The sequence below is a fragment of the Streptomyces sp. CBMA152 genome, assembly GCF_014596475.1.
Taxonomy (GTDB): domain Bacteria; phylum Actinomycetota; class Actinomycetes; order Streptomycetales; family Streptomycetaceae; genus Streptomyces.
In genome coordinates, this window is the sequence record NZ_MECJ01000001.1 from 56,939 (window position 1) to 169,548 (window position 112,610).

Here is a 112,610-nt window from a genome sequence, read left to right on the forward strand (position 1 = left end):
CCGTCGTACGCCTTCCGGACTTGTGCCGACGCTTTCCGGACTGTGCCGAACGTGCCGGACTTTGCCGATCCTTGCCCGTTCCTGCCGATCGTTCCCCCCGCGACGGTCCGTCAACTCGCAGGCTCGTCACCTGTGTTGTTGCCGGAGGGCGTACGTCGCAAACGGCCCGGGTATCACGGAATCGGGCAGGGGACGCACGCCATCTGCCAAGGGCACAAAAGGAGTTGCACCATGACGTGCTGGTACGAAGGCCCCCTGGCCGCTTTCGACACCGAGACGACCGGCGTGGATGTGGAGCGGGACCGCATGGTGTCGGCCGCGCTCGTGGTCCAGGACGGGCCCGCCGCGCGGCCCCGGGTGAGCCGCTGGCTGGTGAACCCGGGCATACCCGTGCCGGAGGGCGCGACCGCCGTGCACGGGCTGACCGATGAGCATCTGCGGCTGAACGGGCGGTGGCCCGCGCCGGTGATGGAGGAGGTGGCCAGGGCGCTGGCCGAGCAGTGCGCGGCGGGGCGGCCGCTGGTGGTGATGAACGCGCCGTTCGATCTGACGCTGCTCGACCGGGAGTTGCGGCGCCATCGCGCGTCGTCGCTGGCGCGCTATCTGGACGGGGCGCCGCTGTGCGTGCTGGATCCGCGCGTGCTGGACAAGCATCTGGACCGCTACCGCAAGGGCCGTCGCACGCTGACCGATCTGTGCGCGCACTATGAGGTGGTCCTGGAGGGCGCGCACGACGCGGCGGCGGACGCGCTGGCCGCGCTGGAGGTCGTACGGGCGGTGGGGCGCCGGTTCGCGGCCCGCCTGGAGCGGCTGACGCCGGCGGAGCTCCACACATTGCAGACGGGCTGGCACGCGGCCCAGGCGCGGGGGTTGCAGGCGTGGTTCACGCGCAACGGCACTCCGGAGGCGGTCGACCCGGCGTGGCCGCTGCGGCCGGAACTGCCTGCGGCGGCCTGAGCGCACGAGGCGACGAGACGGCGGCAACACAGCGGAAAGGCCGGTCCGTCGATGACGGACCGGCCTTTTCCCGGTGGGCGATACTGGGTTCGAACCAGTGACCTCTTCGGTGTGAACGAAGCGCTCTCCCACTGAGCTAATCGCCCGGGAACGGGTTGAACCATACAGGCCCGGGCGGCCTGGGTTCAAACTCCGTTCAGGACAGCCGTGAGCCCGCGCCGCCCGGACCGCATCATCACGGCGTGGTTGGCGCGGAAGACCGGCCGCCCGGGGACCGCGAGGCGCCGCATCAGTGGCTTGCGCACCTCGACCTCCTGCTCGTACAGCGCGTGGGTGCCTCCGCCGTACGGGCTGAGTGTCCAGCGGGCCCAGCCGTCCAGGTCGCCGCTCATCTCCACCTCCAGGACCCCGGCCGTCGGGTCGCGGCGCCGCTCGCTGGCGGTGACGACGAGTTCGTACGGCAGGAAGGAGCGGAAGCGGGCGGTGCCGGTGCGGTCGTCGACGGCGGTGACCTCGCGGATCTGCGGCCACCAGCGCGGGTACTCCTCGGCGCGCTCCAGGACGGCGAAGACGGCGGGGGGCGCGGCGGGCAGCTGCCAGACGCTGCGGAAGCGGTAGTGGCTCCAGTCCATGGCCCAAGTCTGCGCCGGGGGACGGGAGACGGGAGGGGGTCGTGGCGTGATCCGGACCCGCGATCCGGACCGGACCCGCGATCTCGGCCGGGGAACGCCGAAGGCCCGGAGATCGGTTTCGATCTCCGGGCCTTCGGTCCGGGGTGGGCGATACTGGGTTCGAACCAGTGACCTCTTCGGTGTGAACGAAGCGCTCTCCCACTGAGCTAATCGCCCGGGCGCACCGCAAACATTACCGCATGTCAGCGGGGCGTTTGACCACGTCGGCGGGTCCGCCGGGTCACTGGTTGATCTTCCACGGCACGACGAGCCCGAACGTCCAGAGGTAGAACGCGGCGAGCGCCGCGACGATCACCAGGACGACGGTCGTCAGGGCGATGTTCCGGCGCCGCACCTTCGGGTCGAGGGCCCGCTGGGCGGCCTCGGTCACTTTCCGTTTCGTCCAGCGCAGCACCAGCTGGGCCCAGACGAACTCGGTCGCCCAGATCGCCATACCGCCGAAGATCACCAGCCAGCCGGGGCCCGGGAGCGGCAGCAGGATCACGCCGGTGACCACGACCGCGAGGCCCACCACGAAGACGCCGACCTGCCAGCCGAGGTGGAGCGGCCGGGACGCCCTGACGAAGGCGGGCGCCCGCGACCCGAGCGCCTTCTCCGCCGTGCCGACCCGCTCGTCACTCCCCGTATTCATGCGCTCCAACCTACCCGACCGCGTGAGCTCACCAGAATGGCCGCATAACCGAAAGTAATACTCGGCCGTACGAGCTACCTGAAGCGCCGCAAAACGGCCAGAGGGGTTTACAACGGCACCGTAGGTGGCATGTCGATTTCGCCGACGTGCGAATCCCCGAGCGCACACTGAGCGAAAGGCCCTGGCGCTTATGAACACCACGGTCAGCTGCGAGCTGCACCTGCGCCTCGTTGTGTCGAGCGAGTCCTCACTGCCTGTACCCGCGGGCCTGCGGTATGACACGGCCGATCCCTACGCCGTGCACGCCACCTTCCACACCGGAGCCGAGGAGACCGTCGAGTGGGTGTTCGCCCGCGACCTTCTCGCCGAGGGCCTGCACCGGCCCACCGGTACCGGAGACGTCAGAGTCTGGCCGTCGCGCAGTCATGGCCAGGGCGTCGTCTGCATCGCCCTCAGCTCCCCGGAAGGAGAGGCCCTGCTCGAAGCCCCGGCGCGGGCTCTGGAGTCGTTCCTCAAGCGGACCGACGCCGCGGTGCCACCGGGCACCGAGCACCGTCACTTCGATCTCGACACGGAGCTCTCGCACATCCTGGCGGAGAACTGAGCCAGACCGAGAGCCGTACGGCGCCGTCCGACTCGGGGAGACGGCACCGTACGGACAACCGCATAGGCACGCCCACCTCATAGGCACCCCACCGGCGCCCGTCCCGCGAACACCCCCGCGGGACGGGCGCCGGTGCGCCGCGCGCGCGAGCCGCTAGAGTCGGCCAGCATCGGCGGGCACCGGCCCCCCGCAGCAGGCCAGGGAGCGAATCGTGCTGATCCCTCACGACACCCGGATCGCCCTCGACATGGTGGTCGATCTGGTGAACACCGCACCGGAGAGCGAGGAGCTCGACCGCCTCGCCGACGTGGAGGCGCTGTACGGCTTCGTACGGGACCACGACGTCAGCGGGGTGGGGACGCTCACCGCGCGCGACCTCGCCGGCGTACAGACCGTCCGCAGCCGTTTCGCGGGGGTTTTCGAGGCACCCGACGCGCACGCCGCGGCCATGCTGGTCAACGAGATCGTGGCGGAGGCGGGCACCACGCCGCAGCTCACCGACCACGACGGCTACGACTGGCATGTGCACTACTTCGCGCCGGGCGCCTCGGTCGGGGACCATCTGGCCGCCGACGGCGGGATGGCGCTGGCGTTCATCGTGGTGGCGGGCGAGCAGGAGCGGCTGCGCCGGTGCGAGGCGCCGGACTGCGGCCGGGCCTTCGTGGACCTGTCGCGCAACCGCTCGCGCCGCTACTGCGACAGCCGCACCTGCGGCAACCGACTGCACGTGGCCGCCTACCGCGCCCGGCGCAAGGAAGCCGCGGGCTGATCCGGTTCGAGCCATCGCGTACGGGCGGTCACAGCAGGTACAGATCGTGCAGCGCCGCCATCAGCAGCAGACAGCCGATCACCCCGAGGAAGATCATCAGGGGTGGCTGGGAGAGAGCGAAGAGGCAACCGCGCGACTCGTCGGCGGGGAGCTCGGCGTGCGGCTCGTCGGGCGGCGCGGGGACGTGCCCCGGGGAAGTGTCCAGCATCTCGGGGTGATGATGGACCAGCCGGAGCACGTCGGGGCGCCAACACGCCCACGCGCAGCGGCAGTTACTTGGATCTTGCCGACCCGGACGCGCCGGTCCCGCGCCCCGGCGCGCGCCTCGTGCGCCCGGCCGCTCGCGAGGCGGAACGAAAAGGAAAACGGGTTCCGGGAACGGATCCGGAATCGGGCTTGAGAGCGCTCCCGGCGGTGTCCGGAATTCGCTCCAACTCGAATTCCGCATGCGGGAATTCACAGCCTCCGGAATTTCCCGTGACGACAGGGTCCGGGGCCGGTTACGGCAAGTTACGGAGTGTCAGATTCCGACGCTCTTTCAGATTCCGTGCGGCGTTCCGCATGGGGTTCCGCATGGGGTTCCGCATGGGGTTCCGCATGGGGTCAGATGCCGTGCTTCTTCAAGATGGCCTCGATGTCGCTGAAGTCCTCGCCCGACTTGCCCTTCGCCTTCGGCTGGGGCTGCGCGGCGGCACGGCGGCCGGCGCCGAGGGAGGGCGCGGAGGCCGCGGGGGCGATGGCGTCGGTGCCGCGCGCCCCGGTCACCTCGCGCTCCTTGCCGTCGCCTCCGACCCTGCGGCGCTCCACGAAGCGGGTGATCGAGAAGAGCCCCCAGGCGATGCCGAGCAGGCCGAAGCCCGCCCAGACGGTCGGCTTGAAGACGATGCCGGACACCCATCCCACGATCCCGGTCATGACCAGGGCCACGGGGACCAGCGAGTAGGCGGCGATCCGCGTGGCCGACAGGAAGCGCTTGCGGTACGCCGTGACGGCGGCGATGCCCAGTCCGGCCGCGGACGCGGCGGAGCAGACGGTCTCGGCAAGCATCCGGTTCCTCCAGACATGGGGGTTGTGGCCCTTCCATCCTGCACCGGACCGGGCCGTTGCGGCCACGATCCTTCGCGACATCAGGGAGATCTCCGGGGCGCATCCTCCCCAGGTCCCGGTTGGGGCGTACCGGAGCGGGCTGGGAGACTGGCCCCATGAGCGAGACCACCCCCGAGTCCAGCCCCGCGTCCACGCCCGGCTCCCCCGCCGCGCCCGTCGTCCTCGACGTCTGGTGCGAGCTCCAGTGCCCCGACTGCCACGCCGCCCTGGACGACGTCCGCGCGCTGCGCGAGCAGTACGGCGACCGGCTCGACATCCGGCTGCGGCACTTCCCGCTGGAGAAGCACAAGCACGCGTACGCCGCCGCGCAGGCCGCGGAGGAGGCGTTCGAGCAAGGGCAGGGGTGGCCGTACGTGGAGGCGGTGCTCGCCCGCACCGAGGCCCTGGGCTCGCAGGGAGAGCGCGTGCTGCTCGATGTCGCGCGTGAACTCGGCCTGGACGTCGAGGAGTTCGACACCGCGCTGATCGACGGGCGGCATCTGCTGATCGTCGACGCCGACGAGGCCGAGGGCAAGGCGATCGGGGTCACCGGGACGCCCACGTACGTCATCGACGGCGAGCGGCTCGACGGCGGCAAGAGCCAGGCGGGTCTTCGGGCCCGTATTACCGAGATCGCGGACCGGCTGCTCGGCTCGTAGCGCTCCGCGAGGGGGCTGTTGTTCGTCTGCGGGCCGTCGTGGGCTGGTCGCGCAGTTCCCCGCGCCCCTAAGAGGCGCCCGGTAACGCAGCGGACGGCGCCCCCTCAGACCAGCGTCTTCCCCCTGTTGTACTCCGTTGTCTCGTACCCCAGGGACTCGTACAGCCTCAGCGCCGTGGTGTTGTCGGCGAAGACGTGGAGGGCGAGGACCGGTAGGCCGTCGGTCACCGTCAGGCGTTCGGCGAGGAGCATCAGGGCGCGGCCGTGGCCCCGGCCCCGGTGTTCCTCGGCGACCGCCACGTCGTAGACGTAGGCGCCGGGGCCGGTGTCCAGTTCCCTGTGGGCGAGCCAGATGTGGCCCACCACGGCCTCGTCGCTGACCAGTACCTGGAGGTGGGTGCCCGGGGTCGCGAGGCCGTCGGGGAGGTTGGCGCGGTGGTCGGCCTCGGCCTTGGCGCGGGCCCGGTCGGGCGCCATGCCCCGGGCGATCCAGCCGCGGACGTAGTTCTCCTGCTCGTCGTGGTGCCAGACCGTGTACTCGGCCTCGGTCATCGGGCGCGCGCTCACCCCTGGCGGCAGCGCGGGCGGCTCGGCCGGGAGGCGCTTGGCCATGTTGCGGCCGCGGTCGATGTAGCCGAGGGCCGTGGACAGGCGCAGGGCCGCCGTGGCGCCCGCGGGCACCGACGCGAACACCTGGCCGCAGCCCCAGCCCCGCAGCACCTCCTCGGCCGCGAGCGCGGCGACGGTCCCCCGGCCGCGCCCCCGGTCTCTCTCGTCGATCGACAGCCCTCTGATCACTCCCACGGCGGCGCCGAACCCGGCGTGGGTGGCGACCGTGATGGTGCCGACGCGGCGGCTGTTGACGCAGACGTCGTACGTACGGGAAGTGGCGCCGTCGGCGCCCTGCTGGAGCGGCCCGGTCGGCCGAATGGTCGTGGTCATCAAGGCCGTTGTACCTGCCGGGCCGCCGCACGTCACCGGGTTTGACCGGTACTCGCCGTGTCCGAAGCCTCCGCGCGTCTACGGATCCAGGTCGGAGGCGGCCCGCTCGTCGAAGACCCGCATCGCCTTGGCGGTGACCGGTCCCGGTGTGCCGGTCAGCTCGCGGCCGTCGACGCGGTGCACGGCCTGGATGTCGCGGAGCGTGGAGGTCAGGAAGACCTCGTCGGCCCGCTCCAGGACGTCCAGGGGCAGCTCGCTCTCCTGGGCGCCGGTCCACTCCACGACCAGTTCGCGGGTGATCCCGGCGAGGCAGCCGGAGGCGAGCGGCGGGGTGTGCAGCTCGCCGTCGAGGACCACGAAGACGTTGGAGCCGGTGCCCTCGCAGAGCGCGCCGACGGTGTTGCCGAAGAGCGCCTCGGTGGCGCCGTGCTCATGGGCCCTGGCCAGTGCGACGACGTTCTCGGCGTACGAGGTGGTCTTGAGCCCGGCGACGGCGCTGCGCTCGTTGCGCGTCCAGGGGACGGTGATGACGGCGGTGGTGTCGGGGCGCCGCTTGCTCTCGCCGAGGGCGACGACCAGCGTGGGGCCCGCGTCGCCCCGGTCGGAGCCGAGCGGGGAGAGGCCGCCGGTGTAGGTGATCCGCAGGCGGCCGAGCGCGACCGGGTTGGCCTCGATGACGGCGGCGCACGCGCGGCGGACCTCGTCGAGGTCGGGGTCGGGCAGCCCGAGGCCGCGGGCCGAGCGGGTCATCCGGGCGAGGTGGCGGGTGAGCGCGAACGTGCGCCCCTGTTCCGCCTTCACCGTCTCGAAGATGCCGTCGCCCACGGTCATCCCGTGGTCGAGCACGGACACCTGTGCGGCGTCGGCGTCCCGCAGCCCGCCGTTCACCCAGATCTGCATTTACGCGGTCCTCCCACTCTGCGTGTACGCGCCGGACGCATACGAGCCCGACGCTACCGCGAGCAGCCGGGCCGCCTTCAGTTCGGTCTCGGCCCACTCCCCCTCTGGGTCGGAGCCCCAGGTGATGCCCGCTCCCGTACCGAAGCGCAGCACGCCGTCGGCGCGGTCGATCCAGAAGGTGCGTATCCCGACGGCGAGCTCGCCGGTGCGCCGGTCGGCGTCCACCCAGCCGATGCCGCCGCAGTAGGGGCCGCGCGGGGCCGTCTCCAGGGCCTCGATGATCCGCAGCGCGCTGGACTTGGGCGCGCCGGTGACCGAGCCGGGCGGGAAGGCCGCCGCAAGCAGCTCGCGCCAGCCCGCGTCCTCGCGCAGTTCTCCTCGTACGGTCGAGACGAGGTGGACCAGGCCGGGGTGGGGCTCGACGGCGCAGAGGTCGGGGACGGTGACCGAGCCGGTGGCGCAGACCTGTCCCAGGTCGTTGCGGACCAGGTCCACGATCATCACGTTCTCGGCGTAGTCCTTCGCCAGGAGGTCGGCCTCGGTGCGTCCGGTCCCCTTGATGGGTCCGGACTCCACGGTCCGGCCGGTACGCCGCAGGAAGAGCTCGGGCGAGGCGGTGGCGATCTCGACGCCGTGCGCGGGCAGCCGAATCGTTCCGGCGAAGGGGGCGGGGTTGCCCCGGGCGAGCAGTGCGGTGAGCGCGTCGACGTCGGCGGCGGCCGGATCGGGCAGCGCGGCGGTCAGGACGCGGCAGAGGTTCGCCTGGTAGACCTCGCCGGCCGCGATGTACTCGCGGATGCGGCGGACGCCCGCGGTGTACGCGGCGCGGTCGAGCGACGACGTCCAGTCGTCGGCGGCGGGCCCGCGCCAGGCGCCCGGGACGGGGGCGGGCACGGGATCGGGCCGCACGTCCCCGAAGCGGGCGCAGACGAGGCCGCCCTCGAAGTCGGCGGCGACGGCCCAGAAGCCCGCGGAGTCCAGGGCCTCGGGGTCGCTGGTCACATCGCGGAGATCGGTGGCGAGGAGCCCGCCGAAACGGGCCAGAGGAGCGAGGTCGTGCACGGTTGTGAGTCTAGGGGCGCCGGGGTGGCGCCGCCGTGGAGCGGGTCGTACCGGGCGCGGACCAGGGACGACGTCGCCACCGGACTGCCCACGACGGGGGCGCCGGACCGGGCACACCGCAGCACGCTGCACAAACGCGTTTTTGTACTGGCCCGGGAATCCGCTAGAGTTCAACACGTCGCCGGGACGCGCAAGCGAAACGGAAACGACAAGCGGACGTGGCTCAGTTGGTAGAGCATCACCTTGCCAAGGTGAGGGTCGCGAGTTCGAATCTCGTCGTCCGCTCGATGTGGGGGATCTTCCCGAACCCCCATCTTCACTCCTGGTGGAGTGGCCGAGAGGCGAGGCAACGGCCTGCAAAGCCGTCTACACGGGTTCAAATCCCGTCTCCACCTCCAAGCGCGATTAGCTCAGCGGGAGAGCGCTTCCCTGACACGGAAGAGGTCACTGGTTCAATCCCAGTATCGCGCACGCAGTAACAACGAGTAACACCCGGTCCTGTATGGTTCAGGACTGTCCCGCGCGATTAGCTCAGCGGGAGAGCGCTTCCCTGACACGGAAGAGGTCACTGGTTCAATCCCAGTATCGCGCACGCAGTAACAACGAGTAACACCCGGTCCTGTATGGTTCTGGACCGTCCCGCGCGATTAGCTCAGCGGGAGAGCGCTTCCCTGACACGGAAGAGGTCACTGGTTCAATCCCAGTATCGCGCACCGCCCGAAGCCCCCGGCCTTCTCGAAGGCCGGGGGCTTCGTCGTCGCCACCGCGGCTCATGACGGTTCGGCTCATCGTCCGCGCGTACAAAAGGCGTTGCCCGGTCGGCTCCCCAGCCGACCGGGCAACGCCTTTTCTGCCGTCCGCCGCACCCCCGTCCCCACGGGGCTGAAATGGCCGGATGTCCCCGACCCGGTCCGCTCTACCGGGTCCGGGGCGCCGCTCAGCGCCCCAGCATCACGCCCACGGACGACGCCTGTGCGACCACCGCGTCCCAGCCGCCGAAGACGACTGTGAGCAGGGCCGCCAGGGGAAGGGCCATGGCCGTCGCCACCAAGGGGTGGCGCGGATCGGACCGGCGGGCGCCGAACGCTGCGGCATACGCCTTGCGTCCCTGCGTGCGGAGAACCGTCCGCGTTGCCGTGTCCGCCATGGTCCCTCTCCTGTCGTATCGACAGCGGCGGGCGTCTGACCTCGGGGGACGAGTGCTGCGCCCGCCGCTTGACCTCAACATTAGGGAAACGGCGGGCGCCGGGCGTCATGCCCTCGTACCGATTGCCGGGCCTCCCAGGGGATGAGCGGGCCCCGATCGCGTACTCCCCTGGGTGGAGACAGCCCTAGGACCGCCCCTAGGGCCGGGACTAGGACTTGGGCTCCTCGCGAGGTGAACGCGGCTCCGCCTCCGACGCGTCCTGCCTCGGTACGGGCTGTTCGACCAGGGCCAGGACCCTGGTCGCCATGAAGCGCGCGGTGCGCACGACCGTGCCGCTGCGGGTGACTTCGCTCACTTCCACCACCCCTCTGCGGACCGCTGTTTCCACCCTGCGGCCCGCCCGGCTTGCCACCACTTCATACGTACGAGTCGTGTCACCCGCGTCCACGACTATCTCCACTCGGTCACCCTTCACCGAACCAATCCCCCTTCTGCGACAGACCGTTGAGATCTCGCCAGGGTCAGCGAGCGCCGCGCCGGGGCTCTCTGACCACTCTTCAAGTTTCCCACCGGGCACTGACAATCGATCGGTCCACGAGGGCGCGGCCTATGAGCACACCGGCCCGGGGGTACGTAAGCTGTGCCACGTCAACAGGACCGGGCAGCGGGGATGAACATGGCGATGATGCGGCTCCGGCGCGAGGATCCGCGTGTCGTCGGCTCGTTCCGGCTCCACCGGCGCCTCGGCGCGGGTGGCATGGGTGTCGTCTACCTCGGCTCCGACCGGCGCGGCCAGCGCGTCGCGCTGAAGGTGATCCGCCCGGACCTCGCCGAGGACCAGGAGTTCCGCTCGCGCTTCGCCCGCGAGGTGTCGGCGGCCCGGCGCATCCGCGGCGGCTGCACGGCCCGCCTCGTCGCGGCCGATCTGGAGGCGGACCGCCCCTGGTTCGCGACGCAGTACGTGCCGGGGCCCTCGCTGCACGACAAGGTCGCCGAGGAGGGTCCGCTGGCGGCGGCCGAGACGGCCGCGATCGGCGCCGCGCTCTCCGAGGGCCTGGTGGCGGTGCACGAGGCCGGTGTGGTGCACCGCGACCTCAAGCCGTCCAACATCCTGCTCTCCCCCAAGGGCCCGCGGATCATCGACTTCGGCATCGCCTGGGCGACCGGCGCCTCCACGCTGACCCATGTCGGCACGGCGGTGGGCTCGCCGGGGTTCCTCGCGCCCGAGCAGGTGCGCGGCGCGGCGGTCACGCCCGCGACCGACGTGTTCTCGCTGGGCGCGACGCTGGCGTACGCGGCGATGGGCGACTCGCCCTTCGGGCACGGCAGTTCGGAGGTCATGCTCTACCGCGTGGTCCACGAGGAGCCGCAGCTGCACGGGGTGCCGGACGCGCTGGCGCCACTGGTACGGGCCTGCCTCGCGAAGGATCCGGAGGAGCGTCCGAGCACCCTCCAACTGTCCATGCGGCTCAAGGAGATCGCGGCCCGGGAGGCGCAGGGCGGCCTGGACGCGCGCCCGCCGGCCCAACGGGACCGCTCCGAGGCGGACCGTCCGACCGGCCGGCTGGGCGAGCGGTACGAGCACGACGAGCGCACCCAGCGCTACACCGAGACCGGCCGCTCCACCGGCGCCGGGCAGCGGGCGCAGGCGCCGCGTGCGTCGGCGCCCCGCACCGGCGGCTCGCGCCCGTCCGCGCCGCGCGGCACCGCCCGCTCCGCCAGCCGCCCGAACGGCACCAACGGGACCAACGGCCGCCCCGGCACGCGTCCGGGCGCCCGGACGGGCACGGGCAGACTGCGGCCCGCCAACCCCCGGCTGCTGCGCCAGCGCCTCATCGTGTTCTTCGTGGTCACACTGATCGTGGCGCTGGGCATCGCGGCGGCCCAGCAGTTGTAGCGGCGTTGCGCGACGGGCTTTACGCGGGGCGGCCCGTCGCCACGGCGTAGAAGGCGACGGCCGCGGCCGCGCCCACGTTGAGCGAGTCGACGCCGTGCGCCATCGGGATGCGGACCCATTCGTCGGCGGCGACCAGCGCCTGCCGGGAGAGCCCGTCGCCCTCGGCGCCGAGCATCAGGGCCACCCTGTCGAGCTGGTGCGGCGCGACCTCGTTGATGGCCGAGGCCTTCTCGTCCGGGGTGAGGGCGAGCAGCCTGAAGCCCGCCTCGCGTACCGTCGCCAGACTCTTGGGCCAGGACTCAAGACGCGCGTACGGGACGGAGAAGACCGCGCCCATGGAGACCTTCACCGAGCGGCGGTAGAGCGGGTCGGCGCAGTCCGGCGAGAGCAGCACGGCGTCCATGCCGAGGGCTGCGGCGCTGCGGAAGATCGCGCCGATGTTGGTGTGGTCGTTCACGGCTTCCATCACCGCGACCCGGCGACTGGTCGCCAGGATCTCCTCGGCCGTCGGCAGCGGTTTGCGCTGCATCGAGGCGAGGGCGCCGCGGTGCACGTGGTAGCCGGTGACGCGCTCGGCGAGGTCGGGGCTCACCGCGTAGACCGGCGCCGGGAGTTCGTCGATGACGTCGCGCATGACGTCGACCCACTTGGCGGAGAGCAGCATGGACCGCATCTCGTAACCGGCGTCCTTGGCCCGTCGGATGACCTTCTCGCCCTCGGCGATGAACAGGCCCTCGGCGGGCTCGCGTCTGCGCCGCAGCTCGACGTCGGTCAGGCCCGTGTAGTCGCGCAGGCGCGGGTCGTCGGGGTCGTCGATGGTGATGAGATCAGCCACAGGGTGATACTGCCTTGTCCTGGGTGTGGTGCCAACGGCTGGGACCGAGATCCGTTACCGCCGGTTACATGGTTCGGGGCCGAGACTGGCTGGCCGGGCCGACGGTCACGACGTCGCCGATGACGATGACGGCCGGCGGACGCACGTCCTCGGTCACCACAGTCTCCCCCACCGTCGCCAGCGTCGCGTCCACGCGGCGCTGGGCGGCCGTGGTGCCCTCCTGGACCAGGGCCACGGGGGTCTCGGGGTTCTTGCCGTGCGCGATCAGGGTCCGCGCGATCGCGCCGATCTTGTCGACGCCCATCAGGATCACCAGGGTGCCGCGCAGCTTCGCCAGCGCCGGCCAGTCCACCAGGGACCGCTCGTCGTCGGGCGCCACATGGCCGCTGACCACGGTGAACTCATGCGCCACGCCCCGGTGCGTGACCGGGATCCCGGCCGCGCCCGGCACCGAGATGGAGCTGGAGATGCCGGGCACGACCGTGCACGCGATGCCCGCCTCGGCGAGCGCGTTCAGCTCCTCCATGCCGCGTCCGAAGACGTACGGGTCGCCGCCCTTGAGCCGCACGACCGCCTTGCCCGCCTTGGCGTGCTCGATCAGCGCGTTGTTGATGGCCTCCTGGGCCATGAACCGCCCGTACGGGATCTTCGCGGCGTCGATCACCTCGACGTGCGGCGGGAGTTCGTCGAGCAGGTCGCGCGGGCCGAGCCGGTCCGCGATGACGACGTCGGCCTCGGCGAGGAGGCGGCGGCCGCGCACGGTGATCAGGTCCGGGTCGCCCGGGCCGCCGCCGACGAGGGCGACGCCGGGGGCACGGGTGCGGTGGTGCGGGGCGACCAGGGTGCCGTCGCGCAGCCCCTCGACCACCGCGTCGCGGACGGCGGCGGTGCGGCGCGGGTCCGGGGCGCCGCCGGTGAGCACGGCGACCGTGACGCCCTCGCTGCGGCCGGTGGCCGGGGTCCAGGCGGTGGCCCGGCTCGCGTCGTCGGAACGTACGCACCAGACGCGGTGGCGCTCGGCCTCGGCGGACGCCCGCTCGTTGGCGGCCGTGTCGTCGCTCGCGATCAGGGCGTACCAGGCGTCGGCGAGGTCGCCGTCCGCGTACGGGCGGCGGTGCCAGGTGATCTCGCCGGTGTCCGCCATCGCCTCCACGGAGGGAGTGGCGTCCGGGGAGACCAGGACGATGTCGGCACCGGCCGCGATCAGCGCGGGCAGACGGCGCTGGGCCACTTGGCCGCCGCCGACGACGACTACGCGGCGGCCGGTGAGGCGCAGGCCGACGGGGTACGCGGGGTGTTCTGCCATGGCGGGTGGCTCCTGGTGCGGCGTCGTCGAAGGCCGGGGCGTCGCCCCGGACCCCATTGTCTGCGGACCGTCGCCCGGTGCGCCCCCGTTCCGTACTGCGGAACACGCGGGCACACCGGGTACGACAGTGGCTACTTCTCGGTGACTCCGGCCGAGTCGAAGGTCGCGACCTCGTGCATCGCGCGGGCCGCGCTCTGGACCAGGGGGAGGGCGAGCAGGGCGCCCGTACCCTCGCCGAGGCGCAGGTCCAGGTCGACCAGCGGGCGCAGGCCGAGCTTGTTCAGGGCCGCCACGTGGCCGGGCTCGGCGCTGCGGTGGCCCGCGATGCACGCCGACAGGGACTCGGGGGCGATGGCCCGGGCGACCAGGGCCGCCGCGCCCGCGCTCACGCCGTCCAGGATCACCGGCGTACGCAGCGACGCGCCGCCGAGGATGAAGCCGACCATGGCCGCGTGCTCCAGGCCGCCGATCCCGGCGAGGACGCCGATCGGGTCGGCCGGGTCGGGGCTGTGCAACTCCAGGGCGCGGCGGACCACGTCGACCTTGCGGGCGTGGGTCTCGTCGTTGATGCCGGTGCCGCGGCCGGTGACCTCGGCCGGGTCGACGCCCGTGTACAGGGAGATCAGGGCGGCCGACACCGTGGTGTTGGCGATGCCCATCTCGCCCGTGAGCAGCGCCTTGTTGCCGGCGGCCACCAGGTCGCGGGCGGTCTCGATGCCGACCTCGATGGCGGCCACGACCTCCTCGCGGGTCATGGCGGGCCCGGTCGTCATGTCGCCGGTGCCGGGGCGCACCTTGCGGGGCAGCAGCCCCGGGGTGGCCGGGAGTTCGCTGGCCACGCCCACGTCGATGACGCAGACCTCGGCGCCGACCTGGTTGGCGAACGCGTTGCAGACCGCGCCGCCGCCCAGGAAGTTGGCGACCATCTGGCCGGTGACCTCCTGCGGCCAGGGGGTGACGCCCTGGGCGTGCACGCCGTGGTCGCCCGCGAAGATCGCGACGGCCGCAGGCTCCGGGATCGGCGGCGGGCACTTGCGGGACAGGCCGCTGAGCTGCGCGGAGATGATCTCCAGCATGCCGAGCGCGCCCGCCGGCTTGGTCATCCGCTTCTGCCGCTCCCACGCCTCGCCGAGCGCCTTGGCGTCCAGCGGGCGGATGGTGGCGACGGTCTCCTGGAGCAGGTCGTGCGGGTCCTCGCCGGGCAGCGCACGACGGCCGTACGTCTCCTCGTGGACCACCCACGACAGCGGACGGCGCTTGGACCAGCCCGCCTGCATCAGCTCGGGCTCCGCCGGGAACTCGTCCACGTACCCCACGCAGAGGTAGGCGACGACCTCCAGGTGCTCGGGGAGGCCCAGCGTGCGGACCATCTCGCGCTCGTCGAAGAAGGAGACCCAGCCGACGCCGAGGCCCTCGGCGCGGGCGGCGAGCCACAGGTTCTCGACGGCGAGCGCCGAGGAGTACGGGGCCATCTGCGGCTGGGTGTAGCGGCCCAGCGTGTGGCGGCCGCCGCGCGTCGGGTCGGCGGTGACCACGATGTTCACCGGGGTGTCGAGGATGGCCTCGATCTTCAGTTCCTTGAACTGCTTGGCCCGGCCCTTGGGCAGCGACTTCGCGTACGCGTCGCGCTGGCGCTGGGCGAGCTCGTGCATGGTGCGACGGGTCTCCGCCGAGCGGATGACCACGAAGTCCCAGGGCTGCGAGTGGCCGACGCTGGGGGCGGTGTGGGCCGCCTCCAGGACGCGCAGCAGCACCTCGTGCGGGATGGGGTCGCTGCGGAAGCCGTTGCGGATGTCGCGCCGTTCGCGCATCACGCGCAGCACGGCCTCGCGCTCGGCGTCGGCGTAACCGGGGGCGGGCGCGCCCGTGTCACCGTCGGCCTGCGGGTCCGCCACGACCTCAAGCGGCTCGGCCTGCTCGGACGCGTCGGCGGCCGGGGCGATCTCCTCGGCCACGTCGTCCTCGTCGTCGTCGATGAACACGGGGGCGGGCGCGGCCCGCACCTCGGCTTCGGCGACCAGCGGTTCGGGCTCGTCCGTCACGAGCACGGGAGCGGGCACGGCCTCCGGAACGGCCTCGGCGACCGGCTCCGGTACGGACTCCGACCGGGGTACGGGGACGACGGGGGTCGCGGCGACGGGCTCGGGCTGCTCCTGAACCTCGACGACGGGCTCGGCCACGACGGCCTCGGCCGCCTCGACCGGCTCGGCGGCCACGGGCTCCACCACGATCGGCTGCGCGGGAACGGCCTCGGCGACCGGCTCCGGAGCGGCCTCGGGCACCACGGCCTGGGCGACGACGGGCTCGGCCACCGGCGCGACGGCGGGGGCGGGCTCGACGGGTGCGGACTCGACACGTACGGGCTCAACTGCCGCCGCTTCCACAGCGACCGGGGCCTCGACGACCGGCGTGACGGGCTCGGCGACCGCCTCGGCCACCGGCTCCGACGGCACGACCGGCGCGGCCTCGTCCGGCAGCTCCGCCGACGCGGCGACCGCGACGGGCTCGGCCACGGGCATGGAAGCAGGTACGGACACCGGCGCGGGCTCGGCGGCCACCGGCACGGCGACCGGCTCCACCGGCGACGGCGCGAGGTGGGGCCCGGTCGGGACCGAACCCTCGACCGGCACGAACTGACCCATGGCAGGCGCCGGTACGGGCGGCACGGGCGCGACCGGGGCGACCGGCTGCATGGGCGCGACGGGCGACGGCTGCTCCACAGAAGCGGAGGCGGAGACGGGGACGGCGTGCGCGGGCACCCCGACCGCTGCGAGCTCTTCCGGGACGACCGTTTCTGCAGGGATGACCGGGGCGTTCGGAGCCTGCTGGGGCACGGGCTGCGGCTGAGGCACCTGTGACTGGGCCTCCACCTGATGCGCTTCCTGCTGCTGCGCCTCCAGCGGCTGCTGCACCTCAAGCGGCTGCGGCTCCGGCTGCGGGGCCTCCGGCTGAACCTCCGCCTGCTGCACCTCGTGCTGCGGCGGGTACGGCTGCGGCGCCACCCGCTCCCGCACGGGCTCCTGCGGCGGCAGGGACTCCCACGGCGTCCCGCCCTGCGGGCCGAGCTCGCCCAGCGGCGGCACGGGCGCGCCCGCCTCCTGCGGCACGTCCAGGTACTCGGGACCGGTGGTCGCCGGGCCGGGCGTGCGGACCGGCGCCGGGTTCACCGGGGCGCCCGCGGCGGGACCTCGGTCGGCCAGGGACCGTACGACACCACCGGTGGCGTCCGGGACCGGCGGACCCATGTGCAGCGGGCGGCGCGCGGGCGGGGGCGTGGCGTTCGCGGCGGCGGGCGGCATGCGTACGCCGCTCAGATCCACCGAGCCCGAGTCACGGCCACCGGCCTCGTGGGCGCCCGGCTCGACGGGCTGCGGCGGCACGGGAGCCGCGGTCGTCGACGGCGCCGGTACGGCGGCGGCGAGCGGGGCCGGGGCGGCCTGCGGGTCGATCCAGGCGCCCTGGGCGCCCGGCATCAGGAGCAGGTCGTCGTCGTCCGCGCCGAGCGCCGAACCGTCGGTGGGGTCGTGGAAGGTGTACGCGCCGGGTGCGGGGACGCCCGGCTGCTCCACCATGCCCGCGTCCCTGTGAGGCAGTCCCTCGCCCGGGACCTGGCCGGTGTCGGTCATGCGTACCCCTCGCCCATCTGTAGTGCTTCCTCGGCCTGCGCCCGGGAACCGCCCGCGCACGGCGCGTCCCGCACCCGTCGACAAGAACGAGCGGGCACGCCACGCGGTGCGAACGGCACGCGAACACGAACACACAGCATTCTCGCGGGAGATCGCCGAGCTGGCGCCCTGTCTCGGCCACGGAACGTGTGGGGTGCGCCACGTTGCGCTTCCCCGAGATCCGACGTACCGCGACAGGGTCCCAAACGGGCTCCCCATTCCGGACATTGACGAACGTAGCGCCTAACGGCCCGGTGCGGTACAACAGTCGGCCAGCCTACCCCGGACGACACGCCGAAGAGATCACGGGGACCTTTCTCCGCGCCGTCCCGAGAGCAGGAAAGCGACCGAGCGTTCGCGCTCCGACCAGACGCTCGTGTCCAGTTCCACGGACTGCAGGAGCGCGCACTCCACCTCGTAACCGCCCTCCGCGAGGGCCGCTCCGATCGCCTCGGCCTCGTCGCGGGTGGCGGCATGCGCCACGATCCGCTCGGGCCGCCGGTCGGCACAGGCGGAGACGACCGCCGCTCCCCCGCCGCCGACGCGTACGACGTCGGGTTCGGGCAGCGACTCCAGTACGTGCGGGGCGCGGCCCGCGACCACATGGAGCTGCACGCGGAAGCGCCGCGCCAGGGCCTCGGTGCGGGCGCAGGCCGCCTTGTCGGCGTCGACGGCGATGACGGCGGCGCCGAACCGGGCGGCCTCGGCGGCGAGTGCGCCGCTGCCGCAGCCGATGTCCCAGACCAGGTCGCCGGTGCGCGGGCCGAGCCGGGCCAGCTGGGCGGCGCGCAGATCGGCCGTTTCGCCCGCGCCGAGCTCGCCGTATTCGTGCGCGGGCAGGGCCCAGCCCCGTACGGACTGCGGTGGGGCCGGGTCGCGGCCGGCGATCCAGCCGGGGGCGGGCACTCCATGGCCGCTGCCGCCGAGCACGATGACCAGATTGGGGTCGCGCCAGGCGTGGTCGGCGACCTTGTCGGAGGTGAGGACGGTGACCTGTTCGCGCTCGCTGCCGAGCTCCTCGCAGATGACGAAGGTGCGGTGGACGCCTTCGAGGAGCAGGGCGAGTTCGGCGGGTCCGGCGCCCGGCGAGGTGAGGACGGCGACCTTGGGGTGCGCCCGGCACACGTTGACCGCGCGGCGCAGGGTGCGGCGGTGGGCGACCACGACCTGGGCATCGTCCCACGGCATCCCGGCCCGGGCGAAGGCGGCGGCGACGGCCGAGACCGCGGGCACCACCTCGACCTCCAGGCCGTGCTCGGGGGCGCGCAGGGTGCGCACGACGCCGAAGAACCCGGGGTCGCCGTCGGCCAGGACGACGGCGCTGCCGCGGTGGCCGGCGATGCGGCGGGCGGCGAGGTCGACGCTGCCGAGGCGGATGCGTTCGGCGCGCGGGGGCACTTCGGGCAGCGCCAGGTGGTGGGCGGCGCCGGCCACCAGGGTGGCGGCGGACAGCGCGGCCCCGGCCGCTGCGGTGAGCGGCGAGCCGTCCCAGCCGATCACCGTGACGCGGTCGGCCATCGTCGTCAGTCTCCAGGAGTCGTCGCAGGTCGGGGCGGCCTCGATGGGCCGGGCCACGGTGAGAGTACCTGCTGTGGCGGGGCCGGGCGCCCCGGCGGCCGGGTCAGTTCCAGTCGGCGAACGAGGCGTATCCGGCGTCCGCGAGCTGGTCGGCGACGCCTTCCAGGTCCTCGGGGAGCAGGCTCCACACGATCATGTCGGTGCGGATGTCCGCCCAGCCACCGTCCGCCGTCTGCGTCCGCGCTATGCAGGCGTTGCGCAGCACGCCCTCGCTGATGCAGCCGATCTTCTGCGCGACCTGCTGGGAGGCGGTGTTGTCGGCGGCGGTGCGCAGCTCCATGCGCTCGAACTTCTGGTCGCGGAAGAGCCATTGGGCGGTGGCCAGGGCGGCCTCGCAGGCATAGCCCTCGCCACGGGCCCAGGGGGCGATGACGTACGAGATCTGGGCGGAGCGCACCCGCCAGTCGGTCTCGTCGAGCTGGACGATACCGACAAGGCGCTGGGTGAGGAACTCGGTGACGGCGAAGTCGATGCCGCGTCCGGCGCGAAGCTGGGCCGGGGCGTACTCGGTGACCCAGGTGCGGGCGGCAGCCTCGGTGTAGGGCTGGGGCACCGTGGTCCAGGTGGCGACGAGTTCGTCGTTCATCATCGCGGCAAGGTCGGGGATGTCGTCCTCGTCCAAGGGGCGCAGCACCAGCCGGTCGGTGCTGATGGAGATGTCCGGGAAGACCGGGGTCGGGCTAGTCATGTTCCGCTCCATGCCGGGGGGACGGTCGTCAGGCCGTAAAGGCACAGCATGCAGCATCGGGCCGAGGACGTGCATGGCCGGGGGACGCCTGTGCCGTGAACGCCGGGGCCCCGCGCACCTGGTGGTGTGCGGGGCCCCGGCGTCACAGCGGCAACTGCCGGGCGGGCGTCAGGACTTGACGGCGCCGAAGGCCGGGACGACCGAGCCGTGGTACTTGTCCTGGATGAACTTCTTGACCTCGTCGGAGTTGAGGAGCTTCGCGAGCTTCTGGATCCGCGGGTCGGCCTCGTTGCCCTTCTTGACGGCGAGGAAGTTGGCGTACGGGTTGCCGTCCGCCTTCTCCAGGACGAGCGCGTCCTGGGCCGGGTTGAGCTTGGCCTCGATGGCGTAGTTGCCGTTGATGACCGCGGCGTCGACGTCGTTCAGGGCGCGGGGCAGCGTGGCGGCCTCGATCTCCTTGAACTTCAGGCCCTTGGCGTCCTTGATGTCGGAGAGCTTGGCGGCGGAGCCGATGCCGTCCTTCAGCGTGATCAGACCCTGGGAGGCGAGCAGCTGGAGCGCGCGGCCCTCGTTGGTGGTGTCGTTCGGGACCGCGATCGTCTTGCCGGAGGTGAGGTCCTTGGCGGACTTCACCTTGTGGGAGTAGAGACCCAGCGGCTCCAGCTCGACGTTGACGACGGGCACGATGGTGGTGCCGTTCTTCTTGTTGAAGTCGTCGAGGTAGGGCTTGTGCTGGAAGAAGTTGGCGTCGACCTGGCCCTGCTGGGTGGCGGTGTTCGGCAGGACGTAGTCCGTGAACTCCTTCACCTCCAGCTTCAGTCCGGCCTTCTCCGCCAGGTTCTTCTTCACGAAGTTGAGGATGTCGGCGTGCGGCGTCGGGGACGCGGCGACGACCAGCGTCGCCGACGGGTCGGCCGAAGCGCCCTTGGCGGACGACGACTTGGGGTCGGAGGACGTGCCGCAGGCGGTGAGGCCGAGAGCGAGCGCGGCGGTGGCGGCGGCGGCCGCGGTGAGCTTGATGTTCTTACGCACGAAAAGTGCCTCTTTCTGGTGGTGCGGGTGTCGCCCGGACAAGGAGTGCGGGCCGTTGTGGAGAAAGTTCAGGAGGTACGGCCCCGGCGGGCCAGAAGGCGTACCGCACCGTCGCCGATCAGCTGGATCACCGTGACGATGGCGATCAGCAGGACGACGGTGATGAGCATGAACTGCGTCTCGAAGCGCTGGAAGCCATAGGTGATGGCCTTGGATCCGAGGCCTTCGCCGCCGACCGCGCCGGCCATCGCCGAGTAGCTGACCAGCGTGATCACGGTGGTGGTGAGCCCGGCGATCAGCGAGGGCAGCGCCTGCGGGAGCAGCACCTTGCCGACGATGGTCGGCACGCCCCCGCCCATCGACTGGACGGCCTCGACGAGCCCGTGGTCGACCTCGCGGATCGCGGTCTCGACGAGCCGCGCGAAGAACGGGATGGCGCCGACGGCGAGCGGCACGATCATCGCGGTCGGGCCGATGAAGGTGCCCACCACCCAGGTGGTGAACGGGATCAGCGCGATCAGCAGGATGATGAACGGCAGCGAGCGGCCGATGTTCACGATCACGCCGATGACCTTGTTCACCGGGCGGTTCTGCAGCAGTCCGCCCTTGTCGGTGAGGACGAGCAGCACACCGAGCGGCAGGCCGCCCGCGACGGTGACGAGGGTGGACCACAGCACCATGTACAGGGTGTCGACGGTTCCCTGGGACAGCAGCGGCTGCATCTCGGACCAGCTCACTTGGCACCTTCCTTGACCGCGGCGGCGGCCTGCGCCTGCGCCGGGATGTCTGCTACGGCGTCAACTGCGTCGTCACCCTCGACCACGTCGACCTGGAGCCCCTGCTCGCGCAGGAATCCGACGGGGACGACGTTCTCCTCGTACCGTCCGGGCAGCTCGATGCGCATCCGGCCGATCTGGCGCCCGCCGACGGTGTCCATCGCGGCGCCGAGGATCGAGATGTCGATGTTGTACGTACGGGACAGCTGCGAGATGACCGGCTGGGTGGCCGTCTCGCCGTGGAAGGTGACGTCGACGACGGTCCGCTCGGGGCCGGTGGCCGCTCCCGTGACCGGGAACAGCTCGGCGGCGAGCTCGGAGCCGGGGGTGGCGAGCAGTTCGCCGACGGTGCCGGACTCGACGATCCGTCCGCGCTTCATCAGGGCGGCCGAGTCGCAGACCGTCTTGACGACGTCCATCTCGTGCGTGATGAGCAGCACGGTCAGGCCGAGCTGCTGGTTGAGGTCGCGCAGCAGCTGGAGGATCGAGCGGGTGGTCTCCGGGTCGAGGGCGCTGGTCGCCTCGTCGGAGAGCAGCACCTTGGGGTCGCCGGCGAGCGCCCGGGCGATGCCGACGCGCTGCTTCTGGCCGCCGGAGAGCTGGGATGGGTACGCCTTCGCCTTGTCGGAGAGGCCCACCAGGTCGAGCAGTTCGAGGGCCTTGCGCGAGCGCTCCTTGCCGGAGACGCCGAGGATTTCGAGCGGCAGCTCGATGTTGTCCTGGACGGTGCGCGCGGACAGCAGGTTGAAGTGCTGGAAGACCATGCCGATGCGGCTGCGGGCCTGGCGCAGTTCCTTGCCTGCGCGGCGGCTCCGTCCGGCGAGCGCGGTGAGGTCGACGCCGTCGACGGTCACGGTGCCGCTCGTCGGCCGCTCCAGGAGGTTGACGCAGCGGATGAGGGAGGACTTGCCGGCGCCGCTCTGGCCGATGACGCCGAAGACCTCGCCCTCGCGGACATGGAGATCGACGCCGTCCAGGGCGGTGACCTCACGGCCGCGCGACTGGTAGACCTTGGTGAGGCCCGTAGTGGTGATCACAGGATTTCCGTCACTGTCGAGTGCGCGGCGCGGTGTCCGCCGGGCACGGTGCATTCGTGTTCGGGACGCGTCACAGCCACATCGGTGGTAACCGGGAGGCATGGCGTGCGCGGGCATGGCTCATGGGTCTCGCTTCGGGGCGCGAGGCTCAGGCGGGGGCCCTCAGAAGGCGCACATTCGACACATACAACGAGCACCGGGCGTGTTCATCGCCTCGGTCGCAAGGGTGCGGCTGCTCGTCGTGGTCATGCATGAAGTAAAGCAGAAGGAGCGAACGGCGGATCAAGGCTGTCCGGATAGCGGACAGCATTCGCCCGCCATACGGACGGTTCGCGGGCGGCCGAGGAACGGCGGAAGCACCCCGCACACACCCCTCTCCCCCGCCTGGCCTGGGGCGATACGACCGGCGGTGACTTCCCGGCGAAGGCCGCCGCGCGCTCGCCGACGTCGACGCCCTGTGGTCAAGACCACGGTGGCCGGATCTCGCCCGTCGGTCCGGCCGGATCGCGTTCCACGGTCTGCCCGGGGCGCGCGCAGCGGGCGCTTCGGCCCGTAATACGCTCGTTCTCATGCTTGACGCCCTGACGGTCGCGGTCGCCGCCGCCGCGCTCGCCCTCGCCGCCTGGTGCGGCTTCGCCGCCTACCGGGACCAGCCCACCAAGGACTGGCACTTCATCGGCATGGCCGTCGTGACCGTGCTGGCCCTCGCCCAGCTGGTGATCGGCCTGGTGCAGCTCGGCCGCGGCGAGCGGCCCGACCAGGGCGTGGCGATCTTCGTCGCCTATCTGGTCGGCTCGTTCGCGGCGGTCCCGGCGGCCGGCATGCTCTCGCTGAGCGAGCGGACCAAGTGGGGCTCCGTGACGGTCTCGGCCGGTGCGGTGGTGCTCGCGGTTCTCGAAGTGCGTCTCTACGACATCTGGGGAGGGTGACCGTGGCCGAGTCCACCGGGCGCGACGAATCCGCGCCGAAGAAGCTGGGCAGCGGCCCCGGCCGCGTACTGGTCTGGTTCTACGGGGTGTTCACCGTCGCCGCCGCCTCCCGCTCGATCGTCCAGATGATCCAGGACTTCGGCAAGGCGCCGCTGGCCTACGTCCTGTCGGCCGTCGCCGCCGTGGTGTACGCGTTCATCACGTACTCGCTGGTGCGCGGCGGCGAGGGGTTCCGGCGGGCGGCGCTGGTGTGCTGCGCCGCCGAGCTGGTGTTCGTGCTGACCGTGGGCACCTGGACGCTGGCGGACAAGTCCGCCTTCCCCGATGCCACGGTCTGGTCGGACTACGGCGTGGGCTATCTCTTCATCCCGGTGATCCTGCCGGTCCTCGGCATGCTGTGGCTGCGCCGGAACGGGACGCGGGCGCCCGAACAGCAGGACGCGAGCGCCTGAAGCACCCGCGCACCGGCTACGCGCTGGCCATGAACTCCCGGGCCGCCGCCTCCTTCTCCAGCGTGACCATCGACAGCTTCGCGGTCAGCGCCTCGGTGGAGACGGGCGCGTAGCCGTGCCGTCGGTAGAGCCGCAGGTTCGACTCGCTGCGGTGGCCGGTCAGGAGCTGGAAGCGCTTGGCGGAGAGCTCGCCCGCGAAGTGCTCCTCTATGGCGGCGAGCAGCCGGCTGCCCAGGCCGTGGCCCTGCATCCGGGGGTGCACCATCAGCTTGTCGATGCGGCCGGTGCCCGCCGCGTCCACGCTGCCGCGCACCGAGGCGACCACCTCGTCGCCGAGCCGCGCCACCAGCGCGTAGCCTCTGCCGAGCTCGGCCCGCAGGCCGTCGAGGGTCTGGGTGAGCGGCTCGATCGAGTAGTCGCCGTACAGCTCCGCCTCGCTCTGGTAGCAGAGGTACTGAAGCTTGAGGATCTGCTCGCAGTCGCCGTCACGCGCCGCAGAGATGGTCACGCTCATGCCCATGGGTGCATGCCTTCCGCTACCTGTCCGCCGGTTGTCTAACGCTCCTTTCCCCGCAGTTCAGGAGCCGCAACCTCCGCCGCCAGCATTCTGCGCAGGCATCCCAGGCAACGGGAACGCATCGGCCCTAGACTCCCCTGTGAGATATCCAACTCCCCTGCGATTTCGCGGTATGTGAGGTCGCTGGGCGAAAGAAGTGCAGTCAGCAGACGCGGGCAGTTCCCCGGCGTCCTGGCCACGGCCGTACGCAGCACGCGGCTCAGCTCCTCGCTGAGAACCCGGCGTTCCGGGCCTGTTTCGGGGTCGGCGGCGGGCTCGGCGACGAACGGCTGTTCGTGTCGGGCGCGCCGCCTGGCCCGGCGCACTTCCGCCCGAACGGCCCAGCGCACATAGGGGACGGGATCAGCCGGATGGCGCTCCAGCAGACGTACCCAGACGTCCTGTTCGAGGTCGGCCGGATCGACACCGGCGCCCGGCGCCTCCGCGGCGGCCTCGGCGGCCAGCAGCGGGCTCAGCACTTTGACGAGGTCCATGCCGGGCGGGACGCGGCCGCCGTCCGGGACGGTTTCGACGGCGGCCGCATCTCACCCGTACGTGAAGTTCCGTATACGGGCGGGGCTGGTGGATACGGGCGGTGCCCGGGACTACCGGCCGGCGCGGAAGTCGGCGGCGGCGAGCAGCGCGGTGTCCGCGTTGTCGGAGAAGACCGCGTCGATACCGGTCGCGTAGTACGTCTTGAACGCCCCGAAGGCGTCGCCGTACGCGTTGGGGTCGGTGCCGCGCTGGAAGTCGGCGGGCAGGAAGGTGTTCTCGTTGCGCATCGTGTACGGGTGCAGGATCAGCCCGTGCGCATGGGCGTCCTTGACCAGCGTGGTCGGCTTGGTCAGCCTGCCCTTGGCGTCCTTGGGGATGATCAGGTCGAGCGTGGGTCCGATGCCCTGGGCGTACGAGGCGATCCACTTCAGGCCCTCGGGCTTGACCAGGTCGTCGACCGTACGCGGGTCACCGGTCGCCACGAAGTCCCAGGGGCGGGTGCCGGTACCGGAGAGCAGCACCACCGACGGGGTGTCGACCAGCTTCGCCAGCCGCTGGATGCTGCTGGGCTCGAACGACTCCAGGAACTGCGGGGAGTCGGCGCGGTGGCGCCCGTAACGGCGCAGCAGCCTGGCGACCCGGTCCTCCAGGGGCAGGCCGATCGAGCGGAAGTAGGTGGGGTGCTTGGTCTCGGAGTGCAGCCAGATCCGGCGGCCCAGGCGGCGCCCCTCGCGCTCGGCCCAGCGCAGCACCTCCTCGAAGGTGGGCACGTCCCAGCGGCCGTCGTACATCGTGTTGCGCTGACGGTTGGCGGGCAGCCGCTCCTTGGCCCGCAGGGTCTTGAGCTCGGCGAGCGTGAAGTCCTCGGTGAACCAGCCGGTGACGGCCGTGCCGTCGATCGTCTTGGTCGCCTTGCGGGACGCGAACTCGGGGTGGGCGGAGACATCGGTGGTGCCCGAGATGTCGTTCTCGTGACGGCACACCAGATGCCCGTCCTTGGTGGGCACGAGGTCCTGCTCGATGACGTGCGCGCCGAGGTCGAGGGCGTGCTGGTACGAGCCGAGCGTGTGCTCGGGGCGGTAACCGGCGGTGCCCCGGTGCCCTATGACGTACGGGACCGGCAGGTCCTTGTACGAGCCGTGACGGCTCGCCGCGCCCTGGCCCTCCCGGGGCTGCGCGCTCGCGGCCCCGGCCGGAAGACCTGCGGCAGCCGTGCCCAGCACCGCCGCGCCGAGCACGGTCCGCCGCCCGGGGCTCATCCGCTCACCCTGTGTCATAAACACTCCTTCGCATACGTGTCCACTTGATCACGAGTTCGTTGGAGCCTAGGCGGCCGTGCCTTAAGGAGGGGAGCCCCGGGGGCCAAGCGGGGCGGAACGTGACGGAAACACACGTCAACATCGCGTATCCACTCCATGAACCCGATGTGCGATCAGCGCTGACCCGCGAGTATCGTCCTCACCTGCGGCGGACCTCATTCCGCTCGGACCCGTCAGCCCACGACCCCGGAGGAAGCGTTGTCCCGACTCGCGCTCATCAAGGCAGTGCTCGGACCGATCATGCGCCTGATGTTCCGCCCGAAGGTGGAAGGCGTCGAGAACATCCCCGGGACGGGTCCGGTCATCCTCGCGGGCAACCATCTCACGTTCATCGACTCGATGATCATGCCGGTGTGCCTGGACCGTCCGGTGTACTTCATCGGCAAGGACGAGTACGTCACGGGCAAGGGCTTCAAGGGCCGCCTGATGGCGTGGTTCTTCACCGGCGTCGGCATGATCCCGGTGAACCGCGACGGCGGACACGGCGGGGTCGCGGCGCTCATGACGGGCCGTCAGATCCTGGAGGACGGCAAGGTCTTCAGCATCTACCCCGAGGGCACCCGCTCCCCCGACGGCCGCCTCTACCGGGGCCGTACCGGCATCGCCCGGCTGACCCTGATGACCGGCGCGCCGGTGGTGCCGTTCGCGATGATCGGCACGGACAAGATCCAGCCGAGCGGCGCGGGGTTGCCGCGGCCCGGCAAGGTGACGGTCCGCTTCGGTGAGCCGATGGAGTTCTCGCGGTACGAGGGCATGGACCGCGACCGGTATGTGCTGCGGGCGGTCACCGACTCCGTGATGGCGGAGGTCATGCGGCTGTCCGGGCAGGAGTACGTGGACATGTACGCGACCAAGGCCAAGGCGGCGTAGCCGCGTTTTCTTAGTGGGGCGCGGTGTTCGGCTGCGGACCGTAGGGGCTGGTCGCGCAGTTCCCCGCGCCCCTGAAGGCCGACCACCGCGCCCCTAGTTGTTCACGGGTGCTCCAGGCCCTCCTCCAGCTTCTGGCCCCGCAGCAGGAACCACGCCACCACCGCCGTCGCGAACAGCACCGCGCTGCCGACGGCCGCCGCCGTCTGGAAGCCGTCGGTGAAGGCATCCCGGGCGGCGGACAGCAGCGGGGTCGCCTGTTCCGGCGGGAGCTTCGCCGCCGCCTCCACCGCGCCGCCCAGCGAGTCGCGAGACGCCTCGGAGACGCCCGGGGGAAGCGCCTCCGGGACCGTGAAGCCCCGGTAGATGCCGGTGACCACCGAACCCAGGAGCGCGATGCCAAGCGCCGCGCCCAGCTCGTACGCCGTCTCGGAGACCGCCGACGCCGCGCCCGCCTGCTCCTTCGGCACGCTCGACAGAATGACGTCGGCGGTGACCGTGAAGGCGAGACCCGCGCCCAGGCCGCCGACGAACAGCGCGAGCCCCAGGGCCACGACGCCGGTGTCGGCCGATATCGCCACACAGGCCGCGAGCGCCGCACCGACCGCCATCAGGCCGACCGTGACCGCACTGCGCACGGAGGCCCGGCGTGCCACGTATCCCGCCGCGAGCCCCGCGCCCACCGCGCCCACGGCGGCGGGCAGTTCGATGAGCCCGGCCTCCAACGGCGAGCGCACCTGGACCAGTTGGAGGAACTGGGAGAGGAAGAAGACCAGGCCCGAGAGGCCGAGGATGGTCAGCAGATCGGCCAGGACCGCGCCGGAGAAACCCCGGTGGTGGAAGAGCCGCATGTCGAGCAGCGGCGATTCCAGGGTGAGCTGACGGCGTACGAACCAGGCGAGCGCCAGCACGCCGACGGCCGCCACTCCGAGGATGTCCCAGCGGAAGCCGTTGACCGCCGCCTCCTTCACCGCGTACACGATCGAGACCATGCCGACGAGCGAGAGCAGCACGCTGACCAGGTCCCATGGGCCGGGGTTGGGGTCGCGCGACTCGGGGAGCAGCTTGATGCCGACGAGGACGAGCACCGCCATCACCGGCAGGTTGATCAGGAAGACCGAGCCCCACCAGAAGTTCTCCAGGAGGAAGCCGCCGACGACGGGTCCGACGGCCGCACCGGCCGAGGCTGCCGCGCCCCAGATGCCGACGGCGAGGCTGCGCTCCTTGGGGTCGTGGAAGATGTTGCGGATCAGCGCGAGGGTGGACGGCATCAGGGTCGCGCCCGCGACACCGAGCAGGGCACGCGCCGCGATCATCATCTCCGGGCTGGAGGCGTACGCGTTGAGCACCGAGACCGCGCCGAACGCCACGGCGCCGCAGAGCAGCAGCCGTTTGCGGCCGATGCGGTCGCCGAGGCTGCCCATGGAGACGAGCAGACCCGCGATGACGAACGAGTAGACGTCGCCGATCCACAGCAGCTGGGGGCCGGACGGCTTCAGGTCCTCGCTGAGGAACGGGGTGGCCAGGCCGAGCACGGTCGCGTCGACCGCGACCAGGAGGACCGCCAGCACGAGCACGGCGAGCGCGAGCCAGCGGCCGGGATGTCGGGTGTCGTGGGCGGTCTCGGCCCGCCGGTCGGTGCTGGTCATTTCTCCACGCTCCGTCGCGCTCCGCCGAGCAGCAACTCGACGATCATGTACTGGAAGTCCTTGGCGGCGACCCGGCCGTCCTGCACGGCCCAGGCGCCGGTGCCGATCAGCCCGTACAGGGCCTCGGTGAGCCAGGCCGGGGTGAGGTCGATCCGGAACTCGCCCTGCTCCTGGCCGCGCCGGAAGAGCGCGGAGACGCGCGCGTCCAGACGGGCCCAGCCCTCGTTCATCGTGTCGCCCTCGAAGAGCTGGTTCTCGGTGACCAGGAAGGCGAGCAGCCCGGCCCCGGGCTCCACCTCGGCGATCAGGCGCCGCAGCCCGTCGGCGGCGAGGCCCTCGTCGAGCCGGGCGGCGTCGAGGGCGGCCTCGAACTGCTCGATGCCACGGTTCTCCAGCGCCCTGACCAGCGCGTCGCGCCCGGCGAAGTGGCGGTGCAGGGTGGCCCGCCCGATGCCGGCGGCGCGGGCCACCTCGTCCATCGTGGCGGTCGATTTACGGGAGAGCAGGGCGGCTGCCGTACGCAGTACCTGCTCGCGGTCCACGGTCATGAGACAACCATAGACCGAATGAGACGTCGACGTCTCATTCGAATTACTGTCGACTCATCAGCTGTTGCTCACTAGCCTGGCGTCGACCCATCGGATCCACGAGAGGAACCAACCATGACCGTCGAACGCGCCGCAGGCCCTCTGACCGGCACGGAGCGCGAGACGCTGAGGGGGTTCCTCGACTTCCACCGCGCCACGCTCGCCATGAAGTGCGAGGGCCTGTCCGACGACGAGCTGCGCACCAGGTCGATGCCGCCGTCGACGCTCTCGCTGCTCGGCCTGGTGCGGCACATGGCGGAGGTGGAACGCACCTGGTTCCGCAAGGTCGTGGCCGGCGAGGACATCACGCTGGTCTACTCGGACGTGAACGACTACCAGGTGGCGTACGACGCGAGCAAGGCCACCCGGGAGGACGCCTTCGCGAAGTGGCAGGCCGAGGTCGAGCACGCACGCCGGATCGAGCGCGAGGCCGACTCCCTGGACACGGTCGTCCACGCGGCGCGCTGGGACGCCGACGTCTCCCTCCGCCTCGTCATGATGCACGTGACCCTGGAGTACGCACGCCACAACGGCCACGCGGACTTCCTGCGGGAGGGGATCGACGGGGTGGTCGGGGCATAGCGAAAAGGGGCCCCGAGGGGCCCCTTACCGTACGGAACTCGCCGGATCAGCGCGCGAGTCGGCGGCGCCTGCGCACCAGCACGATCGGCAGCGCGCCCAGCAGGCCGAGCGCGGCGGGCGCCGCGGCCGCGGCATGGCCGATGCCCGACTGGTCGAAGGTGCCCGGCACGCTCAGGGTGTTCAGCCGGTCGAGCGGCCAGGCGATCACCAGCGCGCGTCCGACCACCTTGTCGACCGGCACGGAACCGCCGCCGGGCTGGTCCTGGTGGTAGCGGGAGTCCGCCGAGTTCTGCCGGTGGTCGCCCATGACCCAGATGCGGCCCTTGGGCACGGTGATCTTGAACTGGCCTTCCTGGTCCGTGCTGCACGCGGTGTTCCCCGCGAACACGTACGGCTCGTTCAGCGCCTTGCCGTTGACCTTCAGCGGGCCCGCGCCCTTGCACTCCACGGTGTCGCCGCCGACCGCGACGACCCGCTTGATCAGGTCCTTCTCCTCGGCGGACGGCATCAGACCGACGAAGCTGAGCGCCTTCTGCACCGCGTTGGGCTGCGGGGTCGGCTCGCCCTGGAGCCAGTTGTTCGGGTCGTGGAAGACGACGACCTCGCCGCGCTCGGGCTCGGAGCCGAACCACGGCGTCAGCTTGTCCACCAGGACCCGGTCACCGCGCTGGAGCGTGTTCTGCATCGAGTCGGACGGGATCGAGAACGCCTGCACCAGGAACGTCTTGATCAGCAGCGCGAGGACGAGTGCGATACCGATGAGCAGCGGCAGTTCCTTCCAGAAGGAACGCTGCTTCTTCTCCTTGGCCTCGCCGGGTGCCGGAGATCCCTCGGACCCCATGGGCTCCTTGGGTTCCTGAAGGCCCTCGGGCCCCTCGAACCCCGCGGGCCGGTCGAGCCCTTCGGGTCCCTGGTGAGGCCGCTCGGCCTCGCCGTGTCCTTCTTGCGCGCCGACCGCCACGTCCCCCACGTCCACTCCCTCACCGCCGAAGGGACCATGGTCGCACGAAACGGGCGCCGCTGATCGACATCGCGGCGCACACCATCCGTACGGGGCACACGCGGCGCGTACACCCCGTACGGGCGGAATCAGCGCTTGGCCGTGGCCCAGGCGTGCTGGACGGCCAAGTCGGCCTCGACCTCGATGAGTTGCGCGACGACGGCCGACGGGGCCGTGCCGCCGCGCCCGTTGCGGGACGCCAGCGCGCCGGGGACGTTCAGGACACTCCGGACGTCCGGCGTCAGATGCCCGGAGATCTCGGCGAACTGCTCGTCCGTCAGTTCGTCGAGCTCGATGCCCTGCGCCTCGCAGACCTTGACGCACTCCCCCGCGACCTCGTGCGCCACCCGGAACGGCACACCCTGCTTGACCAGCCACTCCGCGATGTCGGTGGCGAGCGAGAAGCCCGCCGGGGCCAGCTCCTCCATGCGCTCCCGGTTGACGGTGAGGGTCGCCATCATGCCGGTGAAGGCGGGCAGCAGGACCTCCAGCTGGTCGCAGGAGTCGAAGACCGGCTCCTTGTCCTCCTGGAGGTCGCGGTTGTACGCGAGCGGCAGCGCCTTCAGGGTCGCCATCAGGCCCGTCAGATTGCCGATGAGACGGCCCGACTTGCCGCGCGCCAGCTCCGCGATGTCCGGGTTCTTCTTCTGCGGCATGATCGACGAACCGGTGGAGAAGGCGTCGTGCAGGGTCACGAAGGAGAACTCCTTCGTGTTCCAGATGATGATCTCCTCCGCGATCCGCGAGAGGTTGACGCCGATCATCGCGGTGATGAAGGCGAACTCGGCGACGAAGTCGCGCGAGGCCGTGCCGTCGATGGAGTTGGCGACGCTGCCGTGCTCGAAGCCGAGGTCCTTCGCCACCGCCTCCGGGTCCAGGCCGAGGGAGGAGCCCGCGAGCGCGCCCGAGCCGTACGGGGAGACCGCCGTGCGCTCGTCCCACTGCCGCAGCCGCTCGGCGTCCCGGGACAGGGACTGCACATGGGCGAGGACGTGGTGGGCGAAGAGGACCGGCTGGGCGTGCTGGAGGTGGGTGCGGCCCGGCATGGCGACGTCCGCGTGCGCCTTGGCGAGGCCGACGAGCGCGTCCTGGAGCTCGGCGATCAGGCCGCCGATGATCCGGGCGTGGTCGCGCAGGTACATCCGGAAGAGCGTGGCCACCTGGTCGTTGCGGGACCGGCCGGCCCGCAGCTTGCCGCCGAGGTCGGGGCCGAGGCGTTCGAGCAGACCCCGCTCCAGGGCGGTGTGCACGTCCTCGTCGGCGATGGTGCCGACGAAGGAGCCGTCGGCGACATCGCCTTCGAGCCGGTCCAGGCCCGCGATCATCCGCTGGAGCTCGTCGGCCGTGAGCAGGCCCGCCTTGTGGAGCACGCGCGCGTGGGCGCGCGATCCGGCGATGTCGTACGGCGCGAGCCGCCAGTCGAAGTGGACCGACGCGGACAGCTTCGCCAGCGCCTCGGCGGGTCCGTCGGCGAACCGGCCGCCCCAGAGCCGGACGTCACCGTTGTTGCTGCTCACAGCTGCTGCTCCTCACAAGGGGAATTCCGAAGGGTGGATATGCGTCGTCTGGATATGCGTCCGCCTCCCCGCCGCGGAGGAACGGGGAGGCGGCACGTACAACGAGTCGTCGTTACGCGAGGTCGCGCCTGGCGGCGATCTTCGACGAGAGGCCGAAGATCTCGATGAAGCCCTGCGCCTTGGACTGGTCGAAGGTGTCGCCCGAGTCGTAGGTGGCGAGGTTGAAGTCGTACAGCGACTCCTCGGACTTCCGGCCGGTGACGACGGCGCGGCCACCGTGCAGGGTCATCCGGATGTCGCCGGTGACGTGCTGGTTGGCCTCGTTGATGAAGCCGTCCAGGGCGCGCTTGAGCGGGGAGAACCAGAGGCCGTCGTAGACCATCTCGCCCCAGCGCTGCTCGACCTGCCGCTTGTAGCGGGCCAGTTCGCGCTCGACGGTGACGTTCTCCAGCTCCTGGTGGGCGGTGATCAGCGCGATCGCGCCCGGCGCCTCGTACACCTCACGGGACTTGATGCCGACGAGCCGGTCCTCGACCATGTCGATCCGGCCGATGCCCTGGGCACCCGCCCGCACGTTGAGCTGCTGGATCGCCTGGAGCACGGTGACGGGCTTGCCGTCGATGGCGACCGGGACGCCCTCCTTGAAGGAGATGACGACCTCGTCGGCCTCACGCGGCTCGGCCGGGTTCGAGGTGTACTCGTAGATGTCCTCGATCGGCGCGTTCCAGATGTCCTCCAGGAAGCCGGTCTCGACGGCCCGCCCGAAGACGTTCTGGTCGATCGAGTACGGCGACTTCTTGGTGGTGGCGATGGGGAGGTTCTTCGCCTCGCAGAAGGCGATCGCCTTGTCCCGGGTCATCGCGTAGTCACGGACCGGGGCGATGCACTTCAGGTCCGGCCCGAGCGCCGCGATACCGGCCTCGAAACGCACCTGGTCGTTGCCCTTGCCGGTGCAGCCGTGGGCGACGATGCCGGCGTTGTGCTTCTTGGCGGCGGCCACCAGGTGCTTGACGATGGTCGGCCGCGACAGGGCGGAGACCAGCGGGTAGCGGTCCATGTAGAGGGCGTTGGCCTTGATCGCCGGGAGGCAGTACTCGTCGGCGAACTCGTCCTTCGCGTCCGCGACCTCGGCCTCGACGGCACCGCAGGCGAGCGCGCGCTTGCGGATGACGTCCAGGTCCTCGCCGCCCTGGCCGACGTCCACGGCAACGGCGATGACCTCGGCGCCCGTCTCCTCGGCGATCCAGCCGATGGCGACGGAGGTGTCCAGACCGCCCGAGTAGGCGAGTACGACGCGCTCGGTCACGGGTTTCTCCTTACGGTGCATTCGGTGATGGGTATAACTATGCAGTCGACCGTATGTTTTGTCAATGCGGGGGGAGGGAGTGGTTCCGGAAGGGATTCGGGACATCGGAAACGCCGGTCGGACGGCCCACCCCGCCACGCGGCCGGGGTAACGTTTCGGCCCCCTGAGAGGACGTCAGCGGGCGGGCCGCGTACGGTCTCCGCCATGATGCGTACCGCTCTCGCGCTGAGCGCTGCCCTGCTCGCGCTCGCGACCCCGGCCGCCACGGCCGACTCCGCCCACCCGTTCCCTTCCACGCACCTGCCCCACCGGATGGCGGACACCGGCGGCGGCACCCAGCTGATCACCGCAGAGGCCCCGGCCCCGGGCTCCACCACGGGCCGGGTGACCTGGTGGACCAAGCGCGGCCCGCTGTGGGTGCTGTCGGGCTGGACCGAGGCGCGGTTCGGCGCGAACGGGCTGGTCGAGGGCGGTTCCCGCAAGCAGGGCACCAGCACGACACCGACCGGTCTGTACGACCTGCCGTACGCGTTCGGCACCGAGTCCGCGCCCTACGGCACCCGGTACAGCTACCGCCACGCCACCGACAAGTCCTGGTGGTGCGAGGACAACGCCTCCAAGGCGTACAACCGCTGGGTGGAGGGCCTGCCGGGCGACTGCCGGGCGAGCGAGTCGGAGCGGATCACGGCGTTCGCGGAGCAGTACTCGCACGCCATGGTGATCGGCTTCAACTACGACCAGCCGGTGCGGGGCCGTGGCGCGGGGATCTTCCTGCACGTCAACGGCCGCGGTTCGACGGCCGGTTGCGTATCGGTCCCGCCGTACGCGATGGCCCGCATCCTGGCCTGGGCCGACCCGGCCAAGCACCCCCACATCGCGATCGGCACCGCGTCGGGTCCGACGGCGATCACGCGGTACTAGACGACAAAGGGGCGGGCGCCGGATTCCCGGCGCCCGCCCCTTCGCTCACCACTGACCTACCGGTCGTTCTGCGCCAGCCGCAGCAAATGGTCCGCCAGGGCCTGGCCGCCGCTGGGGTCGCGGCTGATCAGCATCAGGGTGTCGTCGCCCGCGATCGTGCCCAGGATGTCGTGGAGTTCTGCCTGGTCGATGGCCGAGGCCAGGAACTGGGCCGCGCCCGGGGGCGTACGCAGGACCACCAGGTTGGCCGAGGCCTCCGCGGAGATCAGGAGCTCCGCGGAGAGCCGGCGCATCCGCTCCTCCTTGGCCGACTCGCCGAGCGGCGCCTTGGGGGTGCGGAAGCCGCCCTCGCTGGGCACCGCGTAGATCAGCTCGCCGCCGGTGTTGCGGATCTTCACCGCGCCCAGTTCGTCGAGGTCGCGGGAGAGCGTCGCCTGGGTGACGCTCAGCCCGTCGTCCGCGAGCAGCTTGGCCAGCTGGCTCTGGGACCGCACCGGCTGCCGGTTGAGGATGTCCACGATCCGGCGGTGGCGGGCGGTGCGGGTCTGCGGTACGGCGGGGCCGCCCGGCTCGAAGTCCTGCGCCTCGTCGGTCATCGTCGTCTCATTCTCCGGATCGTCCGTCCCCGTTGGTCACCGCGTCGAGGATGCCGGGCAGCGCCCGGAGGAACGCGTCCACCTCCGCGTCACCGATGATCAGCGGCGGCATGAGCCGTACGACATCGGGGGCGGGCACGTTGACCAGGAAGCCGGCATCCTGAGCCGCCTGCTGCACCTGGGCAGCCACGGGCTCGGTGAGCACGATACCCAGCAGCAGGCCCGCACCACGGACATGGGAGACCGACGGGTGCGCCAGCGCCTCGATCCCGCCGCTCAGCCGCTCGCCGGTGCGCCGCACCCCGTCGAGGAATCCATCGGCCCCCAGCGTGTCCAGGACGGCGAGTCCGGCCGCGCACGCCACCGGGTTCCCGCCGAAGGTCGTGCCGTGCTGGCCGGGCTTGAGCAGCTCGGCGGCCCGCCCGAAGGCGACGGTCGCGCCGATGGGCAGCCCGCCGCCAAGCCCCTTGGCCAGGGTGACGAGATCGGGCTCGACACCCTCGTGGCGCTGGTACGCGAACCACGCGCCGGTCCGCCCGATGCCGGTCTGCACCTCGTCGAGGACGAGCAGCGTGCCGGTCGCGGCGGTGATCTCCCTGGCGGCCCGCAGATAGCCCTCGGGCGGCACCACGACGCCGTTCTCGCCCTGGATGGGCTCGATGACCATCAGCGCGGTCTCCTCGGTCACCGCGGCCCGCAGCGCCTCGACGTCCCCGTACGGCACATGCGTGACATCGCCGGGCAGTGGCCGGAACGGCTCCTGCTTCTTCGGCTGGCCGGTCAGCGCGAGCGCGCCCATGGTCCGGCCGTGGAAGCCGCCGTGGGTGGCGACCATGTGCGTACGCCCGGTCAGCCGGCCGATCTTGAACGCGCCCTCGTTGGCCTCGGCGCCCGAGTTGCAGAAGTAGACCCGGCCCGGCCGCCCGAAGAGCTGGATCAGCCGCTCGGCGAGCGCCACCGGCGGCTCGGCGAGGTACAGGTTGGAGACATGGCCGAGCGAGGCGATCTGCCGCGACACGGCCTCGACGACGGCCGGGTGGGCGTGGCCGAGCGCGTTCACCGCGATGCCGCCGACGAAGTCGGTGTACGCGGTACCGTCCGCGTCCCAGACGGTGGCGCCCTCGCCGCGTACCAGCGCGAGCTTCGGCGTGCCGTAGTTGTCCGCCATCACCTGCTGCCAGCGCTGTGCGAGGCCGCTCATGATTCCCCCTGTCCGTCCGGCACGACCATCGTGCCGATGCCGTCGTTGGTGAAGATCTCCAGAAGGATGGAGTGCTGGACGCGGCCGTCGATCACGCGCGCGGTGGTGACGCCGTTGCGCACGGCGAACAGACAGCCCTCCATCTTCGGCACCATCCCGCTGGAGAGGTCGGGCAGCAGCCGCTCCAGCTGGCTGGCGGTGAGCCTGCTGATGACCTCGTCGCTGTGCGGCCAGTCCTCGTACAGCCCCTCGACGTCGGTCAGGACCATCAGGGTCTCGGCGCCCAGCGCAGCCGCAAGTGCCGCAGCCGCCGTATCAGCATTGACGTTGTAGACATGTCCGTCGTCCTGGGAACGGGCGATCGAGGAGATGACCGGGATCCGGCCGTCCGCGAGCAGCGCCTCGATGGCGCCGGTGTCGATCGCGGTGATCTGCCCGACCCGGCCGATGTCGACGAGCTCGCCGTCGATCTCGGGCCGGTGCTGGGTGGCGGTTATCGTGTGCGCGTCCTCGCCGGTCATACCGACGGCGAGCGGACCGTGCTGGTTGAGCAGCCCGACGAGCTCGCGCTGGACCTGCCCGGCGAGCACCATCCGTACGACGTCCATCGCCTCCGGGGTCGTCACCCGCAGCCCGGCCTTGAACTCGCTGACCAGGCCGTGCCTGTCTAGCTGGGCGCTGATCTGGGGGCCGCCGCCGTGCACCACGACGGGCTTGAGGCCGGCGTGCCGCAGGAAGACGACGTCCTGGGCGAAGGCGGCTTTGAGCTCCTCGTCGACCATGGCGTTGCCGCCGAACTTGATGACGACGGTCTTGCCGTGGTGCCGGGTCAGCCAGGGCAGCGCCTCGATGAGGATCTGTGCCTTGGGGAGCGCGGTGTGCTTGCGGGTGCTCATGAGCTGTACGCGCTGTTCTCGTGGACGTAGTCGGCCGTCAGGTCGTTGGACCAGATGACGACGGGGCCGGCGGATCCGGCGGCGAGGTCGGCGGTGATCTTGATCTCCCGGTAGCGCATGTCGACGAGGTCGCGGTCGTCGCCGACCGAGCCGTTCCGGCAGACCCAGACGCCGTTGATGGCGACGTTCAGCCGGTCCGGGTCGAAGGCGGCCTTCGTGGTGCCGATGGCGGACAGCACCCGGCCCCAGTTGGGGTCCTCGCCGTGGAGGGCGCACTTGAGGAGGTTGTTCCGGGCGATGGAACGCCCGACCTCGACGGCGTCCTCCTCGCTGGCCGCGTTGACGACCTCGATCCGGATGTCCTTGCTGGCGCCCTCGGCGTCGCCGATGAGCTGCCGGGCGAGGTCGTCGCAGACCGTGTGCACGGCCTCCGCGAACTCCCCGTATTCCGGGGCGACTTGGGAGGCTCCGGAGGCGAGCAGCAGCACGGTGTCGTTGGTGGACATGCAGCCGTCGGAGTCGACCCGGTCGAAGGTGGTCCGGGTGGCGTCGCGCAGGGCGCGGTCCAGGACCGCCGCGTCCAGGTCGGCGTCGGTGGTGACGACGACGAGCATGGTGGCGAGACCGGGCGCGAGCATCCCGGCGCCCTTCGCCATCCCGCCGACGGTCCAGCCGTCCTCGTGAGCGACGACGGACGTCTTGTGCACGGTGTCGGTGGTCTTGATGGCGATGGCGGCCTTCTCGCCGCCGTGCGGGGAGAGTTCGGCCGCGGCCCTCTCGATGCCGGGCAGCAGCTTGTCCATCGGCAGCAGTACGCCGATGAGCCCGGTCGACGCGACGGCGACCTCACCGGCGCTGTGCCCCTCCAGCACCTCGGCGACCTTCTCGGCGGTGGCGTGGGTGTCCTGGAAGCCCTTGGGGCCCGTACAGGCGTTGGCGCCACCGGAGTTGAGGACGACGGCGGAGACCTCGCCACCCTTGAGGACCTGCTCGGACCACAGGACGGGGGCGGCCTTGACCCGGTTGGAGGTGAAGACGCCCGCGGCGGCGCGGCGCGGCCCAGTGTTGACCACGAGGGCCAGGTCCGGGTTGCCGTTCTCCTTGATCCCGGCGGCGATGCCCGCCGCCGTGAACCCCTTGGCTGCCGTCACGCTCACGGCGCAACTCCGATCGTGGTCAGGCCCAAGGTCTCGTCGAGTCCCAGGGCGATGTTCATGCTCTGCACCGCGGCGCCCGCGGTGCCCTTGGTGAGGTTGTCGATGGCGCTCACCACGACGATCCGGTGCGCGCTCTCGTCGTACGCGACCTGGATCTGTACGGCGTTGGAGCCGTATACGGAGGCGGTGGCGGGCCACTGCCCCTCGGGGAGCAGATGGACGAAGGGCTCGTCCGCGTACGCCTTCTGGTACGCCGCCCGTACGGTCTCCCCGGTGACCCCCGGCTTCGCCTTGGCGGAGCAGGTGGCGAGGATGCCGCGCGGCATGGGGGCGAGGGTCGGCGTGAACGAGACGGTGACGCGCTCCCCGGCGGCGGCGCTCAGGTTCTGGATCATCTCGGGCGTGTGGCGGTGCCCGCCGCCGACGCCGTACGGGGTCATCGACCCCATCACCTCGCTGCCGAGCAGATGCGCCTTGGGCGCCTTGCCCGCGCCGGAGGTGCCGGAGGCCGCGACGATCACCGCCTCGGGCTCGGCGAGGCCGCTCCCGTACGCGGGGAAGAGGGCGAGCGAGACGGCGGTGGGGTAGCAGCCGGGCACCGCGATACGCCGGGCACCGGCGAGCGCGGCCCGCCCGCCGGGCAGCTCGGGCAGCCCGTACGGCCAGGTCCCCGCGTGCGCGGACCCGTAGAACTTCTCCCACTCCCCCGCGTCCTTCAGCCGGAAGTCGGCGCCCATGTCGACGACGAGCACGTCGTCGCCCAGCCGCTCGGCGACGGCTGCGGACTGCCCGTGGGGCAGGGCCAGGAAGACGACGTCGTGGCCGCGCGCGAGCACGTCGGGGTCGGTCGGCTCCAGGACGCGTCCGGCGAGCGGCAGCAGATGCGGCTGCACCGCGCCGAGCTGCTGCCCGGCGTTGGAGTGCCCGGTCAGGGCGCCGATCTCGACGTCGGGGTGCCCGACGAGCAGCCGCAACAGCTCCCCGCCCGCATACCCGCTAGCCCCGGCCACTGCCGCTCGTACCGCCATCGAAGCCTCCTCGTCGATGGCATGACTATACGGCTCTATGCAGTTTTATGCAAAGGTCATCGGGCGCGCCCACGCGGTGGGGCCGCAGAACGACACGACCCGCGCCACTGAAGGGGCGCGGGTCGTGTCGGGGTTCCGGAGTTCCGGAGGGCACTCAGTCGTTCTTGGCCGCGCGCTCCGCGTTCCGCTTCTTGATGCGGACCGTCTCCGCGCGCACCTCCGACTGGGTGGCGCGCTCCTTCTGGAGCCACTCGGGGCTCTCCTGCTTGAGGGCCTCGATCTGGTCGGTGGTGAGGGGCTCGGTGATTCCGCCCCGGGCCAGGCCCGCGATGGAGATGCCGAGCTTCTCCGCGACCACCGGGCGGGGGTGCGGGCCGGTGCGGCGCAGCTCCTGGAGCCACTGGGGCGGGTCGGCCTGGAGCGCACTCAGCTCGTTGCGCGAGACGACACCCTCCTGGAACTCCGCGGGGGTGGCTTCGAGGTACACACCCAGCTTCTTCGCCGCGGTGGCGGGCTTCATCGTCTGGGTGGTCTTGTGCGACGTCATGGTGTCAAGGGTAGCGAGCGTGTGCGATGCCGCCGACCACGACCGGTAACCTGGCCCAGTGACAGGCTCCGAAGTTCCCCCCTCTTTCCGGCTCGCCTACGTCCCTGGCGTGACGCCGACGAAGTGGGTGCGCATCTGGAACGAGCGGCTGCCCGACATCCCGCTGACCCTGGTCGCCGTGCCCGCGGCCGAGGTGTTCGAGCTGCTGCGCGGCGGCGGCGCCGACGCCGGTTTCGTACGGCTGCCGGTCGACCGTACGGACCTGAGCGCGATCCCCCTCTACACCGAGACGACCGTCGTGGTGATCCCCAAGGATCACGCGATGGCCGCCGTGGAGGAGGTCGCGGCCGAGGAGCTGGCCGACGAGGTTGTGCTGCATCCGCTCGACGACACCCTCGACTGGGAGCGTCCGCCGGGTCAGCCCGCCTTCGAGCGCCCGGCCACCACGGAGGACGCCGTGGAGCTGGTGGCGGCGGGCATCGGGCTCCTCGTCGTGCCGCAGTCGCTCGCCCGGCTGTACCACCGCAAGGACCTCACCTACCGGACGCTCACGGGCACCCCGGAGTCGCGGATCGCCCTGTCGTGGCCCGAGGACAAGACGACCGACCTGGTGGAGGACTTCATCGGGATCGTCCGGGGGCGGACCGTCAACAGCTCCCGTGGCCGCAAGCCCGCCCCGGAGCAGTCCAAGGCGAAGCCCCCGGCCAAGCGCAAGCCCGCGGCCGGGAAGGCGACCACGAAGTCCGGCGGCAGGCCCGTCGGCAAGAAGGCCGCGAAGGGCGCCAAGGGTGCGAAGCCCGGCAAGCCCCGCGGACGCCGGTAGTCCCCCTCAGTACCCCGTCGGCCGGACCAGCCCCGTCTCGTACGCGAACACCGCCGCCTGCGTCCGGTCCCGCAGGTTCAGTTTCACCAGCATGCGGCTGACATGGGTCTTCACCGTCTGCTCCGCCACCAGCAGCCGGGCCGCGATCTCCGCGTTGGACAGGCCCTGGGCGATCAGGGACAGGACCTCCGTCTCGCGTTCGGTCAGGGCGCCGACGCGGTCCTTGAGCGGGGCCCGGGGGCCTGCCGTCGTCCGGGAGAACTCCGCTATCAGGCGCTTGGTGATGTTCGGGGCGAGCAGTGCGTCCCCGGCCGCCACCACCCGTACCGCCTGGGCGAGTTCGGCGGCCGAGGCGTCCTTGAGGAGGAAGCCGGAGGCGCCCGCGCGCAGGGCGTCGTACACGTACTCGTCCAGGTCGAACGTCGTCAGGATCAGCACCTTGACCGAGGATTCGCTGGTCACCCGGCTGGTCGCCTCGATGCCGCCGACGCCGGGCATGCGGATGTCCATCAGGACGACGTCCGGGGCGAGTTCGGCGACCTTGGCCACCGCGTCGAGGCCGTCGACGGCCTGGCCGACGACCTCGATGCCGGGCTCGGCGTTGAGCAGTACCGTGAAGCCCTGACGGACCATCATCTGGTCGTCGGCGATCAGGACGCGGATGGTCATGCGTGGCCCTTCAGGGGAAGCGCGGCGGTGACTTCGTAACCGCCGTCGGGGGTGGCGCCGGTGGCCAGTTCGCCCCCCAGCATGGCAGTGCGTTCACGCATGCCGAGCAGCCCGTGCCCGGCGCCGGGTGAGGGCGCGACCGGTCGGTCCGGGGCGGTGTTGGCGACCCGGACCACCAACTCGGCGCTCTGGTGGGCGAGTTCGACCCGTACGGCCGAGCCGGGCGCGTGCCGCATCGCGTTGCTCAGTGCCTCCTGGACGATACGGAATGCGGACAGCTCGACGCCGGGCGAGAGCGGCCGGGGTGTGCCGGTGCGGTCGACGGTGACGGTGAGCCCGGCGCCCCGGACGTTGGCCACCAGCTCGTCGAGCCGGTCGAGGGAGGGCTGGGGGGCGTGGGGCGCGCCCTCGGGGTCCTCGGAGCGGAGCACGCCGAGTACGCGGCGCAGTTCGGTCAGTGCCTCGACGGCGTTCTGGCGTATGCCGGCCAGGTTCTCCTTCAGCTCGTCGGAGGGGTTCTCGACGAGGTGCGGGGCGACCTGGGCCTGGATGGAGATGACGGACATGTGGTGGGCGACGACGTCGTGGAGCTCGCGGGCGATCCGGTTGCGCTCCTCCAGGAGGGTGCGCCGGGCGCGTTCCTCGGCGGTCACCTCCTCCTGTACGACGAGCTCCTTGCGGGCCACCCGGCGGCCGCGCAGGGCCGCGCCGAGCAGGGTGGCGGCGGCCAGGACGCCGACCGCGAGGCCGAAGTCGTTGTGGTACTGCCCGGTGAACGCGAGGGCGACGAGCCCGGTGGCCGAGCTGATCAGGAGCGCCGACACGGCTGCCCGGGGCCGGACCCGCAGGGCGAGCAGGAAGAGCACCATGGCCTGCATCGCGATACCGGCCAACGTCCACGGGTACTCCGGGCCGGGGCTGAGGAGCGGCCCGAAGGAGCCGCGGGGCACCGGCGGCACGGGGCGCCCGGTGGGATCCCACGGGCCCCCGGGTTGGGGCGTCGGTATGATGATCCGCCCGTCCGCCACCCGCGCCGCGAACAGCATGACCGCGGTCACCGCCCACCAGGCGGGCACCGGGCGGTACAGCGCGGCGACGACCGCCACCGCCTGGATGCCCGCCAGCAGCACGGCGAGGTTGATGCCGAGGTTGTAGTCGACGTCGTACTGACGGACGTTGACGACCATCATCGCGGCCGCGAAGACGACGAGGACCATCACCGACACCGGCCGCCAGACCGGATACCCCGGCTCGCCCACCCGCGGCACCGGGTCGGACTTCATCCGCCACAGGTCCTCGCGCAGGGCCCCCGGCACACCGCGCAGCGCGGCCGCGATCCGCCGCCCCGTCGTCCTCCCCGTAAGGTCCACAAGATCAACCCTAGGCACTGTGCACCGCCTTCATCCGCGCAGGGTGACCTTCGCGGACGACGACGGTACGGCTGCCGCGCCTACTGTGCCCGTACGTGTGGAACGCCGCCCAGCACACCGCGAGCGCGGCCGCGAACACCGGCAGCCAGGCGAGGCGGGCCAGCACCCAGCCGGTGCCGTCGGGCACGGTGTGCAGACCGGGCAGCACACCGCCCGCGAACAGGGCGGTCGCGGTGACCGCCATCATCGCGGTCTGGTGCCAGAGGAAGATCGTCATGGCGTTGAGGTTGACCAGCGCCACCGCCGCCCAGAGCGCGGGACGGCGCAGCAGCCTGCGCAGCGGGCCGCGCACCAGGAGCGCGAGGCCGCACTGGGCGAGCCCGAAGGTGACAGCGGCGAGCGTCGGCGGGTTGAGGTTGGAGATCGGGGCGCCGGGGACACCGACCATCGACGCCGGGTAGCCCGCGAACAGGACGAGCAGCGCGGTGGTGGCCGCGCCCCCGATGAGCAGCACCCAGCCGGTCGTGCGGCTGGTCAGTCCGCCCCGCGCCCAGGCGGCGCCCAGGCAGTACGGGACCAGCCAGCCGGCCGCCACGTTGATCCAGCCGGTCCAGGCGGCACCGCCGTAGCCGAAGCGGTAGAGGTCGACGTAGAGGACGACCGCCAGCGGCCACAGCGGATGCACCTTGGCGACCAGCGGGGTCGCCGCCGTCAGGGCGGTGAAGACCAGCAGGAACCAGAGCGGCGAGAGCACCAGTTTGACCAGGGTGTGCACGGTGTCGAAGCCGACTCCGCTGATCAGCAGCACGCCGACCGCCACCGACCACACCGCGAGCACGGCCGCGACGGGACGGAAGAACCGGGCGAGGCGGGCACCCAGCCACCGCTGATACGTCGTGCCCCGGGCGCGGGCACAGGCGTAGCTCTGCGCCCCCATCTGCCCGCCGACCAGGAAGAAGACAGCGAGGGTCTGGAACACCCAGGAGACCGGGATGAACTGGGGCAGATGTTGCAGGGGGCTCGCGGCGCGGACCGTGCCGCTGTCGGCGACCAGCGCGGTCACCAGCCAGTGGCCGAGGACCACACCGAGGATGGCGAGCGCGCGCAGGGCGTCGACGGCGCGGTCTCGGTCGGGCGGGGTGGCGGCGTCGATCCGCCGGACGAACTCACGCATGGCTCTCCTTGGTGGGACGTCGGCCGGAGGCGATCAGGGCGATGTTGCGCAGGGAGGTGGAGCCGGGTCTCAGGTAGTCGCTGTGACCGCCGGAGCCCGCGTCGAAGACCTGGGCCCCGAACCCCTTCGACACCGGGTCGGCGCCGAACCCGACGGTGGTGAACAGGAGCGGGAGGCGCAGATGGGGGACGTCGGCGATCCAGTCGCCGCTCCCCCGGCCCGCCCACACGGCCGCTTTGGTGTGCAGCTGGCCGACGTCGGGGACGCCGGTGCCCGGGCTGCCGTACAGGACGATGTCGGCGACCGGCAGGTTCGGAGCGGCCCGGGCGCAGACGACCGTGCCGTAGGAGTGGCAAAGGAGCGAGATCCGGGCGGAGGGTTTGACGGCCCCCAACTGCCTTACGAATTCCTGGAGTTGAGGGGCTGCACTGTCGGCGCGGCCGGATGTCAGCGCCTCGGGGCTGAACGTGGCCGGGGTCGCGTAACCGAGCCAGGCGACGACGGCGGCCCGCTCGCCCATCTGCCGCTGGAGTGCCTCGGCACCCGCCTGCAGCCGCCCGTATGTGTCGAGGCTGGTGTCCGAGCCCGGCACGAGGACCGCGACGCGGTCGGCGTGCGCGAGGTCGCCGAACACCTCGGCGGTGCGGCCGCCGTCACGGCCGTCGAAGGCGAGGAAGTTCCGGTCCGGCGCCTCCATCACGTGCAGCTCGGCGGCGCGCTTGCGGTCGCCGTGGTCGTCGGCCATCCGCTCGGCCGCCGCGATGCCCGCGCGGTTGACGGCGTAGCGCGCGTCGAGTGCGGCGGGGGTCGCGGTCGTCAGCGGGGCGCGGGCGGCGGCGACGGGCGCCGGGGCCGGTACGGCGGCGGGGCGCGCCACGCCCGACAGCGGCAGCGCGACCGACGCGACGACGAGCGCGGCCAGCAGGGTGCGGGTCGGGCGGCTGCTGCCGCTGAGGCGGAACGCCATGGAGGCTGGTCCTTCCGTACCGGGTGTCCTGGTGTCTTCCGGTACCGAAGCTATGGATCGCGGGCCGTCGCCCGCGTCCCGCCTGGGAGGGCATCTGCCGCGTAGCTCTCAGGTACTACGGGTTGCGGGTGGGGCCCAACGGCCATCCTGGGGTGGTGACATGCTGCGTCGTGAGACGACGGAGGAATGCCCATGGGCGAGAACAAGCGACGCATGCTGGCCGGTGAGTGGTACCTGCCGGACGACCCCGATCTGCTGCGGGACACCGAACGCCGGGTCCGGCTGTGCGCGGCGTACAACGCGGCCGCGGCGGCCGCGCCCGGCGAGCGGTACAAGCTGCTCGCCGAGCTGCTGGGCTCGGTGGACGAGTCCGTACGTGTCCGGGCGCCGTTCCACTGCGACTTCGGGTACAACATCAGCATCGGGGCGGGTACGTTCGTGAACTTCGGGGCGGTGTTTCTCGACACGGGGCGGATCACGGTCGGCGCGGATGTTCAGATCGGGCCCAACGTCCAACTCCTCACGCCCACCCATGAGTTGGATGCGGCTCGGCGGCGCGCCGGGTGGGAGCGGGCTTCGCCCGTTTCGATCGGGGACAACGTGTGGCTGGGGGGTGGGGTGATCGTGTGTCCCGGGGTGACGATCGGGGCGGACACTGTCGTGGGGGCGGGGTCTGTGGTTACGCGGGACCTGCCTGGTGGGGTGCTGGCTGTGGGGAACCCTGCGCGGGTTGTACGGGAGTTGAGCTGAGCGCGGTGTTGTTCGCCTGCTTGTCTGCGGACCGTGGTGGGCTGGTCGCGCAGTTCCCCGCGCCCCTAAAAACACCCGCCGTGGCTGATCGCGACGGTCCGGAGCAACTCAAGGGGCGCGGGGAACTGCGCGACCAGCCACCTACGGTCCGCAGGCGAATCAACGCACCCTAAGAACCCGCCAGGCTCGGCAGGCTCAGGAGTGGACGGCGGCGCCATCGGGGCGTACCCCAGCGCCTCGCCGGTGGCCCGGCGCGGTGTTGCGGCAGGTCAGGGCGCCGTCGCCGCTCTCGTCTCCCCGTATGCCGTGCGCAGTCTCCGTACGCCCTCCGTGATCTCCGAGCGGCCCGCCACGCCCGCGAAGCTCAGGCGCAGGTGCGGGGCGGGGGGTTCGGCGCTGAAGTACGGGCGGCCGGGGGCGACCGCCACGCCCGCGCGCAGGGCCGCGGCGGTGAGGGCGGACTCGGGCGTGCCGTCGGGCAGGCGCAGCCAGACGTGGTAGCCGCCGTACGGGAGGTGCGGCAGGTCCACCTCGGGCAGGTGCTCGGCCAGCGCCGCCGCCATGGCCTGGCGGCGGGCCGCCAGTTCGGCCGAGACGGAACGCAGATGGCGGGGCCAGGCCGGGGAGCCGACCAGTTCCAGGGCCGCCTCCTGGAGCGGGCGCGGCACGAAGAAGCTGTCGACGACCTGGATCGCACGCAGGCGTTCCAGGACCGGGCCGCGTGCGGCGAGCGCGCCGACGCGCAGACTCGGCGAGGTCGGCTTGGTGAGCGAGCAGACATGGACGACCACGCCGTCCGGGTCGTCGGCGGCCAGCGGCGCGGGCAGCGGCCCGGCGTCCGCGTGGACGAGCCGTCGCGCGAAGTCGTCCTCGACCACGAACGCCCCGAACTCCCGGGCGATGCCGAGGACTTCGGCCCGCCGGGCCGGGGCGAGCACCGCACCCGTCGGGTTCTGGAAGAGCGGCTGGCAGACCAGGACGCGGGCCCCGGTGGCCCGGAACGCCGCCGCGAGCAGATCGGGCCGCACCCCGTCGGTGTCCACCGGCACCGGCACCGGCCGCAGCCCCGAGGCACGGGCCACCGCCAGCATGCCCGGGTAGGTGGGCGACTCCACCAGCACGGGCGCGCCCGGCGGCGCGAGCGCGCGCAGCGCGGTGGTGAGCCCGGACTGCCCACCGGCACAGATCAGCACCTCGGCCGCGGTGACCGCACCACCGATCTCGCGCGCGAACCAGGCGCGCAGCTCGGTCAGGCCGTCGACCGGCGGCCGCCCCCACGCACCCGGGCGGCGCCCGGCCCGGGCGAGGGCGGCGGCCATCGCGCGCTCGGGCTGCAGGCCCGGGGCGAGGTAGCCGCCGTTGAACTCGATCACCCCGGCCGCCGGGGTCGCGAGCGTGACCAGGACCCCGGCGGCGTCCACCGCGCGCGGCACCAGCTCGGTGGCGCCCTCGGCGCTGAGCGCGACCTCCTGCCAGGAGGTGTCGCCGGGGCGGGACGTACGGACGCGGGGCTCGGCGCGGAAGACTCCGGCGCCGGGCCGGGTGACGACCAGGCCCTCGGCGGCGAGCTGCGCCAGCGCCCGCGAGACGGTCACCGGGGAGACCCGGTACCGCTCGACGAGCGCCCGGCTCGACGGCAGCTTTCCACCAACTGAGTAGCGGTCGAGCTCGTCTTTCAGGGATTTCGCCAGTTCGGCCACGCTGCTACGCTCTTGCATGACAGCACAGGATAGCGCTACCGCCCAGACCTCGATAGCAGTCGCCGACCATCGGACCGGTGACCCGGTCACCCCGGCCGTCGCCACCACCGGTCGTCACGGCTCGCTGCTCGCCGGGCTCGGTGTCGTCGCCTTCTCGCTGACCTTCCCCGCCACCGCCTGGGGCCTGGAGAGCTTCGGGCCGTGGTCGCTGGTGACCGTCCGCTGTCTGCTCGCCGGACTGCTCGCGGGCACGTTCCTGCTGGTGGGACGGGTTTCGCTGCCCGAGCGCAAGCACTGGGCCGGGCTCGCGGTGGTCGCCGCCGGAGTGGTCGTCGGCTTCCCGCTGCTCACCACGCTCGCCCTCCAGACCTCGACGACCTCGCACGCGGCGGTAGTGGTGGGTCTGCTGCCGCTGACCACGGCCGCGCTCTCCGCGCTGCGGACGAAGCGGCGCCCGTCCCGCGCGTTCTGGGCGGCGGCGCTCGCCGGGGCCGGGGTCGTCGTCGCCTTCACGATCGGGCAGAGCGGCGGAGCCCTGTCCACCGGCGACCTCTATCTCTTCGGCGCGCTGCTGATCTGCGCGGCCGGGTACACCGAGGGCGGCCGGCTGGCCCGGCTGATGCCGGGGTGGCAGGTGATCGGCTGGGCGCTGATCCTCACGCTGCCGCTCGCCGTCGTGGGCGCGGCCTTCGCGCTCGCCGCCGAGCCCGTCCACCTCACCGCGCACGGCATGGCGGGGGTCCTGTGGGTGGCGGCCGGGTCGCAGTTCTTCGGGCTGTACGTCTGGTACCGGGGCATGGCCGCCATCGGTGTCCCCCGGGCCAGCCAGCTCCAACTGGCGCAGCCGCTGCTGACCCTTGTCTGGGCGGTCCTGCTGCTCGGCGAGCACCTCTCCCCCGCCGCCCCGCTGGCCGCCGCCGGGGTCCTCCTCTGCATCGCGGTCACCCAGCGCGCGGCCGCCTGAGACCCGTACGAAACCGGCCAACAGAGGCCCCGGACAGCCCCGGATGGCTCTGCACAGCGGGCTCAACTCGGGCCCTCGCCCTTAGAATGAGGACATGCGAGCGAGTGTGGGCGACCGGCTGCTGGTCCACGGCAGGACCGTCGGACAGCACGACCGGACCGCGGAAGTGATCGAGGTACTGGGCCCCGAGGGCACACCACCGTTCCGGGTGCGCTTCGAGGACGGGCACGAGACGCTGATGTCCCCGGGCCCCGACACCGTCGTACGCCATGTGACGACCGAGGAGTAGCGGCCCCGAGGCCCGGTCCTCTGATCAGGTGTGCACCCTGCCCGGGTAGTGGTCCGCGATCACGCGTGCCATCGCGCCGATCCGGTCCCGGGCCACGTCCTTCGCCGAGAAGAAGCAGTGGCCCTGCACCGAGCGGTACTTGCGCGCGAGTGTGAGGTGCCGGGAGAGCTCGGCCGGGTCCTGCCAGGCGGCGGGCTGCGCCGGGTCTCCTGCCTTGTACAGGGCCTCGCCGATGACGAGGTCGGTGCCGCTGCCCCGGGCGACCGCGTCCCACCAGGCGACCAGCTTGGCGTAGTCGGCGGCGGGGAAGCCGATGTTCCAGTACACCTGCGGGCAGATGTAGTCGATCCAGTGCTCGCGGACCCACTTCCTGGTGTCGGCGTGCAGGTCGTCGTAGGTCTGGACGCCCGCCGTGGTGGGCGAGCCCAGCGGGTCGGTCGCCGCGTTGCGCCACACCGCGAACGGGCTGATCCCGAGCTTCACCCGCTTGTTGACCGCCTTGATCCGCGCGGCCGTCTCCCGTACCAGCTTGTCGATGTTGTCGCGCCGCCAGGCGTTCCGGTCCGGGAAGCCCGCGCCGTAGCGGGCGTACGCGTCGTCGTCCCCGAAGCTCTGGCCCGCCACCGGATACGGATAGAAGTAGTCGTCCCAGTGCACCGCGTCCACCGCGTACTTGGAGACCGCGTCCAGCATCGCGTCCTGGACGAACCGGCGCACTTCCGGCATCCCGGGGTTGTAGTAGAGCCGTCCGCCGTACGCCACGACCCAGTCGGGGTGCACCCGCGCGGGGTGGGTGGGGACGAGGCGGGAGGGGTCGGTGTGGTTGGCCACGCGGTACGGGTTGAACCAGGCGTGCAGCTCCAGGCCGCGCCGATGCGCCTCGCGGACGGCGGTGCCCAGCGGGTCCCAGCCGGGGTCCCGGCCCTGGGTGCCGGTGAGGTACTGGGCCCAGGGCTCGTACGGGGACGGCCACAGGGCGTCGGCGGTGGGGCGGACCTGGAGGACCACCACATTGAGCCGGTCCGCGACCGCCCGGTCGAGGTGGACCAGGAGCTCGTCCCGCTGCTCGACCGCGGACAGGCCCGGTCTGGAGGGCCAGTCGAGGTTGGACACCGTGGCCAGCCACACCCCCCGGAACTCACGCGCCCTCGGCGGGTTCCACGGCCGGGCCGCCGCGGGGGCCGACCGCGGCCCCCGCGCCTCGGCCGCACCCACCGTGACCAGGCCGTTCACCGCCCCCGCCGTTCCCGCCACCACAGTGCCCGCCAACAGTCCCCGCCGAGTGATCCGTCCCACTTCACGACCTCCACGTCGCAACGAATGTCCGGTGTTGCGCACAGCATGCCCGCCCCACCCCGTGATCCATACGCAGGCGCGGAGTAACGTCGTGCGCTGGGACGGGCGCCGGAATCACACGGGGGACCCGCCGGGAAGTTTCGTAGAGCGATTCGTAGAAGCGAAAGGCACGATGTGACCGACATCGAACGCGTCGGAGTGGTGGGCTGCGGCCAGATGGGGGCCGGCATCGCGGAGGTCTGCGCCCGCAGCGGCCTGGACGTGAAGGTCGCCGAGACCACCGGCGAGGCCCTGGAGATCGGCCGTACCCGGCTGCACAACTCCCTTTCGAAGGCCGCCGAGCGCGGCAAGATCACCGAGGCCGAGCGCGACGACGCGCTGGCCCGGCTCAGCTTCACCACGGACCTGGGCGAGTTCGCCGACCGCGACCTCGTCATCGAGGCCGTCGTCGAGAACGAGCAGATCAAGACCGAGATCTTCCAGGTCCTCGACCAGGTGGTGACCCGCCCGGACGCGATCCTGGCCTCCAACACCTCCTCCATCCCGCTGGTGAAGCTGGCGGTCGCCACCTCGCGGCCCGACCAGGTCATCGGGATCCACTTCTTCAACCCGGCGCCGGTGCAGAAGCTCGTCGAGCTGATCCCCGCGCTCACCACCTCCGAGGGCACCATCTCGCGCGCCCAGGCCGTGGTGGAGAAGATCCTCGGCAAGCACGCGATCCGCGCCCAGGACCGCTCGGGCTTCGTGGTCAACGCGCTCCTCATCCCGTATCTGCTCTCCGCGATCCGGATGTTCGAGTCGGGCATCGCCAGCCGTGAGGACATCGACAACGGCATGGAGCTCGGCTGCGCCCACCCGATGGGCCCGCTCAAGCTGTCCGATCTCATCGGTCTGGACACCGTGGCCTCGGTGGCGGACTCGATGTACGACGAGTTCAAGGAGCCGCTGTACGCGGCGCCTCCGCTGTTGCAGCGCATGGTGGACGCGGGGCGGCTGGGCCGCAAGACGGGGTCCGGTTTCTACTCGTACGCCTGAGTACGTCCGTAGCCCCTGATGCCGGGCCCGGTTCCTCTGTGTGAGGGCCGGGCCCGTCCCGTTCACACCGGGTGTGCACGGCGAGCCCGCATATGCGCGTCGCACACTCTCCCGCCCCTGGAACAGGGCGAGTTGACTCCGTGACGAAAAGTCAATGGCACCCTCCCACAACGACGAAGGAGCCTCGCCGTGCCGAGCGACCCCGGCCGTCCGATGGCCGTCGACGAACTGTCCGAGTTACGCCGCTCCCTGGAAGTGGGTCTGGCCCGCATCGACGGGCAGCTGACCCTGCTCACCCACCGGAACGACCAGAGCGACCGTGAACTGACCGAACTGGGCGTACGGGTGGCGTCCCTGGAGCACACGAGGTGGCCGCTGCCCGCGATCACGGCGCTCACCGCCCTCGGCGCACTGACCGTGGCGGTGTGGCAGGCGCTGGGGCGGTGAACGCGTGACGGCGCCCGACTAGCCGTCGCCGAGCCGCATATGGTGGAGCATCAGGAGTCCGGCCGCCATGTTGGCGGCCGGGACCTCACCGCGGGCGATCATGTCCGGCACGAGCTTGAGCGGTATCCACTCGCGCCGTGACGACTCGAAGTCGTCCTCCGGGTAGCCGATGTACTCGGCCGCTTCCGACCAGTACAGATGGTGGCGGGCGTCGATGAGTCCGTTGGCGGGCTCGACGGTGAGGAGATGGCGCAGGGGGCCCGGCCGCCACCCGGTCTCCTCCTCCATCTCGCGGGCGGCCGCGGCCTCGATGTCCTCGCCGTCCTCGACGACGCCGGCGGCCAGCTCCCAGCCCCAGCTGTCGGTGATGAACCGGTGCCGCCAGAGCAGCAGGACCTCGTTGGCCTCGTTGACGGCGGTCGCGACCGCGACCGGGCGCAGCCGGATCAGGAAGTGGTCGAGGTGCCGCCCGTCCGGAAGGGCGACGTCGGCGAGATTGACCCGGAACCAGCGGTTCTCGTACACAGTTTGTTCACTCAGATTCGTCCACTGCACGTTTTTGCCACCTTCCGACAAGAGGATGGCAATATCGCAGCAGGCACGCGCTCACAGGGGAACGCGCAGTGCCCCGTCGATCAGCTCGGCGGCTTCATCGGCGCCGGCGCAACCGCTCTCGACCAGGTGCTCGCGTACCACGCGCAGCCGGTCGCGAAGGCGCTGCGACTCCATCCCCCGGGCCCGCTCGGCCATCTCGACCGCCGTCGCGACGGCCCGGTCCGCCTCGCCCTGCCTCAGCTCGATCTGCGCGAGCATCGCCAGGCGGTGCACCCTGCCCCGGTCGTGCGAGGGGGCGTGCGCCGCCAGGCCCGCCTGCTCGCGCGCGGCGGGCAGATCGCCGAGCCGCAGCAGAGCCTCCGCCACCTGGACGTTCACCAGGCCCGGCTGGACGTAACCGGTCTCGGCGGGCTCGTACTTCGGCCGGATGCGCTCGGCCGCGCGCTCGGCGCCCCGGATCGAGGAGAGCGCGCTGCGCCCGTCGCCGAGGTGCGCGTACGCCTTGGCCTGCATCGCGTGCAGATCGGCGGCGAGCGCCGGGGTGAGCTGATGGCCCGCCGCCCGCAGCGCGGCCTCCGCGAAGGCGACCGCCTGGCGGTAGTCCCGCATGAACAGCGACTGGTTGACGAGCAGGGCGATGACATAGGCGCCCAGGCCCCGGTCCCCGCTGGCCTTCGCGAGGCGCAGCGCCTGGTGGAAGTAGCGCTGGGCGAGGCCCTGGGCATTGGAGTCGTACGCGCAGATCCCGGCGATCGCGACCAGTCCCCCGGTCGCGCGGTGCAGCTGGCGGCCGGTCGCGTCGGTGTAGCAGCCGCGCAGCAGCGGCGCGGTCTCGGAGTTGAGGAAGCCGACGATGCGCGAGCGGGTGGCGATGCCTCCGGCCTTGCGGTACATCAGCTCGTAGTGCGCGCGGGCCGCCCGCAGCATCTCGATGTCGGAGTCGCCGACCGCGGTCTGGCCGTGCCGGGACACATCGGTGTCCTCCGGCGGGTTCTCCCACTCCCACACCGGCATCACGGCCGGGGTGCCCGTGACGGCCGGCGCGCCCAGTATGTGCGGGCGCTGCTGCTCGTCGGAGCGCCACAGGGCGGTGGCGCGCTCCACGAACCCGGCGAGCGGCGAGCCCACCGGCGCGACCGGCTCGCCCGGCACCCCCAGCCCGATGTCGTCGAGGGTGACTGGCCGGTGCAGCCGGGCCGCGAGCACCTCGCAGATCAGATCGGGCACCTGGCCGCGCGGCCGCTGCCCTTTCAACCACCGGGCCACGGCGGTGTGTTCGTACTTCAGCGCGAGCCCTCGGGCGCGGCCCGCCTGGTTCACATGGGCGGCGAGCCCGGCGTTGGAGATGCCGGCCTCGTCGACCAGCGCGTCGAGCAGGGTATTGGGCTGCATCAGGCCCTCCGTTGGCTCGGTGCGCCTGGGTCCTGTCGTCACATTCCCGCCGTCCGCCCGGAGGGCGGGCCCCGCGGCGTCTGGCGCGTGCGATCGCAAGGCGCCGGAGCGTCCTCGTGGCGGAGCCACGTGGGCGGTTCGGCAACGCCGCGAGCGGGCGCGCCAGACGCCGCGGGGCAGGCGGGAATGTGACGACAGGACCCAGCGTAAAGGAGGCGCGTTCACACGGGGTGTGAAGGGAGTGCTCGCATTTATGCGTCGCGCACTCTGCCGCCGGGGGCGGGCTGCCGGTTGACTGAACTGCCTCTCCACAGAGGCGTGTCGGGCCGCCGGCTCCCCCTCGTACAGTGCGGCGGCCCGCTCCCGGCGCCGCCGGTCCTGCCGAACTGCCCGTCACTCCGCGGCAGGGCCGACGGCGCCTCATCTCCGCCTCAGCGCCGTGCCCGCACGGCCGGTACGGCTCCGGGCTGTGCGGGCACGCGCACCCGGTCGTTGCGCAGCACCATCAGCGCCACGTCGTCGGCGAGGTGTCCGCCGGTGTGCCGCAACAGCTCCCGCTGTACGCAGTGGATCACTGCTGCGGGGGACAGCGGGGTGTCAAGGGCCGCCCGGGCGAGTACTTCCTGCAGCCGGAAGAACCGCCCGGAGCGGTCCCTGGCGTCCTCGGCGCCGTCGGTGTGCAGACACAGCGCCTCGCCGGGCAGCAGCCGGGTGCACGGCCGCGCGGGCAGCTCGGCCGGGAGCGGGAACGGGCCGAGCGGCGGCAGCGGATCGCCCGGCAGCAAAGGCTCGGCGCCGCCGCACAGCCGATGGGGCCAGGGATGGCCGCAGTTGAGGGCGAACACCCGGCCGTCGGGCCGGATCTCCAGGAGCAGTACGGTGACGAACTCCTCGGCGAGCGGGCTGTCGGGCTCGTCCGCGCGGTTCGCGGGGTGCTCGGCGCGGGCCCGCTCGCGCAGATGGCGCTGGAGGGCGCGCTCCAGGCGGCGCAGCACCCCGCCGAGTTCGGGCTCGTCGTGGACGGCCTCGCGGAAGCTGCCGAGGACGGCGGCGACCGCGCCGAGCGCGCCAAGGCCGTGGCCGCGCACATCGCCTATGACGACCCGCACCCCGTACTGCGTGGCCATCGCCTCGTAGAGGTCGCCGCCGACGGTCGCGCCCGCGCGGCCCGCGCAGAGCTGTGCGGCGGCCACGGTCAGGCCGTCGATACGGGGCGGCGGCGGGCGCAGCAGCACCCGCTGGGCGGCGTCCGCGACCTCCTGCACCAGCCGCAACTCCCGCGCCGCACCGGCACGTACGGCATGCAGCAGGAAGACGAGGGCGATCAGGAAGGCGGCGCAGGTGGCGATCCGCAGGCTCATCGAGTCGTCGGTGGCCAGCGGGCAGGTGAGCTCCCAGACGACGACCAGGACCAGCCACAGGACCGGCAGCGTCAGGGCGAGCCCCCGGCCCGTGGCCAGGGCTCTGGCACAGACCGCCGCCCAACTCCCGGTACGGATCATGCCGTCGGCCCCCCTAGGGCCTGTCCGGTGGATCTTGCCTGGGACGCGGGGGGCTGGCACGCCCATCTGCCGCGTTGTCGTCGGTTGCCATGGCTCCGCCATGCCGCCCTCCTCCGCCTTGCAGCTGCACGCACCAGCCCCCCGCTCACCAGCACCGAAACGGCATCCGGAACCGCCGGCGGCCAGATCCACCGGACAGGCCCTAGGCCTCTGCGCCCCATCGCCCTCCGCCTGGCCTTCAAGGCCGGGTTGATTCTTTCGACGGTCCGCCCCTTTTTGCGCATATCGGCCCCTGATCTCACCCGAACGAGTGAGAAGGTTCCGGTTAGCTGAAGAAAAGATTCCGGTTCGCCTAAGAATGCGAGGCAGCCACCCGGGACAACGCGAAGGGCGCACCCGGAGAACCGGGTGCGCCCTTCGATCGTCCTGCCCCGCGGGTTACGCCCCGCGCAGCACCGCGCCGGTGTGCTCGGCCGCGAGGGCCACCGCCGCGTCGCGGGCGGCCGAGGCCTCCTCGACGGTCAGCGTGCGGTCGGCGGCACGGAAGCGCAGCGCGTACGCCAACGACTTCTTGCCCTCGCCGACCTGCTCGCCGGTGTAGACGTCGAACAGCCGGATGGACTCCAGGAGTTCACCCGCGCCACCGCGCAGGAAGTACTCCACGACGCCCGCCGGGACCTCCGCGTCGACGACCAGCGCCACGTCCTGGGTGGCCACCGGGAAGGTGGAGATGCGCGGCGCCACCAGGGCGCCCTCCCCCGCCTTCGCCAGCGCGTCCAGGTCGAGCTCCATCGCGCAGGTGCGCTCCGGCAGGCTCAGCGCCTTGACCACACGCGGGTGCAGCTCGCCCGCGTGACCGATGACGACGATCTCGCTGTCGATGACGACGGCGAGCTCGGCGCAGCGGCCCGGGTGCCAGGGGCCGTACTGGCCGTTCTGGACGATGAGTTCAGCGCCGGCCTCGCGGGCCAGGGTCCGGGCGGCCTCGACCGCGTCGGCCCAGTCCGCCGGGCGGCCCTTGCCCCACCAGCCGGCCTGCTCGCGCGCACCGGCGAGGACGACGGCGGCGTGCCGGGGCTGCGCGGGCAGCACCGCGTCGAGCGCCGCGATCTCCTCGTCGGTGGGACGGCGGTCGACGGGCAGCCGGACGGCGACGCCCTGCTCCTCGCCCGGCAGGAAGACCAGACCGGTCTCGAAGAGCGCCAGGTCGTGGCTGCCGCGGCCGTCGTTGCGGCGCAGCGTGGCGAGCAGGCCCGGCAGCAGCGTGGTGCGCAGCGCCGGCTCCTCGTCGTTGAGCGGGTTGACCAGCTTCACGACACGGCGGGCCGGGTCGTCCTTGTCCAGGGCCAGCTGGTCGAAGACCTGCTCGGAGACGAACGGGTAGGCCAGCGCCTCCACATAGCCCGCCCCGGCCAGCGCGCGGCCGGCCCGGCGGTGCAGCCGCTGGCGCTCGGTGAGCCCGCGCCCGGCGGGCGGCTTCGGCAGGGTGGAGGGCAGGTTCTCGTACCCTTCGAGCCGGATGACCTCTTCGGCGAGGTCGTTCGGCTCGGTGAGGTCGGGACGCCAGGACGGCACGGTGACGACGAGCTCGTCCTGCCCGTACACGTCGCAGCCGATCTCCTGGAGGCGGCGCACCACGGTCTCGCGGCCGTAGTCGACGCCCGCCACACGGTCCGGGTGGTTGGCCGGGATGGAGACGGTGCGCGGCGCGGAGGGCGCGATGACCTCGGTGACGCCGGCCTCGGCGGTGCCGCCCGCGAGCAGCACCAGCAGGTCGACGGTCCGCTGGGCGGCCGCGGAGGCCGCCTGCGGGTCGACGCCGCGCTCGAAGCGCTTGGACGCCTCGGAGGTCAGCTTGTGGCGGCGCGCGGTGCGGGCGATGGCGACCGCGTCGAAGTGCGCGGCCTCGATGACCACCTCGGTGGTGCCCCTGACCTGTCCGGTCTCGGGGTCGGTGACCGAGTCGGCGATCTCCGTGTTGGCGCCGCCCATCACACCGGCGAGGCCGATCGGGCCGCGGTTGTCGGTGATGACGAGGTCGGCGGCGTCCAGCTTGCGCTTGACGCCGTCGAGGGTGGTGATCATCTCGCCGGGCTCGGCACGGCGTACGCCGATGGGGCCGTCGACCAGGGTGCGGTCGTAGGCGTGCAGCGGCTGGCCGAGCTCGATCATCACGTAGTTGGTGACGTCGACGGCGAGCGAGATCGGCCGCATGCCGGCCTTCTGCAGGCGGCGCTGGAGCCAGATCGGCGAGCGGGCCTCGGGGTCGAGGCCGACCACGGTGCGCGCGGTGAAGCGGTCGCAGCCGATCGGGTCGGCGATCTTCACCTGGTAGCCGTACGAGTTGGGCGCGGGCACGTCGAGGAGCGCCGGGTCGCGCAGCGGCAGGCCGTACGCGATGGCGGTCTCGCGGGCCACACCGCGCAGGGACAGGCAGTCGCCGCGGTTGGCGGTCACCGCGATGTCCAGGACCTCGTCGACGAGCTCCAGGAGCGCGATGGCGTCGGTGCCGGCCTCGTGCTCGGGCGGCAGGACGATGATGCCGCCGCTGCCGTCGTCGCCCATGCCCAGCTCGTCGCCGGAGCAGATCATGCCGTGCGAGGTCTTGCCGTACGTCTGGCGTGCGGCGATCGCGAAGTCACCGGGCAGGACCGCGCCGGGGAGCACCACGACGACCTTGTCGCCGACCTGGAAGTTGCGCGCGCCGCAGACGATCTCCTGCGGCTCACCGGTGCCGTTGGCCGTGCCGACGTCGACGGTGCAGAAGCGGATGGGCTTCTTGAAGCCCTCCAGCTCCTCGATGGTCAGCACCTGGCCGACGACCAGGGGGCCCTTGAGCCCGGCGCCGAGTTGCTCGACGGTCTCGACCTCAAGGCCGGCGGACACGAGCTTGGCCTGGACGTCCCGGCCGGTCTCCGTCGCCGGCAGGTCGACGTACTCCCGCAGCCAAGAAAGCGGGACCCGCATCAGATCTCCATCCCGAACGGCCGGGTGAACCGGACGTCACCCTCGACCATGTCTCGCATGTCTTCGACGTTGTGGCGGAACATCAGCAGGCGTTCGATGCCGAAGCCGAAGGCGAATCCGCTGTACTTCTCGGGGTCCACACCGCAGGCGACGAGCACCTTCGGGTTGACCATGCCGCAGCCGCCGAGCTCGATCCAGCCCTCGCTGGAGCAGGTGCGGCAGGGGCGGTCGGGGTTGCCCACCGACTCGCCGCGGCAGACGTAGCACACCATGTCCATCTCGGCGGACGGCTCGGTGAACGGGAAGAAGTTCGGCCGCAGCCGGGTCTTCATGTCCTGCCCGAAGAGCGACTGGACCATGTGGTCCAGGGTGCCCTTGAGGTCCGCCATGGTCAGGCCCTCGTCCACGGCGAGCAGCTCGACCTGGTTGAAGACGGGGGTGTGCGTGGCGTCCAGCTCGTCCGTGCGGTAGACCCGGCCGGGGCAGATCACGTAGACCGGCGGCTCGCGGTCGATGAGCGAGCGGATCTGCACGGGCGAGGTGTGCGTGCGCAGCACGACGCCGGACTCGGTGCCGCCCTCGGGGCCCTGCACGAAGAAGGTGTCGGCCTCGCCGCGGGCCGGGTGGTCCGGGCCGATGTTGAGCGCGTCGAAGTTGAACCACTCGGCCTCGACCTGCGGGCCCTCGGCCACCTCGTAGCCCATGGCCACGAAGATGTCCTCGATGCGCTCGGAGAGCGTGGTGAGCGGGTGGCGGGCGCCGGCCGGTACGCGGTCGTACGGCAGCGTGACGTCCACCGCCTCCTCGACCAGGACGCGCGCGTCGCGCTCGGCCTCCAGCTCGGCCTGGCGCGCGGCCAGGGCCTTGTTGACGGCGCCGCGGGCCATGCCCACGAGCTTGCCGGCCGCGGCCTTGGCCTGCGGCGGCAGGGCGCCGATCTCGCGGTTGGCGAGCGACAGGGGCGAGGTGCCACCGGCGTGCGCGGTCTTCGCGTGAGCGAGCGCTTCGAGGTCACCGGCCGCGGCGAAGGCGGCGAGCGCCTCGTCCCGCATGCGCTCGATCTCTTCCGGTTTCAGTGCCTCGACCTCAACAGGGTCGTACGACTTATTGGGTGCCGACATCTCTTCCCGTACTTCCGATTGGCTTGGCTGGGGGTCCCGCCACCGCGACAGCGACTCGGCCGCGCGATGCTGCCGCGCGATGACACGGACACGAACGCGCCAAAGGTCGAGTCTAACGGGGTGCGGGAAGACGGATGCGCCCGTGGGCGGCCCGGTGGCTGCTACTGGAGGTAGGCCGGGGCGCCGACGGGCAGGATAAATCGGAACTCGGCGCCGCCGCCGCAGCCGCGGCCGACCGCGATCGTCCCGCCGTGCGCCTCGACGATGCCCTTGACGATGTAGAGGCCCAGGCCCGTCCCGCCGCGTTTGCTCCCCCGCCAGAAGCGGGTGAAGACACGGCCCATCGACTCCTCGGGGATGCCGGGGCCTTCGTCGCTCACGGTGACGGCCGTTCCCTTCTCGTCGTGCTCCTCGATACGGACCGGGGCGGGTCCCACCTCGATGGTGACGGTTCCCTCGCCGTGGCGCACCGCGTTTTCCAGCAGGTTGCCCAGTACCTGGTCGATCTTGTCCGGATCCGCCCACAGATCGGGCAGCGGCCGCTGGATGCGGACCAGGAAGCGGTCGGGGGCCTGCCCGGAGGCGACATGGGCCTGGATGTGCCGGCCGACGGCGGCCGCGACGTCCACGGGCTGGCGGCGCACCTCCAGACGGCCGGAGTCGATCCGGGAGATGTCGAGGAGTTCGGCGATCAGCCGGGTGACGCGGTTGGCGTCGGCGTCGACGGTCTCCAGCATCAGCCGCTTCTGGTCGTCCGTGAACCTCTCCCACTTGGCGAGCAGTGTCGCGGTGAACCCCTTGACCGAGGTCAGCGGCGAGCGCAGCTCATGGGCGACGGTGGCGATCAGCTCGGCGTGGCTGCGCTCGGTGCGCCGGCGCGCCTCGGTGGAGCGCAGGCTGACCACCACGCGCCGCACCGGACCGGTGGGGTGCTCGCGCACGTACCGCGCGGAGACCAGCACCTCGCGGCCGCCCGGCAGCAGCAGGTTGCGCTCGGGCTGGCCGACGCGGATGGCGAGTCCGCCGTACGGGTCGGTCAGCTGCCACCAGCGGCGGCCCTTGAGGTCTTCGAGCGGGAGCGCGCGCTCCAGCTGTACGCCGAGCGCGTCGCGTTTGGGGACCGCGGTGATCCTGGCGGCCGCCGCGTTGAAGCAGATGACGCGGCCCGTCTCGTCGGCGACGACGAGTCCGTCGGGCAGGTCTTCGGGGTCTATCCCCAGGGCGTCCGGGCTACCGGAAGGGCACACCAGGGCATTCTCGCCGATGGTCCTCACGCCGACAGCCATCCCCGTATCCCACCTCTCCGAAGCACACAGTGGGCCCCCGAGCCCGTCACACTACTAGCTACAGGTGACGGTGCGGACCCCCTCAGCGAGGAGTACGGGTGCGCTGGGCCCGCGCCGAGGCGTACAGGCACACCGCGGCGGCGGTCGCCAGGTTGAGGCTCTCGGCCTTCCCGTGGATCGGCACGCGCACCACGGCGTCCGCGAGCGCGCGGGTCTCCTCGGGCAGCCCCCAGGCCTCGTTGCCGAAGATCCAGGCGGTGGGGCCGCCCATGGTGCCCGCGTCCAGCTCGTCGTCGAGGTCGTCCTGGCCCGCCCCGTCGGCGGCGAGGATGCGCACACCGGCGTCCCGCAGCCCCCGTACGGCCTGCTCCACCGGCACGCCCACGGCGACCGGCAGATGGAAGAGCGAACCGACCGAGGCGCGCACCGACTTGGGGTTGTACAGGTCGACGGAGGCGTCGGTGAGGACGACCGCGTCGGCGCCCGCGGCGTCCGCGCAGCGCAGTACGGTGCCCGCGTTGCCGGGGTCGCGCACATGCGCGAGGACGGCGACCAGCTTGGGCCGCGCCTTGAGGATGTCCTCGAACGGCGAGTCCAGGAAGCGGCAGACGCCGACCAGGCCCTGCGGGGTGACGGTCTGCGAGACCTCGGCCAGCACCTCGTCGTCCGCGTAGTGCACCTTGGCCCCGGCGTCGCGGGCGGCGGCCACGATGTCCGCGTAGCGCTCGGCGGCCTCGACGGTGGTGAACAGCTCGGTCAGCGTCGCCTCGCCGCCGGACCGGTGCTCGACGGCCTCCCGGACGGCCTGCGGCCCCTCGGCGATGAACCGGCGCTCCTTGCCGCGGAAGTTGCGCCGTGCGAGCCGCTTGGCGGCGGCGACGCGCGGGGAACGCGGGGAGATCAGCTCGGGGGTGGCCATCAGTCGGCGGCTCTCATTTCGTACGGACGAGCAGGGGGCGGAACGCAGCCGGACCCGCAGGCAGTCAAGCCTGCGGGTCCGGACGAAGCCTGTGAGGGCAGCCGATCAGGCGGCAGCCTTCGGGGCGTTGACGTCGCTCGGGAGCGCCTTCTGGGCGACCTCGACGAGCGCGGCGAACGCGTTGGCGTCGTTGACCGCGAGCTCGGCCAGGATCTTGCGGTCCACCTCGATGTTGGCGGCCTTCAGACCCTGGATGAGGCGGTTGTACGTCATGCCGTTCTGGCGGGCAGCGGCGTTGATGCGCTGGATCCACAGCTGACGGAAGTCGCCCTTGCGCTTCTTGCGGTCGTTGTAGTTGTAGACCAGCGAGTGGGTGACCTGCTCCTTGGCCTTGCGGTACAGGCGCGAGCGCTGACCGCGGTAGCCGGAGGCCGCTTCGAGGATCGCCCGGCGCTTCTTGTGGGCGTTGACTGCCCGCTTGACGCGTGCCACTTGTTAACTCCTTGTAGCGGGGCCGTGGTGGGTGATCACACGGCCCGAATTCGAATAGGTCCCGGTCTCGACGTTCCGCCCCCGGTCACCGGAGGCGGAGGAACGTCACTTGCCGAGAAGCTTCTTGATCTTCTTGGCGTCGCCCGGGGCCATCTCGGCGTTGCCGGTGAGGCGACGCGTCAGCTTGGACGACTTGTGCTCGAGCAGGTGGCGCTTGCCGGCACGCTCACGGAGCACCTTGCCGGAGCCCGTGATCTTGAAGCGCTTGCTGGCACCGCTGTGCGACTTGTTCTTCGGCATAGCGCCGTTATCTCCTCGTCAGTGGCGCTCCCAGCCGGTCCGGGGACCGGCGCACGGGAGCGTCATATGTATCGGTTGTCCTGGGCCGGCGGCCCGGGAATCAGGCCTCGGCAGGTTCCTCGGCCGACGCCTCGACGACGGGCTCCTCGACCGACGCCTCGACGACGGGCTCCTCGGCGGAACCGTCCTCGTCGGCGACGGGCTGACCCTGGCGCTCCGCCTTGCGGGCGGCCTGCGCCTCGCGGGCTTCGGCCATGGCCTCGGTCTTCTTCTTGTGCGGACCGAGAACCATGATCATGTTTCGGCCGTCCTGCTTCGGGTTCGACTCGACGAACCCGAGGTCCTGGACATCCTCCGCGAGACGCTGCAGCAGTCGGTAGCCGAGTTCCGGCCGGGACTGCTCGCGACCACGGAACATGATCGTGATCTTGACCTTGTCGCCCTGCTTGAGGAACCGGACGACGTGACCCTTCTTGGTGTCATAGTCGTGCGGGTCGATCTTCGGCCGGAGCTTCATCTCCTTGATGACCGTGTGCGCCTGGTTCTTGCGCGCCTCACGGGCCTTCATGGCCGACTCGTACTTGAACTTCCCGTAGTCCATGAGCTTGCACACGGGCGGACGGGCGGTCGCCGCCACCTCGACCAGGTCCAGGTCGTACTCCTGTGCGAGCTCCAGGGCCTTGGCAAGCGGAACAATCCCGACCTGCTCGCCGCTGGGACCGACAAGTCGCACTTCGGGAACGCGAATCCGGTCGTTGATGCGGGGCTCGGCGCTGATGGATCCTCCTCGGTAGCACCACACGCCTGTCTGGCAGACAAACGCGTACTTTCACTCGGGACCAACCATCACGGCACATGAAAAATGCCCCGACGGGACACAGGCGGGGCTCCAAGACAACCGGAGCACCGCCGCGGTCAACCGCGGGGCGCACATCGGACGGCTCCATCGTCCGTACGGAACGATGGCTACCGTCTGACCGGGTGACCCGCCGTCCCTGAGGGCGGTCGGGTGGGAGATCGGAGCCTCCACTTGTGGGCCGGGCACATGGGAGTACCTGGCCGGTCGTTACACAAGGTTAGCAGGCCCCCGGCACGGGGGCCAATCGTGCGCACACCACCGCAGCGCCTATCGTGTGGGGCATGAGTGAGACCTCCCCCCAGTCCCCGCAGACCACCGACTTCGACACCATGACCCGCGACATCGCGGAGGTCCCGGCCGTCGAGGTGATCGTGACGGTCGCCGTGAACCTGATGAGCGCCGCCGCGGTGAAGCTCGGTCTGACGGAGGAGGGCGACGAGCACAAGGACCTGGACGAGGCCCGCAAGCTCGTGCACGCGCTGGCCGGTCTGCTCGACGCCAGCACCACCGAGGTGAGCTCCTTCCACGCCGCCCCGCTGCGCGACGGCCTGAAGTCGCTCCAGCTCGCCTTCCGCGAGGCGTCCCTCGTCCCGGACGAGCCGGGCCAGGGCCCGGGCGAGAAGTACACGGGCCCGGTGTACGGCTAGTCCGACCTCGTATGACGCGGTGAAGCGCCCCCGGAACGGATTCCGGGGGCGCTTCGCGTTGCCTCACCGCGTGAACAGCGGCTCGTTCGGGGGCGGGGCCTGGGCCGGGAGCAGGGCGAGGTCGAGGCCCCTCACCAGGCGGGCGCGCAGCACCTCGTCGGCGGCGAGCAGGTCGACGACCCGGCGCGCGGCCTCGGCCGGCACCGCGCCCTCGGCGAGGACGAGCGCGAGGGTGCCGTCGGCGCTGCCCGGGCCGAGATGGGCCCGCAGGACGGCCGGCTCGGCGGCGACGGCCTTGCGCACGGCCTCGGTCACCGCCGGGTCGTCCAGCGGATCGGTGCTGGTGCGCCCCTCGGCCAGCGCGAGCAGGGCCGAGCCCTTCAGTTCGTACGCGACCGGGCCCGCGAGGTCGAGGACGACCGTGTCGGCCTGCTCGTGCGCGGCGGCCTGGAGGGCCTGATGCAGCGGTACGGCGACGGGCCGGGCCGCCGGGTCCCAGAGCGCGAGCGACGCGGTCGAGGTGAAGGCCGGGAGCGCCTTGCGGTCGCCCGCCTGGAGCGTGGGCACCGCCATGTCGCTGGTCTTCTCGCGCCGCAGCCCGTTCTCGTCGGTCTCGACCTCGCCGAGGACGGCGACGATGGGCACGAGGAGCCGGGCGCCCTTCAGCGCGGCGAGCACGCGCGACTCGGCGGCGGCGTCGCCCTTCACCCCGGCCCAGGCGGCCAACGCGGCCGTGAGTTCGGGGTCGGCGGTGCCGTCGTCGTCGGAGAAACCGGGGTCCGGGATGTTCTTGAGCTCCACGGCACGAGCCTAACCGGGGCGCGCGCCCGCTCCCGCCGGGCCCGGCCCGTAACCTCGCCGGATGGATCTGGACGCGGTGGTGTCAGGAGCTTCCGGGGGTTCGCTTTCCGTCGGCGTGTACGACGTGACGAGCGGTGCGGGCGCGGTGTACGGCGGCGAGGGGCGTACGTACGACACGGCGAGCATCGTCAAGGTCGACATCCTCGCGGCCCTGCTCCTGCGGGCCCAGGACGAGTGCCGGGAGCCGACCGGGAGCGAGTGGGCGCGGGCGGCCGCCATGATCGAGCGCAGTGACAACGACGTGGCGACCGAGCTGTGGCGGCTGATCGGCGGCGCGCCCGGGCTGGACGCGGCGAACCGGCGACTGGGACTCACCGAGACGTCCGGGGCGGCGGCGTGGGGGCTGACCCAGACCACGGTCCGGGATCAACTGGCGCTGCTGAAGGCGGTGTTCGGGGCGGATTCGGTGCTGGACGCGGGCTCGCGGGGGCGGCTTGCCACCCTGATGAGCCGTACGGTCGCCGGTCAGGACTGGGGTGTCTCGGCGGCGGGCACCGCGTGGGCCCTGAAGAACGGCTGGCTGCCCCGGACCGCGACAGGGCTGTGGGTCGTCAACAGCATCGGCCGCGTGACGGCACCGGACGGCCGCGCGTATCTGGTGGCGGTCCTGTCCGACGGGCACGCGACCAAGGAGGCGGGGGTGGCGGCGGTGGAGGACGCGGCGCGGGCGGCGGTACGGGCGATGCCGGGTTCTTAGCGCGGGACCTTGGTGCGGCTGCCACGCCACAAGGTGATGGAGGCCGCGAGCAGGAGGACGCCCGCGCCCGCGGCGAGCGCGGCCAGCCAGTCGCCCCGGTGGTCGGGCGCGCTGGGCTTGTCGGGGCCCGGGCCGAAGTACGTGCTGCGGTTCGCGCGCTCGGCCGAGGTGTTGGTGTGTACGTCCGGCTTGAGGCGGGCGCCCGCGGCGAGGGCGGCCGCCGGGTCGACCATGCCGTACCCCCGGGAGTCGTCGCGTCCGCCCTGCGGCGCGTTGCGGGCGGTGTCCGCGAGGAGGGTCTTGATCTGCGCCGGGGAGAGGCCGGGGTGGGCCGAGCGGATCAGGGCGACGGCGCCGGAGACGAAGGCGGAGGCGGCGCTGGTGCCCCAGCCCTCGTAGTACTTGCGGTCCGGGTCCGCTATCACCACGTCGACGCCGGGCGCGGAGACGGTGGCGTACCAGCGGCGGGTGGAGAAGGCGGCATGCGTGCCGTAGCGGTCGACGGCCGCGACCGCGATGACGCCCGGGTAGGCGGCGGGGTAGGAGACGTGGTCGCCCTGCTCGCCGCCGTTGCCCGCCGAGGCGACGACGACGGCGCCCCGGGCCAGGGCGTACTGGATCGCGGCGTCCTCGGCGGGTTCGGGGTGCGCGGAGGCGCTGTCGTCGCCGAGGGAGAGGTTGATGACGTCGGCGCCGTGGTCGGTGGCCCAGCGGATGCCGTCGGCGAGTGCGCCGCCACGGGTCTCGCGGGCCTTCTTGCGGGCCGGGTCGGACGATTCGAGGATCACCCGGACCGGCAGGATCCTGGCCTCGGGGGCGATGCCGAGCACGCCGTCCTGCTGACCGGGGCCGTGTCCATGGCCCGCGATGATCCCGGCCATGGCGGTGCCGTGCCGGGCCCAGTCGCGGCTGCCCCGGCCCGCCCCGAACCCGATGAGGTCGTTGCCGGGCAGGACCGATCCGGCGAGGTCGGGCTGGGTGGCGTCGACGCCGGTGTCGAGCACGGCGACGGTGATGCCCTTGCCCTTGGTCGTACGCCACGCCTCCTGCGTGTGCATCGCGGCCAGCTCCCACTGCCGGTCCCGGATGGTGTCCGCCTGCGCGGGAGCGGCGGGGAGCAGCAGCGCGAGGGTGGCGGCGCAGACGAGGGTGGCGGCGCGGGCGCGGCGGGGCGTGGTCATCGCTGCTTCTTCGTTCCGGTGGCGGCGGTCTTGCGCAGGGTCCGCTCGACCCGGTCGGCGATGCCCTTGGCGTCGTGGGTGAGTCCGGCCTCGACGGGGGCGTCGGTGGCGCCGTCGGCGACGGCGCGGTCGGCAGGCTGCGGGTCGGTGACGGTACGGGCGTCGGCGTAGCCGGTGACGGAGTAGACGACGACGGGGGCGTCGGTGAGGACGCGTACGGTCCAGCTCGCCCGCTGCTTGTCGCCGAACCCGGCGGCGGGCGTGCCCTTGACCGGGTACGGGCGCGGCATGAGGTCGCTGCGGTTGCCCAGCGACTCGTCGCTGAACCGGGTGCGCAGCGCGGCCATCGCAGCGGCGTCGGCCTCGGTGAACACCATCCCGACGGTGGTGACGGCGCTGGACGTGGCGTCGGTATACGTGGCCCGCAACAGCCGTACGCAGCCGACCGGTTGGAGCACCTTGAGCAGCAGCGGGTCCAGCGCACCCGCGCAGCCGCCGTCGGGCGCGACCCCGACCCGGGTCCAGACCCGGTCGGCGCCGCCGGGCCCGGCCCCGTTCCCGCTGATGGTGGGCGGAAAGAAGGTGTCCACGGGCACGTTGTGCCACAGGTCGCGGGCGGCGGTGTATCCGGTACGGGAGTCCCCGTCGCCGGATCCGCTCCCGATCCAGCTCCCGGCCGCGGCCCCGCCGATCAGCCCGAGCCCCAGGACGAGGCATACGGCGGCCGCGACGACCCGTCCGGCCCGGCGGTGGCGCACCGGCTCGACGTCGGGCGCGTCCTGGTCCCCGCCCACGGGTATCAAGGGCGGGATGGCGGGTATGGGGGGCGGTGACGTGGGGACGGCGGGCGGCTGGGTGTCCGCCGACGCGGCGGGCGGCGCCATCGGGCGCGGCCCGGGCACATACGCCGGAGGCGCGGCGGGCAGCCTCGGCGGGATCGACACGGGCGCGGCCGGACCGGCCGTCGGCGTCACCGACGGCTTCGGCGGTACGGCCGGACGCGACGGAGTCGCCAGGGCGGCGTCCAGCAGATCGATGGCGGAACGCGGGCGCTCGGCGGGGGGCGCGGGCAGCGCACCGGTGGGCGGAGCCGTCTCGCCACGGGACCGGGCCGCCGCGTCCTCGTCCGAGGTCGGCGTCGTCGGGGGCCGTTGCGCGTCCGTGGTCAATGGCCCCCCTCGTACCCTTCGTGCCTGCGCTGCGGATCGGCTTGGCCGGCAGGGCCGTTCGTTGCCGCGTTGGCGATACTTTACGGGCTGGGTGCACCGGGCAGGCCCCGGGCCCGAACGGGCGGGGGATCTGCCCCGATCGTCCCCCTACCCCCGGGTAGGACGTTCTGGCAGGCTCTGCCCATGACTCCGCGCGCAGCCGACCGGGCCCGCTACGACCGGGCCACCGCAGCTCTCGACGCCCCGCTCGCGCTCGTGGACCTGGAGGCGTTCGACGCCAACGCCGACGACCTCGTCCGGCGTTCCGGCGGCAAGCCGATCCGGGTCGCCAGCAAGTCCGTACGCTGCCGGGCCCTGCTCGAACGGGTGCTGGCGCGCGAGGGATTCGCCGGGATCATGTCGTTCACGCTCGCCGAGTCGATCTGGCTGGCGCGGGCCGGGTTCGAGGACGTCCTGCTGGCGTATCCGTCCGCCGACCGGGAGCGGTTCACCGAGCTGACCGGCGACCCCAAGCTCGCGGCCGCGATCACCGTCATGGTCGACGACCCGGCCCAGCTCGACCTCATCGACCGGGCCCGGCAGCGCCACGACCTCGTGGTCCGCGTCTGCGTCGAGCTGGACACCACGCTCCGGCTGCTCGGCGGGCGCGTACGCGTCGGCGCCCGCCGCTCCCCGCTGCGCGACCCCGCGCAACTCGCGGACCTGGCCCGGTCCATCGACCGCCGCCCCGGCTTCCGGCTGGTGGGGATCATGGCGTACGAGGGTCATGTCGCCGGGGTGGGCGACGCCATCGCGGGGCGGCCGGTGCGCTCGCGGGCGATCCGGCTGATGCAGAGCGCCGCGCGCAAGGAGCTGGCGGCGCGCCGGGCCGAGGTGGTGCGGGCCGTGCGGGCCGTCGTGCCGGATCTGGAGTTCGTCAACGGGGGCGGGACCGGCAGCGTCCAGCACACGGCCGCCGAGGACGCGGTCACCGAGATCGCCGCCGGGTCCGGGCTCTATGTGCCGCGTCTGTTCGACAACTACACGTCGTTCACCGGACGGCCCGCCGCGCTCTTCGCGCAGCCGGTGGTGCGCCGCCCGGGCGTCGGGGTGGTGACGGTGCTCGGCGGCGGCTACCCCGCGTCGGGCGCTGCGGGCGTGGACCGGCTGCCGGTTCCGTATCTGCCGGAAGGGCTCCGCTTCGACCCGCAGGAGGGGGCGGGCGAGGTGCAGACGCCGCTGCTCGGCTCGGCCGCCGACGATCTGCTGATCGGCGACAAGGTGTGGTTCCGGCACGCCAAGGCGGGCGAACTGTGCGAGCGGTTCGACGAGTTGCACCTGGTGGAGGGCGACCGCGTCACCGCGACCGTGCCCACGTACCGGGGCGAGGGCCGCACCTTCCTGTGACACTGGACGTTCACGGCGCCGGGGGCGCCACGCTGCTGCCGACCCCGCCGTTCTGCGTTCCCCCGATGACCCGGATGCCCTCGGTGATCCGGTCCATCCCGGTGAGCGGCACGGTGCCCGCCCCCGCGTCGAAGGCGAACCGGACGATGATCATCGACTCGCTGCCGACGCTGGACGGGAACGCCAGCGACTCCACGTAACCCCCGCTCCCCGCACCGGTCTTGACGCTCCAGCGGACCAGATAGCCGGTGCGCCCCGCGACCACCACGGAGGCGGAGCGCACCTCGCGGTGCGAGACCATCCCGCCGTAGTGGCGGCTGCCGAGGATGTCCTTGTCGTACGCGTCGTCGGCGGCGTCCGCGATGTCCTGCTTCGCGATGGCCTCGGCCGTCTTGAGGTCGGTGGCGGTGGCGGTGCGGCTGGTGACGACGGCGTGGTGGCAGAACGCGCCCTTGTCTCCGGGGCAGTCGAAGGTGGCCTTGGTCCACATCGTGGGGTAGCCCCCGACCGTGGAGTCGGGCTTCTCCCAGCCGGACATGACCGGCAGGGTGATGCCGTTGAGCTGGTCGACCAGGACGCTCGGGTCGTCCGTGTGCGACGCGCTCGGGGTCGGGGCCGTGCTCTGCCCGTGCGAGGTGGCCGCCTGGGTCGGCACGTCCGGCGCCGCGACGGCCGCCGGGCCGCTGCCGTCCTTGCCGAGCAGCGCGACCCCGGCGACGATCGCCGAGACCAGGACCACCGCGGCCACCACGACGGCGACGACCGCGCCCCGGCCCCGCCCCTGCGGCCGCTCCCCCACGGGCGGCAGCGGAACCGTGGCCGCGGCCGGTGGCGGCACCACGGGCACCGGCTGACCGGCGGCTCTGGTGTACCCGGTCCAGGCGGTCCCGTCCCACCAGCGCTCGATGGCGGGACTGCCCGGATCCCGGTACCAGCCGGGCGGCGTCGTCATGCTCATCAGGCCACCCTATGGGGGCGGTTCAGCCCCCGTACACCGTGTCCTGCTGGTCGGCCACGACCGTGCCGTCGCCCCGGCGCACGGGCGCGGCGGTGCCGTCGTGGTCCGTGTACGCGGTGGTGGAGCACGGGTAGGCGGCGCTCTTGCGGCCCTTGGGCTGGATGAACATCGGGTTCACGATCCAGCGGCCGTCGTTGTTGTCGTACGCGCGGCACATCAGCTCGTTCTTGTTGCGGTTCAGCACGAGCCGCAGCCCGGTCGCGTCCCGCAGGAACGACACATCGGTGTCGGAGTCGCCCGCCGCGAACACCTGGCGCCGCGCGGCCGGCTGGACCTTCTCGGCGGCCGCCCCGCGCACCCCGAAGATCTCCTGGTTGATCCAGCACCGCTTGCCGTCGATGTACGTGATCATCCCGTCCTCGCCGTCGGCGACCGTGCCGCAGCCCTTGATGTGCGGGGTGATCCGGCCGTGCGAGGTGACGCTGCGGATGCCGATGGCGTGGTCCTTCGCGACGCCCACGCCGCCCACCCACTCGTCGACGACCGTCTCGGGCGACGCCGAGGTGATCCAGACGTCGAACCCGGCCTTCTGGAACGTACGGATGAGATCGCGCTGCTGGTCGTAGTAGCGCACCCAGCCGGTCACCTTGGCCGTGCCGACCTGCTGCTCGGTGCCCATCGGCGCGGCCAGGTTCTCGGTGCGGGCGGCGCGGGCGAACGCCTTGATGTCGGCGGTGCGCCAGCCGTTCATCAGCTGGGCGAGCCAGGCGTACTGCGGCTCGATCCGGCGCCGGTCGAAGCCGGTGAAGGCGGTCGCGCCCTTGGTGGTCGTGCCCTCCCCGTAGACCGTGCGTATCTCGTCGGCGCAGCGGGTGTCGGTGGCCGTGGGCAGGGTGCGGCCACCGGACGGGCAGGCGGCGGCGAGCGCGGTGGCCGCCTGGTCGGTGAGGTAGCGGCTGGTGGTGTGCCAGTCGCCGTGCTGCGGGCGGCGGATCTTGGAGTGGCGCAGCATCCAGTACATCGTGGCGTCGCCGACGTCGTTCTTCACGACGGTGTTGTCCCAGTCGAAGACCGCGACGGGCTTGTGCCCCTTGGCCGCGCCCGCGCCCTTGCCGCACTTGCCGTAGCTGTCGATCAGCTCCTGGAGCCGGGCCTGGTTCTGCCCGTACCAGCCCTGCGAGATGGTCAGCGTGGGGCACGCGCCCGTGTGCGCCTGGGCGGTGGGGGCGGCGGCGAAGGCACTCCCCGCGATCGCCAGAGCGGCGGCCGCGGCCTGCCAACGACGTGCATTGCGCATGAACACTCCTGTCACCAACGGAAGATCGGGGGAAGGCTAGACAGAACAGCCGGGCGTCGCGCGACGCCCGGCTGTCTGGGTGGTGGAGTAAAGGTGAACGGCTAGAGCGGGGTCACGTACGCGCCGGAAATACCGCCGTCGACCAGGAAGTCCGTCGCGTTGACGAACGACGAGTCGTCGCTGGCGAGGAACGCGACGGCCGCCGCGATCTCCTCGGCCTGCGCGAAGCGGCCGAGCGGGATGTGCACCAGGCGGCGCGCGGCCCGCTCGGGGTCCTTGGCGAACAGCTCCTGGAGCAGCGGGGTGTTGACCGGCCCCGGGCAGAGCGCGTTGACCCGGATGCCCTCGCGGGCGAACTGCACGCCCAGCTCGCGCGACATCGCGAGCACGCCGCCCTTGGACGCGGTGTACGAGATCTGCGAGGTCGCGGCGCCCATCCTGGCCACGAAGGACGCGGTGTTGATGATCGAGCCGCGGCGCTGCTCGCGCATGTACGGGATGGCCGCCTTGCAGCACAGGTAGACCGAGGTGAGGTTGACGTCCTGGACGCGCTTCCACGCGTCGAGCCCGGTCTCCAGGATCGAGTCGTCGTCGGGCGGCGAGATGCCCGCGTTGTTGAAGGCGATGTCGACGCTGCCGTAGGTGTCGTACGCGGCCCTGAAGAGGGCGTCGACCTGCTCGGCGTCGGTGACGTCGACGCGTACGGCGAGCCCCCCGACCTCGTCCGCGGCCTTCTTGGCGGCGGCCTCGTCGATGTCGCCGCACACCACGTTGGCGCCCTCGGAGGCGAGGCGGCGGGCGGTGGCGAGGCCGATGCCGCTGCCGGCTCCGGTGATCACGGCGGTGCGGCCGACGAGCCGGCGGCAGATGCTTTCCTGGGTCACAGTGCGGGGCCTTCCGTGCTGATGAAGACGTTCTTGGTTTCGGTGAAGGCGGCCAGCGCGTCCGGGCCGAGCTCACGGCCCAGGCCCGACTGCTTGTAGCCGCCGAAGGGGGTCCAGTAGCGCACGCTGGAGTGCGAGTTGACGGAGAGGTTGCCCGCCGCGACCGCGCCGGAGACCCGCAGGGCGCGCCCCACGTCACGGGTCCAGATCGAGCCGGACAGGCCGTACCGGGTGGCGTTGGCCAGGCGTACGGCGTCCGCCTCGTCCTCGAACGGCAGCACCACGGCGACCGGCCCGAAGACCTCCTCGGCCGCGACCGGCGCGTGCGGCGCGAGGCCCGTCAGGACGGTCGGCGGGAACCAGAAGCCGGGGCCGTCGGGCGCGCTCCCTCGGATGCCCGCCATGTCGCCGTCGACGTACGCACGTACGCGCTCCAGCTGGACCTTGGAGATCAGCGGGCCCATCTGGGTCTTCTCGTCGGCCGGGTCGCCGACGACGACGGACTCGATGCCGGGCGCGAGCAGTTCGAGGAAGCGGTCGTAGACGGAGCGCTGGACCAGGATGCGGGTGCGGGCGCAGCAGTCCTGGCCGCTGTTGTCGAGGAACGACATGGGCGAGGCGGCCGCGGCCGCCTCGATGTCGGCGTCCGCGAAGACGATGTTGGCGCTCTTGCCGCCGAGTTCGAGGGTGAGACGCTTCACCTGGTCCGCGCACTTGGCCATGATCTGCTTGCCGACCCGGGTGGAGCCGGTGAAGACGATCTTGGCGACGCCGGGGTGCTCGACGAGGGCCGCGCCCGCGACGGCGCCCGCGCCCGGGAGCACCTGGAACAGGTCCTCGGGCAGGCCCGCCGCCACCGCCAGCCCGGCGAGGCGCAGGGCGGTGAGCGGGGTGGTCTCGGCGGGCTTGAGGATCACCGCGTTCCCGGCGGCGAGCGCCGGGGCCATGCCCCAGGCGGCGATCGGCATCGGGAAGTTCCAGGGCGCGATGACACCGACGACGCCCAGCGGTTCGAGGATCGTGATGTCGAGACCGCCCGGCACTGGGATCTGACGTCCCGTCAGGCGCTCCACTCCCCCGGCCGCGTAGTCGAGCAGATCGCGGACGTTGCCCGCCTCCCAGCGGGCGTTGCCGACCGTGTGCCCGGCCTCCGCGACCTCCAACTGGGCGAGTTCTTCGAGGTGTTCGTCGACCGCGACGGCGAAGCGGCGCAGCAGCCGGGCCCGGTCGGCCGGGGCGAGCGCGGCCCACTGCTGCTGCGCCCGCGCGGCCCGTACGACGGCCGCGTCCACGTCTTCGGCACTGGCGGCGGGGACGGTCGCGATGACCTCCTCCGTCGCCGGGTTGAGCACCTGGTGCTCGTACGGTTCATCGGACAACGGGGGCCTCACAGGCGTTCGAAGGAGCGACGGAGCTCCCAGTCGGTCACCGCGGCGTCGTAGGCGTCCAGCTCGACGCGCGCCATGTTGCGGTAGTGCGCAACCACCTCGTCCCCGAAGGCGGCCTTGGCGATGGGGCTGTTCTCCCACAGCTCGGCGGCCTCGCGCAGGGTGGTCGGGACGTGCTCGTACTCCGAGGTGTACGCGTTCCCGGCGCAGGCGTCGGGCAGTTCGAGCTTCTGCTCGACGCCGTACAGACCCGCCGCGACCAGTCCGGCGACCGCCAGATGGGGGTTGACGTCACCGCCCGGCAGCCGGTTCTCGAACCGCAACGAGCGGCCGTGACCGACCACCCGCAGCGCACAGGTGCGGTTGTCGTAGCCCCAGGCGACGGCGGTGGGCGCGAACGAACCGGGCTGGAAGCGCTTGTACGAGTTGATGTTCGGCGCGTAGAGCAGGGAGAAGTCCCGCAGCGCGGCCAGCTGTCCGGCCAGGAAGTGGCGCATCAGCGCGGACATGCCTCCCGGGCCGTCGCCCGGCATGACGTTGCGGCCCTCCTCGTCGGCGAGCGAGAGGTGGATGTGACAGGAGTTTCCCTCGCGCTCGTTGTACTTCGCCATGAAGGTGAGCGAGACGCCCTCCTGGGAGGCGATCTCCTTGGCGCCGGTCTTGTAGATCGCGTGCTGGTCGCAGGTGACCAGGGCCTCGTCGTAGCGGAAGACGATCTCGTGCTGGCCCGGGTTGCACTCGCCCTTGGCGGACTCGACGGTCAGGCCCGCGCCCGCCATGTCGTTGCGGATACGGCGCAGCAGCGGCTCGATCCGGCCGGTGCCGAGCACCGAGTAGTCGATGTTGTACTGGTTGGCCGGGGTCAGCCCCCGGTAGTCCGCGTTCCAGGCCTGCTCGTAGGTGTCCCGGAAGACGATGAACTCCAGCTCGGTGCCGACCTGTGCGGTCAGCCCGAGCTCGGCGAGCCGGTCGAGCTGGCGGCGCAGGATCTGGCGCGGGGCGGCGACGACGGGCGCGCCGTTCTCCCAGCCGAGGTCCGCGATGAGCATGGCCGTGCCGTCGTTCCAGGGGACGCGGCGCAGGGTGGAGAGGTCGGGGAGCATGGCGAAGTCGCCGTAGCCGCGCTCCCAGGACGACATCTCGTAGCCGTCGACGGTGTTCATCTCGGTGTCGACGGCGAGGAGGTAGTTGCAGCCCTCGGTGCCATGGGCGACGACCTCGTCGAGGAAGAAACGTGCGGCGAACCGCTTGCCCTGGAGCCGCCCTTGCATATCGGGGAAGGCCAGGACCACAGTGTCGATCTCGCCGCTCTCGACGAGCGCGCGCAGCGCGTCGATGTCGAGCGGGGGTGTGCGGTCTGCCACGGGAAAAGCCTCCTTCGGTCAGCCGAGAACCCATAAGGTATTGCCGAGAACCATTGCTTGGGAAGGGGGTGCGGCCAGATGTCGCAGCCGGATTTCGAGGACCGGCTCGCCCCGGTGCTGCGGACCGTGCGGGCCGGCAACGGCTTCGAGGAGGCGCTGGAGCAGATCCTCCAGGTCGTCCGGCTCGGTCTGGTGCCGGCCGGTGAACGGCTGCCGTCGGAGCGGGAGTTGGCCGACCGCCTCGGCATCAGCCGGGTCACGCTGCGCGAGGTCCTGAAGGTCCTCACCGACCAGGGCCTGGTGGAGTCGCGGCGCGGCCGGTACGGCGGAACGTTCGTGCTGCCGCGCGCCTCCTCGACCGGCGAGGACGAGCTGCGGCGGCGGATCGCGGAGGTCGACGTCGAGGACGTGCTGCGCTTCCGCGAGGTCCTGGAGGTGGGCGCGGCCGGGCTCTGCGCCGCGCACGGACTCACCGACGAGCAGGCCGACCGGCTGCGGGACGCGCTGGCCCGCACGCATGACGCGCCGCTCACCGACTACCGCCGTGCCGACACCCTGCTCCACCTCACGCTCGCCGAGCTGTCGGGCTCGCCCACGCTCACCGCGCGCTACGCCGCCGTGCGGGCCACCGTGAACGACCTGTTGGACTGCATCCCGCTGCTCGTACGCAACTTGGAGCACTCCCAGCGTCAGCACACCGCGTTGGTCGAGGCGGTGCTCGACGGGGACGCGGATGGGGCGCGGGAGATGATGCGGGAGCATTGCGGGGGGACTGCGGCGCTGCTTCGGGGGTTTTTGACGTAGCGGCGAGCGCGTGGCCTTTCGACTGCGGACCGTGCGTGGTTGCTCGCGCAGTTCCCCGCGCCCCTATGGGGCGCCCAGGACCGCCCCCGTTTACCCCGACGTAACGCAAAGGGCTTGCTTTCTGGTGGGGTTCCCCGCAAAGGTATGGCCCCAGTCCATTGACCCCATCCCCCGTCGGGAGCCGCGTCATGACCATGGAGTCCACGGAATCCGCCAAGACCCGCGCCGCCGAACCGGCGGACGACTATCTGGAGCGCAGGGCGCTGCGCCGGGGCAGCGCCGGCTGGCTGCTGCTGACCGGGCTCGGCGTGGCGTACGTCGTCTCCGGCGACTACTCCGGCTGGAACTTCGGCCTGGCCCAGGGCGGTTTCGGCGGGCTCGCGATCGCCATGGCCCTGATGGGCCTGATGTACGTCTGCATGGTCTTCTCGCTCGCCGAGCTCTCCTCCGTACTGCCCACGGCGGGCGGCGGCTACGGCTTCGCCCGACGCGCGCTCGGCCCCTGGGGCGGCTTCCTCACCGGTACGGCCATCCTCATCGAGTACGTCCTGGCCCCGGCCGCGATCTCCATCTTCATCGGCGACTACGTCGAATCGCTCGGCCTGTTCGGCCTCACCTCCGGCTGGCCGGTCTACCTCGCCTGTTTCGCCATCTTCATCGGCATCCATCTGTGGGGCGTCGGCGAGGCGTTGCGCTTCAGCTTCGTGGTGACCGGGGTCGCGGTGGCCGCGCTGCTGGTGTTCGCGGTCGGCGCGTTCATGGACTTCGACGCGTCCCGCCTCGACGACATCGCGGTGCACAAGGACGCGGTCGGCGCGAGCTCCTGGCTGCCGATGGGTGTGATGGGGATCTGGGCGGCGTTCCCGTTCGGCATGTGGTTCTTCCTCGGCGTGGAGGGCGTACCGCTGGCGGCCGAGGAGACCCGCGACCCGGCCCGTACGCTCCCGAAGGCGATCCGCTGGTCCATGGGCATCCTGGTGGTCCTCGCCCTGCTCACCTTCTTCGCCTCGGCGGGCGCGCGCGGCTCGGCCGCGATCCAGGACGCGGGCAACCCTCTGGTCGAGGCGCTGCAACCGCACGGCAAGGCCACGGCGCTGAGCCGGATCGTCAACTACGCGGGACTCGCGGGCCTGGTGGCGTCGTTCTTCTCGCTGATCTACGCGGGCTCGCGTCAGCTCTTCGCGCTCTCCCGGGCGGGTTATCTGCCGCGCTTCCTGTCGCTGACCAGCCGCCGCAAGGCGCCGTACCTGGGTCTGCTCGTGCCCGGCGCGATCGCCTTCTCACTCGCGGCCGCGACCGGCGACGGGGCGCGGATGCTGAACGCCGCCGTCTTCGGCGCCACCGTCTCGTACGCACTGATGTCCCTCTCGCACATCGTGCTGCGCCGCCGTGAGCCGCATCTGGAGCGCCCGTACCGTACGCCGGGAGGAGCGCTGACCTCGTCGGTCGCACTCGTCCTCGCGTGCGCGGCGCTTCTCGCCACGTTCCTGGTGGACGTGACGGCGGCGCTGATCGCGCTCGGCGTGTACGCGGTCGCCGTCGCCTACTTCGGTCTCTACAGCCGTAAGCATCTGGTGGCCAGTGCACCCGAGGAGGAGTTCGCGGCGCTCGCGGCGGCGGAGGCCGAGCTGGAGCGCGAGTGAGTGTCCATTCAGCAGCACTTCAGCAGCACTCGTCAGAAGGAGAGGGAGAACGCGGTGGGACGGCCACTGATCGGTGTCAGCACATATCTGGAGAGCTCGGTGCGCTGGGGCGTGTGGGACTGGCCCGCCGCGCTGCTGCCCGCGTACTACCCGCGCCTGGTGCGGGCGGCGGGCGGCCTCACCGCGATGCTGCCACCGGACGACCCGGACACGGCGGCCCAGGTCGTGGCCCGTCTCGACGGCGTGGTGATCGCGGGCGGGCCTGATGTCGAGCCCGTACGGTACGGGGCCGACCGCGATGCCAGGACCGGGCCGCCCGCGCCGGAGCGGGACGCGTGGGAACTCGCCCTGATCGAGGCCGCGTTGGCGTCCGGGACACCGCTGCTCGGCATCTGCCGGGGGATGCAACTGCTGAACGTCGCCCTCGGCGGCACGCTCGTACAGCACATGGACGGCCACACCGGCGGTACGGGTGTCATCGGCCGCCACACCGTGCGCCCGGTTCCCGGCACGCTCTATGCCGGGATCGAGCCGGGCGAGGCGTCTGTACCGACCTACCATCACCAGGCCGTGGACCGTCTCGCGGACGGTCTGGTGGTGTCGGCGCTGGCTGAGGACGGCACCGCAGAGGCAGTCGAACTCCCGGGCGCGGCCTGGGCGTTGGGTGTGCAGTGGCATCCGGAGCTGGGCGAGGACACGAAGGTGATGGAGGCGCTGGTGGAGGCGGCGCGCGCCCGCGTCGACTGCCCCGTGTAGAGCTCAGCGGGCCCGGGTCTCAGTGGGCCCGCGTCAGCGACAGCAGGTCGCGGGCCGGGCCCGTGGGGCGGTGGCCCGCGCGCCAGACCGCGCGCAGGTCACGGCTCAGTCCTACGCCCTCCAGCGGGATCCGCGCCAGGCGCCGACTCGCCAGCTCCTCGCCGAGGGCGAGTTCGCTGAGCACCGACGGGCCCGCGCCGCTGACCACCGCCGCCTTCACGGCCGTGGTGGAGGCGAGTTCGAGCAGCGGCGGCGCCACCCCACCCGCAGCGGTGAGCGCCGCGTCCAGGACCTGACGGGTGCCGGAACCCTCCTCGCGCAGGATCAGCGGGGTGGCGGCCAGTTCGGCGGCGGTGAGCGGGGTGCGGCGGCGGGCCCATGGGTGGGCGGGCGCCGCGACCACCACCAGGCGGTCATGGCCGATCACCGCCCCGTCGAGCCCACTCGGCACCGACAGGCCCTCCACGAACCCCAGGTCCGCCTCGCCCGCCAGCAGCCGCTCGGCCACCAGCGCCGAGTTCCCGGCGTGCAGCGAGACCGCCGTCCCCGGGCGCTCGGCGCGCAGAGCGATGAGCCACCCGGGCAGCAGGTACTCGGCGATGGTCATGCTCGCGGCGACCCGCAGCCGGGAGTCGCGGCGCCCGCGCAGCGCCTGGGCGCCCGCGTCGAACGCCTCGGCCGCCTCCACCACCCGCCGCGCCCAGTCCGTCACCAGGACGCCCTCGGCGGTCAGCTTCGACCCGCGCGGCGAGCGGTCGACCAGGGCCACCCCGAGCTGGCGTTCCATCGCGCGGATCCGGCTGCTCGCGGCGGGCTGGGTGATGCCGAGGTCGCGCGCGGCCCGCCCGAGGCTGCCGTGCCGGGCGACCGCGAGCAGCAGCTCCAGGGCGCCCAGATCGGGCACCCGCCGGAACACCGGCCCGGACTCGTCCATGCTCGCCGTACTCATAAACCCAGCTTATGGCCTCATAGAAAGATCCGGTCTGGCGGGCCCCTGCGACCAGGGCGAAGGTGGACACATGGTCACCCTCATCCATTCGCGCACACAGGCACCGGCGACCCCGTTGTCCGCACTGCGCCACCTCGGTCCCAACTGGTACGCCGCCGTCATGGGCACGGCGATCATCGCCAACGCGGGCGCCGGACTCCCGTTCCACATCCCGGGGCTGACCGTGATCTGGGCCCTGTCGCTGACCATGCTGGTGGTGCTGGTCACCGCCCGCGCCGTCCACTGGACGCACCACCGCGACCAGGCCCGCGCCCACCTCCTCGACCCGGGCGTCGCCCCGTTCTACGGCTGTATGTCGATGGCGTTCCTGGCCGTCGGCATCGGCACCCTCACCGTCGGCAAGAACGTCATCGGCGAGGGCGCGGCCGTCACGCTCGCCTGGATCCTGTACGGCATAGGCACCCTGACCGGGCTCGCGGTCGCGGTGGGCATCCCGTATCTGATGGTCGTGCGCCACAAGGTCGCCTCCGGCACCGCCTCGCCGGTGTGGCTGCTCCCCGTGGTCGCCCCCATGGTCTCGGCGACCCTCGGCGCGCTCCTGGTCCCCCACCTGCCCGTCGGCCAGCCCCGGGAGGCGATGCTGCTCGCCTCGTACGCGATGTTCGGCATGAGCCTGCTCGCCACCATGGTGATGCTGCCGCTGGTCTTCTCCCGGCTCGTCCACGAGGGCCCCCTGCCGCTCGCCCTGACCCCGGCCCTGTTCCTGGTCCTCGGCCCCCTCGGCCAGTCCACCACCGCCGTCAACAAGCTGGCGGACGTGGCCACGGGCGCGATCGACGCCCCGTACGCGAACGGCCTGAGCGTGTTCGCCGTCGTCTACGGCGTGCCGGTGATCGGCTTCGCCCTGATGTGGCTGGCGCTCGCCACCGCGATGGTGGTCCGCGCGGCCCGCGCCGGAATGCCCTTCGCGATGACCTGGTGGGCCTTCACCTTCCCCGTCGGCACCTGCGTCACCGGCGCCGAGGGCCTGGCCCACCACACCGGCCTGGCCGCCTTCGACTGGCTCTCCGTCGGCCTGTACGCCCTGCTCGCGACGGCGTGGCTGGTGGCGGGCTTCCACACCGTCCGCGGCCTGGTCAGCGGCAGGCTGCTCGCAGCACCCCGCTGAGCGCGGCCGGGGCCTCCACGAGCGAGGGGCCGTACCAGGTGAGCAGCCGGCCGTCCACGAGGGCGGCCGGCAGTGCCGGGAACGCCTCGGGGCCGTCGTCGGGCGTGAAGCGGTACGGCTCGTCGGGCAGGACCACCAAGTCGGCCCCGGCGGCGTTCAGTTCGTCGAGGCGGATGCGCGGATAGCGCTCGGCGTGGTCCGCGTACACATTGCGGACGCCGAGCCGGGACAGCACGTCCCCCGCGAAGGTGTCGCGGCCGAGCACCATCCAGGGGCGGCGCCAGATCGGCACGACGGCTGTTCCGAAAGGCTCGCCGGGGTGCGCCACCGCGTCCCACGCCCGGCGGGCCTCGTCGAGCCAGTGGGGGCGTGTCAGACCGCAGCCCTCGACCAGGACCCGGGCCAGCTCGGTGAACGCCTGCTCCAGGTCGCGTACTTCGGTGACCAGGACCTCCAGGCCCGCCGCGCGCAGCGCCGCGAGGTCCTGTTCGCGGTTCTCCTCCTCGTTGGCGATCACCAGGTCGGGGCGGAGCGCGACGATCGCGGGGACGTCGGGGTTCTTGGTGCCGCCGATGCGTACGACGTCGAGGCCGGCCGGGTGCGTACACCAGTCGGTCGCGCCGACGACGAGCCCGGGGGCCGTGACCGCCACCGCCTCGGTGAGCGAGGGCACCAACGAGACCACCCGGGGCGATGCCATCAGTGCCGGGTCTCCTCGATGGCCTCGATGTGGTCGGCCACCGCCACCAGCAGGATCCGGGTACCGGGCACCGCCGCGCGCCAGCGGTGGCGGACCCCGCCGGACAGGCACAGCGTGTCGCCGCGCTCCAGGCGGTAGGCCCGGCCCTCCGCCTCCACCTCGGCGGCGCCGTCGGCCACGTACATCAACTCGTCGTTGCGGTGCTGGAACTCGCGGGCGGTGTCGTGCTCGCCGGTGAACTCCATCGCGTGCAGCTGGTGGTGCCCGCGCAGCAGTTGGCGCACCCCGCCCTCGCCGTCCCCGTCCGCGCGCGCGACCTCGACGGTACGGGCGGTGTCCGCCGCGTCGTACAGCTCGGGGACGGTCGTGCCCAGCGCGTCCGCCACGCGCGCGAGGGAGCGGGCGCTGGGGCGGGCGCGCTCGTTCTCGATCTGGCTCAGGAACGGCACCGAGAGGCCGCTGCGCTCCGCGACCGCGGCGAGGGTGAGCCCCAGCCTGCGGCGCAGCCGCCGCACGGCCACGCCCACCCGAAGAGTTTCCTTGTCGTCCATCTCTCCGGCTCCTCCCCGTCACCATGGCTCACTCGGCCGCCGCGCTGCCTGCACCCTACGCAGCTTCGGCGTCCGGGGGCACCATCGTGTGGAAGAAGAGTGCCCTCGCGTATGACCGTGCATACCTTGTGACGACGGGGCCCCGCCGGTATTTCGGCGGGGCCCCGTTGCGGGCGCGGACGGCTGAAACCATTCGCCCTTTCGCGTGTCAACGCGCGCGTGGCAGGTGTCAGCCCTTCACGGGCGTCCACTTGTCGGCCAGGCCCGGGTTCTCCTTGAGCCAGGCGCGGACGGCTTCCTGCTCCTTGCCCTTGCCGGTCGACTGGATCTTCGCCTCAAGACCGGTGAGCTGCTGCTCGGTCATATGGAAGTTCTTCAGCCAGGCGCCGACCTTCGGGTTGTCGGCCCCGAAGCCCTTGCGGGCCAGGGTGTGCACCCCGTCGCCCTTACCCCAGCTGCCCTTGGGGTCCTTGAGCTTCTTGAGGTCGTACGTGCTGTACGCCCAGTGCGGCGACCAGAGCGTGACGACGACCGGCTCCTTCTTGGCGTACGCGCGCTTGAGCTCGGCGAGCATCGACGGCGTCGAGCCGTCGACGACCTTGTACTCGCCGTCCAGGCCGTACTCCTTGAGGACCTTGTCCTTGAGCAGCCCCATCATTCCGGCGCTCGGCTCGATGCCGATGATCCGCCCCTTGAACTGGCCGGACTTGCCCTTGAGGTCGTCGAGCGAGTCGATGCCCTTCATGTACGAGGGCACGCTCAGCTCCAGCGAGGTCGGGCCGTACCAGGAGCCCAGGTCCTCCAGCTTGTCGTGGTACTTCCGCCAGTACGTGGCATGGGTGACCGGGAGCCAGGAGTCGGTCTCGAAGTCGATCTGCCCGCCCGCCATACCGGTGTAGAGCGCGCCCGCCTCGTACTGCTTGGTGTCGACCTTGTAGCCGCGCCGCTCCAGCAGCTCCTTCCAGAGGAAGGTGGAGGCGATGCCCTCGTCCCACGGGATGTAGCCCATGGAGACCTTCTTGCCCTTGCCGACGTTCTCGGCGCCGGAGGCGGTGGCCGTGGACGACGAGCCGAACATGTTCATGCCGCCCGCGACCAGCGCGAGGACGACCACGCCGACGACCACGACGGCGGGCTGCGGACGGTGGTTCCACAGCTTGGCGCCCGAAGTCCGGGCCTTCGCCAGCGCGCGGCGGCCCACCGGCGAGACCGCGCGGCCCAGCGCGCCGGTCATCCGGTCGAGGTACATGGCGAGCACGACGATCGAGATGCCCGCCTCGAAGCCGAGGCCGATGTCGACGTTGCCGATGGCGCGGTAGACCGCGCCGCCGAGCCCGCCGCCGCCGACCATGCCCGCGATGACGACCATGGACAGGCCCAGCATGATTACCTGGTTGACGCCCGCCATGATGGTCGGCAGCGCCAGCGGGAGCTGCACCCTGAGCAGGGTGTTGCGCGGGGTGGTGCCGAACGCCTCGGCCGCCTCGACCAGTTCGGGGTCGACCTGGCGGATGCCGAGCTCCGTCATCCGTACGCCCGGGGGCAGCGAGAAGACGATGGTGGCGATGATGCCGGGGACCACGCCGACGCCGAAGAAGATGATGCCGGGGATCAGATAGACCATCGCCGGCATGGTCTGCATGAAGTCGAGCACCGGACGGCTGATCGCGCTCACGGTCTTGGACCGGGACGACCAGATGCCCAGCGGGATGGCGAGGGCCAGCGTCACCACGGTGGCGACGAGCACCAGCGACAGCGTCGACATGGCCTCGTCCCACAGCTCGATCGAGTCGATCAGCGCGAACCCGCCGAAGGCGAGCACACCGGCGACCAAACCCCGCAGCCACCAGGCGACGACGGCGAGGATGCCCGCGAAGAGCAGCGGCTGCGGCGCGGACAGGACGGCGTCGATGCCGTCGTACATGCCGTTGACGACCTTGGTGATGGCGTCGAACAGCCAGGAGAGATGGTTCTGCAGGAACGTGACGGCGCTGTCGACCCAGTCGCCGAGCGGAAGCCTAGGCACGGGCCACCTCCTGCGCCGAGCAGGCCATGGGCCCGCGTTCGTCGTCGCCGAGGAACGCGATCAGGCGCTCCTGCGGTACGACACCGAGCAGCGCACCGTCGGCGCCCTTGACGGCGACGGGGTGCGGGACCCTGGCCGCGACCGCGCACAGGTCGGCCACCGAGGTGTCCAGGGTGACGCTCTCGCAGTCGCACTCCCCGGCGTCCGCGCGCTCCGGCTCGGTCATCACGGATACGGCGGTGAGCACCCGGGAGCGGTCGACGTCCTGGATGAACGAGGCCACGTAGTCGTTGGCCGGGGCCAGGAGGATGTCCTCGGCGGTGCCGAGCTGGACGATCCGTCCGTCGCGCATCACGGCGATGTTGTCGCCGAGCCGCATGGCCTCGTTGAGGTCGTGGGTGATGAAGACGATGGTCTTCTTGAGCCGCTTCTGCAGTTCGAGCAGCTGGTCCTGCATGTCGCGGCGGATCAGCGGGTCGAGCGCGCTGAACGACTCGTCCATCAGGAGCAGGTCGGCGTCGGTGGCGAGCGCGCGGGCCAGGCCCACGCGCTGCTGCATACCGCCGGAGAGCTCGTCGGGCCAGGAGTCGCCCCAGCCGGCCAGCCCGGTCAGCTCCAGGGCCTCGGCGGCGCGCATCTCGCGTTCGGCGCGCGGCACGCCCTGGACCTCCAGGCCGTAGGCGGCGTTCTCCAGGACACTGCGGTGCGGGAAGAGCGCGAAGTGCTGGAAGACCATGCTGATCTTGGTCGAGCGTACGGTGCGCAGCTCGCTCGCGGACAGGCTGGTCAGGTCCTGTCCGTCGAAGAGGACGCGGCCCGAGGTGGGCTCGATGAGCGCGTTGAGCATCCGCAGGAGGGTGGACTTCCCGGATCCCGAGAGTCCCATCACCACGAAGATCTGGCCGGGCTCCACCGTGAACGAGGCGTCGATCACCGCCGCCGTCGTCCCGGCCGCGCGCAGCTCGTCGCGGTCGGCACCGCCTGCGAGCTTGCGCACCGCTTCGTCGGGTCGTCTGCCGAACACTTTGTAGAGCTGCTCGGCTTGCAGCCTGGACACATACACCTCACGGGTAGAACGGAAAACGGCCCGCATCCCCCGCTCGCGGGCCGTGGAGCGGTACGGAATCTGTCCGCTTCCTCATGCAGTAGTTGAAACTGACACCGAGGGCCACTCCAGCGCCGCGCCTGCCCGGCCTTACCTGGAGCAAACGCGAAGGTGATCCAGTTCACTGCGCGAAGGGGTTGCCGAGAGCGGGGTGCGGCATCTGCGGGGTACGGCTTCAGCGGTGAGCAGAGGTGACTGTCAGTGGGGTGCGGCATCATCGGGGTGTGACGCGACGCCTGATGCTCCTCGACACCGCTTCCCTGTACTTCCGGGCCTATTTCGGGGTCCCCGACACCGTCCGGGCCCCGGACGGCACCCCGGTCAACGCCGTGCGCGGCCTGCTCGACTTCATCACCCGCCTGGTCCAGGACCACCACCCGGACGACCTGGTGGCCTGCATGGACGCGGACTGGCGCCCGCACTGGCGGGTCGAGCTGATCCCCTCCTACAAGGCGCACCGGGTGGCGACCGAGACCGCCGAGGGCGTCCCGGACGAGGAGGAGGTCCCGGACACGCTCGCGCCGCAGGTCCCGGTGATCGAGGCGGTCCTGGACGCACTGGGGATCGCCCGGGTCGGGGTCGCGGGATACGAGGCGGACGACGTGATCGGCACGCTGTCGGCGGCGGCCCCCGGCCCGGTCGACATCGTCACGGGCGACCGCGACCTGTTCCAGCTGGTCGACGACAAGCGCGGCGTGCGCGTCCTCTACCCCCGCAAGGGCGTCGGCGACTGCGACCTGATCGACGACGACCTCATCCGTACGAAGTACGGAGTACGGGCCGATCAGTACGCGGACTTCGCGGCCCTGCGTGGCGACGCCAGCGACGGCCTGCCGGGCGTCAAGGGCATCGGCGAGAAGACGGCGGCGCAGCTGATCACGGAGTACGGCGACCTGGCGGGCGTGCGCCGGGCGGCCGAGGACCGCACCTCCAAGCTGACGCCCGCCAAGCGCAAGGGCATCATCGAGGCCGCCGACTACCTGGACGTGGCGCCGAAGGTGGTCCGGGTGGCCCTGGACGTGCCGCTGCCCGACTTCGACCCGGCCCTGCCGGACGAGGCGCTGCACCCGGAGACGCTGGACCAGCTGGCTGAACGCTGGGGCCTGGGCAGCTCACTGCCCCGCCTGCTCACCACCCTGCGACCGTGACACGTATATCGCTTGAGCGAGGTGCTAACTTAGGTAAACCTAAGAAGATATGAACAGCAGAGCTGAAACAGGGGAGAGCACTGTGGCAGAACGAGCGGCCCGCAAGGCACCGGGAACGCACGAGGCGCGCGTGGTGCGCACGGAGTGGATCAGCGAGCACATGATCCGCATCGTTCTCGGGGGCGCGGGCAGCGGTGGTTTCACTCTGGGCGACCACACCGACCACTACGTCAAGCTGCTCTTCCCGGCCGAGGGTGTGGCCTACCCCGAGCCGTTCGACATGGAGCGGATCCGCGCCGAGTTCCCGCGCGAGCAGTGGCCCAGCCAGCGCACGTACACGGTACGGAAGTGGGACGCCGAGCGCGACGAGCTGACCGTCGACTTCGTGGTCCACGGCGACGAGGGCCTGGCCGGTCCGTGGGCCGCCCGCGCGCAGGTCGGCGATGTGATCCGGTTCGTCGGCCCGGGCGGCGGCTACGCCCCGGACCCGGCGGCCGACTGGCATCTCCTGGTGGGCGACGAGAGCGCGCTCCCGGCGATCGCGACCGCCCTTGAGCGGATTCCGGCCGGCGCCCTGGTCCACGCCTTCGTGGAGGTCGCGGGCCCGCAGGAGGAGCAGGAGCTGCGGACCCCGGACGGGGTGACGGTGACCTGGCTGCACCGGGGCGAGACCGCGGTGGGCAACCAACTGATAGCAGCGGTGCGGGAGTTGGAGTTCCCCGCGGGCGACGTCCACGCCTTCGTCCACGGCGAGGCGGGCTTCGTCAAGGACCTCCGCCGCCACCTCCGCCTCGACCGCCAGATCCCCCGCGACCGCCTCTCCATCTCGGGCTACTGGCGCCTGGGCCAGGACGACGACGCGTGGCGCGCGGTGAAGCGCGAGTGGAACGAGCAGGTGGAACGAGAGCAGGAGCAGGAAGCGGCCTGACGCGACCGGGGTGCGGGGCCAAGGGCCCCGCACCCTACGAAGGGCGCCCCGCAGGGGCGTTAAGGGGCGCGGGGAACTGCGCGACCAGCCCCCACCGGCCCGCAGACGAATACCGCACCCGGCAGGCCACGCTCAGACGGACTTCTGATACGACCGAAACGTCCGGGTGGACAGCCACACAGCCACCACCGCGAGCGCGAGCAACGCCCCACCCCGCCCGAGGACGAGCCCCCAGTCCGGGTCGGCGGACGAGGCCGAACGCCCCACCGCGATACCCCAGTTGAGCGGATTGAAGTCGGCCACGTGCCGCATCCACGAAGGCATCTGCCCCGGCGCCATGAACGCCGAGGACAAGAACGTCAGCGGCAGCAGCAGAAACGTGTTGATCCCGATGATCGACTCCCGCTCCCGCACCAGCATCCCCAACGCGTTGGAGAACGCGCCGAACACCGTACCGACGAGGATCGCCCCGACGGTCAGGATGAACATCCCGAGGAACCCACCGGGATAGTGCGCGCCACCGATCCGCCCGAGCAGCAGGATGATGACCGACTGCACGGCGATGCTGATGCCGTTCTGCGCGACGTTCGCGTTCATCAGCGCACTGCGGCTGACCGGCGTCGTCAGGAACCGGTTGAGCGTGCCGCGCTCGATCTCCTCCAGCGTGCCCATCCCGGCCCACATACTGGACCCGAGCGCGCTCATCACCACGATGCCGGGCACGAGGTAGTCCAGATACGACGTCGTACCGAACCCGCCGAGCTCGACGATCTTCTTGAACAGGTTCCCGAACAGGAACAGCCAGATCACCGGCTGGATCAGCGTGATGAGCAGATACGCGGGCTGCCGCACGATCGCCATCAGCTGACGCTGCGTCATGAACCAGGTCTGGGCGAGGGTCTGCGCGAGGCTTCCCGAGGAGGCCCGCGAGGCGGTGGCCAGAGGAACGGTCTGGGTGCTCATCGGGCATCTCCGGCGGTGACGAGGGCGGCAGCGGAGGCGGACGCGTCAGCGGACGCCGCTGCCTCGGCTTCGGAGAAACGGCGTCCGGCGTAGCGCAGATAGACGTCGTCGAGGGAGGGCCGGGCGACGGTGGCGGACGCGACGGCCGCCCCGGCCCGTTCCAGCGCGCCGAGCAGCGCGGGCACGGCGGCGGCGCCGTCGTCGGCGCGGGCGCTGACCCGGCGTCCGTCGATCAGGATCTCGTGCACACCCGGCAGCCCGCCGAGCGCGTCGCGCAGCAGCCGACCGGAACCGCCGCCCACCGCTTCACGCAGCTCCAAGTGCACGGCGTCCCCGCGCAGTTCGCCCTTCAGCTCGTCGGGGGTGCCCTCCACGACGACCCTGCCCCGGTCGACGATGGCGATGCGCTCGGCGAGCCGGTCGGCCTCTTCGAGGTAGTGGGTGGTGAGCAGGATCGTCAGCCCCTCGTCCCCGGCGAGCCGGGAGATCTCCTCCCACATGGCGGTGCGGGCCTCGGGGTCGAGCCCGGTGGTCGGCTCATCCAGGAACAGCACCTCGGGCCGGTGGACGAGCCCGAGCGCCACGTCCAGGCGGCGCTGCATCCCGCCCGAGTAGCCCTTCACGACGCGCTGGGCGGCGTCGGCGAGGTCGAACCGCTCAAGGAGTTCGTCCACACGCCGGGTCAGGGCCGCGCCCCTCAGCCCGTACAACCGGCCCTGGAGCCGCAGGTTCTCGCGTCCGGTGGCGACCGGGTCGGCCCCGGACCGCTGGGCGACGACCCCGATCGCGCGCCGCACCCGGTCGGGGTGGCGCAGCACATCGTGTCCGGCGACGGTCGCGGTGCCGCTGTCGGGGCGGGCGAGGGTGGTGAGGATCTTGACGGTGGTGGACTTGCCGGCGCCGTTCGGCCCGAGCAGCCCGAAGACCGTGCCTGCCTCGACGGTGATCTCCATCCCGCTGAGCGCGGTGACGTCACCGGGATACGTCTTGACGAGGTTGCGCGCCTCGACAGCGGGCGCGTGCGTGGTGTTGCGCGCCTGGACCGCCGGCGCAGTTGCGTTCATGACGGGGGCTCTCCTGTGGTGAGCGTGGGGTCGGGTACGACGGACCGATCCACGTGAGAGCGCCGGGCTATCCTTGGTGTGCCGCACCTCGATCGCCTGGCCTGCCACGTTGTGGGCCCGGTCCGGGGTTCGAACCCCGGTGAGTGCTGCTGCAACAGCGTTCGCCGGGGTTTTTCTTTTCTGTTCTCCTCCCGCGCCGACTACTCGCGGGAGTGGTCCTCGTTCTCCAGTTCCCGCCATTCGGCGGGGACTTCGCCGGTCTCGTGCCACTGGCGCCAGCCCGCGACGCCGCTGAGCGTGCCGTCCGCGATCTCCTTGCGGAACCCGCGGACCCACTCGGTCTCGGCCTCGACCATATGGAGCTGGTACTCGGTCTCCACCAGGAAGATCCGGGGCAGCGTCTCGCTCAGCTTGCCCAGGACCGCCCGGGTCGCGGCGGCCTGTACCTCCAGTGTGCTCAGACGCTGATCGAGCAGCTCCATGACCTCGTCGGGCGGCAGCACCCCCAGGAGGGAGAGCGCCGTCTCGAAGATCGGGAACTCGTGCACCGGCACGGAGATGATGTCGGCCATCCAGTCGGCCATCTCCTCGCGCCCGGCCGCGGTGAGCGCGTACAGCGTCCGCTCGGGGCGGTTGCCGTGCCGCTGCACCTCGGCGAACTCGACGAAGCCGTGCTTTTCGAGGTTCTGGACGACGGTGTACAGCGATCCGTAATTGATCTTGATGCTGTACTCCTTGCCGCGTCGGCGCAGAGTCTGGGCGATCTCGTACGGATGCATGGCCGCGCGCTCCGAGAGCAGCACCATCACGGCCAGCGCCAGCGGATTGCGGAGCTTGCGCCGTCCCGTCGCCACAGCCATCACCTCGTCTCCGAATACTCGCCACCGAACATATCGCGAGTTGAGCGGGCCGTCAACCACGACATATCGCGTCTATGGCCAGGCGTGGACGCACACAGACGGGTGGCCCCCGCCGGACGTATCCGACGGGGGCCACCCGTTGCGTACACCTGCCTGCGTCAGCCCACCGAGCTGTACGCCACCACTCCCCTGAGCAGCCCGTCGACCGCCTTGCGGGCGTTCTTGGCGACCGTGCTGCCCGCCGAGGTGCCCGGGGCCGCCGCCGCGATCTGGCCCAGTACGTCGATGACCTGCTTGCACCAGCGCACGAAGTCGCCCGCGGGCATCTCCGCCTCGCGCAGCACCTCGTCCAGCCCATGGCCCGAGGCCCACTGGAAGGCCGCCCAGGCGAAGCCGAGGTCGGGCTCGCGCTGACCGACGCCCTCCGCCTGGTTGATCTTGTGGTCCTCCTCCAGCGCGTCGAGGCGGCCCCAGATGCGGACCATCTCGCCCAGCGCCGCCTTGGCCGCGCCCGAGGGCAGCTTGGGCGCCACCGCGTCGTCGGCCTGGCGGGCCTCGAACACCAACGCCGAGACGCACGCGGCCAGTTCGGCCGGGCTCAGGCCCTCCCAGACGCCCGCGCGCAGGCATTCGCTGGCCAGCAGGTCCAGTTCGCCGTACAGCCGGGCGAGGCGGCGGCCGTGCTCGGTGACCTCGTCGTCGCGCAGATAGTCCAGCTCGGTCAAGAGCGCCACGATCCGGTCGAAGGTGCGGGCGATGGTGTTCGTCCGCCCCTCGATACGGTGCTCCAGCTGCTGGGTGTCCCGCTTGAGCCGGTAGTAGCGCTCGGCCCAGCGCGCGTGGTCCTCGCGCTCGTCGCAGCCGTGGCACGGGTGCGCGCGCAACTCGGCGCGCAGCCGCGCGATCTCGCGGTCGTCGGCGGCCTCGGCGCGGCCCCTGCGGTGCCGCTCGGGCACGATGTGGCCCGCCTTGGTGCGCAGCGCGGAGGCGAGGTCGCGACGCGACTGCGGGGAGCGCGCGTTGAACGACTTCGGGATGCGCATCCGCTCGACCGCCTCCACCGGCACCGGGAAGTCGATCGAGGCGAGCCGCTTGACCTGCCGCTCCGAGGTCAGCACCAGCGGGCGCGGCCCGTCGTGCTGGTCGAAGCCGCGGTGGCCGTTGGAGCGCCCGGCCGGGATGCCCGGGTCGAGCACCAGGGCCAGCCCGGCGAACTTGCCGGTCGGCACATGGATCACGTCGCCCGGCTTCAGCTTCTCCAACGAGGCGGCCGCGGCCGCCCGCCGCTGGTGGGCGCCCTGCTTGGCGAGCTCCGACTCGCGGTCCTTGAGGTCGCGGCGCAGGCGCGCGTACTCCTCGAAGTTCCCCAAGTGGCAGCTCATGCCCTCCTGGTAGCCCTCCAGGCCCTCCTCGTTGCGCTGCACCTGACGGGAGATGCCGACGACGGACTTGTCCGCCTGGAACTGCGCGAAGGAGGTCTCAAGGAGCTCGCGCGAGCGGTGCCGCCCGAACTGCTCGACCAGGTTCACCGCCATGTTGTACGACGGCTTGAAGCTGGAGCGCAGCGGATACGTGCGCGTGCCGGCCAGGCCCGCGAGCGCGCCCGGGTCCATGCCGCGCTGCCACAGCACCACGGCGTGGCCCTCGATGTCGATGCCACGGCGCCCGGCGCGACCGGTGAGCTGCGTGTACTCGCCGGGGGTGATGTCGGCGTGCTGTTCGCCGTTCCACTTGACGAGCTTCTCCAGGATCACGGTCCTGGCGGGCATGTTGATGCCGAGCGCCAGCGTCTCGGTGGCGAACACGGCCTTCACCAGACCCCGTACGAACAGCTCCTCCACGACCTCCTTGAAGGTCGGCAGCATGCCCGCGTGGTGGGCCGCGATACCGCGCTCCAGGCCCTCCAGCCACTCGTAGTACCCGAGGACGTGCAGGTCCTCGCCGGGGATGGACGCGGTGCGCTCCTCGACGATCTCGCGCACCTTCTGGCGCGCCTCCTCGTCGTTGAGCCGCAGCCCCGCGAACATGCACTGCTGGACGGCGGCCTCGCAGCCCGCCCGGCTGAAGATGAAGGTGATCGCGGGCAACAGGCCCTCGGCGTCCAGCCGTTCGATGACCTCGGGGCGGCTCGGCGTCCAGATCCGGGAGCGCTGGCGCCGCTCACGCTCGCGGTCGGCCTCGCGGACCATCTTGCCGCGTCTGCGGTCGCGCGGGTTGTACGTCTTCTGGTTCTCCATCCGGGCCATGCGCAGCAGGTCCGGGTTGACCTCGCGGCGGGCACCGCCGCGGCCGCCGTGGTCGGTGGACTCCTCGAAGAGGTCGTACATCCGGCGCCCGGCCAGCACGTGCTGCCACAGCGGAACGGGGCGCTCCTCGGCGACGATCACGTCGGTGTCGCCCCGGACGGTGTCCAGCCAGTCGCCGAACTCCTCGGCGTTGGAGACGGTCGCCGAGAGCGAGACCAGCGTCACCGACTCGGGCAGGTGGATGATCACCTCTTCCCAGACGGCGCCCCGGAAGCGGTCGGAGAGGTAGTGCACCTCGTCCATGACCACGTAGCCCAGGCCGAGCAGCGACTGGGAGCCCGCGTAGAGCATGTTGCGGAGGACCTCGGTGGTCATCACGACCACCGGCGCCTCCGAGTTGACGCTGTTGTCGCCGGTGAGCAGGCCGACCTTGTCCGCGCCGTACCGCTTGACCAGGTCCGCGTACTTCTGGTTGGAGAGCGCCTTGATGGGCGTGGTGTAGAAGCACTTGCGGCCCTGGCGCAGGGCCAGGTGCACGGCGAACTCGCCGACGATGGTCTTGCCGGAGCCGGTCGGGGCGGCGACGAGCACACCCTTTCCGGCTTCGAGTGCCTTGCAGGCCTCGATCTGGAAGGGGTCCAGATCGAAGTCGTACAGGTCGCGGAAGGGTGCGAGCGCGGTGGCCTGCTCGGCGGCGCGGAGCCGGGCAGCTGCGTACGCTTCGGCTGGTGAGAGGTCCTCTGTCATCTTGCCTTCGAGCCTACCCGCCCCCTCTGACAGAGGTCTCGATCTTTATCCGGGACCGGTCCCGGCCTGCGGTGGTGCTACGGGGGCCAGTACCCGCACCGCACCGCGCACACACTCGGCGGTCAACGGCAGGGGCCCGAGGGGCTCCCCGTCCGCGTATCCGGTGACCTGCGGGGCGTCGAGCGTGATCGAGGCCGCCCGGTAGGTGGTGACCTTCGGGTGGCTCAGGTGCGTGCCCTTGTAGACCTTCGGGAAGACCTTGACCAGGGTGGCGCGCGAGCAGTCGCCGACGACGGTGACGTCGAAGAGCCCGTCGTCCATGACGGCCTCCGCGCAGATGCGCATACCGCCGCCGTACGACGACCCGTTGCCGACCGCGACGAGCGTCGCCTCGATCTCGCGGACCTCGCCGCCGTCGAGCGTGATCCGGTACGGGATGGGGCGGAAGGCGGCGAGTTCGGCGACCATCGCCAGGTCGTACTTGAAGCGGCCGGTGGGCCAGCGCATCCGGTTGCCCCGGTCGTTGACCCGGGAGTCGAAGCCGGAGGCGAGGACGGTCGCGAACCAGGAGTCCCCGGCCCGTCCCAGGTCGATGTCGCGGATCTCGGCGCCCTTGAGGGCGTCGGCGGCGAGCCGGCCGGCCGCCGCCGGTTCCCGGACGGGCAGCCCGAGCGCGCGGGCGAAGTCGTTGCCGGTGCCCACCGCGATGACGCCGAGCGGGGTGCGGGTGCCCGCGACGGCCTGCAGGGCGAGGTTGACCATGCCGTCGCCGCCGACGGCTATCAGGGCCCCGGTGCCGCCCGCGACGGCCTCGCGGGCCCGGCCCAGCGCGTCGCGCGCGTCCTCGCCGAGCACCGTGCGCACGGAGAATCCCGCGGCCCGCAACGCGGAAGCGGCCGGTTGCGCGGCGTGCGCGCCCCGGCCGCGTCCCGCGGTGGGATTGACGAACAGAGTGATCTCGCTGGTCACTGAGGGTCCCCCCGGACAGAGTCGGACGGAAGGACCCTACAAGACGCCGTCCTGGGCAAGATCAGGTGATGTCGTCGTACCCGTTGACCCTGCTGTTGGAGCGGCCGCCGTCGGCCTGCTCGGGCAGCGCCGGTGTGGTCACCGGCTCGATCTCGCCGACGCCCTCGGGCGTGAGGTCGAGCTCGGAGGCCTCGTCGTCGGCGGGACCCGAGTCCCGGCGCTCCTGGCGTCGCTTGTCGTTGAGGATCGCGATGCCGACGGCGACGAAGTAGAGCAGGATGATCGGGGCGGCGAGCGACAGCATCGACACCGGGTCGACGGTCGGGGTCGCGAACGCCGCGAAGATCGTGACGCCCATGATCATGCCGCGCCACCAGCCCAGCATGCGACGGCCGGTGAGGATTCCGCCGAAGTTGAGCATGATCAGGAAGAGCGGCAGCTCGAAGGAGAGGCCGAAGACGACGATCATGCGCAGCACGAGGTCGATGAGCTCGTTCAGCGGGAGCAGGTTCAGCGCCTGGCCGGGGGTGAACTCAAGGAGGACCTTCGCCGCGGCGGGCAGTACGTGGTACGAGAAGTAGCCACCGGCGACGAAGAGCGGGAAGCCCGCCGCGACGAAGCCGAGGGAGTACTTCTTCTCGTTCTTGTGCAGACCCGGGGCGACGAACGCCCAGAGCTGGTAGAGCCAGATCGGGCTGGCCGCGACGACGCCCGCCACCAGCGACGTCTTGATCATCAAGGTGAACGGCGACATCAGGCCGGACATCGTGATGTTGCCGCAGGGCTCCCCGTCCGGCTTCTTGGCCAGTTCGCCGAAGTTCTGCTTGCAGCCGACCGAATGGTTGATCGGCTTGATGATCAGGTCGACGATGTCCTTGTAGTAGAACGCCGCCACCACGGCGCAGACAAGGATCGCGAGGACCGATTTGGCGAGCCGGTTGCGCAGCTCACGGAGGTGATCCGAGAGGGGCATCCGCCCCTCCGGGTCCCTCTGCTGTTTGCGGGCGGACTTCAGCAACCCACGTCCTCATCTCGTGCGGCAGGCCGTCCCTTGGTGAAGAGCGCCTGCTGGGGCCCAGGTGTCAGCGGGTGGAGTCGGTCGGCTCGGTGACGGGACGCGAGCTGCTGACGTCGCCGGGGGCCGACTGGATGGTGCGCTGGACCGGCGGCTGCTCGCCCGGGTGCGGCGGGTCGGCGGGGGCGGTCTGCTGGCCGTCCGCCTTCATCGCCTTGGCCTCGCTCTTGAGGATGCGGGCCGACTTGCCGAGCGACCGAGCCATGTCCGGAAGCTTCTTCGCGCCGAACAGCAGGACGACGACCACGAGGATGAGAATGATCTCGGGGGCTCCGAGCCTTCCGAACATAACCTTTTACCTTCTCACCGAGGCGACATGGGGTGGGGCTGCGTGTGACGGCCGGACTGGTGTCCGACCGGTTGCGTGCAGCGATCGTAACGCGCAGGGGTTAACGCTGGGCAATCCCCGTGCGTACTCCCGTACACGGCCCACTGCCTCGCTCCGTGGCCCGCGCATTGAAGCGTACCCAACCGCACGGACAGACAGGAGTACGCGCCGTCAGCGCAAGGTCTCCGAGGTGGCCGAGAGTTCAACTGCGGCGCGCTCCAGGTCCTCGGCGGCGCTGTTGATCTTCCGTGTGGTGTCGGCCACTTGACGGCCGAGCCGCTGCGCCTCGACGAAGACCTTGATCGCGAGGACGCCGAGGACGGCGATGGTGAGGAACCCGAGGGCGATGGCGGTCATCGGCCAGAACATGAACACAGACCCTAGACGGTGGAGTGGAGGCGGAGGGTGCGGACCCCGCCGCCGGTGAGGAGTTCGACGATGCGCTCACCGGCCGGTTTGCGCACGGCCGAGCCGCACTCGGGGCAGGTGAAGGAGTAGAAGGTGGTGCGGCGGCTGGCGCCGATCGCCAGGCGCAGGGCGCCGGCGGCCAGCTCGAAGCGGGCGCGGCAGTCGGGGCAGGCGGCCTTGAAGAGCACCGACTGGACCGCCGACATCTGACGGGAAATACCGGGCATCACCGACATGTTCCGCTCCTCTCCTCAGCTCTGTCCGTCGTGCGCGCTCGGGCCTTCGTACGCCGCGAGCGCCGCCCGGGCCGCGCTGCGCGCACTGTGCGCCAGCTCGTCCGGCGCCACGATCCGGCCGTCCGGGCCGAGCCGCAGCGCGAGCCGGCGCAGCGACGCCGGGTCCGGGGTGCGCAGGGTGATCCGCAGGCCCCCGTCCCCCAGCTCCTCGGCGCTGTCGTGCGGGTAGTACTCGGCGACCCAGCGCCCGCCCGGACCCACCTCGACGATCACCTCGGGGTCCTCGGCGGACGGCTGCACCAACCCCTCCGACAGATCGCGCAGCTCCAGCTCCGGCGGCGCGGCCGGCTCGTCGAGCAGTCGGATTTCGGCCACCCGGTCCAGACGGAAGGTACGCCGGGCCTCCGAGGTCCGGCACCACGCCTCCATATAGGTGTGGCCGACGGCGAAGAGCCGGATCGGGTCGACCTCGCGCTCGGTGAGCTCGTCGCGCGCGGGCGAGTAGTAGCGCAGCCACAGCCGGCGCCGCTCCGAGATCGCCCGGTCGACGTCCGCGAAGACCCCGCCCTCCGACTCGAAAGTCACAGAGAGCCGCGAGCTCGCGCCCGCCGCCTCCCCGGCCGCCGCCTCCAGCTTGGCGGTGGCGCGCAGCAGCGCCTGCCGGTCGCCCTCGCGCAGCCCCGGCAGCGTCGCCACCGCCCGGGCGGCGACCAGGAGCGCGGTCGCCTCGTCGGCGGCGATCCGCAGCGGCTCGGCCGCCTCGGCGCCCAGGGCGCCCGGATTGCGCCACCAGATGCGGTCGCCGTCGGTGTCGATGTCGAGCAGGTCACCGCCCCGGAAGCTGGTGCCGCACATGGGCAGCACGTCGAGGTCCGAGATCAGCTCGTCCTCGGTGATCCCGAAGGCACGGGCGACATCGGCGACGTGCGCCCCGGGCCGCTCGCGCAGATAGGTGACGAGCGACAGCATGCGGCGCGTCTGGTCGATGGCGTTGGCAGCCATGTTCTCCGGTCCCCCTCAGCCCTTGGCCACGGCGCGCAGCCGCTCCACCACGTCGGCCCGCAGATCGGCGGGCTCCAGGACGACCACATCGGGGCCGAACTCCACGAGCCAGGCGTCCAGCCCGTGCCCGTACGGAATCTCCAACTCGTCCCACCCGTCGCCGAGTTCCCGCGTCGCGGTGGCCCGTGAACGCAGCGGGTAGCCGGCTCCGGCACGCAGCCTGATCCGCGCGGAGCGGGTCGCGGTCTCCCCCGCCCAGCTCTCCACGGTCTCGCGCACGGTAACCACGTCCGGCACCGGAGCGGTGAAGGCGCCGACGCGCGAGCGCACCTTGCCGGTGATCCGGGAGAGCCGGAAGACCCGCTCGGCGCCCCGGTCGCGGTCCCAGCCCGCCAGATACCAGTGGCCCCGCCAGCACTCAAGCGTCCACGGCTCGACATGGCGCGCCTCGGGTCGTACGGCGGTGGCCTTGCGGTACTCGAAGACGACCGGGCGGCGGTCGCGGCAGGCCAGCATCAATGGCTCGAAAGCGGCCTCATGGACCGGGATGCGTGGCTCGATCGCGCTGTGCTCATACGGATTGTCGGCTTCCGGCATCCCGGCGGCGCGCAGCTTCTGCAGTGCGCCGCTGGCCGCGCCCGCGAGCCGGGCCTGCTGCCAGACCCGGGCGGCCAGGCCCAGGGCGGCGGCCTCCTCGGCGTCGAGCTGCACGGGCGGCAGCCGGTTGGAGTCGCGGCGGGCCAGATAGCCGGTCTCGCCGTCCAGGTTCTCCACGGTCTCGATGACCAGGCCGAGTTCGCGCAGATCGTCCTTGTCGCGCTCGAACATCCGGTTGAAGGAGTCGTCGTTCCCGGCTTCCAGATAGGCCTCGATGGAACCGCGCAGCTCGCGCTTGCTGAGCGGACGGCGCGTCCCCAGCAGACACAGCGCCAGGTTCATCAGCCGCTCGGCCTTGGCAATCGCCATCGACGCCCTTCGCCTCTTCTCGTATCCCCGGAGCGGCACCGCTGCTCCCGACCGTTGACCGTACCGCCCCCGGGTGTCGTGGCAAAAGCCGAGGGCCCATGCCAGGCGGCATGGGCCCTCGGTGTGATCGGGTGTGATCAGACAGCGATCAGGTCGCAGACGAAGATAAGCGTCTCGCCCGGCGCGATCGCGTTACCGGCGCCGCGCTCCCCATAGGCCAGGTGCGCGGGAATCGTGAGGCGGCGGCGACCGCCGACCTTCATGCCCTGGATGCCCTGGTCCCAGCCCTTGATGACCTGGCCGGCACCGAGCTGGAACTGCAGCGGGTTGCCGCGGTTCCAGGAGGCGTCGAACTCCTCGCCGGTGGAGAAGGCCACACCGACGTAGTGGACCTTCACATAGTCGCCGGCCTTGGCCTCGGCGCCGTCACCCTCCCAGATCTCCTTGATCTCAAGGTCCGCCGGCGGCTCGCCCTCAGGGAAGTCGATCTCGGGCTTGTCGATGCTCACTGAACTGCTCCTCTTGACTACGTACAGGGCAACCCGGACAGTCTGACATCTTCACCGTCAGGTCTTGGCCAGGGCCTCGATCAGGTCTTGGCGAGGATGTCGATCGAGAAGACCATGGTCGAGTTGGCCGGGATGCCCGACTGCTCCTTGTCGCCCAGGCCCTGGTCCGGCGGGATCACCAGCATGATCCGGCTGCCGACCTTCTTGCCGATCAGACCGGCCTTGAGGCCCTTGAGGGTGAGGTTCGGCAGCGCGAACGTCTGGGTCTTGCCCTGGTCGTAGGTGCTGTCGAACTTCTTGCTGTCCTTCCACAGGAAGCCCTCGTACGCGAGCACCAGGCTGTCCGTGTCCTTCACCACGTCCCCGTCGCCCTCCAGGACGTAGTTGGAGACGAGCTTCTTGGGCGCGTCGCCCTTGGGGATGGTCAGCGAGGGCGCCTTGCCGTCGGTGTTGGTGCCGACCTTCGGCAGGCTCGTGTCGTCCTGCGCGACCTCCTTGCCCTTGGCGGCGGTCGGGATCGTGGCCGACTTCACGATGTCGACGACGAAGACCAGCGTCGCGTTGGGCTTGATGTCGCCCTGGCCCTGCGCGCCGTAGCCGAGCTCCGGCGGAATGCCGATCTCCACACGGCTGCCGACCTTCTGGCCCTCCAGACCCTGGTCCCAGCCCTTGATGACCTGGCCGGCGCCGAGCGTGAGCGTGAACGGCTCCTTCCGGTCGAAGCTGTTGTCGAACGGCTTGTCCGAATCCCAGGCCTGGCCCAGGTAATTCACGGAGACGGCGTCGTTCTTCTTGAGCGGCGCGCCCTTGCCCTCGCTGATGACATTCACCTTGAGGGACTTGGTCGGGGTGCCGTCGCCCTTGGAGAGGGTCGGCTTCTCCCCGAACTTGGCGCCCGCGGTGATGGCGGGCAGTCCGTTCTTCATCGAAGCGGAGTCGGAGGTGGAGTCGGAGCCCTTGTTGTCGCTTCCACACGCGGCTGTCGCAAGCAACAGCAGGGGGACGGCGAGCAGGCCGGCAAGTCGGCGCACGTGTTCCTCAGATCTCAGACGGCACAGTAGTTTGCCCGCCACTCTAAAGCGTGCGACGGGCCCCGTACGAGGAACGTACGGGGCCCGTGTTCGCGTTGCTCAGTCACATCCGGTCACATACCGGCGATGAGCTTCTCCACCCGGTCGTCGACGGAACGGAAGGGGTCCTTGCACAGAACAGTGCGCTGCGCCTGGTCGTTGAGCTTCAGATGCACCCAGTCGACCGTGAAGTCCCGGCGCTGCTCCTGCGCCCGGCGGATGAAGTCGCCGCGCAGCCGGGCCCGAGTGGTCTGCGGGGGCACGGACTTGCCCTCGAAGATCTTCAGGTCGTTGCAGATCCGGGCGGCCTGTCCCTTCCTCTCCAGGAGGTAGTACAGCCCGCGCCGACGGTGGATGTCGTGGTACGCGAGGTCTATCTGGGCGACCCGCGGATGCGACATGGTCATGTTGTTCTTCGCCCGGTACCGCTCGATGAGCTGGTACTTCATCACCCAGTCGATCTCGGTGCCGATCCGGTCGAGGTCCTCGGCCTCGATCGCGTCGAGCGTGCGGCCCCACAGCTCCAGGACCTGGTCGACGGTGCCGGTGCGGATGCCGCGGCGCTCCACGAAGTCCACGGCCTTCTCGTAGTACTCGCGCTGCACCTCAAGGGCGGAGGCCTCGCGTCCGCTGGCCAGGCGCACCTTGCGCTGGCCGGTGATGTCGTGCGAGACCTCGCGGATGGCCCGGATCGGGTTCTCCAGGGTGAGGTCGCGCATCACCGTGCCCGCCTCGATCATGCGCAGCACCAGGTCGGTGGCGCCGACCTTGAGCAGCATGGTCGTCTCGGACATGTTGGAGTCGCCGACGATCACATGCAGGCGCCGGTAGCGCTCGGCGTCCGCGTGCGGCTCGTCCCGGGTGTTGATGATCGGACGGGAGCGGGTCGTCGCGGAGCTGACGCCCTCCCAGATGTGCTCGGCGCGCTGACTGACGCAGTAGACCGCGCCACGCGGGGTCTGCAGGACTTTGCCCGCGCCGCAGATCAGCTGACGGGTGACCAGGAACGGGATGAGAATGTCCGCGAGCCGGGAGAACTCACCGTGCCGGGCCACGAGATAGTTCTCATGGCAACCGTAGGAGTTTCCCGCCGAATCGGTGTTGTTCTTGAAGAGATAGACGTCGCCCGCGATTCCCTCCTCGTGCAGGCGGCGCTCGGCGTCGACGAGCAGGCCTTCGAGAATGCGCTCGCCCGCCTTGTCGTGGGTGACCAGCTCGGTCACGTTGTCGCACTCGGGTGTTGCGTATTCCGGATGCGAACCCACGTCGAGGTAGAGGCGGGCGCCGTTCCGCAGGAACACGTTGCTGCTGCGGCCCCATGACACAACACGGCGGAAGAGGTAGCGCGCCACTTCGTCAGGAGACAGTCGGCGCTGTCCCCTGAACGTGCACGTGACGCCGTACTCGTTCTCCAGCCCGAAAATGCGGCGGTCCATGACTGAACATTACGCCCGATGCCCTCAGCTGAAACCGGGTTCGACAGCACGGGTTGGATCATTTTCGGCAACGCCCACGACGCTTTGTGTACGCCCGTCAGCTGCGAGGACCCGCTGGGTCGCGAGCAGTACGAGCAGGGCGGCCGCCCCGCCCGCTCCCGCGACGGCGAAGCTCGCGGCGCTGCCGCCGAGTTCGACGGCGGGCCCGGCCACCGCCGTACCGAGCGCGGTGCCGACCCCGAACGCGGTCACCAGCCAGGAGAACGCCTCGGTCACGGTGCCGCGCGGGGCGTGCCGGTCCACCACGATGAACGCGCAGGCGATGCACGGCGCGAGGAAGACGCCGGAGAGCATCGTCAGCGCCGCCATCGCCGGAACTCCCGGCACCAGCATCAGCGGCAGATAGCCGACAGCGAGCAGCGCGACGAGCGATTTCAGCCGTTTTTCGGGAGTTCCGGACCACTGGCGTGCCCCGTACACCAGACCGCCGAGCAGCGCACCCAGACCGTTGGCCGCCATCAGCCAGCCGTAGATCGACTCCCGGCCGTGGTCGTCGGCGTAGGCGGACGCGGCCACGATGATCGCGCCGAGCGCGAGCCCGACGAAGAAGAACGACCCGAGGAGCGCGAGCAGCCCCTTCGAGCGCAGCGCGCCCAGCCAGTGCGCCTCGCGCGGCGCCGAGCGCCAGGCGCGGGACGGCTGCGACAGGACCACCGAGAGCGCGCCGAGCACGCCCAGCGCGTTGATCGCCAGCAGGGCGGTCGCGGGCGACCACAGGGCGATGCCGAGGGTGACGAGCAGCGGGCCGACCGTGAACATGACCTCCTGGGCTATCGCGTCCATCGCGTACGCGGTGTGGACCTGCTCCTCACGGGTCAGGACGCTGGGCCACAGCGCCCGCAGGCCGCCTTCCAGGGGCGGGGTGCAGAAACCGGCGACGAGCATCGCGGCATACGCCACCGCCACCGGCTCGATGCCGACGAACGCGAGGACTGCCATGCCGAGCGCGCTGGCCAGCGACGCCGGAAGCATCACCCTGGGCTGCCCGTACAGGTCGACGGCCCGCCCGAGCAGCGGCTGCCCGGCCGCCGTCGCGAGCCCGTACACCGCCGTCAGGGCGCCCGCGAGCGAGTAGCTGCCGCCCTCGGCGCGCACGAACAGGACCACCGCGATGGCGGCGGTGGCGTTGGGCAGCCGCCCCGTCAGTGTCCCGACGAGCAGCCGGGCGGCGTGCCGCGTCCGGAGGATCTCCAGATATCCCGCCGCCATGATCGCCCTTCGGTTGGATTAGTTGTACGTATAACGTCCGAGGTCATACGTACCATGTCGACATCCCCGGGGTCCACCCCGGAACGTTGGAGGATCGGGTTCGGCCCGGCACGGCCAGCCCGCCACGACAGCCCCGGAGGCACCCGTGAGAACCCAGCCGACCAGCCGGGACGTCGCCCGCGCGGCAGGGGTCTCGCAGGCCACCGTCTCCCTCGTCCTCGGCGACAAATGGCGCGGCCGCGTCTCCGAACGCACCGCCGGGCTGGTCCGCGAGGCCGCCCGCGAACTCGGCTACCGGCCCAACCTCGCCGCCCGCAGCCTGCGCCTGGGCCGCACCAGGACCGCACTGCTGGTGGTCCCGGCGCTCACCAACGAGTTCTTCGCCCGCGTCTACTCCGGCGCCGCCCGCGTCGCCGCCGAACACGACTTCGGCGTCGTGCTCTACCCCTCGCCCGACGGCATCGGCCGCGCCCGCGACCCCTTCGACTCCGCCCGGGCCGCACTCGACGGCGTCATCGCCTCCTCCATGGCCGCCGACGCGCTCGCCGCCCTCCAGGGCACCGGCCTGCCCCTGGTCATGCTGGACAGCGACCCCGCCGAACCCGGCCCCGCCGCCCGCGTCAACCTCGACATCGCCGACGGCATACGGCAGGTGACGGACCATCTGCTGGGCCTGGGCCACCGCCGCTTCGTCCACCTCGCCTCGGTGGTCGACTCCTGGACCTTCGCCGTACGCGCCCGGGCTCTGACCGACGCCCTGCGCCACTCCCCCGACGCCGAGGTCCGCACCGTCCCCTCCGCGCTCACCGTCGACGCCGCCCGCCGGGCCACCGAACAGGCCCTCACCGCACCCGGCCCCCGCCCCACCGCGCTCATCTGCGACGACGACATCCTCGCCGCCGGAGCCTGCAAGGCCGCCCGCCGGCTGGGACTGCGCATCCCCGACGACATCTCGGTGGCCGGATTCGACGACCTCGCCCTCGCCACCGCCCTCGAACCCGAACTCACCACCGTCCAACTCCCCGCCGAACAGGTCGGAGAGCGGGGTATGGCCGCGCTCCTGGCCGTCCTCGAAGGCCGCGAGCCGGAGACGGGCGACCTGCCCGTCAGCCTCGTCGTACGCGGCTCCACGGCCCCGCCCGCGCTCTGAACACGAAGGGCCCGCGCCCGCCGTACGAAACGGCGGGGCGCGGGCCCCTACGTCAACAGCGCGCCGGAGAGCGCCTGTTCAACGCATCACTACTCGTCGTTCTCCTCGTTGTCCGACGGCACCTCGGTCGGCTCGGCGCTCGCTTCCTCGGTCTGCAGCAGCCGGGTCAGCTGACGGCCCACGATGCGCTTGAACTTCCGCTGCTGCGGCCGCGTACGGTCGAGGACCGCGACCTCAAGACGCTCCGCGGGGATCTCCCGCTCGGCACCGTTGGTCTGGTTCGACAGCGCCTGCACGGCCAGCTTCAACGCCTCCGCCAACGACATGCCGTCGCGGTGACGCTGATCCAGGAACGTGCCGATCTGCTCCGCGTTGCCGCCGACCGCGACCGAGCCGTGCTCGTCCACGATCGAACCGTCGTGGGGCAGCCGGTAGATCTGGTCCTCCTCCGGCGTGCTCCCGACCTCGGCGACGACCAGCTCCACCTCGTACGGCTTCTCGCCGACGCTGGAGAAGATGGTGCCCAGCGTCTGCGCGTACACGTTCGCCAGACCACGGGCCGTCACATCGTCACGGTCGTAGGTGTATCCACGCAGGTCCGCGTAGCGCACACCGCCGATCCGCAGGTTCTCGTACTCGTTGTACTTGCCGGCGGCCGCGAAGCCGATCCGGTCGTAGATCTCGCTGAACTTGTGCAGCGCGCGGGACGGGTTCTCACCGACGAAGACAATGCCGTCGGCGTACTGCAGCACGACCAGGCTGCGGCCGCGCGCGATGCCCTTGCGGGCGTACTCGGCACGGTCGGCCATGGCCTGCTGGGGTGAGACATAGAACGGCGTCGACACCGGCTATCCGTACCTTTCTGTCAGTGGCGGGGTCGTCATCATCGGGCCTCGGTCTCCGGGGCCTCAGAGCAGCGCGGCACGCGGGCCGTCGGGCTGCTCCAGACGACGCTCCAGGATCGAGCGGGCGATCTCGGAGGACTCCGCATCGGTCAGCCGTCGGAAGCCCTCGTCGCTGATGACGGTGACGATCGGATAGATCCGGCGGGCCACATCGGGACCACCGGTCGCCGAGTCGTCGTCCGCCGCGTCGTAGAGCGCCTGGACCACCAGGGTGGTGGTCTGCTGCTCGGTCAGATCGTCGCGGTAGAGCTTCTTCATCGAGCCCCGGGCGAAGATCGACCCGGAGCCGGTGGCGGCGAAGCCGTGCTCCTCGGAGCGGCCGCCGGTGACGTCGTACGAGAAGATCCGGCCCCGCTCGCGGTCCACGTCGTACCCCGCGAAGAGCGGGACCACGGCCAGGCCCTGCATGGCCATGCCGAGGTTGCCGCGGATCATGGTGGAGAGCCGGTTGGCCTTGCCCTCCAGGGAGAGGGTGGCGCCCTCGACCTTCTCGAAGTGCTCCAGCTCCAGCTGGAAGAGCTTGACCATCTCCACGGCGAGACCGGCGGTGCCGGCGATGCCGACCGCCGAGTACTCGTCGGCCGGGAAGACCTTCTCGATGTCGCGCTGGGCGATCATGTTGCCCATCGTCGCCCGGCGGTCACCGGCGAGCACGACGCCGCCGGGGAACGTGGCGGCGACGATGGTGGTGCCGTGCGGCGCCTCCACATGCCCCTGCACCGGCGGCAGGATCCGCTTGCCGGGCAGCATCTCCGGCGAGTGCTCGGACAGGAAGTCCATGAACGAGGACGAGCCCGGCGTCAGGAAGGCAGCTGGTAGACGCCCTGTGCCACGAGTGTTGGCTTCCACGAGTTTCCCTCCAGGTAGGCGGCAGCCCGACGAACTGTGTCGGGATCGTCTCCCAACTTGCCGATGGCCGAATTGCAGTTGAAGCACCGTACGCCAGGACCTTACCCGTCCCGTGGCGGTGATCCACATGAACGGCGAGGGCAGAAAGGCGGGTTGGGCACACCGGGTGCCGCCCCGCGGAAGGGAACCGTCGTTCCCTCACACACACCCCCCGCCGTTCACATCCGTGGACTACTGTCCACCCTTCTGAACGAAGGAGCGCACGAAGTCCTCCGCGTTCTCCTCCAGGACGTCGTCGATCTCGTCCAGCACCGAGTCGACATCGTCGGACAGCTTCTCGTGCCGTTCCTTCAGGTCGTCCGAAGCCTGTGCGTCCTGGGCCTGCTCCTCGACCTCCTCGGTCGAGCGCGTGGCCTTCTGCTGTCCGCCGCCGGTGTCCTTGGTCGCCATCTACCTCACCCCGCTCGGTTCGATGTCCTTGATCAGACCCTACAAGCAGGGTCTGACATCGGCCCCGCACTTGGTGGAACGTGCGGGGCCTACCTCTGTGTTTCCCACGCCGCCGAGTTTTCAGCCGCAGCTCAGCCGCCCGACAGCACCCGGACCAGATCCTCGGCCGTCCGGCACCGGTCAAGGAGCTCCTTGACGTGATTACGCGTTCCGCGAAGCGGTTCCAGGGTTGGGACGCGCTGGAGCGAGTCGCGGCCCGGCAGGTCGAAGATCACCGAGTCCCAGGAGGCCGCGGCCACGTCGTCCGCGTACTGCTCCAGGCAGCGGCCGCGGAAGTACGCCCTGGTGTCCTCCGGGGGCTTCGTACCGGCCTCCAGGACCGCCGGCTCGTCGAGCAGGCGCTTCATCCTGCCGCGGGCCGCCAGGCGGTTGTAGAGGCCCTTCTCGGCCCGTACGTCGGCGTACTGGAGGTCGACGAGGTGCAGGCGCGCCGCGTCCCAGTCGAGGCCGTCGCGGCGGCGGTAGCCCTCCATCAGCTCCCGCTTGGCGATCCAGTCGAGCTCCCCGGCCAGGCTCATCGGGTCGGTCTCCAGCCGGCCGAGGACGTCCTCCCAGCGGGCGAGGACGTCCTTGGTCTGGTCGTCCGCGTCGGCCCCGAACCGCTCCTCCACGTACTTGCGCGCGAGCTCGAAGTACTCCATCTGGAGTTGTACGGCGGTCAGTGTGCGGCCGCTGCGCAGCGTGACGAGATGGCGCAGGTCGGGGTCGTGCGAGACCTGGTGGAGCGTGCGTACGGGCTGGTCGACGGCGAGGTCGACGTTGATGAAGCCGTCCTCGATCATGGAGAGGACGAGCGCCGTCGTGCCCAGTTTCAGGTACGTGGAGATCTCCGAGAGGTTCGCGTCGCCGATGATCACGTGCAGGCGGCGGTACTTCTCGGCGTCGGCGTGCGGCTCGTCGCGGGTGTTGATGATGGGCCGCTTCAGGGTGGTCTCCAGGCCCACCTCGACCTCGAAGTAGTCGGCGCGCTGGCTGATCTGGAAGCCGTGTTCGTGCCCGTCCTGGCCGATGCCGACGCGTCCGGCTCCGGTGATGACCTGGCGGGAGACGAAGAACGGGGTGAGGTGGCGCACGATGTCGGAGAACGGGGTCTCCCGCTTCATCAGGTAGTTCTCGTGCGTGCCGTAGGAGGCGCCCTTGTTGTCGGTGTTGTTCTTGTAGAGGTGGATCGGCTGGGCGCCGGGCAGTTGGGCGGCGCGTTCGGCCGCCTCGGCCATGATGCGCTCGCCCGCCTTGTCCCAGAGCACCGCGTCACGCGGGTTGGTGACTTCCGGTGAGCTGTACTCGGGGTGTGCGTGGTCGACGTAGAGCCGTGCCCCGTTGGTGAGGATGACGTTGGCGAGGCCGATGTCCTCGTCGGTGAGCTGGCTGGAGTCGGCGGCCTCGCGGGCGAGGTCGAAGCCGCGGGCGTCCCGCAGCGGGTTCTCCTCTTCGAAGTCCCAGCGGGCGCGGCGCGCCCGGTGCATCGCCGCCGCGTAGGCGTTGACGATCTGGGACGAGGTGAGCATGGCATTGGCATTGGGGTGGCCGGGGACGGAGATGCCGTACTCCGTCTCGATGCCCATTACTCGCCGTACGGTCATGCGGCCCTCCTTGCCCGGCGGCGCTCCCCTCCGGGAGCGGCGCTCAAGTACCGCTGTTTCTCCGGTGCGTGTGCGGTGCCCGTCCCCGCACTGCGCGACTCGGCGGTACGGAAGAGCCTAGAACGCCTTTGCGCTGGTGGGGAGATCAATTCCGTCATTGCTCTTGGTCTGTCTGTGGCCTGTTTTCGGCCGGAAAAGCAGTCGGCTGCGGATGCCCGGTCGGGCACCCGCAGCCGCCCTGTGTTCTACAGGTACTGACCGGTGTTGGCCACCGTGTCGATGGAGCGTCCGGTGTCCGCGCCCTGCTTTCCGGTGACAAGGGTGCGGATGAACACGATCCGTTCGCCCTTCTTTCCGGAGATACGGGCCCAGTCGTCGGGGTTGGTGGTGTTGGGCAGGTCCTCGTTCTCCTTGAACTCGTCCACGCAGGCCTGGAGGAGGTGGGAGACGCGGATGCCCTTCTGGTTCTGGTCGAGGAAGGCCTTGATGGCCATCTTCTTGGCCCGGTCCACGATGTTCTGGATCATGGCTCCGGAGTTGAAGTCCTTGAAGTACAGGACTTCCTTGTCGCCGTTGGCGTAGGTGACTTCGAGGAAGCGGTTTTCTTCCGTTTCCGCGTACATCTGCTCGACGACGGACTGGATCATCGCGTGTGCCGCGGCGTCCTTGGAGCCGCTGTGCTCGGACAGGTCGTCCGCGTGCAGCGGCAGCGAGGCGGTGAGGTACTTGGCGAAGATGTCCCTCGCGGCCTCCGCGTCCGGACGCTCGATCTTGATCTTCACATCGAGCCGGCCGGGGCGCAGGATGGCCGGGTCGATCATGTCCTCGCGGTTGGAGGCGCCGATGACGATGACGTTCTCCAGGCCTTCCACACCGTCGATCTCGGCGAGCAGCTGGGGGACGATGGTGTTCTCCACGTCCGAGCTGACGCCGGATCCGCGGGTGCGGAAGAGCGATTCCATCTCGTCGAAGAAGACGATGACGGGGGTGCCCTCGCTCGCCTTCTCCCGGGCACGCTGGAAGACCAGGCGGATGTGCCGCTCGGTCTCGCCGACGTACTTGTTGAGGAGCTCGGGGCCCTTGATGTTGAGGAAGTAGCTCTTCCCCGCGGGCTGGCCGGTCACCTCGGCGACCTTCTTGGCGAGCGAGTTGGCGACGGCCTTCGCGATCAGCGTCTTGCCGCAGCCGGGCGGGCCGTAGAGCAGGATGCCCTTGGGCGGCCGCAGTTCGTGTTCCTTGAAGAGGTCGGGGTAGAGGTACGGGAGCTCGACCGCGTCGCGGATCATCTCGATCTGGCCGCCGAGGCCGCCGATCTTGTCGTAGTCGACGTCGGGGACCTCTTCGAGGACCAGTTCCTCGACCTCGCTCTTGGGGACCACTTCGTAGACGTAGCCGGAGCGCGGTTCGAGCAGGAGGGCGTCGCCGGGGCGGATGGTGATGTCCAGGAGCGGCTCGGCGAGCCTCACCACCCTTTCCTCGTCGGTGTGCCCGACCACCAGGGCGCGCTCGCCGTCCTCAAGGATCTCCTTGAGGGTGACGATGTCCCCGGCGCGCTCGAACTCCATGGCCTCGACCACGTTGAGCGCTTCGTTGAGCATGACTTCCTGGCCGCGCCGGAGCTCGTCGAGCTCGACGCTGGGGCTGACGTTCACCCGGAGCTTGCGGCCCCCGGTGAAGATGTCGGCGGTGCCGTCCTCGTTGGACTGCAGGAAGACACCGAAGCCGGCCGGCGGCTGTGCGAGCCGGTCGACCTCCTCCTTGAGGGCCACGATCTGGTCCCGGGCCTCACGGAGGGTGTTGGCGAGCCGCTCGTTCTGCGCGGACACGCCCGCCAGGTTGGTCTGCAGCTCGACGATCCGCTCTTCGAGAATCCTCGTATGACGCGGAGAGTCGGCGAGCTTGCGTCGCAGGACGGCGATTTCCTGCTCTAGATAGGCAACCTGGCCGGCTGGGTCCTCAGACCCCCGCCCGGGCCGGATGCCGCGGTTGATGTCGTCGTCGTGGGCTGCCACGGTCCTCACCTCCTCCAAGGGGAGCTGGACGCTTCCTGACCCTACCTGGGCGGGTGGTGATTGAAACCCCTAGATCACAAAGACTGCGGGGTGTGTCCGATCTTCACCCTTGCGCTCTCCCTCACGCCAGGGGAATACCCACCCATCAACATCGGAAAGCGGGCGGTTGTATCGTCGAGTCGGTCAACACCCGTCAGGACTGGTGCCGATTGCTCGGCGGTCCCTCGGGTGGGACGCCCGAAAGAACACAGCACCGCGCAGGAACGGCAGGCGACATGAACGACGCTCTTGAGGTCTGGATCGACCAGGAGCTCTGCACCGGCGACGGCATCTGTGTCCAGTACGCGCCCGAGGTCTTCGAGCTGGACATCGACGGGCTGGCCTATGTGAAGAGCGCCGAGGACGAGCTGTTGCAGGAACCGGGGGCGGTGACTCCGGTGCCGCTGCCGCTGTTCCAGGACGTCGTGGACTCCGCGAAGGAGTGCCCGGGCGACTGCATTCACGTACGACGGGTTTCGGACAGGGTCGAGGTGTACGGGCCCGACGCCGACTGAGTCGGCTGCCTACGCGCGCCGGGACTGTATGCGACCAATCCGGGACAGTACGTGACGGATCAGGCACCCAGCGCTTGGGACTGGACGCTGCGGACGAACTTCCCGCCCTGCCAGCGCCACTTGGCCTGCTGCTCCTGGTCGGGGCAGCAGCGCGGCACGCTCGGTGACGAGTAGCCGTACAGGGTGGCCGTGACGGCTCCCTCGCGGACGGCCAGCGCGGAGACGGTGAGCTTCTCGCGGGGGTCGGTCAGGGTGGCCACCAGACGCGGCGGGGCGCCTTTGACGACGGGCCGCGTCAGTACGTAGACACCGCTGGGCGGGGTGCCCGAGCCCGCGTCGCAGTGGACGACGGCCACGGTCTCCGGGATGCCGTCGCCGTCGAGGTCCCCGGAGGCCTGTGCGGCGATCTTGATGCCCACCGGGCCGCACTGGAGCGGGAAGACGACCGCCGAGGCGTCCGGGGCGGGCGCGGACTGCGCGACGGCTCCGGCGGCGGGCGTCTGGGACGCCTTGGCGGCGTCGGGTTGCAGCCAGCCCGCCAGCGCCACGACCCCGGCCATCGCGGTGGCCGTGGCCAGCCAGTGCACCGGGCGGGCGTGGGTGTGCGCGAGCTCGGGGACGGCGGCAGTCTGCACGCGGGAGGTCTCCTGTGAAGGGCGGCGCGGGTGTGGGGGTGGCCAGCATCGTGCCACACGTCACAGCGAGGCGGAACAGCGGGGTCCGGAGGTTGTGCGCCACTTCGGCGCGGCCGTACCCGTACCTCCAACGGAAAAGCGCCGCCGCCGAGTTCCCGGTTGCGTACGGGAACTCGGCGGCGGCGCCGGTGCGTTGAGCTGACGGGCTCGTCAGTCCTTGTTGGGGCCCTCGTAGTCGTCGCCGTAGGCGCCCTTGGCGGGGCGGCGGCGGCGCAGCGGGGGCTCGACGCCGTCGGCGAGGCGGCGGGCGGTGACGAGGAAGCCGGTGTGGCCGATCATCCGGTGGTCGGGGCGTACGGCCAGGCCCTCGACGTGCCAGTTGCGGATCATCGATTCCCACGGCTGCGGCTCGGCGAAGCAGCCGATCTCGCGGATCGCCTCGACGGTGCGCGAGAGCTGGGTGGTGGTGGCCACGTAGCAGCAGAGGATGCCGCCGGGCACCAGCGCCTTGGAGACGGCGTCCAGGCACTCCCAGGGGGCGAGCATGTCCAGGACGACGCGGTCGACATCGGTGTCCGACAGGTTGTCCTGGAGGTCGCCGACGGTGAGCTGCCAGGCGGGGTGCGGCTCGCCGAAGTAGCGCTCAACGTTCTGCTGGGCGATCTCGGCGAAGTCCGCGCGGCGCTCGTAGGAGTGGAGCATGCCCTGGTCGCCGATGGCGCGCAGCAGGAAGGCGCTGAGCGAGCCGGAGCCCACGCCCGCCTCGACGACGCGCGCGCCGGCGAAGATGTCGGCGAAGGCCAGGATCTGCCCCGCGTCCTTGGGGTAGACCACGGCGGCGCCGCGGGGCATGGACAGGACGTAGTCGGGGAGCAGCGGGCGCAGCGCGAGGTACGCGACGTTCCCGGTGGTACGGACAACACTGCCCTCGGGAGCGCCGATCAGCTCGTCGTGCGGGAAGGAACCCTTGTGGGTGTGAAAATTCTTCCCGGCTTCGAGCGTGAACGTGTAGTGGCGTCCCTTGGGGTCGGTGAGCTGGACCTGGTCCCCGACCTTGAAGGGCCCGCGACGGCGGGCGGCACCGGTCGGTTCGGACATACGACCAGAGTACCGGCCCTGTTGAGCGGGGTGCGCCACGGCCGTACCCGTTCGCCGCGGCGGCGGTGGCGCGGGTCCTACGCGGTGGGCCGCGCCATGGCCGCGACGAACGCCTTCTCGACGTCGGCGGCGGACAGTACGCCGTAGATCTCGCCGGTCTCCTCGACCACCAGGTACTCGGTGGCCGGGGTGGCGCGGAGCTTGTCGAGCAGCGGCTCACCGGCGAGCTCGGCGGGCACCCGCATCCCGTCGGTGAGGTCCTGGGCGAGACCGCTGACCGCGACCCAGGGGCGGCGGTGCTCGGGCACGCCGACGATGGCGGCCTCGCGGACGAGCCCGGTGGGGTCGCCGTGGCCGTCGACGACGACCAGGGCGCGCGCACCGGCCTCGTTGGCACGGCGCAGCGCCTCGGAGAGCGGGGTGGTGGATTCGACGGGGACGGCCCGGCGGGTGAGGTTGCGGGCGCGCAGCTCCGGCAGGTGCTCGCGCAGCCGGGCCATGCGCAGGCTGTTGCCCGCGCCGGTCCAGATGATCGCGGCGAGGATGGCGGCGAGCAGCGCGTCGGTGACGGTGTCCATGCCGTCGACCTCTTCGGGCGCGTTGCCCAGGACGCCGGTCTGGGTGAGCAGCGGAAGCCCGATGAGCACGGTGACGGCCAGCGCGCGGCCGACCCAGGCGGCGGCGACGGTGCCGCTCATCGGCCTGCCCGTGATCTTCCACACGACGGCGCGGAGCATCCGGCCGCCGTCCAGCGGCAGCCCGGGCAGCAGGTTGAAGCCCGCGACGATCAGGTTGGAGATCATCAGCCCGGCGAGCAGCACACCGGGGACGGTGCCCGGCTCGACGGCGAGCATCCCCAGGTAGAACAGCCCGGCCAGCACCAGCGAGAGCAGCGGGCCGACGAAGGCGAGCACGAACTCGCGGCCCGGGGTCTCGGTCTCCTTCTCGATCTCGGAGACGCCGCCGAAGAACTGGAGCTGGATGCGGCGCACCGGCAGCTTGAAGCGCAGTGCGGCGACCGTGTGCGCGAGTTCGTGGACGAGCACGGAGGCGTAGAAGGCGACCGCGAAGAAGAGCGACACCAGGTAGCGCGCGGCGCCGAGTTCGGGCAGGACGCGGTCGAGCTGGCCGCCGAAGACCCAGGTGATCAGGGCGGCGACCAGGAACCAGCTGGGGGCGACGTAGACCGGCACACCGAAGGGGCGCCCCATGAGGATCCCGCCGCCCGGTTCACGGCCACGTGGCGACTTGCCGCCGTCGGGCGCGGCGCCGGGACTGCCGTCCTCCGCGCCGGACTGCGGCCTCTTGCGCTCGCCGCTCTCGTCCACGGTGTCCCTTCGTCGGTGCTCTGTCACGATCATGCAGTGTGAGGGGGTCCGTCGTCGATGGTATTCCGCTCGCTGTCAGTGGCGGGTCGTAGGGTCTGTGTCATGACTACGAGCACCGAGGGGGCCGCGGCGGACCGCCGGCCCGTGTCGTTGTCGCCGTCGCGGGCGAACGACTTCATGCAGTGCCCCTTGCTGTACCGGTTCCGGGTGATCGACAAACTCCCGGAGAAGCCCAGCGAGGCGGCGACGCGCGGCACGCTGGTGCACGCGGTGCTTGAGCGCCTGTTCGACGATCCTGCGACAGAGCGGACCGCTCCGCGCGCGAAGGCGATGATTCCCGGCCAGTGGGACCGGCTCCTGGAGTCCAAGCCGGAGCTGACCGAGCTGTTCGCCGAGGACGCGGACGGCGAGCGGCTCGCGAAGTGGCTGGCGGAGGCCGAGCGGCTGGTGGAGCGGTGGTTCTCGCTTGAGGACCCGACCCGCC

Annotated in this window: 112 protein-coding genes and 7 tRNA genes (1 of these 119 cut by a window edge); 33 read left to right on the forward strand and 86 right to left on the reverse strand. The window is 71.4% G+C overall.

Annotated features, from left to right (window positions below; all coding sequences use genetic code 11):
- Positions 1-231 precede the first annotated feature (231 nt).
- Positions 232-957 (forward strand): 3'-5' exonuclease, encoded by a 726-nt coding sequence (locus BG418_RS00270; RefSeq protein WP_188271558.1) that lies wholly within the window; start codon positions 232-234, stop codon positions 955-957.
- Positions 958-1,031: 74 nt separating this feature from the next.
- Here the strand turns inward: BG418_RS00270 and BG418_RS00275 are convergent.
- The 4 genes from BG418_RS00275 to BG418_RS00290 form a co-directional block, all read right to left on the reverse strand.
- A tRNA-Val gene (locus BG418_RS00275) sits at positions 1,032-1,103 on the reverse strand.
- Between the two features lie 39 nt (positions 1,104-1,142).
- On the reverse strand, positions 1,143-1,589 hold the full coding sequence (locus tag BG418_RS00280; RefSeq protein WP_188271559.1) for an SRPBCC family protein: 447 nt from the start codon (positions 1,587-1,589) through the stop codon (positions 1,143-1,145).
- A gap of 144 nt (positions 1,590-1,733) precedes the next feature.
- Positions 1,734-1,805: transfer RNA gene (locus BG418_RS00285), tRNA-Val, on the reverse strand.
- A 64-nt stretch (positions 1,806-1,869) separates the two neighbouring features.
- Positions 1,870-2,280, reverse strand: coding sequence for a TIGR02611 family protein (locus tag BG418_RS00290; RefSeq protein WP_188271560.1), 411 nt, complete (start codon positions 2,278-2,280; stop codon positions 1,870-1,872).
- 190 nt (positions 2,281-2,470) lie between these two features.
- Between BG418_RS00290 and BG418_RS00295 the strand changes: the two genes are divergently transcribed.
- Entirely contained in the window at positions 2,471-2,884 is a 414-nt protein-coding gene (locus BG418_RS00295; RefSeq protein ID WP_003987206.1) for an SsgA family sporulation/cell division regulator, read from the forward strand.
- A gap of 211 nt (positions 2,885-3,095) precedes the next feature.
- Positions 3,096-3,653: a CGNR zinc finger domain-containing protein gene (locus tag BG418_RS00300; RefSeq protein WP_188271561.1), complete on the forward strand. Its 558-nt coding sequence runs from the start codon at positions 3,096-3,098 to the stop codon at positions 3,651-3,653.
- A 28-nt stretch (positions 3,654-3,681) separates the two neighbouring features.
- On the opposite strand, the gene BG418_RS00305 is transcribed toward BG418_RS00300, so the two are convergent.
- A complete protein-coding gene (locus tag BG418_RS00305; RefSeq protein WP_188271562.1) occupies positions 3,682-3,861 on the reverse strand; it encodes a hypothetical protein in 180 nt (59 codons plus the stop codon).
- 395 nt (positions 3,862-4,256) lie between these two features.
- Complete coding sequence (locus tag BG418_RS00310) at positions 4,257-4,700, reverse strand: hypothetical protein (RefSeq protein ID WP_188271563.1); 444 nt, start codon at positions 4,698-4,700, stop codon at positions 4,257-4,259.
- A 155-nt stretch (positions 4,701-4,855) separates the two neighbouring features.
- Here BG418_RS00310 and BG418_RS00315 point away from each other — a divergent pair, with 155 nt between their 5' ends.
- A complete protein-coding gene (locus BG418_RS00315; protein WP_188271564.1) occupies positions 4,856-5,398 on the forward strand; it encodes a DsbA family protein in 543 nt (180 codons plus the stop codon).
- 104 nt (positions 5,399-5,502) lie between these two features.
- Here the strand turns inward: BG418_RS00315 and BG418_RS00320 are convergent, their stop codons facing one another.
- The 3 genes from BG418_RS00320 to BG418_RS00330 form a co-directional block, all read right to left on the reverse strand.
- Complete coding sequence (locus tag BG418_RS00320; protein ID WP_188271565.1) at positions 5,503-6,339, reverse strand: GNAT family N-acetyltransferase; 837 nt, start codon at positions 6,337-6,339, stop codon at positions 5,503-5,505.
- 78 nt (positions 6,340-6,417) lie between these two features.
- Positions 6,418-7,239 (reverse strand): aminotransferase class IV, encoded by an 822-nt coding sequence (locus tag BG418_RS00325; RefSeq protein WP_188271566.1) that lies wholly within the window; start codon positions 7,237-7,239, stop codon positions 6,418-6,420.
- Positions 7,240-8,301 carry a chorismate-binding protein gene (locus BG418_RS00330; RefSeq protein WP_188271567.1) on the reverse strand — a complete coding sequence of 354 codons (1,062 nt, stop codon included), beginning with the start codon at positions 8,299-8,301 and terminating at the stop codon, positions 7,240-7,242.
- A 212-nt stretch (positions 8,302-8,513) separates the two neighbouring features.
- On the opposite strand from BG418_RS00330, the gene BG418_RS00335 reads away from it, so the two are divergent.
- The 5 genes from BG418_RS00335 (at position 8,514) to BG418_RS00355 (ending at position 9,014) form a co-directional block, all read left to right on the forward strand.
- A tRNA-Gly gene (locus BG418_RS00335) sits at positions 8,514-8,586 on the forward strand.
- A 39-nt stretch (positions 8,587-8,625) separates the two neighbouring features.
- Positions 8,626-8,699, forward strand: a tRNA-Cys gene (locus BG418_RS00340).
- A 1-nt stretch (position 8,700) separates the two neighbouring features.
- A tRNA-Val gene (locus BG418_RS00345) sits at positions 8,701-8,772 on the forward strand.
- 49 nt (positions 8,773-8,821) lie between these two features.
- Positions 8,822-8,893 (forward strand) — tRNA-Val (locus BG418_RS00350).
- Between the two features lie 49 nt (positions 8,894-8,942).
- A tRNA-Val gene (locus BG418_RS00355) sits at positions 8,943-9,014 on the forward strand.
- Positions 9,015-9,238: 224 nt separating this feature from the next.
- On the opposite strand, the gene BG418_RS00360 is transcribed toward BG418_RS00355, so the two are convergent.
- The gene (locus BG418_RS00360) at positions 9,239-9,448 is read right to left on the reverse strand and encodes a hypothetical protein (protein WP_188271568.1); all 210 of its coding nucleotides are present in this window, start codon (positions 9,446-9,448) and stop codon (positions 9,239-9,241) included.
- Between the two features lie 208 nt (positions 9,449-9,656).
- Positions 9,657-9,923: a hypothetical protein gene (locus BG418_RS00365; protein ID WP_188271569.1), complete on the reverse strand. Its 267-nt coding sequence runs from the start codon at positions 9,921-9,923 to the stop codon at positions 9,657-9,659.
- Between the two features lie 201 nt (positions 9,924-10,124).
- Between BG418_RS00365 and BG418_RS00370 the strand changes: the two genes are divergently transcribed.
- Positions 10,125-11,345, forward strand: a complete 1,221-nt coding sequence (locus tag BG418_RS00370) for a serine/threonine-protein kinase (RefSeq protein WP_188271681.1) — start codon at positions 10,125-10,127, stop codon at positions 11,343-11,345.
- A gap of 19 nt (positions 11,346-11,364) precedes the next feature.
- Here BG418_RS00370 and BG418_RS00375 read toward each other — a convergent pair whose 3' ends face one another.
- The 8 genes from BG418_RS00375 to BG418_RS00410 all read right to left on the reverse strand — a co-directional run bounded on the left by BG418_RS00375 (position 11,365) and on the right by BG418_RS00410 (position 22,262).
- Positions 11,365-12,180, reverse strand: coding sequence for an RNA methyltransferase (locus tag BG418_RS00375; protein ID WP_188271570.1), 816 nt, complete (start codon positions 12,178-12,180; stop codon positions 11,365-11,367).
- A gap of 64 nt (positions 12,181-12,244) precedes the next feature.
- Complete coding sequence (gene cobA / locus BG418_RS00380; RefSeq protein ID WP_188271571.1) at positions 12,245-13,486, reverse strand: uroporphyrinogen-III C-methyltransferase; 1,242 nt, start codon at positions 13,484-13,486, stop codon at positions 12,245-12,247.
- Positions 13,487-13,617: 131 nt separating this feature from the next.
- Entirely contained in the window at positions 13,618-17,112 is a 3,495-nt protein-coding gene (cobT, locus tag BG418_RS00385) for a nicotinate-nucleotide--dimethylbenzimidazole phosphoribosyltransferase (protein ID WP_188271572.1), read from the reverse strand.
- A gap of 342 nt (positions 17,113-17,454) precedes the next feature.
- Positions 17,455-18,669, reverse strand: coding sequence for a precorrin-6y C5,15-methyltransferase (decarboxylating) subunit CbiE (gene cbiE / locus BG418_RS00390; RefSeq protein WP_188271682.1), 1,215 nt, complete (start codon positions 18,667-18,669; stop codon positions 17,455-17,457).
- A 103-nt stretch (positions 18,670-18,772) separates the two neighbouring features.
- The gene (locus BG418_RS00395; protein WP_223184154.1) at positions 18,773-19,417 is read right to left on the reverse strand and encodes a GNAT family N-acetyltransferase; all 645 of its coding nucleotides are present in this window, start codon (positions 19,415-19,417) and stop codon (positions 18,773-18,775) included.
- A gap of 168 nt (positions 19,418-19,585) precedes the next feature.
- On the reverse strand, positions 19,586-20,449 hold the full coding sequence (locus BG418_RS00400; RefSeq protein WP_188271574.1) for a MetQ/NlpA family ABC transporter substrate-binding protein: 864 nt from the start codon (positions 20,447-20,449) through the stop codon (positions 19,586-19,588).
- A gap of 68 nt (positions 20,450-20,517) precedes the next feature.
- Entirely contained in the window at positions 20,518-21,186 is a 669-nt protein-coding gene (locus BG418_RS00405) for a methionine ABC transporter permease (RefSeq protein WP_188271575.1), read from the reverse strand.
- Positions 21,183-22,262, reverse strand: a complete 1,080-nt coding sequence (locus BG418_RS00410; RefSeq protein ID WP_188271576.1) for an ATP-binding cassette domain-containing protein — start codon at positions 22,260-22,262, stop codon at positions 21,183-21,185. The genes BG418_RS00405 and BG418_RS00410 overlap by 4 nt, the downstream gene beginning before the upstream one ends.
- A gap of 569 nt (positions 22,263-22,831) precedes the next feature.
- On the opposite strand from BG418_RS00410, the gene BG418_RS00415 reads away from it, so the two are divergent.
- Both BG418_RS00415 and BG418_RS00420 read left to right on the forward strand, forming a co-directional pair.
- A complete protein-coding gene (locus tag BG418_RS00415) occupies positions 22,832-23,191 on the forward strand; it encodes a hypothetical protein (protein ID WP_188271577.1) in 360 nt (119 codons plus the stop codon).
- Positions 23,192-23,193: 2 nt separating this feature from the next.
- Positions 23,194-23,643 (forward strand): hypothetical protein, encoded by a 450-nt coding sequence (locus BG418_RS00420; RefSeq protein WP_188271578.1) that lies wholly within the window; start codon positions 23,194-23,196, stop codon positions 23,641-23,643.
- Between the two features lie 16 nt (positions 23,644-23,659).
- Here the strand turns inward: BG418_RS00420 and BG418_RS00425 are convergent, their stop codons facing one another.
- The 3 genes from BG418_RS00425 to BG418_RS00435 form a co-directional block, all read right to left on the reverse strand.
- A complete protein-coding gene (locus BG418_RS00425) occupies positions 23,660-24,163 on the reverse strand; it encodes a GNAT family N-acetyltransferase (protein ID WP_188271579.1) in 504 nt (167 codons plus the stop codon).
- Positions 24,164-24,198: 35 nt separating this feature from the next.
- Positions 24,199-24,693 carry a sigma-70 family RNA polymerase sigma factor gene (locus tag BG418_RS00430; RefSeq protein ID WP_188271580.1) on the reverse strand — a complete coding sequence of 165 codons (495 nt, stop codon included), beginning with the start codon at positions 24,691-24,693 and terminating at the stop codon, positions 24,199-24,201.
- 111 nt (positions 24,694-24,804) lie between these two features.
- Entirely contained in the window at positions 24,805-25,971 is a 1,167-nt protein-coding gene (locus tag BG418_RS00435; protein ID WP_188271581.1) for a glycerophosphodiester phosphodiesterase, read from the reverse strand.
- Positions 25,972-26,211: 240 nt separating this feature from the next.
- Between BG418_RS00435 and BG418_RS00440 the strand changes: the two genes are divergently transcribed.
- The gene (locus BG418_RS00440; protein WP_188271582.1) at positions 26,212-26,883 is read left to right on the forward strand and encodes a 1-acyl-sn-glycerol-3-phosphate acyltransferase; all 672 of its coding nucleotides are present in this window, start codon (positions 26,212-26,214) and stop codon (positions 26,881-26,883) included.
- A 101-nt stretch (positions 26,884-26,984) separates the two neighbouring features.
- On the opposite strand, the gene BG418_RS00445 is transcribed toward BG418_RS00440, so the two are convergent.
- Both BG418_RS00445 and BG418_RS00450 read right to left on the reverse strand, forming a co-directional pair.
- The gene (locus BG418_RS00445) at positions 26,985-28,529 is read right to left on the reverse strand and encodes an MFS transporter (RefSeq protein WP_188271583.1); all 1,545 of its coding nucleotides are present in this window, start codon (positions 28,527-28,529) and stop codon (positions 26,985-26,987) included.
- Positions 28,526-29,077, reverse strand: coding sequence for a TetR/AcrR family transcriptional regulator (locus tag BG418_RS00450; RefSeq protein WP_188271584.1), 552 nt, complete (start codon positions 29,075-29,077; stop codon positions 28,526-28,528). The genes BG418_RS00445 and BG418_RS00450 overlap by 4 nt, the downstream gene beginning before the upstream one ends.
- 114 nt (positions 29,078-29,191) lie before the next feature.
- Here BG418_RS00450 and BG418_RS00455 point away from each other — a divergent pair, with 114 nt between their 5' ends.
- The gene (locus tag BG418_RS00455; protein ID WP_188271585.1) at positions 29,192-29,698 is read left to right on the forward strand and encodes a DinB family protein; all 507 of its coding nucleotides are present in this window, start codon (positions 29,192-29,194) and stop codon (positions 29,696-29,698) included.
- A 46-nt stretch (positions 29,699-29,744) separates the two neighbouring features.
- On the opposite strand, the gene lepB is transcribed toward BG418_RS00455, so the two are convergent.
- The 3 genes from lepB to BG418_RS00470 form a co-directional block, all read right to left on the reverse strand.
- A complete protein-coding gene (gene lepB / locus BG418_RS00460) occupies positions 29,745-30,668 on the reverse strand; it encodes a signal peptidase I (protein ID WP_398997070.1) in 924 nt (307 codons plus the stop codon).
- Positions 30,669-30,787: 119 nt separating this feature from the next.
- Entirely contained in the window at positions 30,788-32,215 is a 1,428-nt protein-coding gene (argH, locus tag BG418_RS00465; protein ID WP_188271586.1) for an argininosuccinate lyase, read from the reverse strand.
- Positions 32,216-32,327: 112 nt separating this feature from the next.
- Entirely contained in the window at positions 32,328-33,521 is a 1,194-nt protein-coding gene (locus tag BG418_RS00470) for an argininosuccinate synthase (protein ID WP_188271587.1), read from the reverse strand.
- A 207-nt stretch (positions 33,522-33,728) separates the two neighbouring features.
- Here BG418_RS00470 and BG418_RS00475 point away from each other — a divergent pair, with 207 nt between their 5' ends.
- A complete protein-coding gene (locus BG418_RS00475) occupies positions 33,729-34,442 on the forward strand; it encodes a L,D-transpeptidase (protein ID WP_188271684.1) in 714 nt (237 codons plus the stop codon).
- Positions 34,443-34,498: 56 nt separating this feature from the next.
- On the opposite strand, the gene BG418_RS00480 is transcribed toward BG418_RS00475, so the two are convergent.
- The 6 genes from BG418_RS00480 to BG418_RS00505 form a co-directional block, all read right to left on the reverse strand.
- Positions 34,499-35,038 (reverse strand): arginine repressor, encoded by a 540-nt coding sequence (locus tag BG418_RS00480; protein WP_188271588.1) that lies wholly within the window; start codon positions 35,036-35,038, stop codon positions 34,499-34,501.
- A 7-nt stretch (positions 35,039-35,045) separates the two neighbouring features.
- Entirely contained in the window at positions 35,046-36,239 is a 1,194-nt protein-coding gene (locus tag BG418_RS00485; RefSeq protein ID WP_188271589.1) for an acetylornithine transaminase, read from the reverse strand.
- Positions 36,236-37,135 carry an acetylglutamate kinase gene (gene argB / locus BG418_RS00490; RefSeq protein WP_188271590.1) on the reverse strand — a complete coding sequence of 300 codons (900 nt, stop codon included), beginning with the start codon at positions 37,133-37,135 and terminating at the stop codon, positions 36,236-36,238. The genes BG418_RS00485 and argB overlap by 4 nt, the downstream gene beginning before the upstream one ends.
- Complete coding sequence (gene argJ / locus BG418_RS00495) at positions 37,132-38,292, reverse strand: bifunctional glutamate N-acetyltransferase/amino-acid acetyltransferase ArgJ (RefSeq protein ID WP_188271591.1); 1,161 nt, start codon at positions 38,290-38,292, stop codon at positions 37,132-37,134. The genes argB and argJ overlap by 4 nt, the downstream gene beginning before the upstream one ends.
- Positions 38,289-39,320, reverse strand: a complete 1,032-nt coding sequence (argC, locus tag BG418_RS00500) for an N-acetyl-gamma-glutamyl-phosphate reductase (protein WP_188271592.1) — start codon at positions 39,318-39,320, stop codon at positions 38,289-38,291. The genes argJ and argC overlap by 4 nt, the downstream gene beginning before the upstream one ends.
- Before the next feature lie 154 nt (positions 39,321-39,474).
- A complete protein-coding gene (locus tag BG418_RS00505) occupies positions 39,475-39,867 on the reverse strand; it encodes a DUF5997 family protein (protein WP_188271593.1) in 393 nt (130 codons plus the stop codon).
- A 58-nt stretch (positions 39,868-39,925) separates the two neighbouring features.
- Here BG418_RS00505 and BG418_RS00510 point away from each other — a divergent pair, with 58 nt between their 5' ends.
- Positions 39,926-40,690 carry a LysR substrate-binding domain-containing protein gene (locus BG418_RS00510; protein ID WP_188271594.1) on the forward strand — a complete coding sequence of 255 codons (765 nt, stop codon included), beginning with the start codon at positions 39,926-39,928 and terminating at the stop codon, positions 40,688-40,690.
- 6 nt (positions 40,691-40,696) lie between these two features.
- On the opposite strand, the gene BG418_RS00515 is transcribed toward BG418_RS00510, so the two are convergent.
- From BG418_RS00515 to BG418_RS00530, 4 genes are read right to left on the reverse strand one after another with little or no spacing between them, the layout of a single operon-like run.
- Positions 40,697-41,359: a response regulator transcription factor gene (locus BG418_RS00515; protein ID WP_188271595.1), complete on the reverse strand. Its 663-nt coding sequence runs from the start codon at positions 41,357-41,359 to the stop codon at positions 40,697-40,699.
- Positions 41,356-42,729, reverse strand: a complete 1,374-nt coding sequence (locus BG418_RS00520) for a sensor histidine kinase (RefSeq protein WP_398997079.1) — start codon at positions 42,727-42,729, stop codon at positions 41,356-41,358. The genes BG418_RS00515 and BG418_RS00520 overlap by 4 nt, the downstream gene beginning before the upstream one ends.
- A 10-nt stretch (positions 42,730-42,739) precedes the next feature.
- A complete protein-coding gene (locus tag BG418_RS00525; protein WP_188271596.1) occupies positions 42,740-43,903 on the reverse strand; it encodes an acyltransferase in 1,164 nt (387 codons plus the stop codon).
- On the reverse strand, positions 43,896-44,870 hold the full coding sequence (locus tag BG418_RS00530; RefSeq protein ID WP_188271597.1) for an alpha/beta hydrolase: 975 nt from the start codon (positions 44,868-44,870) through the stop codon (positions 43,896-43,898). The genes BG418_RS00525 and BG418_RS00530 overlap by 8 nt, the downstream gene beginning before the upstream one ends.
- A 192-nt stretch (positions 44,871-45,062) precedes the next feature.
- Between BG418_RS00530 and BG418_RS00535 the strand changes: the two genes are divergently transcribed.
- Positions 45,063-45,620 carry a sugar O-acetyltransferase gene (locus BG418_RS00535; protein WP_188271598.1) on the forward strand — a complete coding sequence of 186 codons (558 nt, stop codon included), beginning with the start codon at positions 45,063-45,065 and terminating at the stop codon, positions 45,618-45,620.
- 269 nt (positions 45,621-45,889) lie between these two features.
- Here BG418_RS00535 and BG418_RS00540 read toward each other — a convergent pair whose 3' ends face one another.
- Positions 45,890-47,338 (reverse strand): PLP-dependent aminotransferase family protein, encoded by a 1,449-nt coding sequence (locus tag BG418_RS00540; RefSeq protein ID WP_188271599.1) that lies wholly within the window; start codon positions 47,336-47,338, stop codon positions 45,890-45,892.
- On the opposite strand from BG418_RS00540, the gene BG418_RS00545 reads away from it, so the two are divergent.
- Both BG418_RS00545 and BG418_RS00550 read left to right on the forward strand, forming a co-directional pair.
- Positions 47,337-48,284, forward strand: a complete 948-nt coding sequence (locus BG418_RS00545; RefSeq protein WP_188271600.1) for a DMT family transporter — start codon at positions 47,337-47,339, stop codon at positions 48,282-48,284. The genes BG418_RS00540 and BG418_RS00545 overlap by 2 nt on opposite strands.
- Before the next feature lie 94 nt (positions 48,285-48,378).
- Entirely contained in the window at positions 48,379-48,573 is a 195-nt protein-coding gene (locus BG418_RS00550; protein ID WP_188271601.1) for a DUF1918 domain-containing protein, read from the forward strand.
- A 24-nt stretch (positions 48,574-48,597) separates the two neighbouring features.
- Here the strand turns inward: BG418_RS00550 and BG418_RS00555 are convergent, their stop codons facing one another.
- Positions 48,598-49,869, reverse strand: coding sequence for a family 10 glycosylhydrolase (locus tag BG418_RS00555; protein WP_317453451.1), 1,272 nt, complete (start codon positions 49,867-49,869; stop codon positions 48,598-48,600).
- A 174-nt stretch (positions 49,870-50,043) separates the two neighbouring features.
- Between BG418_RS00555 and BG418_RS00560 the strand changes: the two genes are divergently transcribed.
- Both BG418_RS00560 and BG418_RS00565 read left to right on the forward strand, forming a co-directional pair.
- Complete coding sequence (locus BG418_RS00560) at positions 50,044-50,904, forward strand: 3-hydroxybutyryl-CoA dehydrogenase (RefSeq protein ID WP_188271602.1); 861 nt, start codon at positions 50,044-50,046, stop codon at positions 50,902-50,904.
- A gap of 189 nt (positions 50,905-51,093) precedes the next feature.
- Positions 51,094-51,351: a hypothetical protein gene (locus tag BG418_RS00565; RefSeq protein WP_188271603.1), complete on the forward strand. Its 258-nt coding sequence runs from the start codon at positions 51,094-51,096 to the stop codon at positions 51,349-51,351.
- Between the two features lie 18 nt (positions 51,352-51,369).
- Here the strand turns inward: BG418_RS00565 and BG418_RS00570 are convergent, their stop codons facing one another.
- The 10 genes from BG418_RS00570 to infC form a co-directional block, all read right to left on the reverse strand.
- Positions 51,370-51,906 (reverse strand): NUDIX domain-containing protein, encoded by a 537-nt coding sequence (locus BG418_RS00570; protein ID WP_188271604.1) that lies wholly within the window; start codon positions 51,904-51,906, stop codon positions 51,370-51,372.
- Between the two features lie 51 nt (positions 51,907-51,957).
- Complete coding sequence (locus BG418_RS00575; RefSeq protein ID WP_188271605.1) at positions 51,958-53,298, reverse strand: transcriptional regulator; 1,341 nt, start codon at positions 53,296-53,298, stop codon at positions 51,958-51,960.
- Between the two features lie 431 nt (positions 53,299-53,729).
- Positions 53,730-54,800 (reverse strand): PP2C family protein-serine/threonine phosphatase, encoded by a 1,071-nt coding sequence (locus tag BG418_RS00580; RefSeq protein ID WP_188271606.1) that lies wholly within the window; start codon positions 54,798-54,800, stop codon positions 53,730-53,732.
- Positions 54,801-55,238: 438 nt separating this feature from the next.
- Entirely contained in the window at positions 55,239-57,767 is a 2,529-nt protein-coding gene (pheT, locus tag BG418_RS00585; RefSeq protein WP_188271607.1) for a phenylalanine--tRNA ligase subunit beta, read from the reverse strand.
- Positions 57,767-58,888 (reverse strand): phenylalanine--tRNA ligase subunit alpha, encoded by a 1,122-nt coding sequence (gene pheS / locus BG418_RS00590; protein ID WP_188271608.1) that lies wholly within the window; start codon positions 58,886-58,888, stop codon positions 57,767-57,769. The genes pheT and pheS overlap by 1 nt, the downstream gene beginning before the upstream one ends.
- A 161-nt stretch (positions 58,889-59,049) precedes the next feature.
- The gene (locus tag BG418_RS00595; protein WP_188271609.1) at positions 59,050-60,174 is read right to left on the reverse strand and encodes an ATP-binding protein; all 1,125 of its coding nucleotides are present in this window, start codon (positions 60,172-60,174) and stop codon (positions 59,050-59,052) included.
- A gap of 82 nt (positions 60,175-60,256) precedes the next feature.
- Complete coding sequence (locus BG418_RS00600) at positions 60,257-61,093, reverse strand: RNA methyltransferase (protein ID WP_188271610.1); 837 nt, start codon at positions 61,091-61,093, stop codon at positions 60,257-60,259.
- A gap of 105 nt (positions 61,094-61,198) precedes the next feature.
- A complete protein-coding gene (gene rplT / locus BG418_RS00605) occupies positions 61,199-61,585 on the reverse strand; it encodes a 50S ribosomal protein L20 (protein WP_114037952.1) in 387 nt (128 codons plus the stop codon).
- A gap of 105 nt (positions 61,586-61,690) precedes the next feature.
- The gene (rpmI, locus tag BG418_RS00610; RefSeq protein ID WP_030754426.1) at positions 61,691-61,885 is read right to left on the reverse strand and encodes a 50S ribosomal protein L35; all 195 of its coding nucleotides are present in this window, start codon (positions 61,883-61,885) and stop codon (positions 61,691-61,693) included.
- 100 nt (positions 61,886-61,985) lie between these two features.
- Positions 61,986-62,687 carry a translation initiation factor IF-3 gene (gene infC / locus BG418_RS00615; protein ID WP_188271611.1) on the reverse strand — a complete coding sequence of 234 codons (702 nt, stop codon included), beginning with the start codon at positions 62,685-62,687 and terminating at the stop codon, positions 61,986-61,988.
- 338 nt (positions 62,688-63,025) lie between these two features.
- Between infC and BG418_RS00620 the strand changes: the two genes are divergently transcribed.
- A complete protein-coding gene (locus BG418_RS00620) occupies positions 63,026-63,391 on the forward strand; it encodes a DUF1844 domain-containing protein (RefSeq protein WP_188271612.1) in 366 nt (121 codons plus the stop codon).
- 63 nt (positions 63,392-63,454) lie between these two features.
- Here BG418_RS00620 and BG418_RS00625 read toward each other — a convergent pair whose 3' ends face one another.
- On the reverse strand, positions 63,455-64,192 hold the full coding sequence (locus BG418_RS00625) for an SseB family protein (RefSeq protein ID WP_188271613.1): 738 nt from the start codon (positions 64,190-64,192) through the stop codon (positions 63,455-63,457).
- A 61-nt stretch (positions 64,193-64,253) separates the two neighbouring features.
- On the opposite strand from BG418_RS00625, the gene BG418_RS00630 reads away from it, so the two are divergent.
- Positions 64,254-64,949: a serine hydrolase gene (locus tag BG418_RS00630; protein WP_188271614.1), complete on the forward strand. Its 696-nt coding sequence runs from the start codon at positions 64,254-64,256 to the stop codon at positions 64,947-64,949.
- Here the strand turns inward: BG418_RS00630 and mycP are convergent.
- Together mycP and BG418_RS00640 are read right to left on the reverse strand one after the other, a co-directional pair.
- On the reverse strand, positions 64,946-66,130 hold the full coding sequence (mycP, locus tag BG418_RS00635) for a type VII secretion-associated serine protease mycosin (RefSeq protein WP_188271615.1): 1,185 nt from the start codon (positions 66,128-66,130) through the stop codon (positions 64,946-64,948). The two genes, BG418_RS00630 and mycP, sit on opposite strands and share 4 nt — an antisense overlap.
- On the reverse strand, positions 66,127-67,299 hold the full coding sequence (locus tag BG418_RS00640) for a hypothetical protein (RefSeq protein WP_188271616.1): 1,173 nt from the start codon (positions 67,297-67,299) through the stop codon (positions 66,127-66,129). The genes mycP and BG418_RS00640 overlap by 4 nt, the downstream gene beginning before the upstream one ends.
- Before the next feature lie 183 nt (positions 67,300-67,482).
- Between BG418_RS00640 and BG418_RS00645 the strand changes: the two genes are divergently transcribed.
- Positions 67,483-68,685, forward strand: a complete 1,203-nt coding sequence (locus BG418_RS00645) for an amino acid deaminase/aldolase (RefSeq protein ID WP_188271617.1) — start codon at positions 67,483-67,485, stop codon at positions 68,683-68,685.
- 10 nt (positions 68,686-68,695) lie between these two features.
- On the opposite strand, the gene BG418_RS00650 is transcribed toward BG418_RS00645, so the two are convergent.
- From BG418_RS00650 to BG418_RS00670, 5 genes are all read right to left on the reverse strand, one after another.
- Entirely contained in the window at positions 68,696-69,643 is a 948-nt protein-coding gene (locus BG418_RS00650) for a DUF2510 domain-containing protein (RefSeq protein WP_188271618.1), read from the reverse strand.
- Positions 69,644-69,665: 22 nt separating this feature from the next.
- A complete protein-coding gene (locus BG418_RS00655; RefSeq protein WP_188271619.1) occupies positions 69,666-70,940 on the reverse strand; it encodes a haloacid dehalogenase-like hydrolase in 1,275 nt (424 codons plus the stop codon).
- 101 nt (positions 70,941-71,041) lie between these two features.
- Entirely contained in the window at positions 71,042-71,824 is a 783-nt protein-coding gene (locus BG418_RS00660; protein ID WP_188271620.1) for a 3-oxoacyl-ACP reductase, read from the reverse strand.
- Positions 71,821-73,203: an aldehyde dehydrogenase gene (locus BG418_RS00665; protein WP_188271621.1), complete on the reverse strand. Its 1,383-nt coding sequence runs from the start codon at positions 73,201-73,203 to the stop codon at positions 71,821-71,823. The genes BG418_RS00660 and BG418_RS00665 overlap by 4 nt, the downstream gene beginning before the upstream one ends.
- Before the next feature lie 8 nt (positions 73,204-73,211).
- Positions 73,212-74,576, reverse strand: a complete 1,365-nt coding sequence (locus BG418_RS00670; protein WP_188271622.1) for a glutamine synthetase family protein — start codon at positions 74,574-74,576, stop codon at positions 73,212-73,214.
- A gap of 78 nt (positions 74,577-74,654) precedes the next feature.
- On the opposite strand from BG418_RS00670, the gene BG418_RS00675 reads away from it, so the two are divergent.
- From BG418_RS00675 to BG418_RS00685, 3 genes are all read left to right on the forward strand, one after another.
- Complete coding sequence (locus BG418_RS00675) at positions 74,655-75,380, forward strand: FadR/GntR family transcriptional regulator (RefSeq protein ID WP_188271623.1); 726 nt, start codon at positions 74,655-74,657, stop codon at positions 75,378-75,380.
- 188 nt (positions 75,381-75,568) lie between these two features.
- The gene (gene eat, locus BG418_RS00680; protein ID WP_188271624.1) at positions 75,569-77,023 is read left to right on the forward strand and encodes an ethanolamine permease; all 1,455 of its coding nucleotides are present in this window, start codon (positions 75,569-75,571) and stop codon (positions 77,021-77,023) included.
- 54 nt (positions 77,024-77,077) lie between these two features.
- Positions 77,078-77,779 (forward strand): gamma-glutamyl-gamma-aminobutyrate hydrolase family protein, encoded by a 702-nt coding sequence (locus BG418_RS00685; protein ID WP_188271687.1) that lies wholly within the window; start codon positions 77,078-77,080, stop codon positions 77,777-77,779.
- A 19-nt stretch (positions 77,780-77,798) separates the two neighbouring features.
- Here the strand turns inward: BG418_RS00685 and BG418_RS00690 are convergent, their stop codons facing one another.
- Positions 77,799-78,728, reverse strand: a complete 930-nt coding sequence (locus BG418_RS00690; RefSeq protein ID WP_188271625.1) for a LysR family transcriptional regulator — start codon at positions 78,726-78,728, stop codon at positions 77,799-77,801.
- 70 nt (positions 78,729-78,798) lie between these two features.
- Between BG418_RS00690 and BG418_RS00695 the strand changes: the two genes are divergently transcribed.
- Complete coding sequence (locus BG418_RS00695; protein ID WP_188271626.1) at positions 78,799-79,896, forward strand: TDT family transporter; 1,098 nt, start codon at positions 78,799-78,801, stop codon at positions 79,894-79,896.
- Here the strand turns inward: BG418_RS00695 and BG418_RS00700 are convergent.
- From BG418_RS00700 to BG418_RS00715, 4 genes are all read right to left on the reverse strand, one after another.
- On the reverse strand, positions 79,865-80,596 hold the full coding sequence (locus BG418_RS00700; protein WP_188271627.1) for a helical backbone metal receptor: 732 nt from the start codon (positions 80,594-80,596) through the stop codon (positions 79,865-79,867). The genes BG418_RS00695 and BG418_RS00700 overlap by 32 nt on opposite strands.
- Positions 80,596-81,147 (reverse strand): helix-turn-helix domain-containing protein, encoded by a 552-nt coding sequence (locus BG418_RS00705; protein ID WP_188271628.1) that lies wholly within the window; start codon positions 81,145-81,147, stop codon positions 80,596-80,598. Before BG418_RS00705 ends, BG418_RS00700 begins: the two co-directional genes overlap by 1 nt.
- A gap of 229 nt (positions 81,148-81,376) precedes the next feature.
- Positions 81,377-83,173, reverse strand: a complete 1,797-nt coding sequence (locus BG418_RS00710) for an ABC transporter permease/substrate binding protein (protein ID WP_188271629.1) — start codon at positions 83,171-83,173, stop codon at positions 81,377-81,379.
- Complete coding sequence (locus tag BG418_RS00715; protein ID WP_188271630.1) at positions 83,166-84,266, reverse strand: glycine betaine/L-proline ABC transporter ATP-binding protein; 1,101 nt, start codon at positions 84,264-84,266, stop codon at positions 83,166-83,168. The genes BG418_RS00710 and BG418_RS00715 overlap by 8 nt, the downstream gene beginning before the upstream one ends.
- Before the next feature lie 251 nt (positions 84,267-84,517).
- Here BG418_RS00715 and BG418_RS00720 point away from each other — a divergent pair, with 251 nt between their 5' ends.
- Together BG418_RS00720 and BG418_RS00725 are read left to right on the forward strand one after the other, a co-directional pair.
- Positions 84,518-85,426, forward strand: coding sequence for a 5'-3' exonuclease (locus BG418_RS00720; RefSeq protein ID WP_188271688.1), 909 nt, complete (start codon positions 84,518-84,520; stop codon positions 85,424-85,426).
- Positions 85,427-85,508: 82 nt separating this feature from the next.
- On the forward strand, positions 85,509-86,354 hold the full coding sequence (locus BG418_RS00725; RefSeq protein ID WP_188271631.1) for a siderophore-interacting protein: 846 nt from the start codon (positions 85,509-85,511) through the stop codon (positions 86,352-86,354).
- Positions 86,355-86,486: 132 nt separating this feature from the next.
- Here BG418_RS00725 and BG418_RS00730 read toward each other — a convergent pair whose 3' ends face one another.
- From BG418_RS00730 to BG418_RS00800, 15 genes are all read right to left on the reverse strand, one after another.
- Positions 86,487-87,233 (reverse strand): ABC transporter permease, encoded by a 747-nt coding sequence (locus tag BG418_RS00730; protein ID WP_223184186.1) that lies wholly within the window; start codon positions 87,231-87,233, stop codon positions 86,487-86,489.
- Between the two features lie 80 nt (positions 87,234-87,313).
- Positions 87,314-88,381 carry an ATP-binding cassette domain-containing protein gene (locus BG418_RS00735; RefSeq protein ID WP_188271633.1) on the reverse strand — a complete coding sequence of 356 codons (1,068 nt, stop codon included), beginning with the start codon at positions 88,379-88,381 and terminating at the stop codon, positions 87,314-87,316.
- Positions 88,382-88,581: 200 nt separating this feature from the next.
- Complete coding sequence (locus BG418_RS00740) at positions 88,582-89,241, reverse strand: PadR family transcriptional regulator (protein ID WP_188271634.1); 660 nt, start codon at positions 89,239-89,241, stop codon at positions 88,582-88,584.
- A gap of 158 nt (positions 89,242-89,399) precedes the next feature.
- Positions 89,400-92,234, reverse strand: coding sequence for an RNA helicase (locus BG418_RS00745; RefSeq protein ID WP_188271635.1), 2,835 nt, complete (start codon positions 92,232-92,234; stop codon positions 89,400-89,402).
- Positions 92,235-92,279: 45 nt separating this feature from the next.
- On the reverse strand, positions 92,280-93,203 hold the full coding sequence (locus tag BG418_RS00750; protein ID WP_188271636.1) for a diacylglycerol kinase: 924 nt from the start codon (positions 93,201-93,203) through the stop codon (positions 92,280-92,282).
- A 61-nt stretch (positions 93,204-93,264) separates the two neighbouring features.
- The gene (tatC, locus tag BG418_RS00755) at positions 93,265-94,221 is read right to left on the reverse strand and encodes a twin-arginine translocase subunit TatC (protein ID WP_188271637.1); all 957 of its coding nucleotides are present in this window, start codon (positions 94,219-94,221) and stop codon (positions 93,265-93,267) included.
- Positions 94,222-94,285: 64 nt separating this feature from the next.
- The gene (gene tatA, locus BG418_RS00760; protein ID WP_188271638.1) at positions 94,286-94,567 is read right to left on the reverse strand and encodes a Sec-independent protein translocase subunit TatA; all 282 of its coding nucleotides are present in this window, start codon (positions 94,565-94,567) and stop codon (positions 94,286-94,288) included.
- 210 nt (positions 94,568-94,777) lie between these two features.
- A complete protein-coding gene (locus tag BG418_RS00765) occupies positions 94,778-94,975 on the reverse strand; it encodes a hypothetical protein (RefSeq protein ID WP_188271639.1) in 198 nt (65 codons plus the stop codon).
- A gap of 11 nt (positions 94,976-94,986) precedes the next feature.
- A complete protein-coding gene (locus BG418_RS00770; protein WP_223184158.1) occupies positions 94,987-95,250 on the reverse strand; it encodes a phage terminase large subunit family protein in 264 nt (87 codons plus the stop codon).
- A 15-nt stretch (positions 95,251-95,265) separates the two neighbouring features.
- Positions 95,266-96,252: a YafY family protein gene (locus tag BG418_RS00775; protein ID WP_188271640.1), complete on the reverse strand. Its 987-nt coding sequence runs from the start codon at positions 96,250-96,252 to the stop codon at positions 95,266-95,268.
- Between the two features lie 15 nt (positions 96,253-96,267).
- Complete coding sequence (locus tag BG418_RS00780) at positions 96,268-97,218, reverse strand: YafY family protein (protein ID WP_188271641.1); 951 nt, start codon at positions 97,216-97,218, stop codon at positions 96,268-96,270.
- 137 nt (positions 97,219-97,355) lie between these two features.
- Entirely contained in the window at positions 97,356-97,727 is a 372-nt protein-coding gene (locus BG418_RS00785; RefSeq protein WP_188271642.1) for an FKBP-type peptidyl-prolyl cis-trans isomerase, read from the reverse strand.
- Positions 97,728-97,807: 80 nt separating this feature from the next.
- Positions 97,808-98,758, reverse strand: coding sequence for an FKBP-type peptidyl-prolyl cis-trans isomerase (locus BG418_RS00790; RefSeq protein WP_188271643.1), 951 nt, complete (start codon positions 98,756-98,758; stop codon positions 97,808-97,810).
- 113 nt (positions 98,759-98,871) lie between these two features.
- On the reverse strand, positions 98,872-100,233 hold the full coding sequence (pafA, locus tag BG418_RS00795) for a Pup--protein ligase (RefSeq protein ID WP_188271644.1): 1,362 nt from the start codon (positions 100,231-100,233) through the stop codon (positions 98,872-98,874).
- Between the two features lie 24 nt (positions 100,234-100,257).
- On the reverse strand, positions 100,258-101,502 hold the full coding sequence (locus tag BG418_RS00800) for an MFS transporter (RefSeq protein ID WP_188271645.1): 1,245 nt from the start codon (positions 101,500-101,502) through the stop codon (positions 100,258-100,260).
- 145 nt (positions 101,503-101,647) lie between these two features.
- Here BG418_RS00800 and BG418_RS00805 point away from each other — a divergent pair, with 145 nt between their 5' ends.
- Positions 101,648-102,652 (forward strand): LacI family DNA-binding transcriptional regulator, encoded by a 1,005-nt coding sequence (locus BG418_RS00805; RefSeq protein ID WP_188271646.1) that lies wholly within the window; start codon positions 101,648-101,650, stop codon positions 102,650-102,652.
- An 89-nt stretch (positions 102,653-102,741) separates the two neighbouring features.
- Here the strand turns inward: BG418_RS00805 and prcA are convergent, their stop codons facing one another.
- The 6 genes from prcA to arc all read right to left on the reverse strand — a co-directional run bounded on the left by prcA (position 102,742) and on the right by arc (position 108,511).
- Positions 102,742-103,497, reverse strand: a complete 756-nt coding sequence (prcA, locus tag BG418_RS00810) for a proteasome subunit alpha (RefSeq protein ID WP_188271647.1) — start codon at positions 103,495-103,497, stop codon at positions 102,742-102,744.
- Between the two features lie 63 nt (positions 103,498-103,560).
- Entirely contained in the window at positions 103,561-104,406 is an 846-nt protein-coding gene (gene prcB, locus BG418_RS00815; RefSeq protein ID WP_188271648.1) for a proteasome subunit beta, read from the reverse strand.
- Complete coding sequence (locus tag BG418_RS41060; RefSeq protein WP_398997113.1) at positions 104,358-104,462, reverse strand: hypothetical protein; 105 nt, start codon at positions 104,460-104,462, stop codon at positions 104,358-104,360. Before BG418_RS41060 ends, prcB begins: the two co-directional genes overlap by 49 nt.
- Positions 104,463-104,637: 175 nt before the next feature.
- Positions 104,638-104,856 carry a ubiquitin-like protein Pup gene (locus BG418_RS00825; RefSeq protein WP_181794039.1) on the reverse strand — a complete coding sequence of 73 codons (219 nt, stop codon included), beginning with the start codon at positions 104,854-104,856 and terminating at the stop codon, positions 104,638-104,640.
- 131 nt (positions 104,857-104,987) lie between these two features.
- Positions 104,988-106,499: a depupylase/deamidase Dop gene (gene dop, locus BG418_RS00830; RefSeq protein ID WP_398997117.1), complete on the reverse strand. Its 1,512-nt coding sequence runs from the start codon at positions 106,497-106,499 to the stop codon at positions 104,988-104,990.
- 245 nt (positions 106,500-106,744) lie between these two features.
- Positions 106,745-108,511, reverse strand: a complete 1,767-nt coding sequence (arc, locus tag BG418_RS00835) for a proteasome ATPase (protein ID WP_188271649.1) — start codon at positions 108,509-108,511, stop codon at positions 106,745-106,747.
- 275 nt (positions 108,512-108,786) lie between these two features.
- On the opposite strand from arc, the gene BG418_RS00840 reads away from it, so the two are divergent.
- Entirely contained in the window at positions 108,787-109,065 is a 279-nt protein-coding gene (locus BG418_RS00840; protein WP_188271650.1) for a ferredoxin, read from the forward strand.
- A 59-nt stretch (positions 109,066-109,124) separates the two neighbouring features.
- Here BG418_RS00840 and BG418_RS00845 read toward each other — a convergent pair whose 3' ends face one another.
- The 3 genes from BG418_RS00845 to BG418_RS00855 form a co-directional block, all read right to left on the reverse strand.
- Entirely contained in the window at positions 109,125-109,700 is a 576-nt protein-coding gene (locus tag BG418_RS00845) for a hypothetical protein (protein ID WP_188271651.1), read from the reverse strand.
- Positions 109,701-109,910: 210 nt separating this feature from the next.
- Positions 109,911-110,798, reverse strand: coding sequence for a tRNA (adenine-N1)-methyltransferase (locus BG418_RS00850; protein WP_188271652.1), 888 nt, complete (start codon positions 110,796-110,798; stop codon positions 109,911-109,913).
- Between the two features lie 77 nt (positions 110,799-110,875).
- Positions 110,876-112,126, reverse strand: a complete 1,251-nt coding sequence (locus tag BG418_RS00855) for a site-2 protease family protein (RefSeq protein ID WP_188271691.1) — start codon at positions 112,124-112,126, stop codon at positions 110,876-110,878.
- A 102-nt stretch (positions 112,127-112,228) separates the two neighbouring features.
- On the opposite strand from BG418_RS00855, the gene BG418_RS00860 reads away from it, so the two are divergent.
- On the forward strand, positions 112,229-112,610 hold the start of the coding sequence (locus BG418_RS00860) for a RecB family exonuclease (protein WP_223184161.1). It continues 509 nt past the right edge of the window; 382 of the gene's 891 nt are visible here — the first part of the coding sequence; the start codon lies at positions 112,229-112,231; its stop codon lies beyond the right edge, outside the window.

Coding starts and splice junctions, on each gene's coding strand:
- BG418_RS00270 (WP_188271558.1), top strand. CDS start 232: ATGACGTGCTGGTACGAAGGCCCCCTGGCCGCTTTCGACACCGAGACG.
- BG418_RS00280 (WP_188271559.1), bottom strand. CDS start 1,589: ATGGACTGGAGCCACTACCGCTTCCGCAGCGTCTGGCAGCTGCCCGCC.
- BG418_RS00290 (WP_188271560.1), bottom strand. CDS start 2,280: ATGAATACGGGGAGTGACGAGCGGGTCGGCACGGCGGAGAAGGCGCTC.
- BG418_RS00295 (WP_003987206.1), top strand. CDS start 2,471: ATGAACACCACGGTCAGCTGCGAGCTGCACCTGCGCCTCGTTGTGTCG.
- BG418_RS00305 (WP_188271562.1), bottom strand. CDS start 3,861: ATGCTGGACACTTCCCCGGGGCACGTCCCCGCGCCGCCCGACGAGCCG.
- BG418_RS00310 (WP_188271563.1), bottom strand. CDS start 4,700: ATGCTTGCCGAGACCGTCTGCTCCGCCGCGTCCGCGGCCGGACTGGGC.
- BG418_RS00315 (WP_188271564.1), top strand. CDS start 4,856: ATGAGCGAGACCACCCCCGAGTCCAGCCCCGCGTCCACGCCCGGCTCC.
- BG418_RS00320 (WP_188271565.1), bottom strand. CDS start 6,339: ATGACCACGACCATTCGGCCGACCGGGCCGCTCCAGCAGGGCGCCGAC.
- BG418_RS00325 (WP_188271566.1), bottom strand. CDS start 7,239: ATGCAGATCTGGGTGAACGGCGGGCTGCGGGACGCCGACGCCGCACAG.
- BG418_RS00360 (WP_188271568.1), bottom strand. CDS start 9,448: ATGGCGGACACGGCAACGCGGACGGTTCTCCGCACGCAGGGACGCAAG.
- BG418_RS00370 (WP_188271681.1), top strand. CDS start 10,125: ATGGCGATGATGCGGCTCCGGCGCGAGGATCCGCGTGTCGTCGGCTCG.
- cobA (WP_188271571.1), bottom strand. CDS start 13,486: ATGGCAGAACACCCCGCGTACCCCGTCGGCCTGCGCCTCACCGGCCGC.
- cobT (WP_188271572.1), bottom strand. CDS start 17,112: ATGACCGACACCGGCCAGGTCCCGGGCGAGGGACTGCCTCACAGGGAC.
- cbiE (WP_188271682.1), bottom strand. CDS start 18,669: ATGGCCGACCGCGTCACGGTGATCGGCTGGGACGGCTCGCCGCTCACC.
- BG418_RS00395 (WP_223184154.1), bottom strand. CDS start 19,417: ATGACTAGCCCGACCCCGGTCTTCCCGGACATCTCCATCAGCACCGAC.
- BG418_RS00415 (WP_188271577.1), top strand. CDS start 22,832: ATGCTTGACGCCCTGACGGTCGCGGTCGCCGCCGCCGCGCTCGCCCTC.
- BG418_RS00425 (WP_188271579.1), bottom strand. CDS start 24,163: ATGGGCATGAGCGTGACCATCTCTGCGGCGCGTGACGGCGACTGCGAG.
- BG418_RS00430 (WP_188271580.1), bottom strand. CDS start 24,693: ATGGACCTCGTCAAAGTGCTGAGCCCGCTGCTGGCCGCCGAGGCCGCC.
- BG418_RS00435 (WP_188271581.1), bottom strand. CDS start 25,971: ATGACACAGGGTGAGCGGATGAGCCCCGGGCGGCGGACCGTGCTCGGC.
- BG418_RS00445 (WP_188271583.1), bottom strand. CDS start 28,529: ATGACCAGCACCGACCGGCGGGCCGAGACCGCCCACGACACCCGACAT.
- BG418_RS00450 (WP_188271584.1), bottom strand. CDS start 29,077: ATGACCGTGGACCGCGAGCAGGTACTGCGTACGGCAGCCGCCCTGCTC.
- BG418_RS00455 (WP_188271585.1), top strand. CDS start 29,192: ATGACCGTCGAACGCGCCGCAGGCCCTCTGACCGGCACGGAGCGCGAG.
- BG418_RS00475 (WP_188271684.1), top strand. CDS start 33,729: ATGCGTACCGCTCTCGCGCTGAGCGCTGCCCTGCTCGCGCTCGCGACC.
- BG418_RS00480 (WP_188271588.1), bottom strand. CDS start 35,038: ATGACCGACGAGGCGCAGGACTTCGAGCCGGGCGGCCCCGCCGTACCG.
- BG418_RS00485 (WP_188271589.1), bottom strand. CDS start 36,239: ATGAGCGGCCTCGCACAGCGCTGGCAGCAGGTGATGGCGGACAACTAC.
- argB (WP_188271590.1), bottom strand. CDS start 37,135: ATGAGCACCCGCAAGCACACCGCGCTCCCCAAGGCACAGATCCTCATC.
- argC (WP_188271592.1), bottom strand. CDS start 39,320: ATGGCGGTACGAGCGGCAGTGGCCGGGGCTAGCGGGTATGCGGGCGGG.
- BG418_RS00505 (WP_188271593.1), bottom strand. CDS start 39,867: ATGACGTCGCACAAGACCACCCAGACGATGAAGCCCGCCACCGCGGCG.
- BG418_RS00515 (WP_188271595.1), bottom strand. CDS start 41,359: ATGACCATCCGCGTCCTGATCGCCGACGACCAGATGATGGTCCGTCAG.
- BG418_RS00525 (WP_188271596.1), bottom strand. CDS start 43,903: ATGCGTGAGTTCGTCCGGCGGATCGACGCCGCCACCCCGCCCGACCGA.
- BG418_RS00530 (WP_188271597.1), bottom strand. CDS start 44,870: ATGGCGTTCCGCCTCAGCGGCAGCAGCCGCCCGACCCGCACCCTGCTG.
- BG418_RS00535 (WP_188271598.1), top strand. CDS start 45,063: ATGGGCGAGAACAAGCGACGCATGCTGGCCGGTGAGTGGTACCTGCCG.
- BG418_RS00545 (WP_188271600.1), top strand. CDS start 47,337: ATGACAGCACAGGATAGCGCTACCGCCCAGACCTCGATAGCAGTCGCC.
- BG418_RS00540 (WP_188271599.1), bottom strand. CDS start 47,338: ATGCAAGAGCGTAGCAGCGTGGCCGAACTGGCGAAATCCCTGAAAGAC.
- BG418_RS00550 (WP_188271601.1), top strand. CDS start 48,379: ATGCGAGCGAGTGTGGGCGACCGGCTGCTGGTCCACGGCAGGACCGTC.
- BG418_RS00575 (WP_188271605.1), bottom strand. CDS start 53,298: ATGCAGCCCAATACCCTGCTCGACGCGCTGGTCGACGAGGCCGGCATC.
- BG418_RS00580 (WP_188271606.1), bottom strand. CDS start 54,800: ATGATCCGTACCGGGAGTTGGGCGGCGGTCTGTGCCAGAGCCCTGGCC.
- pheT (WP_188271607.1), bottom strand. CDS start 57,767: ATGCGGGTCCCGCTTTCTTGGCTGCGGGAGTACGTCGACCTGCCGGCG.
- pheS (WP_188271608.1), bottom strand. CDS start 58,888: ATGTCGGCACCCAATAAGTCGTACGACCCTGTTGAGGTCGAGGCACTG.
- BG418_RS00595 (WP_188271609.1), bottom strand. CDS start 60,174: ATGGCTGTCGGCGTGAGGACCATCGGCGAGAATGCCCTGGTGTGCCCT.
- BG418_RS00600 (WP_188271610.1), bottom strand. CDS start 61,093: ATGGCCACCCCCGAGCTGATCTCCCCGCGTTCCCCGCGCGTCGCCGCC.
- rpmI (WP_030754426.1), bottom strand. CDS start 61,885: ATGCCGAAGAACAAGTCGCACAGCGGTGCCAGCAAGCGCTTCAAGATC.
- BG418_RS00620 (WP_188271612.1), top strand. CDS start 63,026: ATGAGTGAGACCTCCCCCCAGTCCCCGCAGACCACCGACTTCGACACC.
- BG418_RS00630 (WP_188271614.1), top strand. CDS start 64,254: ATGGATCTGGACGCGGTGGTGTCAGGAGCTTCCGGGGGTTCGCTTTCC.
- mycP (WP_188271615.1), bottom strand. CDS start 66,130: ATGACCACGCCCCGCCGCGCCCGCGCCGCCACCCTCGTCTGCGCCGCC.
- BG418_RS00645 (WP_188271617.1), top strand. CDS start 67,483: ATGACTCCGCGCGCAGCCGACCGGGCCCGCTACGACCGGGCCACCGCA.
- BG418_RS00650 (WP_188271618.1), bottom strand. CDS start 69,643: ATGAGCATGACGACGCCGCCCGGCTGGTACCGGGATCCGGGCAGTCCC.
- BG418_RS00655 (WP_188271619.1), bottom strand. CDS start 70,940: ATGCGCAATGCACGTCGTTGGCAGGCCGCGGCCGCCGCTCTGGCGATC.
- BG418_RS00675 (WP_188271623.1), top strand. CDS start 74,655: ATGTCGCAGCCGGATTTCGAGGACCGGCTCGCCCCGGTGCTGCGGACC.
- eat (WP_188271624.1), top strand. CDS start 75,569: ATGACCATGGAGTCCACGGAATCCGCCAAGACCCGCGCCGCCGAACCG.
- BG418_RS00690 (WP_188271625.1), bottom strand. CDS start 78,728: ATGAGTACGGCGAGCATGGACGAGTCCGGGCCGGTGTTCCGGCGGGTG.
- BG418_RS00695 (WP_188271626.1), top strand. CDS start 78,799: ATGGTCACCCTCATCCATTCGCGCACACAGGCACCGGCGACCCCGTTG.
- BG418_RS00700 (WP_188271627.1), bottom strand. CDS start 80,596: ATGGCATCGCCCCGGGTGGTCTCGTTGGTGCCCTCGCTCACCGAGGCG.
- BG418_RS00705 (WP_188271628.1), bottom strand. CDS start 81,147: ATGGACGACAAGGAAACTCTTCGGGTGGGCGTGGCCGTGCGGCGGCTG.
- BG418_RS00715 (WP_188271630.1), bottom strand. CDS start 84,266: ATGCGGGCCGTTTTCCGTTCTACCCGTGAGGTGTATGTGTCCAGGCTG.
- BG418_RS00720 (WP_188271688.1), top strand. CDS start 84,518: ATGCTCCTCGACACCGCTTCCCTGTACTTCCGGGCCTATTTCGGGGTC.
- BG418_RS00730 (WP_223184186.1), bottom strand. CDS start 87,233: ATGACGCAGCGTCAGCTGATGGCGATCGTGCGGCAGCCCGCGTATCTG.
- BG418_RS00735 (WP_188271633.1), bottom strand. CDS start 88,381: ATGAACGCAACTGCGCCGGCGGTCCAGGCGCGCAACACCACGCACGCG.
- BG418_RS00740 (WP_188271634.1), bottom strand. CDS start 89,241: ATGGCTGTGGCGACGGGACGGCGCAAGCTCCGCAATCCGCTGGCGCTG.
- BG418_RS00745 (WP_188271635.1), bottom strand. CDS start 92,234: ATGACAGAGGACCTCTCACCAGCCGAAGCGTACGCAGCTGCCCGGCTC.
- tatA (WP_188271638.1), bottom strand. CDS start 94,567: ATGTTCGGAAGGCTCGGAGCCCCCGAGATCATTCTCATCCTCGTGGTC.
- BG418_RS00765 (WP_188271639.1), bottom strand. CDS start 94,975: ATGTTCTGGCCGATGACCGCCATCGCCCTCGGGTTCCTCACCATCGCC.
- BG418_RS00770 (WP_223184158.1), bottom strand. CDS start 95,250: ATGTCGGTGATGCCCGGTATTTCCCGTCAGATGTCGGCGGTCCAGTCG.
- BG418_RS00775 (WP_188271640.1), bottom strand. CDS start 96,252: ATGGCTGCCAACGCCATCGACCAGACGCGCCGCATGCTGTCGCTCGTC.
- BG418_RS00780 (WP_188271641.1), bottom strand. CDS start 97,218: ATGGCGATTGCCAAGGCCGAGCGGCTGATGAACCTGGCGCTGTGTCTG.
- pafA (WP_188271644.1), bottom strand. CDS start 100,233: ATGGACCGCCGCATTTTCGGGCTGGAGAACGAGTACGGCGTCACGTGC.
- BG418_RS00800 (WP_188271645.1), bottom strand. CDS start 101,502: ATGGCGGCGGGATATCTGGAGATCCTCCGGACGCGGCACGCCGCCCGG.
- BG418_RS00825 (WP_181794039.1), bottom strand. CDS start 104,856: ATGGCGACCAAGGACACCGGCGGCGGACAGCAGAAGGCCACGCGCTCG.
- dop (WP_398997117.1), bottom strand. CDS start 106,499: ATGACCGTACGGCGAGTAATGGGCATCGAGACGGAGTACGGCATCTCC.
- BG418_RS00840 (WP_188271650.1), top strand. CDS start 108,787: ATGAACGACGCTCTTGAGGTCTGGATCGACCAGGAGCTCTGCACCGGC.
- BG418_RS00850 (WP_188271652.1), bottom strand. CDS start 110,798: ATGTCCGAACCGACCGGTGCCGCCCGCCGTCGCGGGCCCTTCAAGGTC.